102 protein-coding genes, 4 tRNA genes and 1 other RNA gene (2 of these 107 running past the window's edge) are annotated in these 115,343 nt (G+C 53.0%); 35 read left to right on the forward strand and 72 right to left on the reverse strand.

What is annotated here, in order from left to right:
- The 4 genes from fucI to fucR form a co-directional block, all read left to right on the forward strand.
- Positions 1-1,675, forward strand: the 3' portion of a protein-coding gene (gene fucI / locus OGV89_RS11695) for an L-fucose isomerase (RefSeq protein ID WP_003034050.1). 101 nt of this gene lie to the left of the window's left edge; the window shows 1,675 of its 1,776 coding nt (coding positions 102-1,776); its start codon lies beyond the left edge, outside the window; it ends in the stop codon at positions 1,673-1,675.
- A gap of 122 nt (positions 1,676-1,797) precedes the next feature.
- Positions 1,798-3,216 (forward strand): L-fuculokinase, encoded by a 1,419-nt coding sequence (fucK, locus tag OGV89_RS11700; protein ID WP_286558661.1) that lies wholly within the window; start codon positions 1,798-1,800, stop codon positions 3,214-3,216.
- Position 3,217: 1 nt separating this feature from the next.
- On the forward strand, positions 3,218-3,640 hold the full coding sequence (gene fucU / locus OGV89_RS11705) for an L-fucose mutarotase (protein WP_003840383.1): 423 nt from the start codon (positions 3,218-3,220) through the stop codon (positions 3,638-3,640).
- 57 nt (positions 3,641-3,697) lie between these two features.
- The gene (fucR, locus tag OGV89_RS11710; protein WP_044713418.1) at positions 3,698-4,426 is read left to right on the forward strand and encodes an L-fucose operon activator; all 729 of its coding nucleotides are present in this window, start codon (positions 3,698-3,700) and stop codon (positions 4,424-4,426) included.
- 35 nt (positions 4,427-4,461) lie between these two features.
- On the opposite strand, the gene rlmM is transcribed toward fucR, so the two are convergent.
- The 4 genes from rlmM to OGV89_RS11730 all read right to left on the reverse strand — a co-directional run bounded on the left by rlmM (position 4,462) and on the right by OGV89_RS11730 (position 7,477).
- Complete coding sequence (gene rlmM, locus OGV89_RS11715) at positions 4,462-5,562, reverse strand: 23S rRNA (cytidine(2498)-2'-O)-methyltransferase RlmM (RefSeq protein WP_003034040.1); 1,101 nt, start codon at positions 5,560-5,562, stop codon at positions 4,462-4,464.
- The gene (locus tag OGV89_RS11720; protein ID WP_003034037.1) at positions 5,555-5,950 is read right to left on the reverse strand and encodes a DUF423 domain-containing protein; all 396 of its coding nucleotides are present in this window, start codon (positions 5,948-5,950) and stop codon (positions 5,555-5,557) included. The genes rlmM and OGV89_RS11720 overlap by 8 nt, the downstream gene beginning before the upstream one ends.
- 18 nt (positions 5,951-5,968) lie before the next feature.
- Positions 5,969-6,886, reverse strand: coding sequence for a glycine cleavage system transcriptional regulator GcvA (gene gcvA / locus OGV89_RS11725; RefSeq protein WP_003034035.1), 918 nt, complete (start codon positions 6,884-6,886; stop codon positions 5,969-5,971).
- Positions 6,887-7,249: 363 nt separating this feature from the next.
- Positions 7,250-7,477 carry a YgdI/YgdR family lipoprotein gene (locus OGV89_RS11730; protein ID WP_003840386.1) on the reverse strand — a complete coding sequence of 76 codons (228 nt, stop codon included), beginning with the start codon at positions 7,475-7,477 and terminating at the stop codon, positions 7,250-7,252.
- Between the two features lie 192 nt (positions 7,478-7,669).
- Here OGV89_RS11730 and csdA point away from each other — a divergent pair, with 192 nt between their 5' ends.
- Positions 7,670-8,875, forward strand: a complete 1,206-nt coding sequence (gene csdA / locus OGV89_RS11735; protein ID WP_286558663.1) for a cysteine desulfurase CsdA — start codon at positions 7,670-7,672, stop codon at positions 8,873-8,875.
- Positions 8,875-9,321, forward strand: coding sequence for a cysteine desulfurase sulfur acceptor subunit CsdE (gene csdE / locus OGV89_RS11740; RefSeq protein ID WP_049002015.1), 447 nt, complete (start codon positions 8,875-8,877; stop codon positions 9,319-9,321). Before csdA ends, csdE begins: the two co-directional genes overlap by 1 nt.
- 77 nt (positions 9,322-9,398) lie before the next feature.
- On the opposite strand, the gene tcdA is transcribed toward csdE, so the two are convergent.
- On the reverse strand, positions 9,399-10,205 hold the full coding sequence (tcdA, locus tag OGV89_RS11745; RefSeq protein WP_003846496.1) for a tRNA cyclic N6-threonylcarbamoyladenosine(37) synthase TcdA: 807 nt from the start codon (positions 10,203-10,205) through the stop codon (positions 9,399-9,401).
- 109 nt (positions 10,206-10,314) lie between these two features.
- The gene (gene mltA, locus OGV89_RS11750; RefSeq protein WP_003034021.1) at positions 10,315-11,412 is read right to left on the reverse strand and encodes a murein transglycosylase A; all 1,098 of its coding nucleotides are present in this window, start codon (positions 11,410-11,412) and stop codon (positions 10,315-10,317) included.
- Positions 11,413-11,617: 205 nt separating this feature from the next.
- Here mltA and OGV89_RS11755 point away from each other — a divergent pair.
- The 3 genes from OGV89_RS11755 (at position 11,618) to OGV89_RS11765 (ending at position 12,048) form a co-directional block, all read left to right on the forward strand.
- A tRNA-Met gene (locus OGV89_RS11755) sits at positions 11,618-11,694 on the forward strand.
- A gap of 48 nt (positions 11,695-11,742) precedes the next feature.
- Positions 11,743-11,819, forward strand: a tRNA-Met gene (locus tag OGV89_RS11760).
- Between the two features lie 152 nt (positions 11,820-11,971).
- Positions 11,972-12,048, forward strand: a tRNA-Met gene (locus tag OGV89_RS11765).
- 139 nt (positions 12,049-12,187) lie between these two features.
- On the opposite strand, the gene OGV89_RS11770 is transcribed toward OGV89_RS11765, so the two are convergent.
- The 10 genes from OGV89_RS11770 to amiC all read right to left on the reverse strand — a co-directional run bounded on the left by OGV89_RS11770 (position 12,188) and on the right by amiC (position 21,838).
- Positions 12,188-13,234 carry a fimbrial protein gene (locus OGV89_RS11770; protein WP_286558665.1) on the reverse strand — a complete coding sequence of 349 codons (1,047 nt, stop codon included), beginning with the start codon at positions 13,232-13,234 and terminating at the stop codon, positions 12,188-12,190.
- A gap of 12 nt (positions 13,235-13,246) precedes the next feature.
- Positions 13,247-13,861: a fimbrial protein gene (locus tag OGV89_RS11775; protein WP_286558667.1), complete on the reverse strand. Its 615-nt coding sequence runs from the start codon at positions 13,859-13,861 to the stop codon at positions 13,247-13,249.
- Positions 13,845-14,414, reverse strand: a complete 570-nt coding sequence (locus OGV89_RS11780; protein WP_286558668.1) for a fimbrial protein — start codon at positions 14,412-14,414, stop codon at positions 13,845-13,847. Before OGV89_RS11780 ends, OGV89_RS11775 begins: the two co-directional genes overlap by 17 nt.
- Complete coding sequence (locus OGV89_RS11785; RefSeq protein ID WP_286558850.1) at positions 14,411-17,020, reverse strand: outer membrane usher protein; 2,610 nt, start codon at positions 17,018-17,020, stop codon at positions 14,411-14,413. Before OGV89_RS11785 ends, OGV89_RS11780 begins: the two co-directional genes overlap by 4 nt.
- A gap of 44 nt (positions 17,021-17,064) precedes the next feature.
- Positions 17,065-17,790, reverse strand: a complete 726-nt coding sequence (locus tag OGV89_RS11790; RefSeq protein ID WP_286558670.1) for a fimbria/pilus periplasmic chaperone — start codon at positions 17,788-17,790, stop codon at positions 17,065-17,067.
- Positions 17,791-17,869: 79 nt separating this feature from the next.
- Positions 17,870-18,466: a fimbrial protein gene (locus OGV89_RS11795; protein WP_086529889.1), complete on the reverse strand. Its 597-nt coding sequence runs from the start codon at positions 18,464-18,466 to the stop codon at positions 17,870-17,872.
- Between the two features lie 12 nt (positions 18,467-18,478).
- The gene (locus tag OGV89_RS11800; protein ID WP_286558672.1) at positions 18,479-19,033 is read right to left on the reverse strand and encodes a fimbrial protein; all 555 of its coding nucleotides are present in this window, start codon (positions 19,031-19,033) and stop codon (positions 18,479-18,481) included.
- Positions 19,034-19,043: 10 nt separating this feature from the next.
- Positions 19,044-19,580, reverse strand: coding sequence for a fimbrial protein (locus tag OGV89_RS11805; RefSeq protein ID WP_286558673.1), 537 nt, complete (start codon positions 19,578-19,580; stop codon positions 19,044-19,046).
- Positions 19,581-19,641: 61 nt separating this feature from the next.
- Positions 19,642-20,211, reverse strand: coding sequence for a fimbrial protein (locus OGV89_RS11810; RefSeq protein WP_016150922.1), 570 nt, complete (start codon positions 20,209-20,211; stop codon positions 19,642-19,644).
- A gap of 373 nt (positions 20,212-20,584) precedes the next feature.
- Positions 20,585-21,838: an N-acetylmuramoyl-L-alanine amidase AmiC gene (gene amiC / locus OGV89_RS11815; RefSeq protein ID WP_003840937.1), complete on the reverse strand. Its 1,254-nt coding sequence runs from the start codon at positions 21,836-21,838 to the stop codon at positions 20,585-20,587.
- A 234-nt stretch (positions 21,839-22,072) separates the two neighbouring features.
- Here amiC and argA point away from each other — a divergent pair, with 234 nt between their 5' ends.
- Positions 22,073-23,404 (forward strand): amino-acid N-acetyltransferase, encoded by a 1,332-nt coding sequence (gene argA, locus OGV89_RS11820; protein WP_003034012.1) that lies wholly within the window; start codon positions 22,073-22,075, stop codon positions 23,402-23,404.
- A 124-nt stretch (positions 23,405-23,528) separates the two neighbouring features.
- On the opposite strand, the gene recD is transcribed toward argA, so the two are convergent.
- From recD to rppH, 12 genes are all read right to left on the reverse strand, one after another.
- Complete coding sequence (gene recD / locus OGV89_RS11825; protein WP_003034009.1) at positions 23,529-25,358, reverse strand: exodeoxyribonuclease V subunit alpha; 1,830 nt, start codon at positions 25,356-25,358, stop codon at positions 23,529-23,531.
- On the reverse strand, positions 25,355-28,900 hold the full coding sequence (gene recB, locus OGV89_RS11830) for an exodeoxyribonuclease V subunit beta (protein ID WP_286558676.1): 3,546 nt from the start codon (positions 28,898-28,900) through the stop codon (positions 25,355-25,357). Before recB ends, recD begins: the two co-directional genes overlap by 4 nt.
- The gene (ptrA, locus tag OGV89_RS11835) at positions 28,893-31,781 is read right to left on the reverse strand and encodes a pitrilysin (protein WP_044699762.1); all 2,889 of its coding nucleotides are present in this window, start codon (positions 31,779-31,781) and stop codon (positions 28,893-28,895) included. The genes recB and ptrA overlap by 8 nt, the downstream gene beginning before the upstream one ends.
- A 179-nt stretch (positions 31,782-31,960) precedes the next feature.
- Entirely contained in the window at positions 31,961-35,329 is a 3,369-nt protein-coding gene (recC, locus tag OGV89_RS11840) for an exodeoxyribonuclease V subunit gamma (RefSeq protein WP_286558678.1), read from the reverse strand.
- A gap of 12 nt (positions 35,330-35,341) precedes the next feature.
- Complete coding sequence (locus tag OGV89_RS11845; protein WP_003846470.1) at positions 35,342-35,665, reverse strand: prepilin-type N-terminal cleavage/methylation domain-containing protein; 324 nt, start codon at positions 35,663-35,665, stop codon at positions 35,342-35,344.
- On the reverse strand, positions 35,650-36,057 hold the full coding sequence (locus tag OGV89_RS11850) for a DUF2509 family protein (protein ID WP_044713431.1): 408 nt from the start codon (positions 36,055-36,057) through the stop codon (positions 35,650-35,652). The genes OGV89_RS11845 and OGV89_RS11850 overlap by 16 nt, the downstream gene beginning before the upstream one ends.
- Entirely contained in the window at positions 36,054-36,617 is a 564-nt protein-coding gene (locus OGV89_RS11855; protein ID WP_275183151.1) for a prepilin peptidase-dependent protein, read from the reverse strand. The genes OGV89_RS11850 and OGV89_RS11855 overlap by 4 nt, the downstream gene beginning before the upstream one ends.
- Entirely contained in the window at positions 36,608-37,078 is a 471-nt protein-coding gene (locus OGV89_RS11860; RefSeq protein WP_003033993.1) for a prepilin peptidase-dependent protein, read from the reverse strand. The genes OGV89_RS11855 and OGV89_RS11860 overlap by 10 nt, the downstream gene beginning before the upstream one ends.
- 183 nt (positions 37,079-37,261) lie before the next feature.
- Positions 37,262-38,056, reverse strand: a complete 795-nt coding sequence (gene thyA, locus OGV89_RS11865) for a thymidylate synthase (protein ID WP_003033990.1) — start codon at positions 38,054-38,056, stop codon at positions 37,262-37,264.
- A 6-nt stretch (positions 38,057-38,062) separates the two neighbouring features.
- On the reverse strand, positions 38,063-38,938 hold the full coding sequence (gene lgt / locus OGV89_RS11870; protein WP_003033987.1) for a prolipoprotein diacylglyceryl transferase: 876 nt from the start codon (positions 38,936-38,938) through the stop codon (positions 38,063-38,065).
- Between the two features lie 188 nt (positions 38,939-39,126).
- On the reverse strand, positions 39,127-41,373 hold the full coding sequence (ptsP, locus tag OGV89_RS11875; RefSeq protein WP_003033984.1) for a phosphoenolpyruvate--protein phosphotransferase: 2,247 nt from the start codon (positions 41,371-41,373) through the stop codon (positions 39,127-39,129).
- Between the two features lie 12 nt (positions 41,374-41,385).
- Positions 41,386-41,916 (reverse strand): RNA pyrophosphohydrolase, encoded by a 531-nt coding sequence (rppH, locus tag OGV89_RS11880; RefSeq protein WP_003033982.1) that lies wholly within the window; start codon positions 41,914-41,916, stop codon positions 41,386-41,388.
- A gap of 684 nt (positions 41,917-42,600) precedes the next feature.
- On the opposite strand from rppH, the gene mutH reads away from it, so the two are divergent.
- From mutH to OGV89_RS11900, 4 genes are all read left to right on the forward strand, one after another.
- Positions 42,601-43,296 carry a DNA mismatch repair endonuclease MutH gene (gene mutH / locus OGV89_RS11885; RefSeq protein ID WP_003840955.1) on the forward strand — a complete coding sequence of 232 codons (696 nt, stop codon included), beginning with the start codon at positions 42,601-42,603 and terminating at the stop codon, positions 43,294-43,296.
- Between the two features lie 75 nt (positions 43,297-43,371).
- On the forward strand, positions 43,372-44,085 hold the full coding sequence (locus OGV89_RS11890) for a TerC family protein (protein ID WP_003033961.1): 714 nt from the start codon (positions 43,372-43,374) through the stop codon (positions 44,083-44,085).
- A gap of 144 nt (positions 44,086-44,229) precedes the next feature.
- Positions 44,230-44,448: a lipoprotein YgdR gene (gene ygdR, locus OGV89_RS11895; protein WP_000758660.1), complete on the forward strand. Its 219-nt coding sequence runs from the start codon at positions 44,230-44,232 to the stop codon at positions 44,446-44,448.
- Positions 44,449-44,554: 106 nt separating this feature from the next.
- Positions 44,555-45,595, forward strand: a complete 1,041-nt coding sequence (locus OGV89_RS11900) for an NADP(H)-dependent aldo-keto reductase (RefSeq protein WP_054528746.1) — start codon at positions 44,555-44,557, stop codon at positions 45,593-45,595.
- An 82-nt stretch (positions 45,596-45,677) separates the two neighbouring features.
- Here the strand turns inward: OGV89_RS11900 and lplT are convergent, their stop codons facing one another.
- Together lplT and aas are read right to left on the reverse strand one after the other, a co-directional pair.
- Positions 45,678-46,871 carry a lysophospholipid transporter LplT gene (gene lplT / locus OGV89_RS11905; RefSeq protein ID WP_003033951.1) on the reverse strand — a complete coding sequence of 398 codons (1,194 nt, stop codon included), beginning with the start codon at positions 46,869-46,871 and terminating at the stop codon, positions 45,678-45,680.
- Positions 46,864-49,023, reverse strand: a complete 2,160-nt coding sequence (aas, locus tag OGV89_RS11910; RefSeq protein WP_003033949.1) for a bifunctional acyl-ACP--phospholipid O-acyltransferase/long-chain-fatty-acid--ACP ligase — start codon at positions 49,021-49,023, stop codon at positions 46,864-46,866. The genes lplT and aas overlap by 8 nt, the downstream gene beginning before the upstream one ends.
- A 597-nt stretch (positions 49,024-49,620) precedes the next feature.
- Between aas and galR the strand changes: the two genes are divergently transcribed.
- Together galR and OGV89_RS11920 are read left to right on the forward strand one after the other, a co-directional pair.
- Positions 49,621-50,649, forward strand: a complete 1,029-nt coding sequence (gene galR / locus OGV89_RS11915; RefSeq protein ID WP_003033945.1) for an HTH-type transcriptional regulator GalR — start codon at positions 49,621-49,623, stop codon at positions 50,647-50,649.
- Between the two features lie 13 nt (positions 50,650-50,662).
- Positions 50,663-51,673, forward strand: coding sequence for a LacI family DNA-binding transcriptional regulator (locus OGV89_RS11920; protein WP_054528747.1), 1,011 nt, complete (start codon positions 50,663-50,665; stop codon positions 51,671-51,673).
- 107 nt (positions 51,674-51,780) lie between these two features.
- On the opposite strand, the gene lysA is transcribed toward OGV89_RS11920, so the two are convergent.
- Complete coding sequence (gene lysA, locus OGV89_RS11925) at positions 51,781-53,037, reverse strand: diaminopimelate decarboxylase (protein WP_194857424.1); 1,257 nt, start codon at positions 53,035-53,037, stop codon at positions 51,781-51,783.
- Between the two features lie 118 nt (positions 53,038-53,155).
- Between lysA and OGV89_RS11930 the strand changes: the two genes are divergently transcribed.
- Positions 53,156-54,091 carry a LysR family transcriptional regulator gene (locus tag OGV89_RS11930; protein ID WP_044699798.1) on the forward strand — a complete coding sequence of 312 codons (936 nt, stop codon included), beginning with the start codon at positions 53,156-53,158 and terminating at the stop codon, positions 54,089-54,091.
- Here the strand turns inward: OGV89_RS11930 and OGV89_RS11935 are convergent.
- The gene (locus tag OGV89_RS11935) at positions 54,063-54,770 is read right to left on the reverse strand and encodes an aspartate/glutamate racemase (protein ID WP_044699778.1); all 708 of its coding nucleotides are present in this window, start codon (positions 54,768-54,770) and stop codon (positions 54,063-54,065) included. The two genes, OGV89_RS11930 and OGV89_RS11935, sit on opposite strands and share 29 nt — an antisense overlap.
- A 141-nt stretch (positions 54,771-54,911) precedes the next feature.
- On the opposite strand from OGV89_RS11935, the gene OGV89_RS11940 reads away from it, so the two are divergent.
- Positions 54,912-55,238, forward strand: a complete 327-nt coding sequence (locus tag OGV89_RS11940) for a cupin domain-containing protein (protein ID WP_205688307.1) — start codon at positions 54,912-54,914, stop codon at positions 55,236-55,238.
- A 73-nt stretch (positions 55,239-55,311) separates the two neighbouring features.
- Here OGV89_RS11940 and araE read toward each other — a convergent pair whose 3' ends face one another.
- From araE to OGV89_RS11965, 5 genes are all read right to left on the reverse strand, one after another.
- Positions 55,312-56,730: an arabinose-proton symporter AraE gene (gene araE, locus OGV89_RS11945; protein ID WP_003033926.1), complete on the reverse strand. Its 1,419-nt coding sequence runs from the start codon at positions 56,728-56,730 to the stop codon at positions 55,312-55,314.
- Between the two features lie 315 nt (positions 56,731-57,045).
- Positions 57,046-57,807, reverse strand: coding sequence for a 2-dehydro-3-deoxy-D-gluconate 5-dehydrogenase KduD (gene kduD, locus OGV89_RS11950; RefSeq protein WP_003033923.1), 762 nt, complete (start codon positions 57,805-57,807; stop codon positions 57,046-57,048).
- Positions 57,808-57,864: 57 nt separating this feature from the next.
- Positions 57,865-58,701 (reverse strand): 5-dehydro-4-deoxy-D-glucuronate isomerase, encoded by an 837-nt coding sequence (gene kduI / locus OGV89_RS11955; RefSeq protein WP_003840972.1) that lies wholly within the window; start codon positions 58,699-58,701, stop codon positions 57,865-57,867.
- Positions 58,702-59,171: 470 nt separating this feature from the next.
- Positions 59,172-60,350, reverse strand: a complete 1,179-nt coding sequence (locus OGV89_RS11960; RefSeq protein WP_003033912.1) for an acetyl-CoA C-acetyltransferase — start codon at positions 60,348-60,350, stop codon at positions 59,172-59,174.
- Between the two features lie 102 nt (positions 60,351-60,452).
- A complete protein-coding gene (locus OGV89_RS11965; protein ID WP_003846446.1) occupies positions 60,453-61,337 on the reverse strand; it encodes a LysR family transcriptional regulator in 885 nt (294 codons plus the stop codon).
- A 101-nt stretch (positions 61,338-61,438) separates the two neighbouring features.
- Here OGV89_RS11965 and OGV89_RS11970 point away from each other — a divergent pair, with 101 nt between their 5' ends.
- Positions 61,439-61,894: a multidrug/biocide efflux PACE transporter gene (locus OGV89_RS11970; RefSeq protein ID WP_003846445.1), complete on the forward strand. Its 456-nt coding sequence runs from the start codon at positions 61,439-61,441 to the stop codon at positions 61,892-61,894.
- Between the two features lie 142 nt (positions 61,895-62,036).
- Entirely contained in the window at positions 62,037-63,266 is a 1,230-nt protein-coding gene (locus OGV89_RS11975; protein WP_003840979.1) for an amino acid permease, read from the forward strand.
- A gap of 53 nt (positions 63,267-63,319) precedes the next feature.
- Here the strand turns inward: OGV89_RS11975 and rcnR are convergent, their stop codons facing one another.
- A complete protein-coding gene (rcnR, locus tag OGV89_RS11980; protein ID WP_003033900.1) occupies positions 63,320-63,592 on the reverse strand; it encodes a Ni(II)/Co(II)-binding transcriptional repressor RcnR in 273 nt (90 codons plus the stop codon).
- A 120-nt stretch (positions 63,593-63,712) separates the two neighbouring features.
- Between rcnR and OGV89_RS11985 the strand changes: the two genes are divergently transcribed.
- Positions 63,713-64,612 carry a nickel/cobalt efflux protein RcnA gene (locus OGV89_RS11985; protein WP_048232734.1) on the forward strand — a complete coding sequence of 300 codons (900 nt, stop codon included), beginning with the start codon at positions 63,713-63,715 and terminating at the stop codon, positions 64,610-64,612.
- Positions 64,613-64,656: 44 nt separating this feature from the next.
- On the opposite strand, the gene OGV89_RS11990 is transcribed toward OGV89_RS11985, so the two are convergent.
- The 7 genes from OGV89_RS11990 to OGV89_RS12020 all read right to left on the reverse strand — a co-directional run bounded on the left by OGV89_RS11990 (position 64,657) and on the right by OGV89_RS12020 (position 73,160).
- Positions 64,657-66,039 (reverse strand): amidohydrolase family protein, encoded by a 1,383-nt coding sequence (locus tag OGV89_RS11990; RefSeq protein ID WP_181825990.1) that lies wholly within the window; start codon positions 66,037-66,039, stop codon positions 64,657-64,659.
- Positions 66,040-66,051: 12 nt separating this feature from the next.
- Positions 66,052-67,002 (reverse strand): carbamate kinase family protein, encoded by a 951-nt coding sequence (locus OGV89_RS11995; protein ID WP_286558684.1) that lies wholly within the window; start codon positions 67,000-67,002, stop codon positions 66,052-66,054.
- Positions 67,003-67,028: 26 nt separating this feature from the next.
- Positions 67,029-68,579 carry a hypothetical protein gene (locus tag OGV89_RS12000; RefSeq protein WP_003840986.1) on the reverse strand — a complete coding sequence of 517 codons (1,551 nt, stop codon included), beginning with the start codon at positions 68,577-68,579 and terminating at the stop codon, positions 67,029-67,031.
- A 117-nt stretch (positions 68,580-68,696) separates the two neighbouring features.
- Positions 68,697-70,115 carry a YlbE family protein gene (locus OGV89_RS12005; protein ID WP_003033887.1) on the reverse strand — a complete coding sequence of 473 codons (1,419 nt, stop codon included), beginning with the start codon at positions 70,113-70,115 and terminating at the stop codon, positions 68,697-68,699.
- The gene (fdrA, locus tag OGV89_RS12010; protein WP_174501246.1) at positions 70,115-71,662 is read right to left on the reverse strand and encodes an acyl-CoA synthetase FdrA; all 1,548 of its coding nucleotides are present in this window, start codon (positions 71,660-71,662) and stop codon (positions 70,115-70,117) included. The genes OGV89_RS12005 and fdrA overlap by 1 nt, the downstream gene beginning before the upstream one ends.
- Positions 71,640-72,539: an oxamate carbamoyltransferase subunit AllH family protein gene (locus OGV89_RS12015; protein ID WP_075206715.1), complete on the reverse strand. Its 900-nt coding sequence runs from the start codon at positions 72,537-72,539 to the stop codon at positions 71,640-71,642. The genes fdrA and OGV89_RS12015 overlap by 23 nt, the downstream gene beginning before the upstream one ends.
- 15 nt (positions 72,540-72,554) lie before the next feature.
- Positions 72,555-73,160: an ankyrin repeat domain-containing protein gene (locus OGV89_RS12020; protein WP_003033877.1), complete on the reverse strand. Its 606-nt coding sequence runs from the start codon at positions 73,158-73,160 to the stop codon at positions 72,555-72,557.
- A gap of 390 nt (positions 73,161-73,550) precedes the next feature.
- Between OGV89_RS12020 and OGV89_RS12025 the strand changes: the two genes are divergently transcribed.
- The gene (locus OGV89_RS12025) at positions 73,551-74,480 is read left to right on the forward strand and encodes a LysR substrate-binding domain-containing protein (protein ID WP_003033874.1); all 930 of its coding nucleotides are present in this window, start codon (positions 73,551-73,553) and stop codon (positions 74,478-74,480) included.
- Between the two features lie 42 nt (positions 74,481-74,522).
- Here OGV89_RS12025 and OGV89_RS12030 read toward each other — a convergent pair whose 3' ends face one another.
- The 6 genes from OGV89_RS12030 to pgaA form a co-directional block, all read right to left on the reverse strand.
- Positions 74,523-74,795, reverse strand: a complete 273-nt coding sequence (locus tag OGV89_RS12030) for a GNAT family N-acetyltransferase (RefSeq protein ID WP_003033869.1) — start codon at positions 74,793-74,795, stop codon at positions 74,523-74,525.
- 11 nt (positions 74,796-74,806) lie between these two features.
- The gene (yjdI, locus tag OGV89_RS12035; protein WP_003033864.1) at positions 74,807-75,037 is read right to left on the reverse strand and encodes a 4Fe-4S mono-cluster protein YjdI; all 231 of its coding nucleotides are present in this window, start codon (positions 75,035-75,037) and stop codon (positions 74,807-74,809) included.
- A gap of 82 nt (positions 75,038-75,119) precedes the next feature.
- Positions 75,120-75,626 (reverse strand): poly-beta-1,6-N-acetyl-D-glucosamine biosynthesis protein PgaD, encoded by a 507-nt coding sequence (gene pgaD, locus OGV89_RS12040; RefSeq protein WP_003840995.1) that lies wholly within the window; start codon positions 75,624-75,626, stop codon positions 75,120-75,122.
- Positions 75,623-76,957, reverse strand: coding sequence for a poly-beta-1,6-N-acetyl-D-glucosamine synthase (gene pgaC, locus OGV89_RS12045; RefSeq protein ID WP_003033859.1), 1,335 nt, complete (start codon positions 76,955-76,957; stop codon positions 75,623-75,625). The genes pgaD and pgaC overlap by 4 nt, the downstream gene beginning before the upstream one ends.
- Complete coding sequence (pgaB, locus tag OGV89_RS12050; RefSeq protein ID WP_200002707.1) at positions 76,954-78,975, reverse strand: poly-beta-1,6-N-acetyl-D-glucosamine N-deacetylase PgaB; 2,022 nt, start codon at positions 78,973-78,975, stop codon at positions 76,954-76,956. The genes pgaC and pgaB overlap by 4 nt, the downstream gene beginning before the upstream one ends.
- Positions 78,976-78,984: 9 nt before the next feature.
- Positions 78,985-81,447 carry a poly-beta-1,6 N-acetyl-D-glucosamine export porin PgaA gene (pgaA, locus tag OGV89_RS12055; RefSeq protein WP_032939249.1) on the reverse strand — a complete coding sequence of 821 codons (2,463 nt, stop codon included), beginning with the start codon at positions 81,445-81,447 and terminating at the stop codon, positions 78,985-78,987.
- Between the two features lie 816 nt (positions 81,448-82,263).
- Between pgaA and OGV89_RS12060 the strand changes: the two genes are divergently transcribed.
- A complete protein-coding gene (locus OGV89_RS12060) occupies positions 82,264-82,800 on the forward strand; it encodes a GNAT family N-acetyltransferase (protein WP_003841001.1) in 537 nt (178 codons plus the stop codon).
- A 33-nt stretch (positions 82,801-82,833) separates the two neighbouring features.
- Here OGV89_RS12060 and OGV89_RS12065 read toward each other — a convergent pair.
- Positions 82,834-82,907, reverse strand: a tRNA-Gly gene (locus tag OGV89_RS12065).
- Positions 82,908-82,986: 79 nt separating this feature from the next.
- Positions 82,987-83,745: an amidase activator ActS gene (gene actS / locus OGV89_RS12070; protein WP_003026902.1), complete on the reverse strand. Its 759-nt coding sequence runs from the start codon at positions 83,743-83,745 to the stop codon at positions 82,987-82,989.
- A gap of 166 nt (positions 83,746-83,911) precedes the next feature.
- On the opposite strand from actS, the gene idi reads away from it, so the two are divergent.
- The gene (idi, locus tag OGV89_RS12075; RefSeq protein WP_003846403.1) at positions 83,912-84,466 is read left to right on the forward strand and encodes an isopentenyl-diphosphate Delta-isomerase; all 555 of its coding nucleotides are present in this window, start codon (positions 83,912-83,914) and stop codon (positions 84,464-84,466) included.
- A gap of 77 nt (positions 84,467-84,543) precedes the next feature.
- Here idi and lysS read toward each other — a convergent pair whose 3' ends face one another.
- The 5 genes from lysS to xerD all read right to left on the reverse strand — a co-directional run bounded on the left by lysS (position 84,544) and on the right by xerD (position 90,633).
- Positions 84,544-86,061 (reverse strand): lysine--tRNA ligase, encoded by a 1,518-nt coding sequence (gene lysS / locus OGV89_RS12080; RefSeq protein WP_003026911.1) that lies wholly within the window; start codon positions 86,059-86,061, stop codon positions 84,544-84,546.
- Between the two features lie 9 nt (positions 86,062-86,070).
- A protein-coding gene (prfB, locus tag OGV89_RS12085) for a peptide chain release factor 2 (protein ID WP_096878465.1) occupies positions 86,071-87,169 on the reverse strand; the annotation gives its coding sequence in 2 pieces (ribosomal slippage) (positions 86,071-87,093 and positions 87,095-87,169; 1,098 coding nt in all).
- 91 nt (positions 87,170-87,260) lie between these two features.
- Positions 87,261-88,994, reverse strand: a complete 1,734-nt coding sequence (gene recJ / locus OGV89_RS12090) for a single-stranded-DNA-specific exonuclease RecJ (protein ID WP_003846401.1) — start codon at positions 88,992-88,994, stop codon at positions 87,261-87,263.
- Positions 88,995-88,999: 5 nt separating this feature from the next.
- Complete coding sequence (gene dsbC, locus OGV89_RS12095; protein WP_003825520.1) at positions 89,000-89,713, reverse strand: bifunctional protein-disulfide isomerase/oxidoreductase DsbC; 714 nt, start codon at positions 89,711-89,713, stop codon at positions 89,000-89,002.
- A 23-nt stretch (positions 89,714-89,736) separates the two neighbouring features.
- Positions 89,737-90,633: a site-specific tyrosine recombinase XerD gene (xerD, locus tag OGV89_RS12100; protein ID WP_003026928.1), complete on the reverse strand. Its 897-nt coding sequence runs from the start codon at positions 90,631-90,633 to the stop codon at positions 89,737-89,739.
- Positions 90,634-90,746: 113 nt separating this feature from the next.
- On the opposite strand from xerD, the gene fldB reads away from it, so the two are divergent.
- Complete coding sequence (gene fldB / locus OGV89_RS12105; protein ID WP_286558688.1) at positions 90,747-91,268, forward strand: flavodoxin FldB; 522 nt, start codon at positions 90,747-90,749, stop codon at positions 91,266-91,268.
- A 44-nt stretch (positions 91,269-91,312) separates the two neighbouring features.
- Here the strand turns inward: fldB and OGV89_RS12110 are convergent, their stop codons facing one another.
- Entirely contained in the window at positions 91,313-91,720 is a 408-nt protein-coding gene (locus OGV89_RS12110; protein ID WP_003026936.1) for a protein YgfX, read from the reverse strand.
- Positions 91,701-91,967: an FAD assembly factor SdhE gene (sdhE, locus tag OGV89_RS12115; protein WP_003026938.1), complete on the reverse strand. Its 267-nt coding sequence runs from the start codon at positions 91,965-91,967 to the stop codon at positions 91,701-91,703. The genes OGV89_RS12110 and sdhE overlap by 20 nt, the downstream gene beginning before the upstream one ends.
- Positions 91,968-92,223: 256 nt before the next feature.
- Between sdhE and ygfZ the strand changes: the two genes are divergently transcribed.
- A complete protein-coding gene (ygfZ, locus tag OGV89_RS12120) occupies positions 92,224-93,204 on the forward strand; it encodes a tRNA-modifying protein YgfZ (RefSeq protein ID WP_048232745.1) in 981 nt (326 codons plus the stop codon).
- A gap of 93 nt (positions 93,205-93,297) precedes the next feature.
- Here the strand turns inward: ygfZ and trhA are convergent, their stop codons facing one another.
- The gene (gene trhA, locus OGV89_RS12125) at positions 93,298-93,957 is read right to left on the reverse strand and encodes a PAQR family membrane homeostasis protein TrhA (protein WP_003838267.1); all 660 of its coding nucleotides are present in this window, start codon (positions 93,955-93,957) and stop codon (positions 93,298-93,300) included.
- A 162-nt stretch (positions 93,958-94,119) separates the two neighbouring features.
- Positions 94,120-94,431 (reverse strand): N(4)-acetylcytidine aminohydrolase, encoded by a 312-nt coding sequence (gene yqfB / locus OGV89_RS12130; RefSeq protein ID WP_003026949.1) that lies wholly within the window; start codon positions 94,429-94,431, stop codon positions 94,120-94,122.
- A gap of 52 nt (positions 94,432-94,483) precedes the next feature.
- On the opposite strand from yqfB, the gene OGV89_RS12135 reads away from it, so the two are divergent.
- The gene (locus tag OGV89_RS12135) at positions 94,484-95,212 is read left to right on the forward strand and encodes a MurR/RpiR family transcriptional regulator (protein ID WP_003838265.1); all 729 of its coding nucleotides are present in this window, start codon (positions 94,484-94,486) and stop codon (positions 95,210-95,212) included.
- A 120-nt stretch (positions 95,213-95,332) separates the two neighbouring features.
- The gene (gene bglA / locus OGV89_RS12140; RefSeq protein ID WP_286558690.1) at positions 95,333-96,766 is read left to right on the forward strand and encodes a 6-phospho-beta-glucosidase BglA; all 1,434 of its coding nucleotides are present in this window, start codon (positions 95,333-95,335) and stop codon (positions 96,764-96,766) included.
- A 94-nt stretch (positions 96,767-96,860) separates the two neighbouring features.
- On the opposite strand, the gene OGV89_RS12145 is transcribed toward bglA, so the two are convergent.
- From OGV89_RS12145 to OGV89_RS12180, 8 genes are all read right to left on the reverse strand, one after another.
- Positions 96,861-97,604: an SDR family oxidoreductase gene (locus OGV89_RS12145; protein WP_032937431.1), complete on the reverse strand. Its 744-nt coding sequence runs from the start codon at positions 97,602-97,604 to the stop codon at positions 96,861-96,863.
- A 61-nt stretch (positions 97,605-97,665) separates the two neighbouring features.
- Positions 97,666-100,539: an aminomethyl-transferring glycine dehydrogenase gene (gcvP, locus tag OGV89_RS12150; protein WP_044700806.1), complete on the reverse strand. Its 2,874-nt coding sequence runs from the start codon at positions 100,537-100,539 to the stop codon at positions 97,666-97,668.
- Positions 100,540-100,670: 131 nt separating this feature from the next.
- On the reverse strand, positions 100,671-101,060 hold the full coding sequence (gcvH, locus tag OGV89_RS12155) for a glycine cleavage system protein GcvH (RefSeq protein ID WP_003838257.1): 390 nt from the start codon (positions 101,058-101,060) through the stop codon (positions 100,671-100,673).
- Positions 101,061-101,085: 25 nt separating this feature from the next.
- Positions 101,086-102,180 carry a glycine cleavage system aminomethyltransferase GcvT gene (gcvT, locus tag OGV89_RS12160; RefSeq protein WP_003026967.1) on the reverse strand — a complete coding sequence of 365 codons (1,095 nt, stop codon included), beginning with the start codon at positions 102,178-102,180 and terminating at the stop codon, positions 101,086-101,088.
- A 452-nt stretch (positions 102,181-102,632) separates the two neighbouring features.
- A complete protein-coding gene (ubiI, locus tag OGV89_RS12165; protein WP_003838254.1) occupies positions 102,633-103,835 on the reverse strand; it encodes an FAD-dependent 2-octaprenylphenol hydroxylase in 1,203 nt (400 codons plus the stop codon).
- Positions 103,836-103,974: 139 nt separating this feature from the next.
- Complete coding sequence (gene ubiH, locus OGV89_RS12170) at positions 103,975-105,153, reverse strand: 2-octaprenyl-6-methoxyphenyl hydroxylase (protein WP_044700820.1); 1,179 nt, start codon at positions 105,151-105,153, stop codon at positions 103,975-103,977.
- On the reverse strand, positions 105,150-106,475 hold the full coding sequence (gene pepP, locus OGV89_RS12175; protein WP_003026976.1) for a Xaa-Pro aminopeptidase: 1,326 nt from the start codon (positions 106,473-106,475) through the stop codon (positions 105,150-105,152). The genes ubiH and pepP overlap by 4 nt, the downstream gene beginning before the upstream one ends.
- Before the next feature lie 24 nt (positions 106,476-106,499).
- The gene (locus OGV89_RS12180) at positions 106,500-107,078 is read right to left on the reverse strand and encodes a YecA/YgfB family protein (RefSeq protein ID WP_003026978.1); all 579 of its coding nucleotides are present in this window, start codon (positions 107,076-107,078) and stop codon (positions 106,500-106,502) included.
- A 167-nt stretch (positions 107,079-107,245) separates the two neighbouring features.
- Between OGV89_RS12180 and zapA the strand changes: the two genes are divergently transcribed.
- The 3 genes from zapA to OGV89_RS12195 all read left to right on the forward strand — a co-directional run bounded on the left by zapA (position 107,246) and on the right by OGV89_RS12195 (position 108,416).
- Complete coding sequence (gene zapA, locus OGV89_RS12185; RefSeq protein WP_003026980.1) at positions 107,246-107,575, forward strand: cell division protein ZapA; 330 nt, start codon at positions 107,246-107,248, stop codon at positions 107,573-107,575.
- A gap of 41 nt (positions 107,576-107,616) precedes the next feature.
- Positions 107,617-107,800, forward strand: a non-coding RNA gene (ssrS, locus tag OGV89_RS12190) — 6S RNA.
- Between the two features lie 19 nt (positions 107,801-107,819).
- A complete protein-coding gene (locus tag OGV89_RS12195; protein ID WP_286558692.1) occupies positions 107,820-108,416 on the forward strand; it encodes a 5-formyltetrahydrofolate cyclo-ligase in 597 nt (198 codons plus the stop codon).
- Positions 108,417-108,466: 50 nt separating this feature from the next.
- Here OGV89_RS12195 and serA read toward each other — a convergent pair whose 3' ends face one another.
- Both serA and rpiA read right to left on the reverse strand, forming a co-directional pair.
- A complete protein-coding gene (serA, locus tag OGV89_RS12200; protein WP_003026984.1) occupies positions 108,467-109,699 on the reverse strand; it encodes a phosphoglycerate dehydrogenase in 1,233 nt (410 codons plus the stop codon).
- Between the two features lie 271 nt (positions 109,700-109,970).
- Positions 109,971-110,630, reverse strand: coding sequence for a ribose-5-phosphate isomerase RpiA (rpiA, locus tag OGV89_RS12205; protein ID WP_003026986.1), 660 nt, complete (start codon positions 110,628-110,630; stop codon positions 109,971-109,973).
- 170 nt (positions 110,631-110,800) lie between these two features.
- Between rpiA and argP the strand changes: the two genes are divergently transcribed.
- The 4 genes from argP to scpB form a co-directional block, all read left to right on the forward strand.
- On the forward strand, positions 110,801-111,694 hold the full coding sequence (gene argP, locus OGV89_RS12210; RefSeq protein ID WP_003026988.1) for a DNA-binding transcriptional regulator ArgP: 894 nt from the start codon (positions 110,801-110,803) through the stop codon (positions 111,692-111,694).
- 231 nt (positions 111,695-111,925) lie between these two features.
- A complete protein-coding gene (scpA, locus tag OGV89_RS12215) occupies positions 111,926-114,070 on the forward strand; it encodes a methylmalonyl-CoA mutase (protein ID WP_049015298.1) in 2,145 nt (714 codons plus the stop codon).
- Complete coding sequence (gene meaB / locus OGV89_RS12220; RefSeq protein WP_003846379.1) at positions 114,063-115,058, forward strand: methylmalonyl Co-A mutase-associated GTPase MeaB; 996 nt, start codon at positions 114,063-114,065, stop codon at positions 115,056-115,058. Before scpA ends, meaB begins: the two co-directional genes overlap by 8 nt.
- A 10-nt stretch (positions 115,059-115,068) precedes the next feature.
- A protein-coding gene (scpB, locus tag OGV89_RS12225) for a methylmalonyl-CoA decarboxylase (protein ID WP_003026994.1) crosses the window boundary here: on the forward strand, positions 115,069-115,343 show its beginning. 511 nt of this gene lie beyond the right edge of the window; 275 of the gene's 786 nt are visible here — the first part of the coding sequence; the start codon lies at positions 115,069-115,071; its stop codon lies off the right edge, out of view.

The raw sequence follows: 115,343 nt of genomic DNA on the forward strand, positions 1-115,343 counted from the left end.
TAAAGCCACCGCTGCGCTGATCGCTGAGAAACTTCGTCACGCCTGCGGCGCGCAAATTGAATGTGTCATTGCCGACACCTGTATCGCCGGGATGGCGGAATCTGCCGCCTGCGAAGAAAAATTCAGCAGCCTGAATGTGGGCGTGACCATCACCGTGACCCCATGCTGGTGCTACGGTAGCGAAACCATCGACATGGATCCAATGCGTCCGAAAGCTATCTGGGGTTTCAACGGTACAGAACGTCCGGGGGCCGTTTATCTGGCTGCCGCGCTGGCTGCGCATAATCAAAAAGGACTTCCTGCCTTCTCTATTTACGGCCATGACGTACAGGACGCCGGCGACACCACGATCCCTGCCGATGTGGAAGAAAAATTGCTGCGCTTTGCCCGCGCGGGCTTAGCCGTCGCCGGTATGAAAGGCAAAACCTACCTGTCCGTAGGCGGCGTTTCAATGGGCATTGCCGGCTCTATTGTCGATCATAACTTCTTTGAATCCTGGCTGGGAATGAAAGTTCAACCCGTTGATATGACCGAACTGCGTCGTCGCATCGACCAAAAAATCTATGACGAAGCTGAGCTGGAAATGGCGCTGGCGTGGGCGGACAAAAACTTCCGGTACGGTGAGGATCAGAACGCGCAGCAATATAAGCGCAATGCAGAACAGAGCCGTGCGGTGCTGAAAGAGAGTCTGCTAATGGCCATGTGCATTCGCGACATGATGCAGGGTAACCAGAAGCTGGCCGACAAAGGTCGGGTAGAAGAGTCGCTGGGATACAACGCGATTGCCGCAGGCTTCCAGGGCCAGCGTCACTGGACCGATCAATATCCGAATGGTGATACCGCCGAAGCGCTGCTCAACAGCTCCTTTGACTGGAATGGCATACGCGAACCGTTCGTTGTCGCCACCGAAAACGACAGCCTGAACGGCGTGGCGATGCTGTTCGGCCATCAACTCACCGGCACGGCGCAGGTCTTTGCCGATGTGCGCACCTACTGGTCGCCAGAAGCGGTAGAGCGCGTCACGGGTAAACCGCTGACCGGCCTTGCTGAGCACGGCATTATTCACCTGATTAACTCCGGCTCGGCAGCACTGGACGGCTCCTGCAAACAGCGCGACGACGCAGGGAAACCGACCATGAAACCGCACTGGGAAATCTCGCAAAAAGAGGTCGATGATTGCCTGGCGGCAACCGAATGGTGTCCGGCTATTCACGAATACTTCCGCGGCGGCGGCTACTCCTCTCGCTTCCTGACCGAGGGCGGCGTGCCGTTCACCATGACTCGCATCAACATCATCAAGGGCCTGGGGCCGGTACTGCAAATCGCCGAAGGCTGGAGCGTGGAATTACCGGAAGATATGCATGACCAGCTCGATGCGCGCACCAACTCTACCTGGCCGACCACCTGGTTTGCCCCGCGCTTAACCGGTAAAGGCCCGTTCAGCGATGTCTATTCGGTTATGGCTAACTGGGGCGCAAACCACGGAGTGCTGACGATTGGTCACGTGGGCGCAGACTTTATCACTCTGGCCGCCATGCTGCGTATCCCGGTTTGCATGCACAACGTGGAAGACGAGAAAATTTACCGTCCTTCAGCCTGGGCAGCCCACGGAATGGATACGGAAGGCCAGGATTATCGTGCCTGCCAGAACTACGGTCCGCTGTATAAGCGTTAAACATCGAGCAATTGCCTGATGGTGGCGCTTACGCGTCTTATCAGGCCTACGAAGCGCACGGTTTTGTAGGCTGGATAAGGCGAAGCCGCCATCCGGCAATAGGTAATCTCCCAGGAGCAATTATGAAACAAGAGGTTATCCTGGTCCTCGACTGTGGCGCGACCAACGTGCGGGCCATAGCCGTTGACCGTCAGGGAAAAATTATCGCCCGCGCCTCTACGCCCAACGCCAGTGATATTGCCGCGGAGAACGGTATCTGGCATCAGTGGTCGCTGGAAGCCATTTTGCAACGCTTCGCCGACTGCTGTCAGCGGCTCTCCACGCAACTGGCCAATTGCCGTATCTGCGGGATCGCCGTCACCACCTTCGGCGTAGACGGTGCGCTGGTCGATCAACACGGCAGGCAGTTATATCCGGTAATCAGTTGGAAGTGCCCACGCACCGCAGCAGTAATGGAAAATATCCATCGCTACATGTCACCGCAGCAGTTGCAGGAAATCTCCGGCGTCGGCGCGTTTAGCTTTAACACGCTGTATAAACTGGTGTGGCTGAAAGAAAACCATCCACAATTACTGGAACAGGCGCACGCCTGGCTGTTTATCTCATCGCTTATCAACCACCGTTTAACCGGCGAGTTCACCACAGATATCACCATGGCGGGCACCAGCCAGATGCTGAACATCCAGCAGCGCGATTTCAGTGATGACATTTTGCAGGCGACCGGCATACCGCGCCGACTGTTTCCACGTCTGGTGGAAGCGGGCGAACAGATTGGGGTACTGCAACACGAGGCCGCCAGCCTGCTCGGGCTACCAGTGGGTATTCCTGTGATATCTGCCGGGCACGACACGCAGTTTGCGCTCTTTGGCGCGGGAGCTCAGCCAGAAGAACCGGTGCTCTCTTCCGGTACATGGGAAATTCTGATGGTACGCAGCGCACAGGTGGACACCTCTCTGCTCAGCCATTATGCGGGTTCCACTTGTGAATTAGACAGTCATGCCGGGCTATATAATCCCGGCATGCAGTGGCTGGCTTCCGGCGTGCTTGAATGGGTGCGTAAGCTGTTTTGGACTGCCGAATCGCCCTGGCAGACACTGATTGACGAAGCCCGGTCCATTCCTGCTGGTGCAGAAGGCGTCAAGATGCACTGCGACCTGTTGACCTCTCAGAATGCGGGCTGGCAAGGGGTTACGCTCAATACCACCCGCGGGCATTTTTATCGCGCCGCACTGGAAGGACTGACAGAACAGTTGCAGCGGAATTTACACACGCTGGAAAAAATCGGTCATTTCCAGGCCACTGAATTGTTATTGGTTGGCGGGGGAAGCCGTAACGCATTGTGGAACCAGATTAAAGCTAATGTTCTCGGGATCCCTGTCAAAGTGCTGGATGACGCCGAAACCACCGTCGCAGGCGCCGCGATGTTTGCCTGGTCAGGCATTAGGGAATTTCCCTCACCGGAACAGGCCCGTGCACAGGTGCGCTACCAGTACCGTTACTTCTATCCGCAAACCGAATCCGAACTGACAGGAGTCGAGTAACATGCTCAAAACAATATCCCCCTTAATTTCCCCCGACCTGCTGAAGGTGCTGGCTGAAATGGGTCACGGCGATGAGATTATCTTTTCCGATGCTCATTTTCCGGCTCATAGCATGGGACCGCAGGTGATTCGCGCCGACGGCCTGCTGGTCAGCGACCTGCTGCAGGCGATTATTCCGCTTTTTGAACTGGACAGCTACGCCCCACCGCTGGTGATGATGGCCGCAGTAGAAGGCGACGCTCTCGATCCTGACGTCGAGGCTCGCTATCGACAGGCGCTTTCATTGCAGGCCCCCTGTCCAGACATCACGCGTATTGACCGTTATGCCTTTTACGAACGAGCGCAAAAGGCGTTTGCAATCGTTATCACAGGAGAGCGGGCAAAGTACGGGAATATTCTTTTAAAAAAAGGGGTAACGCCGTAATCTCTGGTCAGAATGCCCGTCTGGTACGGGCATTTATCATCAGATGAGGATCTGAACATGAAAGCGGCGCGCCAGCAGGCAATCGTAGATCTGCTTACCCACCACAAAAGCCTGACAACTGAAGCCCTGTCTTTGCAGCTAAACGTTAGCAAAGAGACCATCCGCCGCGATCTCAGTGAATTACAAACCCAGGGCAAGGTGCTACGCAATCACGGGCGGGCCAAGGCTATTCATCGGGAAAATCAGGACAGTGGCGACCCGTTTCATATTCGACTAAAAAGCCACTATGCCCACAAAGCAAATATTGCCCGCGAAGCGCTGGCATGGATCGAAGAAGGTATGGTGATAGCTTTAGACGCCAGCTCAACCTGCTGGTACCTGGCGCGACAGCTACCGGACATCAACATTCACGTTTTTACCAACAGCCAGCCCATCTGCCAGGAATTGGCTAAACGTGAACACATTCAGCTTATCAGCTCCGGCGGTCGCCTTGAGCGCAAATACGGTTGCTACGTTAATCCCTCGCTTATCTCGCAGCTAAAATCCCTCGATATCGACCTGTTTATTTTTTCCTGCGAAGGGATCGACAGCGACGGCGCGCTCTGGGACTCAAATGCAACCAACGCAGACTTCAAATCCATTCTGCTTAAGCGCGCATCGCAATCTTTATTGTTGATCGATAAAAGTAAATTTAATCGTTCGGGAGAGGCCAGAATTGGGCATCTGGATGATGTGACGCATATTGTTTCAGATACACAGCTGATTGAATCAATCCAGGCCGAATAGGGCGATTTCGCCGCCATCCAACCTGGATTGTAGCCTTATCGCTCGTCGCGACGACCGCCAACGGCCGCCCACAGACGACGTACGTGAACGGTTACTTCTTCACGGTCATGATACAACTGACGCGCCTGAATTTGGGCATTTACGCCATGTTCATCAAGCTGGGCCTGAATGTAAGCCAGGTTCTGTGATACCTCTTCGTAGCGTTTTTTCATCGGCAGCTTGAGGTTGAATATTGTCTCACGACACCAGCCGTTGACCAGCCATTGTGCCATCAGCGCGGCAACCTTCGCCGGCTTCTCCACCATATCGCAGACCATCCACGAAATATTGTTGCGATTCGGACGGTATTTAAATCCGTCTTCACGCAGCCAGGTGACCTGTCCGGTATCCATCAGGCTTTGAGCCATTGGACCGTTATCCACCGAGTAAACCCACATGTTGCGTTTAACCAGCTGATAGGTCCATCCGCCCGGGCAGGCCCCTAAATCCACCGCATACATTCCGTTCGCCAGACGCTCATCCCATTCATCGGCAGGGATAAACACGTGCAGCGCTTCTTCCAGTTTCAGCGTTGAGCGGCTCGGCGCATCGGCCGGGAATTTCAGTCGCGGAATACCCATGTAGAACGGTGAGTTATTGTCAGGCCAGGAATAACCGGTATAACAACAGCCAGGGGCGATAAAGAAAACATGAACCACCGGACGTTTCGGCGTTTCATATTTTGCCAGTACGCCCGCTTCACGCAGCGCCGCGCGCAGCGGTACGGTAAATTTACGGCAGAACTTAACCAGCTCTTTGCTTTCATTGGTGTCGGCGACTTCGACACGCAGATCGCCACCCTTTTCCACCACGCCCTGCAGCATGCCAACGATCGGCGTAATGCGGTCTTCCGGCGGTAAATATTGCAGCAGTTCGCCCACCACAAACATTTGACGGGCAAAAATCAGTGAGCTAAACGGCAGCTCTTTCACTAGCTTTTCGGCATCATCCTGCTGATAGCATTCGAAGATGACGTAACCCGCATTGTCTTTCACGCGGGCAAAACCGAAGATTTCCCGGCGCCCTGCTTTATCCGTAATTTCTGCGGCGCACTCTTTTTCAAAACCCGGGCGACACAACAACACAACCTTATTCATGGCTAACGCCCTTACGTTTCAATCTAATAGCACCCACTAACATCAGCGCCCAGCCCACAAGGAAGCTGAAACCGCCGACGGGGGTAACAAACGCCCACAGGCGTAAATGAGAGAGCGCAAGGCAATACAGGCTGCCGCTAAACAGCACCGTTCCTAATGCCAGAAACACGCTACTCCAGTAAAACCAAATGCTAATGCGTCGCTGCATGGCGACGGCCAGGCCAAAGATAGCCAACGTATGGAACGCTTGATACTCAAGGCCAGTCTGGATCCACCCCATCTCAACGACACCGAGGGTTTTACTCAGAACATGTGCCCCAAAGGCACCCAACGCCACAAAGATAAAGCCACTTACGGCGGCAAAAATCAGCATAAAACGGCTGGTCATGTGAATACCCTACGTAAATTATTGTTCATAACGAAAGCGGAATTTTTCTTGTTCCGTGGCCGCTTTAGCCAAAATCCACTGACGGAAGGCGGCTATTTTACCCAGTTCTGCCTGACTGTCATGACAAACCAGATAAAATGCGTTTTTGCTGACCAGAACATCGTTAAACGGACAGACCAGACGTCCGGCTTCTATTTCGGACTGCGCCATGACGTTATTAGCCAGCGCAATCCCCTGTCCATGGATAGCAGCCTGTAGCACCATGGCGCTATGGCTGAAGATAGGTCCCTGCTGTACGTTGATATGATTCAAGCCAAGCTGGCGCGTATAGGCTTGCCAGTCACGGCGCGACGCATCGTGCAATAATGTGTGTTTAGCCAGATCGTCGGGCGTCTTCAACGGTTTATCACCGGTGAGTAATAGCGGCGAGCAGACCGGCAATAAATATTCTGCGTACAATTTTTCAACGCGCAGACCCGGCCAGTTACCGCGTCCGTAGAAAATCGCCACATCTACATCGTCCGCCAGTTTGTCTTCCTGACGGTCCACCGCCTGGATCCTGACATCGATTCCCGGATAAGCTGAGTTAAAGCTAGAGAGTCTGGGCACCAGCCATTGGATCGCAAAACTGGGCAATAAACTGACGGTAAGTGCACCTTTTGCACTACGTGCCTGAAGTTTACGCGTCGCGTCGGTTAATTGCGAAAAAATCTCTTTGATGTCGAGGAAGTAGCTTTGGCCTTCTTCCGTTAACAGCAAAGATCGATTGCGTCGACGAAACAGCTTCAGCCCCAGGAAATCCTCAAGAGACTTGATTTGATGACTTACTGCGGCCTGCGTCACAAAAAGCTCTTCTGCTGCGCGAGTAAAGCTCAAATGACGCGCTGCAGCATCAAAAACACGCAACGCATTTAAGGGTGGTAATCGTTTTGACATGACTTTTAGGCTTTGATGTTAAATGAATTTAACAATTAGCTAACAGGCTGTAACCTATTAGTTTTTTTTATCTGAGCCATTATAAATTGTCCGTTGAGGTTCTACCAGCAAATACCTATAGTGGCGGCACTTCCTGAAGCCGGAACGAAAAGTTTTATCGGAATGCGTGTTCTGGTGGGCTTTTGGCTTACGGTTGTGATGTTGTGTTGTTGTGTTTGCAATTGGTCTGCGATTCAGACCATGGTAGCAAAGCTACCCTTTTTCACTTCCTGTACATTTACCCTGTCTGTCCATAGTGATTAATGTAGCACCGCCAAATTGCGGTGCTTTTTTTTGTCCGACTCTTTGTCGATGGATGACCGGTTAGTTATCCAGTTCTACCATCTCTTTCACGTCAGTGCGGTTAATCTGCTGTTTGTTGCCGTTAGCGTCTTTATACGAAATCATCCCCGTTTCATTATCGGTTTGTGGCTTACCGTCAGCTACGATTGATCGACCATCGTTGGTATGCATCACGTAATTCGAACCGGAACAGGCGCTCAGGGCAAAAGTCAGCATACAGGCAGAGATAATTGCGGCAGTCTTTTTCATCTTCTTCTCCTTAAAGCGATTTATGCTATTAAAAACACACTCCGTAACAGGCAAAATTGCTCGCCTAACGCTATTTAGCATAAGACACTGAGCGGGCTTTGCCAGGATATCCAGAGTATTCCGATGGTTAGCGCAACCCTTGTATCAATGCCCTTTTTGCGCCACGATCGGTTTACTGAACTGAGGAATACCATGAACGCTTTTAACCCCGCGCAGTTTCGCGCACAATTTCCCGCACTCAACGATGCTGGCGTCTATCTCGACAGTGCTGCTACGGCGCTGAAGCCACAGGCGGTGATTGAGGCTACCCACCAGTTTTATAGCCTGAGCGCCGGAAACGTCCATCGCAGCCAGTTTGCTGAAGCCCAGCGCCTGACCGCACGCTATGAAGCCGCGCGGGAAAAAGTCGCAAGCCTGATTAATGCGCCGGATGAAAAAACCATCGTCTGGACCCGCGGCACAACGGAAGCGATCAACATGGTTGCTCAAAGCTATGCGCGTCCACGCCTTCAGCCGGGTGATGAGATTATCGTTAGCGCAGCGGAACATCACGCCAACCTCGTGCCCTGGCTGATGGTCGCGGAGCAAACGGGGGCTAAGGTCGTCAAACTCCCACTCACCCCCGATTTATTGCCAGACGTTGAGCGCCTCACGCAACTCATTACCCCGCGCAGCCGCATTCTGGCACTCGGGCAAATGTCGAACGTCACCGGTGGCTGCCCGGATCTGGCCCGCGCCATCACGCTCGCCCATGCGGCTGGCATGGTGGTGATGGTTGATGGTGCCCAGGGGATTGTCCATTTTCCTGCCGACGTACAACAGTTAGATATTGATTTCTATGCGTTCTCGGGCCACAAGCTGTATGGTCCAACCGGCATTGGCGTGCTGTACGGTAAGCCTGGATTACTGGAAGCTATGTCACCGTGGCTCGGCGGCGGAAAGATGATTAGCGAAGTCAGCTTCGACGGTTTCACCACCCAGTCAGCCCCATGGAAGCTGGAGGCCGGTACGCCTAACGTTGCTGGCGTTATCGGGCTAAGCGCAGCGCTCGAATGGCTGGAGGACGTCGACGTTGCACAGGCCGAAAACTGGAGCCGGGGTCTGGCGACGCTGGCAGAAGATGCGCTGGCGAAACGCCCCGGCTTTCGGTCCTTCCGCTGCCAGGATTCCAGTCTGTTAGCCTTTGATTTCTCGGGTGTTCATCACAGCGATATGGTTACGCTATTGGCCGAATATGGCATTGCGCTGCGCGCGGGGCAACACTGCGCGCAACCGCTACTGGCAGAACTGGGCGTATCCGGGACACTACGCGCCTCATTTGCCCCTTATAATACACAAAGCGATGTGGATGCGTTGGTCGCAGCCGTCGACCGCGCGCTGGAAATATTGGTGGATTAATGACAAGCCCTCTGTTCGCCGGACACCCGTTTGGCACAACCGTAACCGAAGAGACGTTACGCAATACCTTTATCCCGCTCACTCAGTGGGAAGATAAATATCGTCAGCTGATACTGCTGGGTAAGCAGTTGCCGGCACTTCCGGATGCGCTAAAAGCACAGGCCAAAGAAATCGCGGGCTGTGAAAACCGCGTCTGGCTGGGGCATACTCTTCATGAGAATGGCACTCTGCATTTCTTTGGTGACAGCGAAGGTCGAATAGTACGCGGGCTGTTGGCGGTATTACTCACCGCGGTCGAAGGTAAAACGGCCGCCGAGTTACTGGCGCATTCACCAATGGAATTATTTGACGAGCTGGGTTTACGCGCGCAGCTCAGCGCCTCGCGTAGCCAGGGGCTACATGCTCTGAACGAGGCAATTATCGAGGCTGCCCAGAAAGCCAGATGACGGCGCTGATGTGTCTTATCCGGCCTACAACACCGCACAAACCGTAGGTCGGATAAGCATAGCGCCATCCGACACAATCAGGGCTGGCGCGCCGCTTTGGCCATCATCTTCTTCAGCGCATGGGAGACGGCAACAAAACCAAAGGTGGCGGTCACCATCGTGGCCGCGCCAAACCCGGATGCGCAATCCATACGTTTCGGCCCTTCCGCCGTCGCTTTCATCGCACATACCGAGCCATCTGCCTGCGGGTACACCAGCGCTTCGGTCGAGAACACACAGTCCACGCCCAGCTTGCCTTTGCTGTTTTTCACCACGCCAAAATCGCTTTTCAGCCGTTCACGTAGCTTGGCCGCCAACGGATCCTGGATGGTTTTTGCCAAATCAACGACCTGAATCTGCGTAGGATCGATCTGTCCGCCCGCACCACCGGTGGTCACCAGCGGAATTTTGTTACGCCGACAGTACGCGATCAGCGCCGCTTTTGGACGCACGCTATCAATCGCATCAATGACATACGAAAATCCTGCACTCATATATTCAGCAACGTTATCCGGCGTGACAAAATCATCGACCACGTTCACCCGGCACTCCGGGTTAATCTGGCGGATACGTTCAGCCATCACTTCAGCTTTTGCCAGGCCGACGTTATCGCGTAAAGCATGGATCTGGCGGTTAGTATTGGTGACACACACATCATCCATATCGATGAGCGTGATGGCGCCAATGCCGGTTCGTGCCAGCGCTTCCGCCGCCCATGACCCCACTCCGCCAATCCCAACCACGCAAACGTGCGATTGAGCAAACAGTTGCAGCGCATTTTCGCCATACAGACGCGCCGTACCGCCAAAACGCTGACGCCAGGCATCACTTATAACCACAGACATAACACCTCAAATTCATTAATACTACGCAGTATGGCTGCCGGATGGCGCTTCGCTTATCCGGCCTACGCGCTAATTTGTAGGCCTGATAAGGCTAGCCGCCATCAGGCAACTAGCCGCTAAATACGTTACCCGCACCCGGCGCTGTTTTTAGTACCCATACGCGACCGTAATGATTATACCACCCGGCACGGTGTCCGGCGTCTGCGCCAATACCCTGATAGATGTCGAAGTGCTGTCCTTTTATCGCCCCGCCCACATCCAACGCCACCATCAGACGCAGTTCGTACTGGCCGGTAAACTTGCCGTTATTGTCCAGTAACGGGACTTCCGCCAGTAACGTTGTGCCCGCAGGAATGATACTGCGGTCAGAAGCCACGGATGCGCGGCCAATCAACGGTACCGCGCTGGCCCCTTTCACCGGAGCAAAAGATTGTGGTTTAAAGAAGACAAACGATGGGTTCTGCTCCAGCAGCTCACGCACTTCGGCTTCGCTGTGCGTTTCACCCCAATGACGAATAGCCTGCATCGACATATCTTCTTTTTTCACTTCGCCACGGTCGATAAGCACTTTACCGATACTGCGATAGGCGTGGCCGTTTTTCCCGGAATAGCTAAAGAAGTTGAGCGGGCTGCCATCGCCAAAATCGATGTAACCACTGCCCTGAACATCCATAATGAAGTTATCCATCAGGGAGTTGCTGTATGCCAGAATATAATTGTCGCTTAGCGCGCCCGCGTAGATCTCGGCACGGGATGGTAAGCGCCCACGTTTTGGCGGCATACGATAGATAGGATACTGAAACTCGCCCTGGCGCGTATGCCGCGCCTGGATAACCGGCGTGTAGTAACCGGTAAACTGGACGTTACCGTAGTTATCAGCCCCTTCCATTTGCCATGCATCAATACCAAACTGACGCATACTGCGCGTATCACCGCCCGCGCGTAACCATTGCTGGATAGCGTTGTAGACGTTGCTCTGGTTACCGTACAAACGTGGCGAAGCGCTGCGAATTTGATTAACCTGCTCGGCGAAATCACCGGCATTGATTGGTGCACCAACCGCATCAGGCTGGTTCACCAGTGAGAAAGGCTGGGTAAATTTCCCGTCTTTATACTGCTGCCCACGATCGGTGGGTTTTGAGGAACACGCGGCGAGCATCGCGACTACTGCTCCCGCCAGAAGATATTTTGCCCAACGTCCTTTCATTGTTCTCGTCTTATGTTGCCTGAATGCGAGACGAAGATAACAAACCCCCGAACCTAATGAAATGCGTATACCTACCCGAACGCAAATTTTGCGCAAAAAACAGTCCAGAATGCGTTGTTTTTGTTCGTTTTCACCCTAAAAACGTGATCAAGGTGAAAAAAGGGTTGCATGAAATCATTAGCAGAGTATAGTGCGCATCCACGGACGCGGGGTGGAGCAGCCTGGTAGCTCGTCGGGCTCATAACCCGAAGGTCGTCAGTTCAAATCTGGCCCCCGCAACCAATTAAAATCAGAAGCAGTAACGTTACTCGATGGAAGAGTAATGACGGACGCGGGGTGGAGCAGCCTGGTAGCTCGTCGGGCTCATAACCCGAAGGTCGTCGGTTCAAATCCGGCCCCCGCAACCAATTAAAATCTGATGTAATATTTTTGCAAAGTAGTTCAAAGCACAGCAAGGCGGCGACGCAGTGAATCCTTAGGAGCTTACTCCAGTAAGTGACTGAGGTGAACGAGGAAAGCCAACGCAGATGTGGTTTGAAATACGAAGCGAAAAGACGGACGCGGGGTGGAGCAGCCTGGTAGCTCGTCGGGCTCATAACCCGAAGGTCGTCGGTTCAAATCCGGCCCCCGCAACCAACATAGTTTGTTAAGGCTATTAAATAAGACCTTAAAAAAAAACCGCAAAAGCGTTTCGCTTTATGCGGTTTTTTTGTGTCTGCCGTTCTGTCATCCGCCCGTATCGATCAAAGGCACAGGCAGTGGTCGTTCATTGGGGTTAATAGTAGCTGACGTTAATAGTAGCGGTAGCCTCAAAATCCCCGGCCTTTAGCGGTGCCCCATCAGGCTGCAGCATTAAATAAATGTCAAAGCTACCATTTCTTAGAAATTGTTCGCCATAACCATCAATTGGATACCAATTCGCTGGCATTCTTCCTTTACCCAACGCAACATCCAGAGGATAGCGTGATTCAGGATAAGGATATTCAGGGTAGAGCGACAATCCAAAGCCACTGGCGGCATTTTCACCCGTTAGCTTGTTGAGTAATAAATTTTGCTTAGTGTCAACGGGATTCCCATTGCTGAGTATGCGAAGTTCCATTCTGGTGACCATATTGCAGGTATTAGCGAACAGACTTACAGATTTACGTTTAGCCTTGCTCACAGAGCTAAACTCACCAAAATCAACTTGCGATGTATTGAGGCTCAACTCACAGGTCACCGGTGTAATCGGAATTGCAGGGGAATTAAAACGAAACCCTTTCATAACATTACTAAAGCCCACTTTAAAATACGTAGTGTTCACTGCCACGATCTGGCTCTTTTTTACCTTATCACCATAGCTTCCCCCCGCATACCATAATTCGGCCTGAAACTCCCACCTTGCGCCATTTAGCTGGGCAGGCGTCGCGTTGAACATCCCCCCTTTTTTAAGATGCCCCGAAACGCTTCCGCTGCCATCGCCATAGGTCACGGTGTACCAGAATCCATAACCAAATCCATCGCCGATGCCGCCTATCAGCAAACCGCCATCAGGCATCGTTTCAGACAGTGGACCCGAAGAAAAACTATCCCCCGATACGCTGATGGCGGTTCCCGTGGACGGATTACAGGTGGAAATGACCGGTCCGCCAACCAGTACCGAACTTTGGAATAACTGCTGCAAATTTGTGCTTGTCAGCGTGACCGCCGTTACGGGCGACGATGCCATAGTTTGATCAATATATGTTCCCGTTGGCGTGGTAAATGCACAACTCGCCAATGCGCTGCGAACGCCACATAAGCCCAGCAATAACAGCATGATAAATCCATATTTTTTCAGCATGAAACATCCTTTTTATTCATACGCTGCGGAAACAATCACCGCGGCTGATATGGGGCGAGCTTCCTGCGTTCCACCCGCTATGTACTGATAGCGTGCCGCATAATGAAAGGTTTGCTCATCATCCGTCATAACCCCCAAAAACGAAATATTATTCAGTAATACATTCCTGATATACGCACTATTATTTATATCAAAAATAACGATTCCGATACCTGCCGAAGGCTGGTCAACAAATACACCAGGCAGCAGCGGAGCGACCCCAGTAGAATCGGAAAACGTTAACCGCATCGTTCGCTGTATTGCTGCGGATTCACTACCGCAACCAGAGAGCGTAATATCAAACGGGGTATAGAGATTGTCATCACTTCCATAATCATCTGGCCCCAGAGAATAATAACTACCACCGGATTCAAACAGCCTGATATCAGCGCCGGGGAGAGTTACATATCCCTCTGCAACACGAATATCACACATTGATGTTACCGCCGTCGCCTTTACCGTCAGCGTCATCGCCGGTGCTTCAACCCAACTCTCTGCCGCCAGCGCAGGGGTGGAAATCAGCAGCATCAGCAGATAAAATATTGAGTTATGCATAATCCACTCCTTACCGTCAGTTATATCGCACAATAATCTGAATCGCCTGACTATAGTTTTCAGAACTGCCGTCCGTCTCCACTAAATACAGTCTATACATCGCCCACAGAGGAATAGTATTTGTGGTCAAGACCAGATCATTCCATTTATTAAATTCCACTTCAGAACCGCTATTATCTTTTATTTTGACGCCGGCCCAATGAACGCCATCGCAGGCAACTTTATTATCGGTTGTACAGGTATCGGCGTTAAATGTGACTTGTGCTTTATTAAACATGTCATTGCAGTCTTTTAACGCAATATATAGATATTGAACGAGATAATCATTGGTCTTGTAACGCAGGCCACTGCGCAACACATTGCCGAAATCGAAGGTCAGTGATTTCTCTCCTCCACCCGGGGAACTCCCCAGGGATACATTGCATGAAGCTTCCTGCAGGCGTGCTTTTACCGTCAGCTGAATCTCTTTGCTGCTGCCGACGCACTTTGAAACATCAGCACTGATGCAGGCGGCAAAACTGACGGCGCTAAAGCAAAATGAACACAGGACTAATGCTACATGACGAAAAATTCGATGATGGTTCATGGCGTCACCTTCACGCTGGTTGAGGACATCCGGCAGCGCAGACCGGAGATAAGCGGCGTTTTACCGATCATGCTGGCATTGCCATCTAACTGATAGCTCACCTGACAGCGGCTTTCTGCGCCACTGCCCCAAATGACGGAGAGCGTACCGCTGTCATCCATGCCGCGCACAAAGGCAATTCCCGCCTGGCCTACGGTGCCGACCGAGCTGCCAGCACTATCCTGCACATCTGCCGCCAGCGGAATAAACCCGCCATCGTCGCGCATCAGTTCCAGCATAAACGCTTTACGGGCGTCGGTTTCGATATCCACACGCACCAGCGCCCCGCTGGTCGGCACCACGACACCGGTGGTATTACTAATCGCCACATCGTTTTCCATCGTGTCAATATTCAGACCGACGGTGTTTTCCCGGTAGGGACTCAGGCTGGTGACGACCATATTGCCAAAACCGTCTATCTGCCCATTGCCCATTGAGGCGGACGCGCCTTTCGCCCCGCTGGCGTGCACCAGCGCCATCGTCGAGTCTGGCGTTAAATAGCCGGAGGCCAGCGTCAGCCCGCCGCTGTGCAGCACCACGCCACCGGTTGTACTTAGCGAGTACTGTTGATCGCCGTTAAGCCCCTGCGTCGCCGACAATGAGGTGGTGCTGTACGCGCCGTTGCGCGTCACCCAACTGCCTATCGTGGTGAGGTCTTCGCTGTCTTTGTTGCGGCTGCTCGTGGTGTTCAGGGAGTAGTTATACATATTGTCCCGAGAACTCCCTGTCGCCATCGCGCTGACGCTGTCGTTACCTTTAAAGTCGCTACTGCTGTTGACGCTCATACTGGAGAACGGACGATAGTCCACGCTGGAGCCTGACCCCAACGGAATAGAGAAACCGAGGTTGATGCTATCGTCCTCTTCGCCAAATTCGTCATAGCTGCGCTGGGCGGAAATGCTGTAACTCACGCTCCCCACAGAGTTGCTATAACCTACGGAATACTGCGAGCTATTGCCATCATCGCCCCAATAGCTACGCCAGGTCCCGTTCAGATAAAACGAGCCATAACTTTCACCATTGATAGTCACATCCTGATAGACGTTGGCCTGTATCTCATTGCGCGTGCGTGTATAGGCATGATATGCCTCCTGCGTCGTGGTGTTTTTATCGGAAGCATAATTATTCAGCGTATTTTTGAGCGATAGCGCATCGTTCATCGACATGTAGTTTTCAGAGGAAAAACGATAGCCGACCACGCTGAAGGTGGTCCCCGTCGCCGTGAAATTTTTACTGTAGTTAAGGCTGTAGCTCTGCCCTTTTAAAGTGCCAACGTCATCTGCGGTGGTTTGTGAGTGCGTCACGTCGAATGAAAACGCCCCAATGCTGGTGTTCATTGCTACGCCGAGCATTCCGGCGGTGTATAAGTTGTCTGCCATTTGCACACCGCCGTAGGCGGTAAACATATTGCTCAGACCGTAAGAGGCGGTGGCGACTCCCGCCCACAGCGTTTCATCAACCGTGTCTTTATCCACCGTGCCGATACCGATATCCCAATCCACTTCACCAGGACGCAGTAAATGGGCAATAGAGGCATAGGGCATAGAAAATACGCGCGTACTGCCATCAGACTCCTCAACGGTAACATCCAGATCGCTGCCGTTTTGTGCGGCATAGTAGTCGCTGATGGCGAACGGCCCCGGCGGGACGGTGACCTGCGTGACAATACGACCTTCCTGGCGTACCGTCACTTTGGCATTGCTGTTCGCGACGCCGCGAATCACCGGCACATAGCTGTTAGCCGACGGATCCATCTGTGCATCGTTGTAAAGGTGCACACCGTCCAGCGAAACGGAATCCATCATGTTGGCGTTGGTGCGTACCTCCCCCGCTTCCAGTTTTGCGCGCAGCGGCACAATGTCGCGTGCAATAAAAAGATCGTAGCTGCTGTACTCTCCGCCGTTATCGCTATCCCAGTTGTATGCGCCATTTGAGCGTAAACGCCATGCGCCAAGGTTCAAACCCAACATCAACCCGGAGTAAAAGGTGTCCTGCGTGGTATTGTCGCTTTTGGAATGCCAGGCGTTGGCGTTATAGGAGAGCAGCGCCATCGGGATCCCGGAATCCCAACGCGAAGGAGGAATATAGCCGGCAGGATGACTGACCAGATAGACCTGCGGGATGGTTACATTCAGTTCCTGCGTCAATGGGTCGTAGCGGCTGGATGACTTCGGCAGGGTGGCGGCCAGATCATAACAGCCATCCTCATCCTCCTGATTTAGCGGCTCGGGATCCACACTGAGCTGTTCCAGCAGCGCATGGGTAAAACACGCCGACGCATAATCCGTATTGTTTTCGTGAAAAGTCAGCGGAGTTTTGAACATTTCCTTGCCATTAAGGAAAACTTTAACGTTGTATGTTCCGGCAAGAACAGGATTACCACGTGAAAAACGCTTCAGGTCAAGCTGGCTGCCCGCATCACCCATTAAAAAGGCGTCACTAAACTCCACCATTTCGGTGCTGGCGCTTTCATCGGGCGTACCTTCATCTGCCTGTGCGGATGTCAGCGAAAAAAAGCCAGTCAGAAACGTCGATAAATAAATAGATCGTGATAATCGGCGCACCATCATTCCCTTTTAATTAATAATCCTGTTACTCTGCGGGTACTTTTTTATTTAACCGTTTTGACGACTTCCGCATCCGCGCCGTAATCATTCAACGCAACCCATGACACTTTATTAACGGAAGTCGTGGTTAATTGCGGTACGACAAAGCGTTCCTCACTAAAAGGGTTCAGCATTTTCGGTTTGTAGTCATATTTTTTCGCCCCTGCCCACACCGCGCCGCCAATCAGTGAGAGATAATAAGGCGAGTCGTTTTTCAGGACGATCGCCACGTTACCCGAGTCATTGACCAGCGACCACTTAACATTATTTAAACCATCAATAAAGCTGCCCTTCAATGAGGCCGGACGATAAAAGAATTTAATCCGCGAACGTAAAGCCAGATTAAGTTTGCTTTTCCCTTCCGCATTCTTATCTTTAGGTGGAATTTCCAGCACGTTAAACCAAAAAATACTCTCTTTATCCTGCGCTAACGCCTTACCGGTCCAGGTAATACGCACGCTCTGGCCTTTTTGTGGGTCAAGACGCGAGACAGGGGGAGTGACAATAAACGGTAGCTTCATTTTGGCCGGATCGCCGTTTTCATTACCGTCATCCAGCCAGGATTGGACCAATAAAGGCGACTTGCCCTCATTAACCATTTTTACCGTTACTTCTTTCGCCGATTCAGGGTAAATAACCCGCGTCCCCTGAATCACCACGCTGGCCAGTGATGAAGTTGTAGTGAGCGTCATCAAACACGCAATAAATAGCGAACATGAATACCTTTTCATATAAATTCCTTTGACAGAAACAATATTTTTACACTATGTAAATCTGATATATAAACCAACCAAATATATTTTAGCTATTTTATTCAACATTAATAATTACGGTAGCATCGGCAGTAACAATGCCCGCGCCGGGCGTACCGTAGGCGATATAACCAACGGAATAGGTTGACGCCCAGTTATAGCAACGTTCCCTATCGTCAGATAATCTATAACAACTCCCGGGTGTTACATATTCGTAATCTTTTCGGCTACCCGTCTGGAAATTCACGACTGATCCCGGTGGTGTTGATTGATCCTGTACCAGGAAACCAACGTTTACCGCGCCTGATAAGGCGGTATTTTTTAACGCATAGGTTGCAGGGTCGGTCTCTCCGCTCGTCACCCAACGAATATTCGGATGATATTGCTCGGCCTGAGTGCACTCAGAACGTATAGCGAAACTCTTTTGATGCAGCGCGCCTGAAGTCGCCCCCTGAAGTTCCTTCAGGGAAGCCGTCTCTAACGCAATAGTGGTGCTGCTCACGCCATCCACCTCGACCCATACTTTACATTGTGTGGGTATAGGCTCGACGAAAACCGAAACAACAATTTCAGGCGTCTGTACCGTGTCGTAAAACGGCGCTGCACCATAAACACAGAAAGCCATCAGAGACAAAAGGAATGGTAAATATTTCATTTTCTTCCCCTGTTACTGAAATGTGGCAGTAAACATAATAGAAGCTTGCAGGAAACCGTAGTTCACGTTCACACCGTAAGGCACAACCCCCACCATAAAATTAAAATCAGCCCTTTTTACATCGCCATCCTGGACAAGGGTCTGCGTATTTTCCACCGTGCTAAAATCAATCATCATATTCTGATCGGTATCTTTAAAAACGAAGCCAAACTGATTATTTCTATCTTCAGATTTTATTGCGAGGGTGGCGGCATCAACCTCCTGCGATGTACTTATTTTTCCGGTCACTGCTGACGCCATATACCCGGACGGGCAGGAAACGCGGAAATAATAATCTCCCGCATTCGATACCCACGTAATATCGCCTATGGCTGGCAGAGTATCGACCACGAACGCGCCGACATAAAGAGCACTAGCACTGAATGGTATTCCCATGTAGGAATAAAGTTCTACCTTACAAGTTGACTCCGTCACCCGACCGGTAAATTCATATTCCAGCGTATCGGCAGCACGCGCTGAATTAATCCACGCCAGCCCAGACAGCAGCAGAACAATTAATTTATTCACAGACGCTCCGTCAGGCATAGGTCAGGGTAAAGGTCGCCGCCGCATGTACATCGCCCTTTTCCGGCACGCCGAGATTCATATAGCCAATTTCAAACCGAAACGAGGCGCTATTTTCACTGCTAAATGTCAGCGTAAACTTCTGCGTTGCGCTGAAATCAACAATGGTGTCGGTGGTTTTATCTTTAATTTGTAAGCCGACATCTTTTGCGCCAGTCGCATCGGTAATCGTATTTTTTAGCGCTTTTACGCTGCTATCGACCTTACCACTCGTGGTAAATTTCCCCGTCACTTCATGCAAGTAAGAAGGTGTAGAGCAACTGATGTTAATAGTAAATTCTTTCGCTGAAACGAGGGTTGTTGAGGCAATGAGCGCTTCTGTTGTCACGTCCTCTAATACTATTGAAGTGCCGTCTCCAGGCGTTTGTATGGTGCAGGTTGTTTTATAAATCTGCCCTTGCAGACGAAACTGGGTGGCAGCCAGCGCCCCTTGTCCGCTTAGCAGGCCGAATATCATCAGGAGCAACAATAACGGTTTTCCTTTACGCATACGCCCTCCCTCCTGGATGAAAAAGCAGGGCTCAACGGCCCTGCCTGACATTATTTTGATATTACTGATACGTTGCGATAAACATGGCGTCAGCCGCCACCAGACCGCCGCTGACGGTGCCGGTTTTCAGGTAGCCAACGTTGTAGTTAAACAGCATTGGCGCCGCAGTATCGATCACTTTCGCCTGGCGATCCGCGGTGGTAAACGTCTGGACTGCATTGCTGCTGTCTTTGTTTTGCACCTGGAAACCAACCCCTTGCGCACCCGCAGCAGAAACGTCGGTGTTATCCAGCGCAGAAGTGCTGGCATTAACCGCTGTTCCTTTTGCAGCCGCCAGATAGCCTGTTACAGTGGCATAGCTCGCACCGGTAATTTTGTCTTTGGAACCCTGGGCCGTACAGTCCAGAGAGACTGTGAAGTCTTTTTTCATTACCGAGTCAGTGGTGGCTGCCGAGACGGTCTTAACGTCAGTCGGATCCAGTTGCACTGAAGTTCCTCCCCCTAAAAGCGCTGCCGTACAGATGTTAGTCTGTACTTCACCGGCAAAGTGAATATCCGCAGAGTCCTGATCGCCCGCAAAAGCGCTTCCTGCAAATGCCATAGCAATGGCTGCAATAGTAAATTTTTTCATTTTTTTCCCTTGGTGATAAATATCCAATACCATAATTTATGGTGTCTGCATTCCTACCAGAGGTGATGCGATAAAATTATATCCCAAGTGAAGAGACACTATGTGCCAGAAAACATCATCAGATTTATTTTTAGGAAAACATCAATATAAAATAATTATCAATTAATAAATAAAATAACACCAACAAATAATTAAAAATAAACTTCAAACAGATATATTAATTTTAAAATTATATAATCAACAAGATACTTTATGAATATACGTTATCGGTAATTTATCCGATAATAATAAATGAACCTGTAAATAGTCCTACTATAATATTTCGTCCTGGACAATCATTCGTTATATCGCATCAGAATGCCAGGACGTGTATTTATCCCCTTCTCGCCAGCGTCGCCCCATCGGCAAAATAGGCTTTAATCCCCGCCAGAATCGACTCTGCAACTTCCTGCTGGAAGGTCGCCGTTTTGAGTTTGCGCTCTTCCTCAACGTTACTGATAAATGCCGTTTCGACCAGAATGGACGGGATATCCGGCGCTTTTAGTACCGCAAACCCGGCCTGTTCAACCTGATTCTTATGCAGGTTGTTGATTTTACCAAGCTTATTCAATACCGCTTTACCAAACTTCAGGCTGTCGGCGATGGTCAGCGACTGCACCATGTCAAACATGGTGTGGTCGACGTAACGGTCACCGCTCTTACTGACGCCACCAATGAGATCCGAGGCGTTCTGGGTCTGCGCCAGATATTTCGCTGCGGTACTGGTCGCGCCTTTGGTCGAGAGCGCAAACACCGAAGAACCGCTGGGTTGTCGACTGGTAAAGGCATCGGCGTGAATAGAGACAAACAGGTCTGCACGCTGCTTCTGCGCTTTCGCCACGCGGACTTTAAGCGGAATGAAAATATCTTCATTTCGTGTCATAAAGACCTTCATGTTGCCCTCTTTCTCTATGAGGGCTCGCAGACGGCGGGCAATCTGCAGTACCACATCTTTTTCACGCGTCTTGTATTTCCCCACCGCACCGGAGTCTTCCCCGCCGTGGCCCGGATCCAACATAATGACAATGGGGCGATCGCGTCCCGCTTTGCCCGGCTGTGGGCCACTCTGCGCAGGCGGTACCTGTTTATCCAGATCGCCCCTGTTGTAATCTTCCAGCAATGCCAGCAGCGGATCCTGAACATCCTGGGCATTTGCGGGATAGAGATCCATCACCAGACGTTCTTTAAAGCCCGCCACCGGTGCCAGGGCAAAAAGTTGCGGCTTCACATTCTGTTTCAGCTCGAACACCATCCGTACGGTCTTTGGATCAAACTGGCCAACGCGCGCCGACTTAATATACGGATCGTCAGGACGAATCTGCGCTCCCATGCCCTTGAGCACCGAATTCAAATTAACGTCTTCAATATCCACAACCACACGCTCAGGATTACTCAGGGCAAACTGTTTGTATTTCAGCAGACGGTTAGATTCTACCGTGACGCGGGTATAGCTGGACGCAGGCCAGATACGTACGGCAACGACCTGACTCGCGGCAGCCAGACCCACCTGGCTGACGCTTAAAAGCCACATAGCACCCGCACCTTTCAGTAAACGGCGGCGACTGATTGCTGAGTTGGATCCCGACATGCTTCTCCCGAGCAAAAGAAATCTTTTTAGAGGTAATACGTAAAACGTCCGAATTGACCGGAAACTTTAGCGAATGACGCATAATCTGTCATCTATAAAAGGGTAAACATTCTTTTTATATTCACGGTATTACTGATAAAAATCTTCAGCATGGGTAAAAATTACGCTTGCGCACAGAACCAAAACAGAATAAAAATACACAAATTACGAATAATCATGCAATGAGGGTGTGCCGTGGTGAAGGAGCGTAGAACCGAACTGGTACAGGGATTCCGCCATTCTGTTCCCTATATCAATACCCATCGGGGAAAAACGTTTGTCATTATGCTGGGCGGTGAAGCCATCGAGCATGAAAACTTTTCCAGTATCGTCAATGACATTGGTCTTCTTCATAGCCTCGGCATCCGCCTGGTCGTGGTCTATGGCGCTCGACCGCAGATTGATGCCAATCTTGCGGCGCATCATCATGAGCCGGTGTACCACAAAAACACGCGCGTCACCGATGCGAAAACGCTGGAGCTGGTCAAACAGGCTGCAGGGCTACTTCAGCTTGATATTACCGCCCGCCTGTCGATGAGCCTGAATAATACGCCATTGCAGGGTGCACACATCAATGTGGTCAGCGGTAATTTTATTATCTCCCAGCCGCTGGGCGTTGATGACGGCGTAGATTACTGCCATAGCGGGCGTATTCGTCGCATCGATGAAGATGCCATTCACCGCCAGTTAGATAGCGGCGCGATTGTGTTGATGGGCCCGGTCGCCGTTTCCGTCACTGGTGAGAGCTTTAATCTGACGTCAGAAGAGGTCGCCACGCAGTTGGCTATCAAACTGAAGGCAGAGAAAATGATCGGTTTTTGCTCGTCTCAGGGTGTCACCAACGATGATGGCGATATTATTTCCGAGTTGTTTCCTAACGAAGCTCAGGCTCGCGTTGAGTTGCAGGAAGAGAAAGGCGATTACAGCTCCGGTACGGTGCGCTTCCTGCGCGGAGCAGTGAAAGCCTGTCGCAGTGGCGTACGCCGCTGCCATCTGATCAGCTATCAGGAAGATGGTGCATTGCTGCAAGAACTGTTCTCCCGCGACGGCATCGGTACGCAGATCGTGATGGAAAGCGCCGAGCAGATCCGTCGCGCTACCATTAACGATATCGGCGGGATTCTGGAGCTTATCCGCCCGCTGGAACAGCAAGGTATTCTGGTCCGCCGCTCGCGCGAGCAGTTGGAAATGGAGATCGACAAATTCACGATTATTCAGCGTGATAACCTGACTATCGCCTGTGCCGCTCTGTACCCTTTCCCGGAAGAGAGAATTGGCGAAATGGCGTGCGTAGCGGTACATCCGGACTACCGTAGCTCGTCGCGCGGGGAAGTGTTGCTGGAACGGATCGCCGCGCAGGCCCGGCAAATGGGGCTGAGCAAGCTGTTCGTGCTGACCACGCGCAGCATTCACTGGTTTCAGGAGCGCGGCTTCACGCCGGTAGATATCGACCTGCTGCCGGAAAGCAAAAAAGAGATGTACAACTATCAGCGGCGGTCAAAAGTGCTGATGGCGGATTTGGCATAGGCGTGGTTGCCGGATGCGGCATAAAGTTCGCTGGCACATCTTTGGTATGCAGATCGTAGGCCTGATCAGACGCGATAGCGTCGCCATCAGGCACACAGCCGGATGGCGCTGTCGCTTGTCCGGCCTACATCATGCCATCATTAAACAACGCCGACAATCCGCTGCGGCGTTCGGTTCGGGTGGCAATGGCGCCACTCAATATCCGCTCATCGGCATACAGCGACAAACGACGGCGTGCGCGGGTAACGGCGGTATAGACCAGCTCGCGAGTCACCACAGGTGAATGCTGGTTGGGTAAAATCAACGCCGCGTGGTCAAACTCAGATCCCTGCGATTTGTGCACCGTCATTGCCCAGGTGGTTTCATGTTCAGGCAAGCGGCTGGGCTGGACCGATTTGATAGAACCGCCCGGCAGCGCAAACCACACCCTCAGACCCTGCCCACGATCCAGGGCAATGCCAATATCACCGTTAAATAATCCCAGCGAACTGTCATTGCGCGCGATCATCACTGGCCTTCCCTCATACCAGCGGCTATGCGTCGAACGGTGAATTTTGCGTTTTTGCGCCATCACCTGCTCAATGCGTTCATTCAAACCACCCACGCCAAACGGTCCTTCCCGCAGGGCACACAATAGCTGATACTCATTGAAGGCCTGAATGACAGCATCCGGCTCGGCGCGCTCGCGCAGTAAATCCAGATAGTGACCATAACCCGCCAGCGCTTCCTCCAGCATCGCAGCGTAATCTTCGCTGCTGTGCAGAGCGCGTTTTTCGATGTCGCCAAATCCCTGCTGGAAGACCGTTTTTATCGCGGCTTTGTCACCACGATTAATCGCCGCAGCCAACTGACCGATTCCGGAATCGCTACCGAAACGGTAGCTCTTTTGCAGCAGGCACAAACTGTCGCGCAGAGCAGCCGCCTGAGTTCCCGAACCAGCCGGAATAGTGGTTTCAGTCAGACGACTAAGCTGGCGGGCACGCTCTGGGGTAAAACCATCACCGACGAAAGCACAGATATCCCCCAGTACCGCCCCCGCTTCAACAGAAGCGAGCTGGTCGCGATCGCCCAGAAAAATCACCCGCCCGTGTGGCGGTAGCGCATCGATAAGGCGCGACATCATCGGCAAATCGATCATCGAGGCTTCATCCACTACCAGCACGTCAAGATGCAGCGGGTTTCCTGCATGATGCCGCAAGCGTTGGCTACCAGGCTGAGCGCCTAATAATCGATGCAGCGTACTGGCATCATCGGGAATGCGCTTCTTTTGCTCATCGGTCAGCGGCAGTTCACGCAACGCCGCGCCCAGCGAGGCGGTCAGACGTGCTGCTGCTTTTCCCGTGGGCGCCGCCAGGCGAATACGACAGCGTTCACCGTCCGCCATCTGAATCAACGCCGCCAGAAGCCTCGCCACCGTTGTTGTTTTTCCGGTCCCCGGTCCGCCGGAGATCACCGATATACGCCGGGTGAGCGCGACAGCAGCGGCCACTTTTTGCCAGTTAACGCCTTCAACGGGCGGAAACAGCGCTGCCAGCGTGTGGGTCAGCCGTTGTTCATCCACCTCAATGGCGTAGTTAACTTCACCGAAAAAGCGCGCCACCGCGCGTTCGTTATGCCACATCCGGTTCAGATACAAACGATCGCCGTACAGCACCAGCGGTGTGGGCTGCTCGCCACGGCTTACCGCCCCGGAGGCCAGCAGGCATTCCGCCCAGTCTTCGGGCTCTCCCGCTTCAGCGAGCCAGGCGCTTAACAGAGGATGGGCGTCCTCACTTCGGGATAGACGCGAAAGCGGTAAGCAGACGTGCCCTTCTCCTGCTTCACGGCTGAGCAACGCCGCTGCCAGCGCAACGGCAGGGTTATCATTTCCGGCAACCGCCAGCGCGAACTGGGCATCCAGAGGGCGGAGCTGCTTTTGCTCAACGGCTTCCAGTAATCGTTTCTGGATTGTCATGACATCTCCTCCAGCGGCACACCGGCAAACAACTCGTCCATCAAAGCGATCAACTCTCCGTCAGGTCGGGTCGCATAAATTCCCTGCTGCGGATTTTCACGGTCAACGCCACGCAGGAAGAGATAGATAACTCCGCCAAAATGGCGTTCATAATCGTAATCAGCAATGCGATGGCGCAAGTAGCGATGCAGCGCCAGGGTATAGAGTTGATACTGCAGGTCGTAGCGATGCGCCTGCATGGCAGAGGCCATCGCCTGCTGCGTATAGGCGGAGCTGTCTTCACCCAGCCAGTTCGATTTGTAATCGAGCAGGTAATAGCGCCCCTGATGGCGGAATACCAGGTCAATAAAGCCTTTTAGCATGCCGCGCACCTGCATAAAGTCTAACGCAGGGCACCCCGCCGAGAGCGGATCGTACTGGCGAATCAACGCATCAAGTTGGTTGGCCATCAGCGGCTGCGAAATCGGCAGATAAAACTCCATCTCCACCTGTTTTTCTCGCGCGGAAAGCTGGCTCAAACTCACGCCCGTCTCGTTGAGAGGTGCCTGCAAAATGGCGTCCAGCCATTCGGTCAAAACCGGCGTCCAGTGCGCGTCATAACCGCCCAACGCCAGTTGCTCCTCGACCCAATGCGGATCCACCGGTTGCGTAAAATCGAGATTTTCAAACAGGCTATGCAAGAACGTACCCGGCGAAGCACCGCGCGGGAACTGATGCGGTGTGAGTCCTGATTCTTCAATAACCTCACCGACGCCTGCGGCATCGATATCCAGTCGTGGGATCAGATCCTGCGCAATACCATGTCCACGCTGTTGCAGACCGGAATAACTGGTCACGCGCCAGCTATCGCCGGGCGTACGCTGCAGTATTTTTGCACTCAGTTCACTGCTAACAGACTGCGCAACCTGCCAGGGTTCGCCGTCAGGCTGCCCGGGAGTCTGGCAGGCAATATCGTTGCTGCAAAGCGCTTCAATCGCGCCACGCAGACCCGCGGCATCCATCGGCTCACCTTTTTGTAACAGGCGACCAAGGGCGCTCTGATGCACATCGGTATCCCCTTTTTTATCGCCCCGACGTCGTACCAACGGCGCAACGCCAAGGCTGCAGTGCCATACCGAACGGGTTAGCGCGACATACAGCAAACGCAGGTCTTCCGCCAGACGTTCCGCTTCTGCCAGCTCAACGCTCTCCTCGGCATCGCTGAGATCCAGCACCGCTTCAAAGGAGCTGCGATCGTGGTAGAAAGCCTGATCCTGGACGCGGAAATTGGTGATAAATGGCAGCCAGACCAGCGGATATTCCAGCCCTTTCGATTTATGGATGGTGACGATTTTAACCAAATGCTTGTCGCTTTCGAGCCTGAGCTGCTGACTGGACGCATTGCTGTCGGGTTCAAGAATATGCTGGGACAACCAGCGCACCAGCGCATGCTCGCTTTCCAGCTGCGAGCCCGCTTCCTGCAACAGTTCGCTGATATGTAAAATGTCGGTCAGTCGACGTTCACCCCCCGCCGTCGCCAGCAGGTTCTCCGCAATCTGGCGGGCAGCCATCAGCGCGCGCAGCATCGGCATCACGCCACGTTTATGCCAGATCTGACGATAACCATCGAACTCCTCGACCACCGCATCCCAGGCATTTTCGTCATTATTTAACGCTTCAAGATCCTGCGCATTCAGCCCCATCATTGAGGTCGCCAGCGCGCTACGCAGCGTGTTCTCACGCTCCGGCGTCATCACCGCCTGCAGCACCCACAGCAACTCCTGCGCTTCCAGCGTTTCAAATACGCTGTCACGGTTAGAGAGGTAGACGGAGGGAATGGCCAGTTGCGTCAGCGCATCGCGGACCAGCGCCGCCTCCTGGCGGCTACGTACCAGTACGCTGATGTCCGACGCGCGTACTGGGCTGGAGGCGTTGCCACTGACCAGTTGCGCAGCGCCAGAATGCCCAGCCTTAAGCCAGTCACGAATTTGCATGGCGCACACCTGCGCCATGTAATTCTGATAGTCGCCTACGCCACAGCTTTCCCCTTCCATCAGCCACATACTCATGGCTGGCTGCGTTTCACCGTGTAAAACAAACTGAAGCGACTGGTTTTTTTCTGCGAATTTTACCGGACTGAAGGGGATTTCGCGGAACATAAAGGCGTCGTCCATCTGGCTGAAAAGCGTATTCACGCTATTGACCATGCCAGGGGCCGAACGCCAGTTAGTATCGAGCGTATAGTGTGCGCTGACTTCGCTGCGCGCCTTCATATAGGTGAAGATATCCGCGCCGCGAAACGCGTAAATCGCCTGTTTTGGATCGCCAATCAGCAGGAGTGCGGTATCCAGCTGATGCTGCCAGATCCGACGAAAAATACGGTACTGCTGCGGATCGGTATCCTGGAATTCATCGATCATGGCAACCGGAAAACGGGTGCGAATAGCCGTCGCCAGCGCATCGCCGCTTTCACTGCGCAACGCTGCATCCAGACGGCTGAGCATATCGTCAAAACCCAGCTCGCCGCGGCGGCGTTTCTCCTCGGCAACCGCCGCGCGGATCTCCGCCAGCGCCCGGGTGATCACCAGATCGCGCAGGGTTAACGGTTCGCTAAGCAGTTCATCAATAGCGACGAAAAGCGGGTGCTGAGGAGTTATCCCGCCCGCTTTGGTTCGCTCTTCTAAAAAGCGCTGGGAGAATTTCTCCAACGCATCAGGCAGCTGATAGCTTTGAGTTTCTTCCTGCGCCCACGCGCTGATCTTTTCGATCCACTTACCCTGGTTAGCGCGATTAAATTTACGCCGATCGATCCCGGAGGCTTCCAGCAGACCATCCAGCTCATCAACAGAATCACGCCATTGCTGCTTGATCTGGTTAATGCGTGCAAGAATTTGTTCATGCCGGGAGGCCAGTGTTTCGTCATCGGGCGGAGGAGCCTTGATAACCGGTGCTTCCCCTTGCAGATAGCGATCGATATCTCTCAGCAGCGCCTGCGGTCCTTTCCACGTTTCAAAAACCACCTGCGCAATGTCGCGGGGCAGCGGGTAGCAGTGCCGACGCCAGAAGTCCGCGCAGGCCTGATAGCGCAGCAGCGATTCATCTTCTATCAGTTGCTGTTCGAACAGCATGCCAGACTCAAAGGCGTTAAGGCTGAGCATACGCTGACAAAAACCGTGGATGGTAAACACCGCCGCTTCATCCATCTGTCTTTCAGCCAATAACAGCCACTGAGAGGCCTGTTTTTTATCGGCAATTTCATCTAACAAACGGGCATATAGCGGGTTGTCGGTGGTTTCACGCAGGCAGGCAATTCGCAGTTCATGAATGTTGCTACGAATTCGACCGCGCAACTCTTCGGTAGCCGCCTCAGTGAAGGTGACTACCAGCAGTTCTTCGACGGTCAGAGGACGAGGAAAGGCGGCAGAGCCGCCCAGTCCAAGCAGTAAACGTAAATACAGGGCGGCGATGGTAAAGGTTTTACCGGTGCCCGCAGAGGCTTCAATCAGACGCTCGCCCGTCAGGGGCAAACGCAGTGGATCAAGGGACTCAGCGGCATCATTCATTCTTATCACTCATCAGGGGTAAGGTTTGCTGCAACGCGCTGACGGTCTGCCACACTTTCCAGCCTTCCGGGTGCACATATTCTGCTTGCCCGTTCTGACTGCCGGAAACCTGTGACAATATCGCCATGCCTTGCGGCTCAACCACCGCCTGATGGAAGAAGTCGGCAAGTTTTTGCGGCGTCAGCAGTTTAATCTGAGCCACTATTTTATCACGTGAATCGAAGCGCATATTGCCGCGATCAAAATCTTTGCTTAACTGTGAGGCTTCTGCCCCCAGCGTTTGCGGCGCCTGCAGCATTTGCGCAATAATCGCCTGCTGAATTTGCGCGAACTCTTCAGGTTTCATCGCCCGCAGCTTCGCTTCCGCCGTCGGGAAGAACGCTTTATAACGCCCCCAGAGGTAAGACGGCTGCTTATCACTGCTTTGCAGCAGGAACCCCATTCCCCACTGACGGCCAACGCTCATCGGGAAAGCAAATACGGCGTAACCTAACTGTTCTTCAGTACGCAGTTGATTGTAGAACCACGGCTGAACAATCTGCCCCAACATGGCGCTGTAGGCTGAACTGGCGTATTCATCGTATCCGGTTGGCACAAATACCGCCGCCAGTGCTGAATCCGTGCTGCTGCCTGCTTTTTCAAAGATGACGGACTGCTTCTTGTCCACAACCACATCTTTGTTGCGACACCACTGTGACCCGTTCGCACCAAGCTGTTTTTGGATATCCCGCGCCATGCTCGTTGTCTGAGCTTCGCTCATATTACCAATGACCAGGAATTCAGGTCGCGCACCGGTTTTTAAGGCGTCGCGGTAGGTCATCACCTCTTTCAGGGTGATGGAAGGCAGCAACTGACGGCGCTCATCACGTGAAAAATAAGGCACCTGAGAAAGCATCTGCACCGGCATAATAGCCTGATCGTAGGCTTTACCCTTTTCTGCGGAATCCATCATCTGGGCATACCAGGATTTCGCCTGTTCCAGTTGTTCATCCGTTGAGGTATAGCTGAAATAGCCGCTCAGCAGCGCCTGAAAAAGCTGCGGCAAACGTTGGGTGTAGCCGTTGGCGTTAAGCATCAACCCATTGTTAGCGTTGGTAGAGAAACCAATTCCACCTACCGATGCCTGGTTACTTAACTGATCGAGCGCAATCCCCGCCAGGTAATCGTTAAGTGCGAATAAGACCTGGTTGCGGGCGCTGTCCATGGCTTTCGGGTTACGCAGGATCACGCTGACGTCAGCCTTCGGCTCGCTGGCAAAATACCGGCTCGGGGCATACACCACGCGTAAATCCGGCTCATCAACAATCAGCTCCGGATGAGCGTATTTTTTATCCGTCTTAATCAGCGTGAAATCATCCGGAATGTAGGGGTTCACCTCCGGTAACGACAGCGCAATGCCCTGTGCTTTTTGCTGCCAGTCGGCAAAGGTTTTGTCGCTGATTTTATCCACCTGGTAAGGCGCATCGACAAAATAAGCGGTTTTATTATGCGGCTCTTTCGCGCTGATATACCAGATACGTGCATTCTGCGGCGTCATCATTGCCAGACGTTGCTCAACAGCTTTCGCATCGTACTGGTCAGCAATATTCACCGCATCCAGCGTATGCTCGACGGGAACGCGGATCATGGTATCAGCCAGCCATTCCACGTAGTCCATATCACGGGTGATGGAGGGATAACGGAAATCGAGATCCAGCACATGCGCCAGCTCGTCAAAATAGCGTTTATCGACGCCTTTCTCGCGTAACAAATTGAGGTAGCTAAAGATTGCCGCGACAACTTCATCGCGATTCGCCAGCCCCTTATCGGTTAACGTCGCGGAAATGGCTAACACGCCGCTGTTCCCGTTGACTACCGGATCGGAGTCTGCGCGAATACCTTCAACCAAGCCCTGCTTTTGCAGCCAGTCAGACAATGTGCCCGGACTACGATTGCCAATCAGGTAGGTCACCAGCTCATCGGTTTTACTGCGGAACTGCGCGCTGTTGTTATCAATACGAAACTCGACGCGCAATACTTTACGCGGCATTGCCGGAACATAGTGGATGATGATGCCCTTTTGCGCATCAGTGACGACCGGTACGGTAATTTCAGGCTTTTCGATATTTCTGTTCGGCACGCGCCCAAAGGTGTCAGCCGCTATCCGCGCCAGCTCTGGCAGCGGTTTATTGCTATAAATCACCGCCTTCATCAGGTTCGCGGAGTAGTACTTTTCATGAAATTTTTGTAACGCCTGTACCACCGGGTTGCCCGGTTTGTCGCTTAATGTCTCTAGATTCCCGCCAGAGAAACGCGAGCCAGGGTGCGCCGGGTTGATAGTCTCAGCGCTCACCTGCGCCATACGCATCCCGTCTCGGGTACGCGCCAGCGTCAGCTCGGAGTTAACCGCGTTACGCTCACGGTCGGCATATTTTTTATCCAACAATGGATCGGCAATAGCATCCGCCAGGCGATCCACCGCCCCCACCAACGCGTCGTTTTCGACTTCAAGATAGAAGGCCGTACGATAAGGCGCAGTGCTGGCATTGTGGCTACCGCCGTGCATTTTCAGAAATTCAGCCAGGCTGTCCGGCTGCGGGTATTTTTTCGAGCCCATCAGGCACATGTGTTCGAGATAGTGCGCCAGCCCCTGATGATCGTCCGGATCTTCCAGCGAGCCCACGGGGACTACCAGTGCAGAAAGGGATTTCACGGCCTGAGGATCGGATACCAGCAGCACAACCATGCCGTTATCAAGGCGCACGGCCTGATACTGACGGGTATCTTTATCGCTTTTACGGATGGTTTCAGCTAAAGGCTGCCAACCGGTATCTGCCTGACTTACGGGAACCCAAAGGGCGACGAACAACAGTAATGCGCTGAACCAGGTGCTGCGGGGCATTCACAAACCTCATCATTAACGTATTCACCTGTTCACTACAAACCACGCATAAATACATGGTCTGAACAGGGCAAGACTATGTGCTGAACGAGCCAGCATCTTCTCTTTGTAAGAATCAGTCCGTGACAGAATGCGCATCATAGTGGAAGCTATCGAATTGCGCAATTTTTATACAGCCGTCATGACTGATTGAAGCGAAAAATCGGTAACAGGTAGCGTTGAGACTGTAAAACAATAGTCTCCAGCGTATCAGCATCCAGTTGACGCCAAAGACGCTGATACCAGATATCATCACCTTCGCCACGTACTATCATGTTGCCTTCATAGGCTTGCAGAAACTTACTGCGCGCTTTTTGCAACGTTGCATCGTCATCTAACATGGCATCATTTGCGGCGTCATAACAGGTTTTTATCCATGCACCGCCGCTTTCGGGCAATACCAGCAATGGTGACGACATGCCTTCCCGATACCCCTCAATGAGTTGCGACAGATACAGCAACGCCTGTTCTGCATCCAGCGGCGGAAAACGCCATTCCCCGTCTTTACGCAGGAATAATCGGCTCTCTCCCGTACCGCCACTCGCACAATAGACAAGATGTTCCAGCCAAAGTTGCACGCCCTGCGCAATGCTTATCAAAGATGGGCGCCAGCGCAACAAACCGTCCTCTTGTACCTGCGGCAACCAACCGGTGATTTGTACGCCGTTACAGTTAAGATCGATTTCCATGCTCTGACAGGGCTGACGACAGGCGATAATACGCTCAGCCAGCGACTGCATCTCCTGACGCTGCGTATCCCACAGAATTTCGCCAAACGGCCCATAGGGTAGCGTGCCCGCCGCACGAAAACGGCGGAACAGTCGTTCAGCGTCGTTCTCTTCAACCAGTGTATTAAGCAATTGCTGATTAAGCTGATAGCGGGTTAATCCTTCAAGGGTGAAAGGCTCCGTGTCCGGGATCTCACTCTCTTCAGAACGGAAGTTGACCCTCAGACGCATCTGGAAAAAGGCGCGTACCGGATGTGCCCAAAATCGCTGCAGTGTTTCCAGCGTTAGCGTTTCTGGCATTTCAAAAGGAAGAGGCTGCACAAAATCCGTGTGCGCTTTTCCTGACAGGCTCGCCGCAGGTAGCCATTCCCGGGCATAGCTTTGCTGTTCGCCTGGTAGATAGTTTTGCGCATCAAAGGGCATACGGGTATGCAAACGGGTAATGTGCGCTTTTACCCTTGTCTCGCTTTGATCGCAGGTCAACAATTCGTCACCCGGCAGATAATGGCTTTGCCCAATGTAGTCCATCAGTTCTTGCACCAGCACCGACGGGAAGCGCTCGCTGTTATCCTGGATCGAGCGGCCAATGTAGCTGATGTAGAGCGTCTGCTGTGCCGAAATCAATGCTTCGAGGAACAGATAGCGGTCATCATCACGACGGCTGCGATCGCCCCGCATCGGTTTTTGACTCATTAAATCAAAGCCCAGCGGCGCAAGCTGGCGTGGATAAACGCCATCGTTCATACCCAGCAGGCACACCACTTTGAACGGAATGGAGCGCATCGGCATCAGCGTACAAATGTTAACGGGACCCGCCAGGAAGCGCTGGCTGATGCGTTCCTGATCAAGGCGCTGGGCCAGCTCATCACGTAACAGAGAGAGCGGTATAGCATCGCCGTACTCGGCCCCTAAACCTTCAGTGATAATAGCCTGCCACTGCTGTTCAATCAGCGTCATCGCCGCTTCGGTATCCGCGTCCGGCAGGAAGAAATCATTAAGCATTTCCCGACAAACAGGTAGCCACTCTTCCAGCGGTCGTTCCTGCGCTAACCCTCTACGCCAGAGATTAAGCTGCATCAGCAACGAGGCCAGATGTCCTACCAGCTCGGCAATCAAACCGCTGGACTCATCGTAAGGCAATACCGATTGCCACTCGCCCTGCGCGCTTTCCATCGCGTAGCCGAGCAGCATACGCGTTAAACCAAATTGCCAGGTATGCTGACCTGTAGGCGGAAGTTCCAGTTCACGCACGTTATCGTCGTCAATTCCCCAACGAATCCCGGATTCATTGACCCATAAGCGAAGATAGCGCAACCCTTCTTCATCAATGTTGAAACGCGCCGCCAGCACGGGGACATCCAGTAACGCCAGGACATCCTCTGAGACAAAACGGCTATCCGGTAGAGACAGCAGACTAATAAAAGCCTGTAAGACGGGATGGGACTGGCGTGCCCGACGGTCGGAAATCGCATAAGGTAAGTAACGCTCGGCTGGTGCACTGCCAAAGACCGACTGAATGAATGGGCTGTAGCTGTCGATGTCCGCCACCATCACGATAATATCGCGCGGCGTCAGCGTTGGGTCCGCTTCCAGCATGGCCAACAGCCGGTCATGCAGAATTTCCACCTCGCGCTGTGGGCTATGGCAGACATGGAAAGTCACGCTGGTATCGTTCAGATCAAGCCGGCGTTTATTGTCACTACGGGAATATTCTTCTAGCGTGACGCCCGCCACGGCATGGCTTTCGAGTTCCAGAATATCCGATTGAATATTATGCAAAAGGTTGTCAGGCGTAATGTCGACAAACGCATCCAGTTCCTGACTATTTTCCAGCTCCGAAAGCAAATAAATGTAATCACGCCCCAGTTTGCCCCACGAGGCCAGCATCGGGTTGCCCACATCCTGTTCGCCATCGCTGTTAAATAATCCTTCGGCTTTCTGGTTATCACGAAACAGCGGCAGGTGCCGTTCTTCAAAGCTGTGCCGACGCTGACGCGCCATCAGCTTCGCCAGCCAGGCAGGATCTTTAATATCTCCCCAGTAGTAGCGACAAGGGTTGGTAAACAGCAGATGAATATCGATGTGCTTACCCAGCGCTTGCAATGCCTGCAAATAAACCGGCGGCAGCGCCGAAATACCGCAAATAAAGACGCGAGAAGGCAGTCCCTGCGGGCACTCGGACGCGTTTTCCAACGTCTGAATAAATCGTTGGTATAAATTGGCACGATGCCAACGCGGCTGGCCCAACTTCGCGGTGTATTCCACCAGCGCTTTCCACAACGGTGCCTGCCAGGCCTGAGACTCGCCGAGTCCCTCAACCAGTCGCCCCGCTTCCCACTGGGTCAACCAGTCAGGGCGGTAGACTAAATACTGGTCGAAAAGGTCAGCCGCGCGCGAGGAAAGCTGAAAAAGCTTACGTTTATCGGTGTCGTCCGTCAGATACTGGCGCAGCAATGCAAAGTCATCGCCATCCAGTAATTGCGGCAACAGCGTCATCAACTTCCAGCTCATGCTCTGTTTGCTGAACGCGCTCTCTTTCGGGATATCCGGCAGCACGCGCACAAACATATCCCAGATAAAACTCGCGGGCAGCGGAAAATCGATATTGGCGGCAATACTAAACTTCTGTGCAAGAGTCATTTGTAACCACTGCGCCATACCGGTACTTTGAACCAGGATCATCTCAGGCTCAAAGGGGTCGTCCAGCCGCTCGCGCTCAACGATAAACTCCATTAACGCTTCCAGCACATCCAGACGGTTGGAGTGGTAGACCCTTAACATAGCGACTCCTGACTACTGACGATTCGGGCAATGCAGACGCGTCATCTGACCCTGCCTGCCGAGGGGTGAAGAAATTATGACGTTGATGCTGACACATCCCGCTCTCGTTGTCTGCATTCGGTTAACCTGCCAGTTCACAGGCGATGAAAACTGGTACAGCTGGCTTTGCTGCCAGGCGTGACGCCAGAGTTGTTGATACTGGTTTCTGATAATAAAGCTGTTCATTAGCACCCGCTGGTATCCTGACAACGCGGTCACAATCATGATCATCAGTACCATTGCCAGCATAACTTCCGGCAGACTAAAGCCACGCTGACTGTTCAGGGGATCTGGCATAACGTCTGCTCCTTAAGCGGACAAAAATCGCTCCAGCCATGCGCCGAGAATTCTATGTTGCCATCAATAACCGCCCCCTGACGCCATAAAAATACTCCTTCATAGTGGGCGATTAGCAGCACGAAATTATTGGTAAGCAGGCGCAGGCAAACCGCGGCATTCTGCGTGGGATCGCGCCGACACTGTACGACGGGTTGTAAGCGCCAGGGTTGTATACGCCCCCATTCCATCGCGGATTGCACTACCGCCTGACGCTGCAGCGCCTGACTTTGTGTGACCACACGCGCAGCAAAACTAGCCTCCTGTCTGCTAACGCCTTGCAGCAGCAGACTACCGAGCACCAGTAGCAACAGGACCATTGCCAGAGAGGATACGCCTCGCTCACGGTTCACAGGTTAAATCCCGTAACGCTGTAGACCGCTTCAACAACTTTTTGTGGTTCGTCATTGCTCACTCCACGCAAACGCAGCGTAAGAAGCGGGGAATATCCGCTAAAATTCAGCCGTTCAACCTGGAATGCCTGAATCTGGATGGTAGTCTGATCGGTCATTTTCTCCCATCCTTTTCCAGTGCAACCGGTGGCTCCACGCAGGGTTTCCAATACCTTGTCCTGTAAACGAAACCCGATAGCATCAGCCTCTTTCGCGGAACTGCTCTCCCAAACGCCGTTGCCGTTGGCATCCCAGCGTGCAATGACACAGTCCCCCTTAGCCGATATCACCAGTCCCTCTCCGTCACAGTTTCCCCGGCAATACCCCGCCCGTTGAAGATGCTTCGCCACGGTGTAGGCCCGCTGCCATATTTCATCTTCCAGCGCTAACTGGCGCGTGTTACGCAGAATCTCTCGCTGTAGCGCCGGTAAAAATCGTGCTGAACTAAGTAATAAAATACTGCTAATCGCCATGGCAATGAGCACCTCCAGCAGTGAAAATCCCCGTTCGTTTACTGACATAATCTGGCCTCATCGCGCTCACAAAGCCTGATTCGCCCCCAGCCAGACACCACCACGCGCCATTCCCCTGCCGCATTTTTCAGGCGTATATGTCCGGCCCATGCCGTATTGCGCAGTCCAAAAAAAGCCAGTGAAGGCGTGATATCAGCCATTTCGACATCAGCCCAGAGTGGCGCAAATATCAACGGTGAAACAGGCTGACACGAAGCTTGTGATGTCGCTGAGCTTGCCAGACACCATGTCCCCCCTTCGCGGAGCACGTTGATGACGTGATCACGATTGCGCCAGTTAGCATCTTCACGCAGTTGCAGCAGGTAGTCCCGCACCTGGCAGGCGGTCTGCCACAGCCGCTGTTGCTGCTGCCAGCGCTGCCAACCATACAGCCCAGATGCACCAAGCGCCGCGACGATCAGCATCGCAATCAGGGTTTCGAGAAGCGTGTAACCTTGTTGTTTTTTCATGTCGCCAGTATGGCGTGAGGAAAATGAATAACGAGCGGGAAATTCGGTTTCTACGGCGAGCTACGGGAAATATTTGTCGCGTTGCAGACCGTTGCACTATTTCAGGAATGTTGGCCGAAGAACGTGATTTTAGACAAAAAAAACCGACGCTCACGGGCGTCGGTTGTGTCAGCATGAAGCTGGTTAGATAGCCACCGGCGCTTTAATACCCGGGTGCGGATCGTAGCCTTCAATTTCGAAGTCTTCGAAGCGATAGTCAAAGATAGATTCAGGCTTACGTTTGATAACCAGTTTCGGCAACGCGCGAGGTTCACGGCTAAGCTGCAGATGCGTTTGATCCATATGATTGCTGTACAAGTGCGTGTCGCCACCGGTCCAGACAAAATCACCCACTTCCAGATCACACTGCTGCGCCATCATGTGTACCAGCAAAGCGTAGCTGGCAATGTTAAACGGCAGGCCGAGGAACACATCGCACGAACGCTGATACAGCTGACAGGAGAGCTTGCCATCCGCGACGTAAAACTGGAAGAACGCATGGCACGGTGCCAGCGCCATTTTATCCAGCTCACCGACGTTCCATGCAGAAACGATAATGCGGCGAGAGTCCGGGTCATTTTTAAGCTGGTTTAACACGGTGGTGATCTGGTCAATATGGCGACCATCTGGCGTAGGCCACGCGCGCCACTGTTTACCATAAACCGGGCCTAAATTACCGTTTTCATCCGCCCATTCGTCCCAGATTGAGACGTTGTTTTCATGCAGATAGGCAACGTTAGTGTCGCCCTGCAAAAACCACAGCAGCTCATGAATGATCGAGCGTAAATGGCAGCGTTTCGTCGTAACCAGCGGGAACCCTTCCTGCAGATTAAAACGCATCTGATGACCAAAAATGGAAAGCGTTCCGGTTCCGGTACGGTCGTTTTTCTGTGTGCCTTCATCCAGCACTTTTTGCATCAGTTCTAAATACTGTTTCATGGTTCCTCAGGAAACGTGTTGCTGTGGGCTGCGGCGGTACGCCCAAACCATCATAATAATGCCTGCGACAATCATCGGGATAGAGAGGATCTGCCCCATGCTGATGTACTGTACCCAGGTGCCAGTAAACTGCGCATCCGGCTGGCGGAAGAATTCAACGATAATACGAAACGCGCCATAACCAATCAGGAACAGACCGGATACCGAGCCCATTGGACGCGGCTTACGAATGTACAGGTTGAGAATGATAAACAGCACAACACCCTCGAGCGCCATCTCATAAAGCTGTGAGGCGTGGCGCGGCAGCGAGCCGTAGGTATCAAAAATAGACTGCCATTGCGGGTTAGATTGCAGCAGTAAAATATCTTCGGTACGGGAGCCCGGGAACAGCATGGCGTACTTGAAGTTCGGGTCAACGCGTCCCCACAGCTCACCATTGATAAAGTTACCCAGACGCCCTGCACCCAGACCAAACGGAATCAGCGGGGCAATGAAATCAGAAACCTGGAAGAACGAACGTTTGGTGCGTTTGGCGAAGATAATCATCACCAGGATCACACCGATAAGTCCACCGTGGAAGGACATACCGCCGTCCCAGACGCGGAACAGATACAGGGGATTATCGAGGAATAACTCGAAGTTATAGAACAGTACGTAACCAATACGCCCACCGAGGAAAACCCCGAGGAAGCCCGCATACAGTAAGTTTTCTACTTCATTTTTGGTCCAGCCACTGCCCGGGCGATTAGCGCGGCGCGTCGCCAGCCACATCGCAAAAATAAACCCCACCAAATACATTAAGCCGTACCAGTGAAGCGCGACGGGTCCGATTGAGAAAATGACCGGATCGAAATCCGGAAAATGCAGATAGCTACTGGTCATCTGTCACCACAAGTTCTTGTTATTTCGCTGAAGTCAGACAGCAATTGATAAGCGCGCCTGCATAATGCAGGCGCTCCAAAGGTGCGAATGATAGCACAAGGGGTTAGAAGCGGATGCCGGGAAGATGTAAAAGATCTGTATAAGTAATCTTTACCCCGTAATGCCTGATGACGCTACGCTTATCAGGCCTACAATCCCCCGCGAATCAATCCCCCCATGCCGCGGCGCTCCATAAAGGCCGCTACCTGATGGCGTACCTCAGCCGCCATCTGCGCTTCCAGGCTGCGCTGCGCCAGCGTTTGCGCCTCATCAAAATCGATATGACGCAGCAGATATTTAACGCGAGCGACAGAACGACCGTTCATCGACAAATGACGGAAACCCAGGCCGATCAGAATAGCCACGCACATCGGGTCGCCCGCCATTTCACCGCACAGGCGTAAATCGATACCGCTTCTTTCGGCTTCCTGCGCAATCATCGCCAGCGCACGTAACATCCCCGGATGCAGACTGTCATAAATGCTGGCTACCCGTGTGTTGTTACGATCGACGGCCAGTATGTACTGGGTAAGATCGTTGGTTCCGACCGAGATAAAGTCAATCCGGTTTGTCAGATGCGGCAGCATGAACACCATCGACGGAACTTCCAGCATGATGCCAATGCGCGGTTTCGGGATCTCGTAACCGATCATCTCCTCCACTTCGCGTCCGGCGCGTTCAATCAAACGTCGCGCTTCGTCCACTTCATCAATGCTGGTTACCATCGGCAGCAAAATGCTGAGGTTACCGGTTGCCGCGTTGGCACGCAGCATGGCGCGAACCTGGATCAAAAAGATCTCTGGTTGATCGAGCGTTATGCGGATCCCCCGCCAGCCAAGGCACGGGTTCTCTTCACTGATCGGCATGTAGGGCAGCTGTTTATCGGCACCGACATCCAGCGTACGTAGGGTCACCGGCTTGTCGTTAAACATTTGCAGCATGCCCTGATACTGCGCAACCTGTTCTTCTTCCGAAGGAAAACCGCTTTGCAGCATGAACGGGATTTCGGTGCGATACAGGCCAATACCGTCGATCCTGCTACCCAGCTTTTCTTCATGTTCCGGGCTGAGACCCGCATTGAGCATCACCTTCACGCGCTCGCCGCTTTTCAACTGTGCTGGCTGGTTGACGTCGTCTTCCGCCAGGCGGCTCAGCTCAATTTCTTCACTGATAAGACGCTGGTATTCCTGAATCAATACCGGTTCCGGATCGACCAGCAGTTCACCGCGATAACCGTCCACCACCAGCGTGCGGCGATGCAGCACCGACGGCTGGATATCGGCCCCCATAACGGTAGGGATACCCAGCGCACGAACCATAATTGCCGCATGAGAGTTGGCTGCACCGTCCCGGACAACCACGCCGACTAACCGGTCCTGAGGAAGCTCCGCCAGCGTGGTCGCCGAAAGTTCATCCGCCACCAGCACGAAGCGTTCCGGCCAGGCATTCGGCCCCTGGATAGAGTCGTCAAGGTGGAACAGCAGACGCTGGCCGAGCGCGCGTAAATCTCCGGCCCGCTCTTTGAGGTAGTTATCGCTAAGCGCGGCAAATTGTTCGGCAAACTTTTCGATGATCGTTTTAACCGCCCACTCGGCCACCGAACCGTTATCCACTTCCGCAAACAGCTCGCGGCGCAGACGGGTATCGGAAAGCAAGTGCGAGTAAAGATCAAAGATCGCCGCCGTTTCTTTCTGCGCCCCAGCGGTAAAACGCTTGCTATAGCGGCGGAATTCGTTCGCCGCCTCTTCCAACGCACCGGTCAGTCGCTCGCGCTCAAGCACCGGATCCAGCGTTGAAGCCTGATAGACCTGCTCCATCAGCGGTAGCGTCGCATCCTGCCAGCCTTCAGCTATTGCCACGCCGGGGGCGGCAGGCAATGCACGGATGCGCGTTTGCCGGTATTGACCGAACAGCGCGTTTAGCTGCGACTGCGAAAGTATGGCCGCCATTTGCGTGGCGAGCGTGACGAGGAAAGACTCTTCACTTTCATCGTACTGACGCAGTTCACGCTGCTGCACCACCAGTACACCTAAAAGCTGGCGACGCTGAATGATCGGTACGCCTAAGAATGCACGAAAACGCTCTTCTTTTACCGAAGGAATGTATTTAAAGCTGGGATGTTTTTGCGCATCGGCGAGGTTGATAGGTTCCGCCAGCCTGCCAACCAGGCCAACGATACCTTCATCAAACGCGAGTGCGACAGTGCGACCACGTGGTTTTTTCAGTCCCCGGGTCGCCATGAGGTAATAACAACGTCGATCGTGATCGGCCAGATAAACCGAACAGACCTCTGTATCCATCGCAAGACAGATGTCGGTAACCAGTATATTCAGCGCTTCATTCAGACGCGGAGCACTGGCCACCTTTTCGACTATTTCGCGCAGGCGGGTGAGCATAATTTGCGTAGCTTAACCTCTTTTACGTCTGTACGCAGGTGTGCTTTGCGGCTTAGGAGTGCTCTCCTGAAGCGCCATGACAACACTTGCGAATTCTTTCATCACCCTGCGATAGACATCGCGTTTAAATGACACCACCTGTCGAACCGGATACCAGTAACTCACCCAGCGCCAGCCGTCGAACTCAGGTGTACTGCTGGTTTGCATATTGATTTCAGCATCGCTGCTGACCAATTGCAGAAGAAACCATTTTTGTTTCTGGCCGATACAAACCGGCTTCGTGTCCCAACGCACCAAACGTTTCGGTAACTTGTAACGCAACCAGTTACGAGTAGAAGCAAGGATCCGTACATCTTTACGACTGAGACCCACTTCTTCAAAGAGTTCCCGGTACATCGCCTGCTCTGCTGTCTCTCCTGCGTTGATCCCACCTTGTGGAAATTGCCAGGAGTGCTGACCAAATCGCCGGGCCCACATGACCTGCCCCTGGCGGTTACAAATTACTATCCCTACATTCGGGCGGTAGCCATCGTCATCAATCACCGGACTACCTCAACATAAACCTTATATACAAACGATTGTTTCACACTCCTGAGGGGCGGTAAACCACTCTGTTAAGGGTGCGATATTCTAATAACAATTGAATAACTCACAGTTAAAGGCCGAGTTATAAACAGAAGAAGGGCAAGCAAGGCGATTTTATTCACCTTTTCTGTGGATATAGTTGTGAAGAAGTACGGAATTACTATGGGAAAACCCAGAACAGTCCGAATAAGACATTCGTCACAGAGTAAAAATAGTCTTATACATTCATAAAGTTAAAACTGATCCACGCAGATAAACACACAGAAATGTGATGTACATCACTCATACGATCTTCACGCTGATGAAAGATCGACCAGCGTCGGTTTTATCCACAGATTATGCCAATAAGTTAGGCACAATTTGTGTGAAAATTCGATTTTCGTCGCACGTCAAGGCTGTAAATTGAAACAGTAGTGGGGGTTTTTCACAGTTATCCCATCTTTCTGTGGATAACATGGTGTAAGATCCTGTTCATTGTCAGTGACCAGAATTGGAAAACCCGCTTCGCTGTTGCGCAACTCTGCAAACGTGAATCTAAAAACCAATATAAATCATATAATTGAATAAAGCATGTGGAAAAAGATAAACTCTGTCCACACGGTATAAAATCATTGCTTATTTTTTCACCTAAGGGTTAACCCGATGCCAGAACTCCGTCCGTTGCTTTCTCCCCCTGAATCTGAAGCCCAGTTGCTGAGCCAGGCACGACAGCTTTCGGGCTACGCGTTAGGAGAATTAGCGGCAATGGCGGGAATCGTTACGCCGAAGGATCTTAAGCGCGATAAAGGCTGGATTGGCGTGCTACTGGAAATCTGGCTCGGTGCCAGCGCGGGCAGTAAACCAGAGCAGGATTTTGCGGCGCTGGGCGTGGAGCTGAAAACGATCCCTGTGGACAGTCTTGGCAGACCGCTGGAAACCACCTTTGTGTGCGTGGCACCGTTAACCGGCAATACCGGCGTCACCTGGGAAACCAGCCATGTACGGCACAAACTCAAACGCGTTCTGTGGATCCCGGTAGAAGGCGAACGCAGCATCCCGCTGGCTGAGCGCCGCGTCGGCTCTCCCCTGCTGTGGAGCCCGAATGAAGAAGAGGACCAGCAATTGCGTCTGGACTGGGAAGAATTAATGGACATGATTGTGTTAGGTCATGTCGAACGCATCACTGCTCGCCATGGGGAAGTACTGCAACTGCGTCCTAAAGCCGCCAACGCCCGCGCGCTTACCGAGGCCATTGGCGCCAACGGCGAGCCCATCCTGACCCTGCCACGCGGCTTTTACCTGAAAAAGAACTTCACCCGCGCATTGCTTGAGCGACATTTCTTGTTCCAGGCGCAATAGGCACCGCCCGGCCTTTCACCCGCCGCGTTACGGGCCTATAATTACCGCTTCTTTTTTTTGGCAGGACTTTGTTCGATGTTATTTGCATGGATAACCGATCCTAACGCCTGGCTTGCGCTCGGTACGCTGACGCTGCTGGAGATCGTTCTTGGGATCGACAATATTATTTTCCTTTCTCTGGTTGTAGCCAAACTCCCGACAGCGCAACGCAATCATGCCCGACGTATTGGGCTGGCGGCGGCGATGATCATGCGTCTGGCACTGCTGGCTTCTATCGCCTGGGTAACGCGCCTGACAAACCCGCTATTCGAGTTGTTTGGCGAGGCGATATCAGCACGCGACCTGATCCTTCTGCTGGGGGGATTGTTCCTGATCTGGAAAGCCAGCAAGGAGATCCACGAATCCATTGAAGGTGAGGAAGAGGGGTTAAAAACCCGCGTATCTTCTTTCCTGGGCGCGATTGTGCAGATCATGTTGTTAGACATTATCTTCAGTCTGGATTCCGTGATTACTGCGGTTGGTTTGTCCGATCATCTGTTTATCATGATGGCGGCAGTAGTGATTGCCGTAGGCGTGATGATGTTTGCTGCTCGCCCAATTGGTGAGTTTGTCGATCGCCACCCTTCAGTAAAAATGCTGGCGCTCTCGTTCCTGATTCTGGTCGGTTTTACGCTGATTCTGGAAAGTTTCGACGTCCACGTTCCGAAAGGATATATCTATTTCGCCATGTTCTTCTCTATCGCGGTAGAGACCCTGAACCTGTGGCGTAATAAAAAAAATCCGCTCTGATGAAATCCATCGCTCCCTGCAAGGGGAGCGAATGCCCACCACACCTACCCCTTCTCACAGTTTAAGATTTTACTGCTTTCACCCTGCACAACTTCGCGTTATTACTAAACTATTGTCAGACGCAGGCCATGTGAGGATAAGCAGATGAAAAAATGGGCAGTTTTGATTTCCGCCGTAGGACTGGCTTTTGCCGTTTCCGGATGCAGCAGCGATTATGTAATGGCGACAAAAGATGGTCGAATGATCCTGACCGATGGAAAACCAGAAATTGACGATGATACCGGTCTGGTGAGCTATCACGACCAGCAGGGCAATGCGATGCAGATTAACCGCGATGATGTATCCCAAATCATTGAACGCTGATGGTTGAGGTCAGCAGCGCGCTGGCCTTAACAATTTTACTTCCCTTTTTCGCTTCCCTCAGCCATTTTTATAATCCTTATGTCGTGATTATAAAAAGGAAACGGCTATGCAATATCACCGTATACCCCACAGCTCGCTGGAAGTCAGTACACTGGGGCTGGGCACAATGACGTTTGGTGAACAAAACAGCGAAGCCGACGCACATGCACAGCTCGATTATGCCGTAGCACAGGGCATTAATTTGATCGACGTTGCCGAGATGTATCCGGTACCGCCGCGTCCTGAAACCCAGGGTCTCACCGAAACCTACGTAGGTAACTGGCTCGCCAAACACGGCAGCCGCGAAAAGCTGATCGTCGCTTCTAAGGTCAGTGGACCATCACGCAACAACGACAGCGGCATCCGCCCGAATCAGGCGCTGGATCGTAAAAATATCCGTGAAGCGCTGCACGACAGCCTGAAAAGACTGCAAACCGATTACCTGGATCTGTATCAGGTTCACTGGCCGCAGCGCCCGACCAACTGCTTTGGTAAGTTAGGCTACAGCTGGACAGACTCCGCGCCGGTCGTTTCCCTGCTGGACACGCTGGACGCATTGGCAGAGTTTCAGCGCGCCGGGAAAATTCGCTACATCGGCGTTTCTAATGAAACCGCTTTTGGCGTGATGCGCTATCTGCACCTGGCGGACAAACACGATCTGCCACGCATCGCCACCATCCAGAACCCCTACAGCCTGCTGAACCGCAGCTTTGAGGTTGGACTGGCAGAAGTGAGCCAGTATGAAGGCGTTGAGCTGCTGGCATACTCTTGCCTGGGCTTCGGTACATTAACCGGGAAATACCTGAACGGCGCGAAACCTACCGGTGCACGCAATACGCTGTTTAGCCGTTTCACGCGCTACAGCGGCGAGCAGACGCAGAAAGCCGTTGCGGCCTATGTGGATATCGCGAAACGCCATAATCTGGATCCTGCGCAAATGGCGCTGGCATTCGTGCGTCGTCAGCCGTTTGTCGCCAGCACTTTGCTGGGCGCCACGACCATGGAGCAGCTAAAAACCAACGTTGAAAGTCTGCATCTGGAGTTGAGCGAGGAAGTGCTGGCAGAGATTGAAGCGGTGCATCAGGTGTATACCTATCCTGCACCTTAACATTTAGCGTCTGATGGCGCTGCGCTTATCAGGCCTACAGACAGCGTTCCCTGTAGGCCTGATTGCAACAGCATATAACAGACTAATGGCGGCGCTGCCAAATCCACAGCGCCGCAATCGCCAGCGCAAACAGCGCACCGAACCCAATACCAATCGCTACCGCCGGGATCCCCACCAGCACCGCCAGTGAGTAAATACCCAGCATCAGTAGCATCGCGCTGTTTTCACCCAGGTTCTGCACCGCAATCGCATTACCTGCGCCGACGCTTTTCTTACCCCGCTCCTGCAGTAACGCATTCAGCGGCACCACAAAGAACCCACCACACACGCCGATAAGCATCAGCAATGCGTAGGCCGGAAGCAGCGAATGTTGAAGAGAAAAAATCAGCACCACGACGCCAATCAGGATCCCCGCAGGCATACAGCGCGACACGGTTTCCAGCGTCACCAGCTTCGCAGCCGCCCCCGCGCCGACGACAATCCCGATCGCTACCATGGCATTGAGATAGGTCGGCGTGGCGTTATCGGTGATGCCGAGCGCCACCGGAACCCACAGTACCAGCAGAAAACGCAGCGTAACGCCCGCCCCCCAAAAAAGGCTGGTTCCCACCAACGAGAAGCGTGTTTCACCGTTGCGCCACAGCGAAGAGGCGGCACAGAAGAAACTGCGCGTCATTTTCCCCAGATGCCAGGACTGGCCAGGGCGAGCCGCGGCCAGTTTCGGGATATACAGGTTAGCGACCACTGCGCCAGCATAGGCCAGCGCACAGGCAGAAAGCGCGGCAATCACGTGCCAGTCGGCCAGAACGCCGCCGGCGACAGAACCGAGCAAAATCGCGGCAATGGTGGAAGCTTCCATCAGGCCGTTGGCTTTCACCAGTTTGTCGCCGGTGGTCAGTTCACCGAGAATGCCATACTTGGCCGGTGAATACGCCGCCGCGCCAATCCCCACTAGCGTATACCCGAGAAACGGATTAATGCCGAAGCAAATACTTGCCGCACCCAGCAGTTTCAGGGAGTTCGCGAACATCATCACTCTGCCTTTGGCAAAGCTATCCGCCACCTGTCCAACAAACGGCGCAAACAAAATGTAAGCACCCACAAACACCATTTGCAGGATAGGCTGGCTCCAGTCCGGATAAAATTGCTCCTTCAGCAACGCCAGCGTAGCAAACAGCAACGCGTTATCGCCAAACGCAGACAGAAACTGCGCGGCGATAACGGACATCATCCCTTTGGACCAGATTGACGTGTTAGTGTGCACTGACTCACTCATGTTGTTTTTCCGGCTCATCGACCCAGCTTTTCAGCGTAACAAAATCCGGCTTACCGCTGCCGAGTAATGGGAGTTGCTTCAGGTGGCGTATATCACGCGGTACGGCGAGTTCAGGTACGCCGTGCGCCCGCGCATACTGCTGTAGTTTTTCACGCGTGAGTTCGCTATCGGTGGTAAACAGCACCAGCGCCTCACCTTTGCTGGCATCGCTCTTGATCGCCGTGGCATGCATTTTGTCTGCTGATACCGCCAACGCCAGTTGCTCAACCATTTCCAGCGACACCATCTCTCCGGCAATTTTAGCAAAACGCTTAGCGCGCCCCTGAATCTGTACAAAGCCGTTTTCATCAAAGCGCACGATGTCACCGGTGTCATACCAGCCGCGCTCAATCTCACCTTGCGCATTCTCTGCCGTTGGCACCTCCAGCACCCCAGGTTTTTCGACGCGCAAATAGCCGCTCATAATATTAGGGCCTTTCAGCTGTAAACGCCCACCGTCCTCAATTCCCGGAACGGCCAACAGTCGAGCATCCATACCAGGCAAGATGCGCCCTACCGTTCCCGATTTTGCCGCCATCGGTACGTTAATCGACACCACCGGCGCACATTCCGTCACCCCATAGCCCTCAAGGACACGCAGGCCAAATTTCTCCTGCCACAGTTGCTTTGTGCTGTCCTGCAGTTTTTCCGCTCCCGCAACCACATAGCGCAGGCGATGGAAATCGTATGGATGCGCGAAACGCGCGTAGTTGCCGAGGAACGTTGACGTACCAAACAACACGGTGCAGTTCCGGTCGTATACCAGCTCTGGCACAATGCGGTAATGCAGCGGGCTGGGATAAAGAAACACTTCTGCGCCAGTCAGTAGCGGCGTGAATAATCCCACCGTTAGCCCAAAGGAGTGGAACAGCGGCAGCGCCGACATAAAGCGGTCATCGGCGGTGAAATCGGCAATCGTTTTAATCTGCTCAACGTTCGCCAGAATGCTTTTATGACTGTGAACCACGCCTTTCGGATGGCCTTCTGAACCGGAGGTAAAGAGGATCACCGCAGCGTCTTCCGGCTGCTGCTTCACCTGCGCCAGATGCGGTGCCAGCAGATGTGAGAAAATCCACAGCTTATCGCTAAAGGTCACATCAGCTTTCAAGTCTTCCAGATACACCCAACGCACCTGGGTGAGCTGTTCCGGTAAATGCCAGAGTTTGCCTTTATCGAGAAACTGTCGGGATGTGAAGATCGTCTTTATTTCAGACGCAGTAATGGCGCTGGTTAATCCTTTCACACCCGCGGTGTAGTTCATCATGGCTGGAATGCGTCGACGCGCAATGGCGCCAAAAATGACCGCCGCGCTGATTCCCGCATTTGGCAGCATCAGGCCGATTCTTTCACCCTCGGTGCTGTATTTTTCCAGAATACGCGCGACAAACAGCGTTTTCGTCAGCAGTTTACGGTAGCTGTCCGGAGTGAAATTAATATCTTCAATGCAGTTTTTGCCTGCGCCAAAACGGTATTTCGCCGCCAGCAGCGACTCGTAGAGCGTCTCACGCGGACGAACCGCCATGCGTGCTTCCATCATAATTTGATGTAGCATCTCTCCGGCGATTTTACGGCGATCGCGAGCTCGCGGTGCTTCCGGCATCGGCAGTTGTGTCGGCGGTAGGATGTGTAAGCGGATGCGCGGGAAGAATCGCTGTTTAACCAAACCTTTCAGGCGGCTAAAGCGGGAAAGCTCTGCGCCCTCAATGCGCACAGGTACGACCGTCGCTCCCGACTTAGCGGCGACAAACCCGGCACCGTCATAGATTTTCATCAACGAACCAGTGGTCGAAATACGTCCTTCCGGGAAGATAACCACCGGGCGGCCCTGTTCGACCAGACGAACCAGATGTTTAATCGACATCGGTTTGGTTGGATCTAACGGAACGAAATCAATCAGCGGGGTTAGCCAGCGCATATACCATTGCTGGCTGATCGAGGTGTAAACAGCGAAGACGGGACGAATCGGTAAAAAGAGCGCCAACAGGATGCCGTCTATAAATGAAACATGGTTGGGAGTGATTAGAACGCGTTCTCCCTGTAGCGCGCTGACATCGCCCGTGACGCGAACGCGGAAAAGCACGCGAAACAGATTACGAAAAAAGCCAAATAGCATCTCAACTCCCTGTGCCATTAATTATATAAACATCAATGGTGGGAGAGTATACGAGTTGGGGAATAGGCGCGACAGGTAACTGTTAAATACAATTCGAAAAAAAACCTGCGCATCCGCGCAGGTTGGTGCAAGAGACAGGTACGAAGTGCGTACCGAATAATCTCACCAATCAATACCTCTGGGATCTTGATTGTGGTCGTCAGCAGCCAGATACGCCAGTGCGAAAACGCAAAGGAATGAACCCAAATGCAACGAGTTGTGTAAATTATCGGTTACTGTTACAGATAGGCTGAAGGTAAAAAAAAACCTGCGCATCTGCGCAGGCTGGTGTAATTCTAGTGATCAACCCGAAAGTTGATTTCACCTATCAATACCTCTGGGATCTCAACTCTAGCAATCTGCTCAGTTCCCTCACCAGCGAACAATCGCAACAGCACATCGCAAAGTGTAAGCAAAAATTAGCATTTTCTATTTTCTGTCTTACTTCGCTCGTGTGCGCTCACATTTGCGACGTTCTGACGGGCAATCTGCTTGAACAGCCAGCCATTTTCCGTAACACTGACGGAATGTAAGCGTTTACCCACAACAGGTACTATCATGGCGACCATAAAGGATGTAGCCCGACTAGCAGGTGTATCAGTCGCCACCGTTTCTCGAGTGATTAATGATTCCCCTAAAGCCAGCGAAGCATCGCGCCTGGCTGTAACGAGTGCAATGGAATCACTCAGCTACCACCCCAACGCCAACGCGCGTGCGCTGGCACAACAATCCACAGAGACCATCGGTCTGGTAGTTGGTGATGTGTCCGATCCATTCTTTGGGGCAATGGTTAAAGCTGTCGAGCAGGTGGCCTATAACACCGGTAATTTTTTACTGATTGGCAACGGCTACCATAACGAACAGAAGGAACGACAGGCGATTGAACAGCTCATTCGCCACCGCTGCGCAGCCCTTGTTGTCCACGCAAAAATCATCCCGGATGCTGAGCTGGCATCACTAATGAAGCAAATCCCCGGCATGGTATTAATTAACCGAATTCTGCCAGGATTCGAACAACGCTGCGTTGCCCTTGATGACCGTTTCGGCGCATGGCTGGCGACCCGCCACCTCATTCAACAGGGCCATACACGCATTGGCTATCTGTGCTCCAATCACACAATTTCAGATGCGGAAGATCGTCTGCAAGGCTATTACGACGCGCTGGCAGAGAGCAATATACCGGTCAGCGATCGCCTGGTAACGTTTGGTGAACCGGATGAAAGCGGCGGTGAACAGGCGATGACCGAGTTACTTGGTCGTGGCAAAAACTTCACTGCGGTAGCCTGCTACAACGACTCAATGGCGGCTGGTGCCATGGGCGTATTAAATGATAACGGCATTGATGTACCGGGAGAAATCTCGCTGATTGGTTTTGATGATGTGCTGGTTTCCCGCTACGTGCGCCCGCGTCTGACCACGGTGCGCTATCCGATCGTGACGATGGCAACCCAGGCTGCCGAACTGGCGCTCGCGCTGGCGGAGAAGCGCCCCGTGCCTGAAATTACCCACGTTTTTAACCCAACTCTGGTGCGTCGCCATTCCGTTTCGACGCTGACAGAGCCGGGGAATTCATCGTCAAACGATTAACCAGGATAGCGTTATGACTACGATGTTGGACGTTTCACGACACGCAGGCGTCTCAAAAGCGACCGTTTCGCGCGTATTGAATGGTACGGGTCAGGTAAAAGAGAGCACGCGCCAGAAAGTGTTTAAGGCCATGCAGGCACTTGATTATCGGCCTAATTTTTTAGCGCGATCTTTGGCAAACCGCACCAGCAACAGCATTGGTCTGGTGGTTTCTACATTTGATGGATTCTACTTTGGCCGGCTGTTGCAACAGGCTTCACGCCAGACGGAATCTCACGGCAAGCAGTTGATCGTCACTGACGGACACGACACACCAGAGCGTGAGCAGGAAGCCGTGCAAATGCTGGCGGACAGGCAGTGCGACGCCATTATTCTCTATACCCGCTATATGAGTGAAAAAGAGATAATGTCGCTGATGAACAGCATCGCTATGCCCTTGCTGGTCATCAACCGTGATGTCAGCCAGGCCCGCGATCGCGCGATTTTCTTTGAACAGGAAGACGCGGCCTATCAGGCGGTCAATTATCTTATCTCCCAGGGCCATAGAGATATTGCTTGTATCACTGTGCCAGGCCATACCCCGACAGGTAAATCCCGCCTGATGGGGTATCGTAAAGCGCTGGAAAAAAACGGTATTCCCTGGGATCCCGACAAGGTCAAATACGGAGACTCCACGATGACACGAGGCTATGAAGCCTGTCGTGAACTGCTGGAGGAAGGGGTGAAATTCAGCGCATTGTTCGCCTGTAACGATGACATGGCATTAGGCGCATCAAAAGCGTTACATCAGGCCGGGCTGAGGATCCCAACGGACGTCTCACTGTTTGGTTTTGATGATGCACCCAGCGCCAAATGGCTGGAGCCGGGGCTGTCTACCGTTTATCTGCCGATTGATACCATGATAACCACGGCAATCGACCAGGCTATCCGGCTGGCCAACGGCGAGAGCGTCGAGCCAATCCCACCGTTTACCGGCAAACTGGTACTACGTGACTCAGTAACGCTCGGGCCGTACTTTAAGTAATTAAATGCCGGATGGCGGCACAAGTGCCTTATCCGGCCAACAGCGCCCACAGTTAATTTCGTAGGCCGGATAAGCGTAGCGCCATCCGGCATTTCACCACGCTGTAATCAGATTAATTCCAGCGCTAACAGCTCATCAATGGTCTGGCGACGGCGAATCAGCCGCGCCACGCCGTTATCGAACAAAACCTCCGGCAGCAGAGGACGGCTATTGTAGTTTGACGACATAGACGCGCCGTACGCCCCGGTATCATGCAAGACCAGATAATCACCCGGCACCACCGCAGGCAACAGACGGGTTTCCACATTTCCGCCCTCCTGCTGGGTAAACACGTCGCCAGATTCGCACAGCGGCCCGGCCACCACGGTTTCCCGTTGCGGGGTGTGTTCCAGAGAGCGACCATCCCCAGCCAGCGCGGAGATATGGTGATAGCTGCCGTACATCGCCGGGCGCATCAGATCGTTGAAGCCCGCATCGATCAGCACAAAGTGACGGCTACCCATCTCTTTTACGCTGCGTACCTGTGCTACCAGCACGCCGGCTTCCGCGACCAGAAAACGACCCGGCTCTATCTCAAGCGCGACTGGGTGCCCCAGGTATTTAGCAATCTGCTCACGCGCAGCGTTCCACAATCCAAAGTAGTGATCGGTATCGATCGCCTCTTCACCTTCGCGATACGGGATTGATAAACCGCCGCCCGCAGAGATCGCCTCCAGATCCTGATCAAATTCAATCACCTGACGCACCATCGCACCGCACACCTGCTCCAGATGCGCGTAGTCCACACCGGAGCCAATATGCATATGAATCCCCACCAGCTTCAGCTTGTAGCGCTGAATCACCTCCAGCGCCGCGGGAAGATCGCTATACCAGATCCCGTGCTTGCTGTTTTCGCCGCCGGTATTGGTTTTCTGACTGTGCCCATGCCCAAAGCCAGGGTTTACGCGTAGCCACACGCGATGGCCCGGCGAGACCTGACCCAGTTGTTCCAGCATATCCACCGACCCGGCATTTACCGGAATGCGCAATTCATGCACCCGCGCAAGCGTCGCCTCATCAATCATATCGGCGGTAAAGACGATTTCATCTTTCCCCGGTACAAAACCTGCCGCTAGTGCACGTTCAATTTCGCCCAGCGAGACGGAATCCACCTTCACGCCCTGCTCGCGCATCAGGCGCAAAATATGAATATTCGAACATGCCTTCTGGGCAAAACGCACCACGTCAAACTGGCTCAGTTTGGCAATCTGCGCGCGGATAATCTGCGCATCATAGACCCACACCGGGCAGCCGAATTCGGCAGGCAGGCGCAGCAGGTTGTCGGCGGTCAGGTCAGTGTCTGTGTTGTTGAGTGGGCGTGGCATGGTGTGCTCCGGTATTGGCTTTTTTATGATTACGCCACAGCCCGAAAAGAATAAAAAATATCGTTTTATCGTGAGTCTATGCAAAAATGATATGGATTGGTTCATTCGAGGATTGCCCATGCCCGCCGTTAACCTGCGACACATCGAAATTTTTCACGCCATCATGACGGCAGGCAATCTGACGGAAGCCGCGCGCATGCTACATACCTCGCAGCCCACCGTCAGTCGGGAACTGGCCCGATTCGAGAAAGTACTGGGATTAACGCTGTTTGAACGCACGCGTGGCCGGCTGCACCCAACCGTACAAGGGTTACGTCTGTTTGAAGAGGTGCAACGTTCGTGGTATGGCCTGGACAGAATTGTGAGCGCCGCCGAAAGCCTGCGCGAGTTTCGCCAGGGCGAATTGTCGATTGTTTGCCTGCCGGTATTCTCACAGTCCTTTTTACCACCACTGCTGCAGCCATTCCTCGCACGCTATCCGCAGGTCAATATTCAGATAGTGCCGCAGGAGTCACCGCTGCTGGAAGAGTGGCTGTCGGCTCAGCGCCACGATCTGGGGTTAACGGAAACGCTGCATACGCCAGCCGGAACAAAACGCACCGAATTGCTGGCGCTGGATGAAGTGTGTGTGCTGCCCCAGGGGCATCCGCTGACTAAGAAAGCGGTGTTAACGCCGCAGGATTTTCAGGGGGAAAACTACATCAGCCTGTCACGGACCGACAGTTACCGTCAGCTACTGGATAGCCTGTTTAATGAGCACCAGGTGAAGCGCCGTATGGTGATTGAAACCCATAGCGCCGCTTCAATTTGTGCAATGGTGCGGGCAGGCGTGGGGATCTCGGTGGTAAACCCACTGACCGCGCTGGATTACGCCAGTAGCGGGGTCGTCATCCGCCGCTTCAGTATTTCGGTACCCTTTACGGTCAGCCTGATTCACCCACTTCATCGCCCCGCCTCGGCGCTGGTTGATGCTTTTACGGCGCATCTGCAGGACCATCTACCAAGTCTTATTGACCCGCTGGAGGCTATTTTGCATCCACAACCGAAAGCATAAATGCCACCGCATCTTGCGCATGGATTGCCGCGGTGTCGAAAACCGGTAGTGGGCTTCGCTCGGTGGGAACCAGCAGACCAATCTCGGTACAGCCAAATATCACCCCTTGCGCCCCCTGTTTCGCTAACTGGTTAATGACGCTCAGGTAATAGTCGCGGGAGGACTCGCTGAATTCACCGAGACACAGCTCATCGAAAATAATTTGGTTTATTTTCTGACGGTCATCAGCTTCAGGAATCAGCGTGCTAATGCCAAATTCAGTCTGTAAACGCCCGCGATAAAAATCCTGCTCCATGGTGTAACGCGTGCCCAGTAGCGCCACGTTGCTCATCTGCTGCTTTTGTATCGCCCGCCCCGTCGCATCGGCAATATGCAGGAACGGCACATCACAGGCGCTTTCAATCGCCTCAGCAACTTTGTGCATGGTGTTGGTACACAGCACAATCCCTTCCGCACCCGCCTGCTGTAACCCCAGCGCCGCCTGCGCCAGAATATCGCCTGCTTTATCCCACTCACCGCGACTCTGGCACAACTCAATCTCGTGAAAATCCACGCTGTGCAACAGAATCTGCGCAGAATGCAGGCCACCCAGACGCTGTTTTACCCCTTCATTAATGAGTCGATAATAAGGAATGGTAGATTCCCAGCTCATACCGCCTAACAGACCGATCGTTTTCATCATTTCCCCTGACTCGTTGTTGTCTCTCCAGTGAACCAAAGATGTGATCAACTTTCCACATCTGTTGGCGTGCATTTCTTTTTTTAATTTTCTGATATAGGTTTAATGAAACATTGTTTTAATTAATTACAGGAAGGCCGGATGTTTATTTTTCATAAAGAGACCACGCTTGACGATCTGGGCAATGGCGTTACCCGGCGCATTCTTGCTCACGACGGTAACATGATGGCGGTTGAGGTGAACTTCGAGCAAGGCGCGATAGGCCCGATGCACAATCATCCGCACGAGCAGCTGACTTACGTGTTGTCCGGTGAGTTTGAATTTACCATCGGCGAAGAAAAGCATGTCGTTAGGGCGGGCGATACCCTGTATAAACAACCCAACATTAGGCATGGCTGCGTCTGTTTAAAACCGGGAACGCTGCTGGATACCTTTACGCCCATACGCGAAGATTTTCTACACGGGTAAAGCGCTAAATAAAAAAGCCGGGTATCGCTTACCCGGCCTACATGAGACGTCATCCGACACTCCGTCTCAACATTTACACCCCAATATCTCTTAACTTCTCACCTGCCATCAGCTTACGTTCGATATGCTCAAGCGTGACGTTTTTGGTTTCTGGAATCAGCCAGAACGTAATACCGATAAACACGACGTTCAGCGCAGTATATAGCCAGAACGTACCGGCGGCGCCAATGCTATCGAGCAGCGTCAGGAACGTTGCACCAATGATCATGTTCGACACCCAGTTGGTGGTGGTGGAGCAGGTAATACCAAAATCACGGCATTTCAGCGGCTGAATTTCCGAACACAGGATCCACACCACCGGCGCGGCGCTCATCGCATAGCCTGCAATACACATCATCGTCATGCCAACTGACAGCCAGGATAGTCCACTGGAAGCCGTGCCGTTATCAAACTGCATCAGGCAATATCCGAGCACCAGCGTCCCGATGGCCATTACGCTGAAACCAATTTTCAGCGCCGGTTTACGTCCTGCTTTGTCGACCGTGAAGACGGCAATAAAGGTAGCGAACATAAACGTTAAGCCAACCACCAGCGTGGCAATCATCTGCTGCTCTGTGGTGGTAAAACCCGCCATTTTGAAAATGCGCGGCGCGTAATACATGATGATGTTCATCCCGGTGAACTGCTGCATAGCCTGCAGTAACATTCCAAGAAAAACTGCGCGGCGCACGTTACGGTTAATTTTAAACAGCGCCCAACCACCCTGCTTCAGCTTCAAGCTTTCACGGATTTCGTTCAGCTCATCGCGGGCCTTTTCTGACGTATCGCGCAGCATGCGCAATACTTCTTCAGCTTCAATGTGGCGACCTTTTTCCGCCAGCCAGCGCGGGCTGTTGGGCAGGAACACAACCAGAATAATCAGCAATACAGCCGGAAGAGCCAGCACGCCCAGCATAGCGCGCCAGTTACCGCTGTAGCTGAACGCGGTATCGGACAAAAAGGCCAGAACGATGCCCAACGTCACCATCAGCTGATACATACTGATCATCTTGCCACGCACGTTTTCGCTGGCCATTTCAGAGAGATAGAGCGGTGCGGTGTAAGAGGCGATCCCCACCGCAACGCCCAGTACCACGCGGGCAAAAATGAGCATTTCTACGCTGGAGGCAAACGCCGAGCCCAGAGATCCGACGACGAAAAGGATCGCCCCCGCCATCAGACTGTATTTACGTCCCAGGCGGAATGACAGCCAACCGTTAAACAGCGCACCAATTGCCGCGCCCAGCATCATGCTGCTGACCACCCACTCCTGCAGGCGGCTGGTCAACACAAAGTGATCGGTGATGAAAGGCAACGCCCCGGCAATCACGCCAATATCCAGGCCGAATAACAACCCTGCGACAGCCGCAGAGATAGAAACAAACATATTCATACGTCGCGTATCGCGCACTGGGCGCGGCGCTAAAGCAGCATCATTATTTATTGAGACCATTTTTTCCTGCCAGATACAGAGTAACCATGCCATTGAAAGTAAGGGATCCCTTGCAGGAAGCGTCAGGCGGGAAACGGCAAAAACATGGATTAAATAGCTACACCACATCGTTATGTGATGGATATTCCAATTTTAAAATTTACCGACAATCACTCAATTAAATTTAATTTATTGATATTAAAGAATATTAAAAACAATAAATTGATACGTATGAAATTTAATATGGAATAATTTATAACCACAATATGGATTTTAATGATTCAAAAGTAAAAAAAACCCTGCCATTTAGCAGGGTTTGTTGGCTATGGAAAGCAATTAACGCGCCAGCCAGCCGCCGTCTACCGCAACGGTATAGCCGTTGATATAGTCAGATGCGCTGGACGCCAGGAACACGACAGGCCCCATCAGGTCGCTCGGCAGACCCCAACGCCCCGCCGGAATACGATCGAGGATTTCTGCGCTACGCTGCTCATCAGCACGCAGCTGTTGAGTGTTATTCGTCGCCATGTAACCCGGTGCAATCGCGTTGACGTTGATGTTATGTTTTGCCCACTCGTTCGCCATCAGACGGGTAACACCCATTACGCCGCTTTTAGACGCGGTGTAAGACGGCACGCGGATCCCGCCCTGGAAGGAAAGCATAGAGGCGATGTTGATAATTTTACCGCCGTTACCCTGGGCGATAAAGTGCTTCGCCGCGGCCTGAGACATAAAGAACACGCTCTTAATGTTCAGGTTCATCACGTCATCCCAGTCTTTTTCGCTGAAGTCGATCGCATCGTCACGACGGATAAGACCCGCGTTGTTGACCAGAATATCGATATGGCCGAATTCTGCCACTGCGCGCTCCAGCAGCGCCGGAATACCGTCGATTTGACGCAGATCGGCGGTCAGGCTTAAAAAACGGCGGCCCAGTGCGGTCACACGTTCGATGGTTTCTGTCGGTTCAACAATGTTGATACCGACGATATCGCAGCCCGCTTCAGCCAGGCCCAGCGCCATACCCTGACCCAAACCGGTATCACAACCGGTCACAACGGCGACTTTACCTTCAAGAGAGAATGCATTCAAAATCATTGTAAATCCTTAATTTTTTATAATGCCCGCCGCAGCAGGCACGGCTGTCGCCCGCAACTAGCGCAGATCTTTTACTGCAACATGGTCCATATCATCAAAGACCTGGTTTTCGCCGACCATGCCCCAAATGAACGTATACGCTTTTGTGCCGACACCGGAGTGAATAGACCAGCTTGGAGAAATCACCGCCTGCTCGTTGTGCATCACAATATGACGCGTTTCCTGAGGCTGCCCCATCATGTGGAATACGCAGGTATCTTCTTCCATATTGAAGTAGAAATAGACTTCCATACGACGTTCATGGGTATGACACGGCATGGTGTTCCACAGGTTACCCGGTGCCAGTTCAGTCAGACCCATGCTCAACTGGCAGGTTTCCAGAACATCCGGCACAAAGTATTTGTTGATGGTACGACGGTTACTGGTGAGGTTATCGCCCAGCGTCACTGGCGCAACGTCTGCAGGCGTGACTTTCTTAGTTGGGTAAGTCGTGTGGGCCGGCGCGCAGTTGTAGTAAAACTTCGCCGGTTTTGTCGTATCAATACTGGCGAATACCACTTCTTTTGCCCCTTTCCCGACGTACAGCGCGTCGCGATGGCCAATTTCATAGCACTGGCCGTCAACGGTAATCGTGCCCGGGCCGCCGATATTGATCACACCCAGTTCACGACGTTCGAGGAAATAGGTTACGCCCAGCTGTTTGCCGACTTCGCCACCCACAGAGACGGTTTTGGCCACTGGCATAATGCCGCCAACAATGATGCGGTCGATGTGGCTGTAGACCATGGTGTATTCATCTGCGACAAACACTTCTTCGACCAAAAACTCATTACGCAGCCCCTGAGTGTCCAGGGTTTTCGCATGCGCACTATGGATGCTTTGTCTTACGTCCACATTTACCTCCAGTGATAAATTGACCGTGAATGCTTAAACGAATAGCAAAACGCTGTTCCGTTTTATCTTATGCACTCATGATATTCCTCCCTGAATGTGTTTTCAATTATAAATAAAACGATGTTTCACTTTTTTCGCATCTTATTATCAAAAGTGTAAGTGCGATCACGCTAGCGCGTATGAATAGCGAAATGGACTTTAATAAAATGATTGAATAACAATACGATAAATTTATTTATTCATTAGGGGCGGGGATAAAAAATGGAAAATTCAGCCGAGATGATCAGTCGAAAAGACACCTTTTCTAACAAAGTGCGCAGTTAATCACATGAAATGAAACAATGTTTTGATAAGTTAACTTTGTTTAGAGTGTATGTTTCTGTAACTGGCCTTGCCCTCCTGCTGGAGGGCTTTTTTACAGGTGCAGGGAAACTCTTAGAAAGGCGTTTAAGACGGTAAATGTAAGATCGTTAATCTCGTTCGATAGCGAGCGCCACCCCCTGACCACCACCGATACACAGCGTTGCCAGGCCCTTATGCGCCCGACGCTTCACCATTTCATGCACCAGCGAAACCAGAATTCGGCAGCCAGATGCGCCAATCGGGTGACCGAGCGCAATGGCTCCGCCGTTAACATTCACCCGCCGTTCATCCCACTCCAGCATTTTCCCAACGGATAATGCCTGCGCGGCGAAGGCCTCATTAGCTTCGATAAGATCAACATCTGCCAGTTGCCAGCCCACACGCTCAAGGCAGCGGCGGGTCGCATACACTGGCGCAATCCCCATGAGCGCAGGGTCGACCCCGACGCTGGCAAAGGCGCGAATACGGGCCAGTACAGGTAAGTTCAACTCTTGCGCCTTGGCCTCGCTCATCATCATCACAGCAGCGGCGCCGTCATTGATGGATGACGCGTTACCTGCCGTTACCGAACCGAGCCTGTCAAAGGTAGGATCCAGACGCGCCAGCCCTTCGGCGCTGGCATCGGTACGGGGCTGCTCGTCGGTATCCACCACCAATGATTGCCCATTACGCTGTGTTACCACCGGCACGATTTCATCTTTAAAGCGTCCAGCATCAATTGCCATCCGCGCTTTGTGCTGCGAGTGCAGCGCGTAGGCATCCTGCAATTCGCGGCTAATGCCGTATTCTCGCGCCAGGTTTTCCGCGGTAACGCCCATGTGATAATCGTTGAAGGCATCCCACAGACCGTCATGTACCAGGCTGTCGACCAGTTGGCTGTTCCCCAGCTGTGCGCCGGTGCGGCTATCGGTAAGGACATGCGGGGCACGGCTCATATTCTCTTGCCCGCCCGCAATCACAATGTCGGCTTCGCCGCACTGGATAGCCTGGGTCGCCAGATGCAGCGCTTTCAGGCCCGAACCGCAGACATCGTTAATGGTGATGGCGGAAACGGTATTGGGTAGCCCACCATTGATGGCAGACTGACGCGCCGGATTCTGCCCGGCACCTGCGGTAAGCACCTGACCGAGGATCACTTCATCCACAGCATGAACGTCCACGCCTGTGCGTTCCAGTAAAGCCCTGACCACCATGCTGCCTAATTCAACGGCAGAATGGCGCGCCAGCGTCCCCTGGAAGCAGCCAATCGGTGTCCTTAACGCCCCGACTATCACAACCTCTTTCATCACCACCTCAGCGCAAAATAACACCGCAATAGTAGATGATTGTTAAAAAGAGTTATCAAGGTTGTTTAAAAACGGTGATTTTTATCACAAAGGAAATTCGTATCATTTATTGGTCATCTGAACGCCACTCTGCTGTAAATGGTCGCGCAGCCAACTTCCCGCCACGCCAGGCGGTGATTTCTTATTCCACAACAGATCGATAGAGATAGCCTTTGGCCAGCCGGGCAGCTTTAATTGAACCAATGGTTTTTCTGCCGCAAACTCCTCCACCAGCGCACACGGGAGCGCGCACCAGCCGAATCCCTGAACAGCCATACTTAGCAATAACAGGTAGTTAGGAGCCGACCAGACGGGACCGCGCGCCACGTTAGTCCCGCTTTCCAGATAGGTATTCAGACGCAGCTCGCGCCAGGTATGCAGCTGTTCCCACTGCAGTTTTTCTTGAGCCGCCAAAGGATGCGATACCGCCACGTACAATCCCATCCAGGTTTGCATCGGCAGACGCGTAACGCCCATGTCGGTCGGGTAATCCTCCCGCGCTTCGATCAACCCCACCTGAGCACGTCCTTTTTGCAGCAGATCGATCACGTCCTCGTCTTCGCCAATCAGACATTCAAACTCGGTATGGGGAAACTTACGGTCAAACTGCACCATCAACTCTTCCAGCACATCCGGATGCAGCGTGTCTGACAACACGAAGGTCAGACGCGCTTCCGTTTCACCCGACAGCGAAATCGCCGCCTCGTCCAGACGATCGCTCGCTGACAGAATGGCCTGCACATAACCCAGCACCCGCTTACCTTCTTCGGTCAGCGTTGGCTGGCGCGATGAACGGTCAAACAGCGCAAAACCAAGGTCGGCTTCCAGATGCGCAATGGCCGTACTGATGGTGGACTGGCTTTTGCGCAGCCGCCGGGCCGCAGCAGAAAATGAGCCGCAGGAAACGGTCTCTACAAATGCCGTTAACGCTTCAGGAGAGTAACGCATGAACTATCTACTTTATCGATGGGTACTATCTTTTAGATATCACATTAAACGATAAAATTGCCACCATTCCGTTATCCGGGCATCAAAGAAGGTTTTAGGTTATGCAACACGATACAGTCCAACGCCGCTCGTTAGTAGAGCGTATTTTTCATGCCGTCTGCTTTGAAGGCATTGCCACCGCTGTTCTCGCACCAACCACCGCATGGTTGATGCAGCGCTCGGTGCTGGAAATGGGCGGACTGACCATTCTTCTCGCCACTACAGCGATGATCTGGAATATCATTTATAACGCCCTGTTTGACCGTCTGTGGCCGTCGCACCTGGTAAAACGTACGGCGAAAGTGCGAGCATTTCACGCCTTAGGTTTTGAGAGTGGTTTTATTGTGATTGGGGTGAGCATCGTGGCGTATGTGCTGAACGTCAGCCTGCTTCAGGCATTCACGCTGGAAATAGGTTTCTTCCTGTTCTTCCTGCCGTATACCATGTTCTATAACTGGGCTTATGACACGTTACGCGAGCGTGTTATGAAGCGTCGTCAGCAGCGCGTTACTGCCTGATAATTAAAATAATAGTCGGAATTTTCTCGGTTCCGGCTATTCATCCATTCACCAGCCCGCTTGTTCACACCTCCCCCAGCCCCTGCCATTTGTGGTAAATTGCGCTTCTTTTTGTTTATTTTATAGTTGATACGTTCAAATAATGTCGAAATTTTGGTCAAAAGAAGAGACTCTCTGGAGCTTCGCACTATATGGGACTGCCGTCGGCGCAGGAACCCTATTCCTCCCCATACAGCTGGGTTCTGCAGGTGCGGTGGTGCTGTTTATCACCGCTCTCGTCGCCTGGCCTTTAACCTACTGGCCGCACAAGGCGCTGTGCCAGTTTATCCTGTCTTCAAAAACGTCGGCTGGTGAGGGGATCACTGGCGCGGTTACACACTACTACGGCAAGAAGATTGGCAGCCTGATCACCACCCTCTATTTTATTGCCTTCTTTGTGGTGGTACTGATCTACGCCGTGGCGATAACCAACTCACTCACCGAACAGCTGGCAAAACATATCGAGATAGATCTTCGCGTGCGTATGCTGGTCAGTCTGGGCGTGGTACTGGTGCTGAATTTAATTTTTCTGATGGGTCGACAAGCCACCATCCGGGTGATGGGCTTTCTGGTGTTCCCGCTCATCGCGTATTTTTTATTCCTTTCGCTCTACCTGACTGGAAGCTGGCAGCCAACGTTACTCACCGGCCAGATGTCTGTCGATCAGCACACGCTTCATCAGGTTTGGATATCTATTCCCGTGATGGTTTTCGCTTTTAGCCATACGCCAATTATCTCCACGTTCGCCATTGATCGACGTGAGAAATATGGCGAGCAGGCCATGGGTAAATGCAAAAAAATCATGAAGGTAGCCTACGTCATCATCTGCCTGAGCGTGCTGTTTTTCGTTTTCAGCTGTTTGCTTTCGATTCCGACAAACTATATCGAGGATGCAAAAAATGAAGGCGTGACCATTCTGTCAGCACTATCGATGATGCCTAACGCACCGGCATGGCTGTCGATTTCCGGGATCATCGTTGCCGTCGTAGCGATGTCAAAATCGTTCCTTGGCACCTACTTTGGCGTGATTGAAGGGGCAACGGAGGTAGTAAAAACATCGTTGCATCAGGTGGGTGTGAAGAAAAGCCGGGCCTTTAACCGCGCCCTGTCCATCATGCTGGTCTCGGCTATCACGTTTATCATCTGCTGCATCAATCCTAATGCTATTTCAATGATTTACGCGATTAGTGGGCCGCTGATTGCCATGATTTTGTTTATCATGCCGACATTGTCTACCTATCTGATCCCAGCGCTGAAGCCGTACCGTTCAGTGGGTAACCTGATAACGTTGATTGTCGGTCTGCTGTGCGTATCTGTGATGTTTTTTGGCTAAATGACGTTATCAACGGCTCATTCATCAGTGTGAGGATGAGCCGTTAAACTGGCTTATTTGATGTACGAATCCAGTACTTTCAGAATCACATCCAAATCTTCTTCGCGCTTAATTTCATCGCCCTGATGCACAATGTGCTCGGTCAGATGACCTTTAATCACTTCGCGCATTAATCCATTTACCGCCCCGCGGATCGCCGCTATTTGCTGCAATACCGCCGCGCATTCATGCGGTTCATCCAGCATGGTTTTCAACGCCGCTACCTGCCCCTGAATCTTGCTGGTTCGGGCTTTCAGTTTTTGTTTGTCGCGGATCGTATGTGACATAACTTTACCTTTTTAACGTCTGGCTGTAAGGACAATACCATCGACATTCTACTGGGGGGTAGTATTTGATACTGGGGGGGAGTAGAATCAGGCGAAATTAAACAACTAAGAATCATTCTCATGGGTGAGTTTTCTACGCTTCTTCAGCAAGGCAACGCCTGGTTTTTCATTCCCAGCGCGATTCTATTAGGTGTGTTGCACGGTCTGGAACCAGGGCATTCCAAGACGATGATGGCGGCCTTTATTATTGCTATTAAGGGGACCATCAAACAGGCGGTGATGCTGGGGCTGGCAGCAACGCTGTCGCATACCGCCGTAGTATGGCTGATTGCGCTCGGTGGGATGTATATCAGTAAAGCGTTTACCGCCCAGGCCGTTGAGCCCTGGCTGCAATTTGTCTCGGCGATAATTATTCTCGGGACCGCATTCTGGATGTTCTGGCGAACCTGGCAGGGAGAGCAGAACTGGCTGGCCCAGACGCATCACGACCACGATCACGGGCATCACCACCACCATGATCATGACGACCATCACCACCATCATCATGACCACGATGACGATCATCACCATCATCATCACGAACACGAGCATAATCACGACCATGGCGCACTGGCCGGACTCACCGAAGGCTCAAAAGAATATCAGGATGCCCACGAACGGGCGCATGCCACCGATATTCAGCGCCGCTTTGCGGGCAAAGAGGTCACCAACGGCCAAATATTACTGTTCGGTCTGACCGGCGGGCTGATCCCGTGCCCAGCTGCCATTACGGTACTGCTGATATGCATCCAGCTCAAAGCCTTCACGCTGGGCGCCACCATGGTGCTGTGCTTTAGCCTCGGGCTGGCGATAACGCTGGTAACAGTGGGCGTGGGTGCGGCAATCAGCGTGCAGCAGGCAGCCAAACGATGGAGCGGATTTAACACGCTGGCACGCAAAGCGCCCTATTTTTCCAGCGTGCTCATTGCAATGGTCGGCGTATATATGGGGATTCACGGCTATATGGGGATCGTCGGTTAATATATGGGAGCGCAGCAGCGATAGCCGCTGCGCGGAAAACCAAACTAGCTTGCGACATTCCCCCACACCAGTTGGCCTTTGTGGAAGGTCGCAGTGCGTGGGGAGATTCGCGCGACCGCTTCCGCTGAGCATGAGGCATCTACCAGCACAAAGCTGGCTTCATCCTGCGCTTTCGGCCAGACGCGCTCACCTTTATCGTTAAGCGGCAGCACATCACCGGTAGCGAGGAACAGCGCCCGCGACAGATTAAGTTCATTCGGGCGAATATAGAGCTGCGCGTACAGATTCGCCTTCTCCAGCATGTCTCCCAGCCCGTACGGCGACCAGTGGTCAATCACGCTGTCGGTTCCGGTAATCACTTCCACACCTTTGTCACGTAGCTGCTTGAGCGGCATGTGCATCGTGCCAATCGGCACCGTCGAGGCAATGGTAATCTGCTGCGCCGCCATGCGGGATGCGAGTTCATCCACCTGCTGTTCGTTCAGCGTAGACAGCGCAAACGCGTGGCTGATGGTCAGTTTGCCCTTTAACTGCGGCGTTTTCTCCACCGTTTCTACCATGTAATTCACCGCCGCCACGCCCGCCGGACTGGTTTCATGCAGATGGATATCCACGCCTTTGTTGTAATCGAGCGCAATCTGGAACATGGTGTCGAGGGATTTTTCCATCGCCCCATCCACGCTGGTTGGGTCCAGACCGCCGACATAATGCGCTCCCGCCTGCATCGCTTCACGCATTAGCGGTTCAGATTTTGATAACAGCAGACCATGCTGTGGAAATGCCACAATTTCACAGGCAAAACCCGGCTGGCGACGCGCCAGCACCGCCTGCAGGTTCTCCAGGTTTTTCAGTCCGGAAACCGGTTCTATGTTGCAGTGGCTGCGGGCAATCGAGGTACCTTTTGATTGCAGCAGATCGATCAGCTTTTCCGCGCGCTCCTGGGTGTAAGGCTGGAGTTCAGGCAGCAGCTTTTGTTCCAGGCGGATCATATCCTGAATGGTGGTGCCCGCCGGACGGTTCAGCGAACGCCAGGGACCGCCGTAAAAGGTTTTATCCAGATGGATATGCATGTCGCGCATGGCGGGCAGCATCAGCTTTCCACCCGCATCGTAGTGCGGCAGCGTCGCATCCGGATGCTGCTTATTCTCGCGCAGCGCAACTATTTTCCCGTCCTGGATTTCAACGGTTTGCAGCGCGGTACGGGTGTGCACCACCACTGAGTTTTCGTAATCAAACCCCGCTTCCAGCAGGACGTTATCCAGGTAATAGTGCTTATCGTTAATCGTCATTGTGCTCTTCGACCCGCAGGTGTTCCCGACAGGATTAGCAGCATATGCGACTGGGGCGACTGCGCCAAACAGCGCGGCAGCAGTGACCATTTTTCCGCTCTGGCTTAAAAATTCACGGCGGCTGTTACTTTCCTTCATTCGCATCTCCTCTCAGGAATGGACAATATGGGTGCCCGTTTCGCCGCGCAGTGCGGCGGGCAGGCATTCCGGCGTGGTGATGATCACTCGTTTACCGCCATGCTCCAGAAACGCCAGGCTGGCAACAATCTTGGGTAACATGCTGCCCGGCGGGAAATGTCCCTCCTGCATGTAACGGGTCATCGTGGCGACATCCACCGTATCCAGCGTCTGCTGGTTAGGTTTGCCAAAATGAATACAGACCTGCTCGACGCCGGTGGTGATCACCAGAATGTCGGCACGGATCTCCTGTGCCAGCAACGCCGTGGAGAGATCTTTATCAATCACTGCATCCACGCTCTGGTAATCCCCCTGATCGCTACGCACCACCGGGATGCCACCACCACCCGCACCAATCACTACAAACCCCTGCTGGGTCAGCGTTTTGATCGCCTCTGCTTCAACAATACGTTTTGGTTCAGGGGAAGCCACAACCCGGCGGTAGCCACGCCCCGAATCCTCAACAAAGCGCCAGCCTGGATTGACCCGCAGCAACTCATCGCGCTGCGCTGCACTAAAGAACGCCCCGATAGGCTTGGCCGGGTTAGCAAAACCGGGATCGTTTTTGTCGACCTCCACCTGCGTGACCACCGTGACCGCCTTCTGCTCGCCGCGTCGTGCCAGACGGTTGTTCAGCGCCTGTTGGATCAAATAGCCGATGCCCCCCTGCGTATCTGCGACGCAGTTTGCCAGCGGGGTAAGCGGCAACCCTTCACGCTCGTGCGCGATTTCCGCACGTCGGAGATCCAGCCCCACCTGCGGCCCGTTACCGTGTGTCAGCACAATGTTGTAGTCCGATGCCAACATCTCCAGCACCGTATCCGCCACCGCCTTCACCGCTTCAGCCTGGTGCTCAATCGACTGGCTGGCGTTATCTTTGATAATGCTGTTGCCGCCAATGGCAACGACCACAAGTTCTTTCATAGTGTTATCTTCCGCTTACAGGCGATTCAGGTCGTTTTCGTCGGTTCCTGCTCAGGCGCAGTCACCGCTTCACGGCTATCCAGAACATGCTTGAGGACAAACATGCCGCTCATCATCAGGTAGGCCACAACAAACATCATCGAGCTGCCCTCAGCAAAGCCAACTGCCGGGGAGTGGATCACGCCAAACAGCGATAACAGTGCCCCAAAGGCTGCGGCAATCGCCCCGCGCAGCGGCTTATTCATAATGGCGAAGATAGCGACGCAGCCCCACAGCATGCTGGCCAGCGGCGCACCGCTTCCCAGATGCACCAGTCCGTCGTAATAGACACCTTTGCTGTGCAGTAAGTCGCTACCCAGTTTCCCCGCGGATGTTCCGGCGGCGCCCATCACGCTGTTAACGATGGTCAATGCCCAGTTAGCGATCCACGGGAACAGGCAGATGAAGATGACAGGAACCTCGACTTTGGGCGTTTCTCGCACCACCTGGTTGGCGGTCACCACACCGATAAACACCAGAATCGGCACTATCGCAGTCATCGGAATAATGGCGAGCATAAACGCGCCCAGGCCAAACAGCGGTACCAGGAACATGGTGATGCCTGAAGCGAGGGTATAGCCGATGCTGGCGCCCATCGCTTTCCAGCCCGCATGCCCAACATACACGGTCACCGGGAACGGGTTGCCCAGCATGCAGCCAAGCATGGAGGCAAAGCCGTTCGCCATCATCACCTTGCGGGTGTTGTACTCATCCCCCGCCGCGTGCGCACTTTCAATGTTCTCAAGGTCGAAAATGTAGTTCGCCAGACCCAGAGGAACCGCAGAAGCCAGATACGGCAGTGCATGCGGCAAACCTTGCAGGAAGCTGTCGACATGAATTTCCGGCGGGTTGAAGCCAAAGGAAGACATCGACGCTTTAATGGCTTCCGGGCTTTGTAAACCGGAGATCCACGCCAGGGCCGTACCGGCAATCAGCAGCAGCAAGCCGGTAGGAATGCGGGCAAAAATCGGCTTCTTACCGAACCAGTTAATGAAGATCAGCAACAGGACGATGAAGGAGACGGTTGGCGCTTCGAATGCCTGCAGCATCGGGTTCATCGCCAGCAGCAACAGTCCCAGGCCGGACAGACAAGAAAGCAGTACCGTACGTGGAATCATCTTGCGGATGGTCTCGCCCAGAAAGGAGCCGCCGACCAGGATCAACGCTTCGACAAAGCACCACACCAGGGCTATCTGGATAGCAAAGTTGGCATCTTTGGTTTGCTGATAAACCGGCATCAGTACCAGGAAGGTTACGGTAAAGATTGACGGTGCGCTCGGTCCGGACGGCAGCGCCGTCACATCTTTACGCCCGGTGTGTTTTGCCATCTGCAGGCCAAACCAGGCGTAGCAGACGCTGGCCACCAGCACCGCCAGACCAAAGGCAGGCGCAATGCGACCATAGACAATTTCGGTAGGGATCCCGACAACAAAAATGAGCAGCCCCATCATTGTCAGCAGGTTAGTCAGGTTGTTGGTCATCAGCCCAAAGTAAGCTGCCCAGTCACCACGTTTCCATTCTAGTTTTATGCTGTTCATGGAATATCCTTAACAGGTTAAGCATCGTTTGCGATCGCGGAGATCGCCCAGCCCTGCAGGTAAGCAACGTTTTTCGCTTCGCTACTGTGGGGCTAACCGCGTTAGCCCCGATTGTTGTTATTGGCAGTAGCGGTCGCGCCAGTTGAGGATCGCCTTTTCAAAACAGGCGAACGGCGGGTGGACTATTCCGGCGCCGATCATGCCGATCCCCGCGTCTTTGTGCGCAATGGCGGTGTTAATCACCGGCAGAATGCCGGTGCTGCCCACGCGCGTAATATCGATAGCAGTCGGTACGCCCATAAAACCCAGCAGCGGAATGGTGACGTTGGGGTTTTCGCCGAGAGTGATTTCACGCATCTGGCGAGAGAAATCAACGGCCTCTTCGACCGTACCACCCACCAGTGCCACGATGGCCGGCGCCGTCGCCATGGCGAAACCGCCAATGCCGTAGGTTTCGGTGATCGCGCTATCGCCAATATCACGTCCGGAATCTTCCGGCTTGTAGCCCGCAAACATCGGGCCAATCACCTGCTGCGCCGGACCGGTAAACCACTGACCCGGTAAGCCGCTGATGCGCAAACCGAACTCAACACCGTTTCGCGCCATCGTCGTCACCACGGTGCTGTATTCAATGCCGTGGGCGGCGTCCATTGCGGCTTTACACATCGCCATCCAGGTCGGTCCGGAGAAGTAATCGCTGCTGAGGACGAACTCGAACACCTCACGCTGCTGCTCAACCGGATAGCCGGTCTGAATAATCCACGGCGTCAGCGCCTGAATCAGCAGCGCCGTCCCGGCGTTATTGCGGTTATGACACTCATCGCCCATGTGCAGCGCCTGCGCCAGCATCAGGCGCAAGTCTATTTCTCCCGCCAGCTTCATGGCGTCGCGCAGCATCGGTCCCAGCACATCACGCATCCAGTTCAGACGATCAATAACGCTCTGATCGTTCGCGCCCATACGCAGGATCTTCGCCATCTGCTCGCTCATATTGGTATATGCGCGGTTGCCGTAGGTTTTGTTCTCAACGATGTGCATAAACATCGACGCTGACGTCACACCCGCCATCGAGCCAACGCAGTCATGCTCGTGACATGGTGAGAAGATAATTTCACCCGAGGCGGCCAGTTCGGCAGCTTCATCCAGATCTTTCGCCAGTCCTTCAAACACCAGCGCCCCGGTTACCGCGCCCTTCATTGCACCGCACATTTTTTCCCAGCGGATTGGCGGCCCGGCGTGCAGGATGGTGTTGCGGGTCATCCCCGGCACGACATTGATTGCCTGGTCATAGCCAATCAGCACCGGATGCGACTGAATAATACGTTCCAGCGCCTGCTGGTTAGCGGCAGCGATTTTGTCTGCCAGCGGCGAATCGGCAATCTCGTCCAGTGCAGCAACCACCTGCATGTTGCCCTGGCCCGGCGGCGTCCAGTCGAGCTGGGTCACGGGAACGTTCTGCTTTTTCAGGTCATCGCTGAACATCGCGATACCGACATTAATCACATTCAGCGGCTGGTTAAACAGTGTCTGGCTCATCAGGCTTCCTCCCCTTTACAGATAAATTCACGCGCCAGCAATCCGGTGTTGGTGCTACTGCTCGCCCAGATAACGCCCGCATCAGTCAGCATCTGACATTGTTTTTCCAGCGACGGCGTATCAAGATCGGTTCCCAGCACATAGCCGAGAATCTCAAGCGGACGACCGTCTGAGGCGGCGATCGCTTTGGCTTCAACGATCGCGTCGAGCATCACGCCAACCGGATCTTCATGCGATCCAAAACCAAGGACGAAGTCCATCACGATCACGCCGACTTCAGGATCGCGCGCTTCCTGCAACAGACGACTAATGCGGTTGGTGGGATCGATCATCGGGTGCGGTTTACCGTTGGTAAAATCGTCATCACCGAAATCGAGGAAGGTATGCGCCACGCTGCGGTTGAGATCTTGCAGGCGGAACGCCGGATCCGGATGAATGTTGCTGTAAACTTCGGCATGTTTTTCCATGGCAGCAAACATCGCCTCATCGCACAACGTGCCACCGCAGAACAAGCCACGGATGTACTTTTGTTGCGGGGTCAGACGGGCGCGAACCTCTTCAATCAGCGGCCAGTTGAGCGGATGCAGATCCAGGCTCTCTTTTTTCACGCCGGTCAGCAGTACCGCTTTCAACGCCGCCTCTTTAGTACCGCGGGCAAACTGTAGGCCTTTTTCATCCGCAGGCGCGGCTTCACGTCCGAGGAAACACACCACCACGGGCTTATGACAGGCGCGCGCACGTTCCAGCACCTTGCGCGCCACCGCTGGCGCAGGAGGTTTGGAGATAAGCGCGATGATCTCAGTTTGCGGATCGGCCTCCAGCATGCCAATCGCGTCAAGCATCATCAGGCCGCCAATCTTCTCACTCAGATCGCGTCCACCGGTGCCAATCAGTTGAGAAATTCCGCCGCCAAACTCGTGAATGCGTACGCTCAGCTCCTGGCTACCGGTACCGGACGCACCAATAATTCCGATGTTGCCGCGACGCACTGCGTTGCCAAAACACAGCGCCGCGCCGTTAATGATGGCGGTTCCGCAGTCTGGCCCCATCATCAACAGTCCTTTTTCGTGCGCCAGTTGCTTAAGCGTCAGCTCGTCTTCAAGAGAGACGTTGTCAGAGAACAACATCACGTTGAGGTTATTTTGCAGCGCCTGACGCGCTTCACGCGCGGCAAACAGGCCATTGACCGAGATCACCGCCAGGTTGCTGTCGGGAACGTGCTTCTTCGCGCTGGCGAGCGTGGCATAGCGCGCTTCGTGCTGGCCACCCTGCTCTTTATGCGTAAACAGATCGTCAATCGCCACCAGCGTTTGCGCGTTTGCTTCGTCGCTCGCGCCTTTAATGACAATCATCAGATCGCCACTCTTCGCCTCTTCCAGCTCAGGCGTGAGCAGGCCGAGATTCTTCAGCACGCCCTTATTCATTTCTGTCGCCATAGCCACGAACGCCTGCTCAACACCATCGAGCTTATTTGCGCGCGTGGAGATAGACATCAGTGAGACAGAATCAAAATACGTGTTCTTTTTAACAACTATCCTGATCGACATAATTCCCTCCAGACCTGTGGCTCAGGGCGCAGGCATCCGCCATGCCATACAGCATGTCGCAGCCAGAACTTGAGCCAATATTTTTAATGTCAGTAATATATTGTGTAGAAACGGGTTGTTGCTCAGTAATAATATGGTTGAGCAGCCGTCCAATGCTTTCCCGATAACGCTGATGAAAAGCTTCCTCTAATGTTATTTTGCTGAGTAGCGTCGTATTATTTCCGGCACATTGTAAAGCTGCTAAAAAATCTTCACGATATTTCCTCAGCGGATGCCCGGGAATAAATAGAATAGTGCTTAGGCCCACTAAATAATCATCCGATGAGGGCGTCAGACCAATCCCCAGACCAATTAAATGGCTGACCGCTGTAGAGATATTTTCTCCTGTACGCAACGCCGTCAGTAATGTTTGTCGGCGGTTGTGTAATTGACGGGTGATTTCCTGAAAAAACGGATTGTCACCCTGATACAGAAATAATGTGTCGTCGCTTCTTAGCTGTTGGCGGATAACCTCATCCCAATGCTGCCAGCCGACTGCGGCAAGACTTGCTGCATCAGATGTCCACCGTGGTATTCGCCACAGCAGGCAACCGGCGGTTTCTATCCATTTATCATTGCCAACAACTATTCCCGACCCGCTAAAATTGACCAGCTCACCGGGATGAAACAGGTCTTCACAATGCGTCAGCGCCAGCCGACAGCTGTTAGGTGCGTTATCACAATCTTCACTCAGTAACGTCAGCAACCGCTGCTGTTCAGGTATCAACAGGTTTACCGCGTGGGAAAAAACCTGTTCAACCCGCCCCGTTCCCCGGAAAGTGAGAAACGCGCTGTCTGCGGTTAGCGCCCGTACGCATCGCCGTGATGGCGTAGCGATAATGGCGCTCCTGTGTCAGGCTCCGGCCGCAATCAGCAGCTCGGCAATTTCGTGGTACCCTTTCTCTCGCGCCAGTTCCAGCGGGGTTTTACCGTATTTATCCGTCATGTGCGGATTTGCGCCATGGTCGAGCAGCAGCTTAACGATCTCCTGCTGCTTCGCGCCACCGTCATTAAGTACGATGGCTTCCAGGAGCGGCGTCCAGCCAACAAAATTAGTATGGTTGACATTGATATCGGTACGCAGCAGCAGCTCACGCACGATCTCGACATGGCCTTTTTCGCTGGCTGGCGTAATACCGACACCGCCAAAACGGCTCAGACAATTAAGGTCAGGGTTAGCCGGTAATACCGTACGCAACAGCGTTAAATCATTCGTCAGGCAGCTAATCAGGAAGGGGTTAAAACAAGTTTGATCTTGTTTATTAATATCGGCACCCTCAGCAATCAATAAAGAAACACAGTCATAATGTTTATTCAGGCTGGCAATAATAATGGCAGTACGCCCCTGGCGGTTAGTGGCATTAATATCCACATTTTTTGCCAGACAGGATTTTAATCCATCGGCATTGCCCTGTTCTGCCGCCAGCAGAAATTCAGTAATGAGTTCTTTCTCTGACATAATCGCTCTCCTGCAGTTTTTTAGACTTTTTAAATATCCGATAACCTGAGAATAGCAACAGAGTGCAGAGAATAACATCCGCTTAAATTTCATTCATCGTAAGCGCATCGATTATTGAATCAATTTTAACAATGAGAACAAAACGTGCTGTAGTGCAATCTTTCCCTTATGGCTGGGGCCCTTTTAGCCACTAATCAGTAGTCCGGTGAATCAGGCGGTATGCTGCACGGATAGCGGCCTGCAATTAAAATACAGAAGTGTGATTGCCTTCAAATCAAATGTAAAACTAGTGTTAAATTTTGTTCAAAACTGATTGCTCTGTATAAGGATTACAAATACATTCAACAATCATCGTGTTGCGGATGCGCATTGTCGCCGGAGGGGAGAAAGATGAATTCAATATTTACCGAGGAAAACCTGCTGGCGTTTACGATGGCAGCCCGCTACAGCAGCTTTAGCAAGGCGGCTGAAGAGCTTGGCTTAACCACATCTGCAATTAGTTACACCATTAAGCGCATGGAAATGGGTCTCGACGTGGTGCTGTTTACCCGCAGTACTCGCAGCATTGAACTGACCGAGTCCGGGCGCTACCTGTTTCGCAAGGCGACCGACCTGCTCAACGATTTCCACGCCATCAAGCGCAGCATTGATACCATCGCTCAGGGCATTGAAGCCCGGGTACGCATCTGCATTAACCAGCTGTTGTATACCCCTCAACATACAGCGCGGCTGCTGCAGGTACTCAAGAAACAGTTTCCAACCTGCCAGATAACCGTCACCACCGAGGTGTATAACGGCGTCTGGGATTCGATCATCAACAACCTGGCTAATATCGCCATTGGCGCGCCCGATACGTTACTGGATGGCGGCGGAATTGATTACACCGAGATCGGCGCGATCCGTTGGTCGTTTGCGATTGCCCCGGATCATCCCCTCGCCTTTATGCCGGAACCCATTTCTGAGAGCCAGTTACGCCTGTACCCGAACATCATGGTGGAAGACACCGCACACACCATCAACAAGAAGGTCGGCTGGCTGTTACACGGACAGGAGTCGATTCTGGTTCCCGATTTTAATACCAAGTGCCAGTGCCAGATCCTGGGTGAAGGCATCGGTTTTCTGCCGGACTACATGGTGCGCGAGGCGATGGAAAAGTCGTTGCTGGTGACGCGGCAGATCCACAACCCGCGTCAGGATTCACGAATGCTGTTGGCCACCCAGCATTCGGCAACCGGTCGTGTAACTCAGTGGATTAAAAAAGAGTTTGGGCCACAAGGGATACTGACGGGGATTTATCAGGATCTGCTGCATCGGGAGTGATGAACCGGATGGCTGTTATACCTTCCGGTACACATAAGATGATCAGGCGCGGATATCGTCGTACTCGCGGGTTTTATCAAATTCATGTTTGGCAAACGGGCACAGCGGAATAACTTTGCGGTTTTCAGCGCGCATCTTCTCTACCACTTTCGCCACCAGCTGTTTGCCGACGCCCTGACCTTTCAGGCTGGGGTCGACATCGGTATGTTCAATGATGCTCAGATGCTCGCCCGTCGGCACAAATACTATCTCGGCAACCTGGTTGCCCTCAGCATCATTGACATAAAACTTGTTGTGGCCTGCAAGAATTTCCATGGTCCCCTCACTCATTTCTGGCGATATTTCAGCGCACCGCTCGGACAGGTATCGATGACCTTGATGACCGTCTCGACATCCACTTCATCCGGAATGATCCACGGTTTACGTTTCAGGTTAAACAGTTTCGCGCTTCCCCGCACGCAATTGCCCGAATGCTGACATATCGCCGTGTTGAAATAGACGTCAATCTTCTCGCCGGTATAGGCCCGGTAACCTGCATCCAGTAGTTCCTTATCCACGACATTGCCTCACATTTTTTTATTGTCTGGGTCTAATCATAGACCTATGCGAGGCTGAAGGAAGCTGCTGAAAGCAGAAATATCACTCGGGCCTTTTCTGCAACAACGGCTGCTGCTCTGGTGGCAAATACTCCAGCATCGCAGGCGTTGGCGGCGGGAGGCGGTTATCGGCAATATCCCTATCCACATCGATATGACTGATTTCGCCATTCTCATGATGGTGGACCGTCAGCACCCTCGCCTTGTTCAGTTCCGTAACCAGCTCCCGGGTAATACGCAAACTTTCTGCCAGCTCATGGTCTTCCAGCCCGGGTCTGCGACTGCGGCGTTCCACCCGAAAACGAAACTGGTTGTACTTAGCCCAGCCAATCAGCACCAGGCCGTTGACCAGGGCGACAAGGATATAAAACGTGACCGTATCCAGCGTGGTGAAAAAGGGTCGCACCCCCATATACGGTGAATGCGCCAGGGCCGTGATCAATCCTTTATAGATCAGGTATAAGAAACCAACCCAGGCGATGAGCGTCAACAACACATCGATAATGCGAGGCAGCAGACGCCGCTCCGTAAAGATCAGTGGCTGATTCACGATTCGATCCTCCCAATTCCACGGTCAGGACTCACCCAACGCGCTCTGCCGCGTTTGCGTTTGAGCATCACTTTCGGGAACGCGACCAGCGTGGTGAACAGGCTTAGCATCCAGTACACCACCGGGAACCAGATAATCCAGAACAACGAGGCGCCAATGCCTTTTTCATAACGTCGTTCAATCATCAGGCTCACCGCAAACTGCAGCAAGCACACCACGCCGAGGATAAGTCCGGTGAAGGCTGGCGGGAACAGATGCTGCACATACAGCGAGTCCGGCATCGGGATCATCAGCCCTAACAGGAACAGCACGATACTGATCGCATAGGCAAACGACCAGGCGGTAGAAAAACAAAACTCAAGAAACAGCGGCCACATGCGACGGAACTCCCACGACCACAGACGACGCATGTTAACGATAAACACCTCTGCACCACCCTGCGCCCAGCGCAAACGCTGCTTCCACAACCCTTTTAACGTTTCTGGCATCAGGATCCAACACAGTGCGCGCGGCTCAAAGAATACCGACCAGTGGCGCAATTGCAGCTTCCAACTGATATCGATATCTTCAGTGATCATGTCCGGGCTCCAGTAACCGACCTCGGCCAGCGCGCGACGACGAAACGCCGCAACTACGCCTGAAACGGTAAAGATCTGCCCATAGACTCGCTGAGTACGCTTAATTAAACCGATAATGGAAGAGAACTCACCGACCTGCACACGACCGATTAACGTAGAGCGGGTTCGAATACGCGGGTTCCCCGTCACTGCGCCAACACGCGGGAACTGGATCAGCGGAGCCACAATATAGGCAACGGCATCACGATCCAGTAACGCATCGCCATCAATGCACACCAGGTAATCGCTGCGCGCCGCGGCCGCACCGGTCTTGAGCGCCAGCGCTTTGCCCTGGTTTTCAGCCAGATGAATCACCCGCAGGCTGGGGTATTCCACTGCCAGTTGTTCCAGCACGTCGTGAGTGTCATCCGTTGAACCATCGTTGATGGCAATCACTTCGATATTCTTATATCGCTGTGCCAGTGCGGCCTCAATGGTTTCACGCGCGTTGATCCCTTCGTTAAAACAGGGGATCAGAATGGAAACCAGTGGATTCCCCGGCAGGGTCGGTGGTGGCGTGTCATCTCCCCATTTCCAGTGACGTTCACGGTAAAACCAGAAATAGACTCCGCCGCTTATCCACAAAGCAGACATGAACAAAGGCCAGAAGAAGACGAAGTTCAACATCACTTCACCTGTAAAGATGACAGCCACGCCAAACGGCAGGCTGAACATCAGGCAAAGTATCAGGAAAGCAATAATGCGATCGGTCATTTTTGCGGATACCAGTATGAGGAGAACGTCGAGCGAATCTCTGACATCTCAGGTTTGTCGCTGATGAAATCATCCGGGTAATAGCCGTAGTTACCTGCACCGCTTAATTTCAGCTGGCGCATCCATTCGGCTATTTGTTTTCCGCTGATTTCAGCCTGATCCCCGGATTTACGCCAGTCTCGTGCCTGCAGTTCAAACACGGTTTTATCCAGCGCCCCAGGGTTTTGTGCAACGGCATTCACCAGTCGGTCAAGCCATGCGTTGGCATCATTGGCCGGGATCTGTTCCATGAATGGCATCGCCATCGGCGCCGTCCAGTCATAGGTATTGAGGAAATCATTCAGGTTTTGTGCAAACCAGGCTTCACTTTCAGGCTCCAGTACCGGCATGGCGTAAATATTGCGCGCAGTTTGCACCTGTGGACCGCGAATATTACGCACAGACTGGGTCAGCTGTTTGGTGAAGTCGATCAGCATCTTACTTTTCAGGCGCGTCCAGCGCTCGAACGCCTGAGGATTATTACGTATTTGCTCGATACTGCCCGGAAGCCCTGCGGCACGGTAGGCGGCTAACGCATCCGGTGACGCATCTTCAAAGTCCGTCAGGAAAGCATCGTCATGAAACAAAATACCTTTGAAGCTGGCGTGTTTCGCCAGGTCTTCATAGATTTCAGTGATGTGCTGACGCGCTTCGCTGCTCCAGGGTGAAAGGCGGACATAGTTCTCGTGATTGATAGCAGTACGTCCCGTTTTCGGATCCCATGCGGTTACGCGTGGAATAGACGCGTCGAGATCGAAAGCCAGAACCGGCATCCAGGCATATACAGTCACCCCTGCCCGCGTTTGTAGTTGCCAGGAGATATAGTTAAAGAGATCGGCACGCATCGGCAGCCAGCGGTTGGGGAAATAGACCTCACGAATATTCCCGTCGCCTTGCGGATCGGCGTACGCCTGCAGGAAGACATGAGAAATACGCATGTCATAAACGCGCTGGATCAGCTTATCGATATTTCGCTTCTGCTGAGCAGGGTCCTTGTCATATACGTAATCCAGATCGACATGCATCACGCGCATCGTCTGTGGCTCACGGACCTGAGCGACCTGACTGGCAAAGCGCTTAAGGGATGGGTTATCAGAGATCAGCACGCGCGGAATATCATCGAGAAACGCGGCATTCGCCAACCCTTCATTAAGCGTAAAGGCCATCTTATAGCCATGCTCTTTGGCCAGGTTTAACGTCGTGCCGTTGGCTGCGCCGTACGGCCATACCCACGCGCGCGGCGATTTCCCTGTCACCGATTTGATCTTGTTAGTGATCAGAGAAATATCCGTGTTTATACGTCGCGTGTACTGTTCGTCCGTTTCGTAAGTGCCGGTTTTCTTATCATACAGGCGGTTCGCTACAGCTGGCTCTTTACTCCCCTGCGGATTGGCCTCAGCGCCAAAGTGCGAGTTCCAGGTGTGCGCACCGACTTCCACCAACGGCGATTTCCCCATTTCTTCGACCATTTTCCAGGTGGCGAATTTATCTCGCGCTGTCATTAAGCCGCCAAAATCGACTTTTTTGTTGGCTGGCGCATCAACCCAACTGCCTACTGGCGCCCAGAGCGCAGGCCAGTTGTAGGCTTTCAGCAATGGCCAGACGCGGGTATAAAAACTGCTATACCCGTCGTCAAAGGTGAGTAATACCGCTTTTTCCGGCAGTACAATTTTACCGTCATGGGCATCCAGAATTTGCTGCACGCTGATCGGCTGATAGCCATTATCACGCAGCCAGGCCATTTGGTCGCTCAACGCGCTGGTACGCACAGAGAGGTAACGCTGGTCGGCAGCACCATCTTCAACATCGTGATAGCCCAGTACCAGGAAACTATTTTTCGGCCACTGATGATCCGCCGTCAGCGGTGTTCTCTCCCCAGGAGGAACATAGCGAGGCGTTGTATTGTGCGCGCTGCTGCACGCGGTAATCATCAACCAGCCAGCGATTAATGCGCTAAGCCACAGGCATCTTTTCAGCATGAACAATCCTTAAAACCTGACATTTAAATCGAAAGCGAGGGAGATATTCCGCTCACGTTTACCGTCATAGGGGCGTTTATCCCAAATCAGCATCACCCCGCCATCTACGACGTTGTTCCATTTAAGCCGTTGTCCGTATCCTACCTGGACAATAGCGCCTGCATCTTCACCTTGCTGCCAGTAGCCACCTACGCCTGCCAGACCTTGCTGCGTCCAGACGGTATCATAGTGGCGGTAAAGAACCTGCTCTGCGCTCAGGCCAGGGACAACCGAAAAATCACTCTTCGGGTTGTAATACGGCACATTCTCTTTGGTGTTGGTGCTCCCGCCAATGCCCGGCGTAAAGTCCAGCGTGAAGCGAGGCGTGGTCCAGATGCGCTCTTTTCCGCTGAGTCCGTATTCGATGCGATCGTTACCGTCTGAGAAATGTGATGCAGCAAACGACAGTTGATATTCACGTCGTTCGTTTTGATACCAGCGAACGAACATATCGCCGCCGTTGGCATACACACCGCTACGCAGCGCGCGCAATGGCGTATTACGCGACAAGCGCTCGGCCGAACCGCCTACGCGCCAGTTGTCATTAAAGTCATGCCAGCCGGATAGACGCCCACCAATCTTCTGACCATCGCCATAATTTCGGCCAGACACTTCCATTTCCGCCCAGTAATCACGGGAAGTCCATTCTGCACCCGCCGCCAGATCGCGGCTGATGCCCTTCCCTTCCTCAAATTCACCGGTAGCGAAGTTGAATCCAGTAAACAGTCGCCAGTTGTCATTAATCGGCGGACTGTAAATAGCCGTGTTGATGTTGAAGTCATTCTTACCGCTGACTGGGCTATCGGACGAGATCCCCTGCGTGCCGCTAATGCGCACTTCCGACATTTTGTGGACATCACGAATACGCGCGAGGCGCAGCGTCGCTTCATCATCCGGGCTACGGGCAATAACGTCATCCGTCAGTTCATCGGCCTGCTTCCATTCCTGGAGATCCAGCGCAACGTAAGCCTGCTGACGCTCCAGCTCCAGATTGCTTGGCTCAATTACTTCCGCCAGCTTAAGCTCTTTCTCCGCCGCATGCGGCAATCCACGCGCTTCAAGCACAGAGGCATAGGAAATGCGCAGTCCCTGGTTACCGGAGCCTGTTCGTGCCAGATGCTCTGCGAGCTTTTCTGCCTCTGGCAGTTCATTGGCAGCGATATGATATTGCGTCAGCAGCGACTGTCCGAGCAGCCAGTTATCGTTAGGCTGCGGCGTTGGCGAGCCATAGATACGCCGCAGATACGGACTCTCTTTGATCAAATCATCGACTTGTTTTTTGGCAGCATCGAAGTTTTCATTATCAATGTGTGCATAGAACAGATCTTGTTGATCCTCTGGACTGAGCGGCGTCACCGGGATAGGCCCATTTGGGTAGTAGATGCTCGCCAACATCGCTTCGGTTTTTTCCGGCTGACGCTCGCTTAACCATGCTGATGCCACCCAACGTTTTGCGTAGTTTGGTACTTCGCCGCTTGTGGAAAGGGACTCATATTCCTCGATCACTTCGGCAGTACGTTTACGCACCAACAGGGCACCCATACGGTCTATTCTCGCCCGGCGGACATCATTCTGCGCAGACGGCTCATCTTTCCAGGCCGCCAACAACTGGTCATAACGGGCCAGCGCTTTATCTGCTACGATAAAACGTTCTTCTTCATTACGTGCGGACGTATAAGAGGATCGGACCATTTCAGCCGCCGCATCAAGCTCAAGGCGACGCTTCACAGGATCTGCCGTGGGCACGACTTCCGCCATATTTAAGGCTGGTCCGGAAACACGGTTCGCTGACAGCGCAGACAACAGCGTGGATTTTGCATTTTTGTTGCCAGGATCGACGTCATCCGCCTGGCTGGCAACCAACAGCGCGTCCCAGTTTTTCCCCTGAGAGTGATAGACATAGGCAAGTAGCGCATCGGAATCAGCCCCCGGATGCGCCTGAGCCCATTTATTCGCTTCGGTAAGGGCTTGCTGATTGTAGCGCGCATCTGCCAGCGTCATTATCCAGCCGGTGCGTACATCCACGTTATCAGGTTCTTCCTGTAAAACGCGTTCCCACACCGCCAATGAATCATTCCAGTTTTTCTGGTTACGATACGCACGCGCTGCGGCGACTTTTCCCCGTGCAGGCACATCCATCTGACCACGATACCGCTGCCAGATTTCAATTGTTGTTTTATCGTTGTTCTCAACCCAACTAGAAACTTGCAGCCAGTCGGCAACCTGGTTTGGCGTTAGCGCGCTTTTCTTTCCCTGATCCTCAAGGTAGCGCAATAGCGGCGCACTATTCCCCCCCCGCGCTTCAATAACCAAAGCATCATAATCAGATACCGCAGCAGAGATTTGCATAGGGAAAAGAATGCTGGCCGTAAATAAACAGCTTACAGACTTAAAACGTTTAATGAAGTTGGCATGTCGACGCATACTGAACATATCTGCCCTTATATCTTACATCAGAGTAAAAATAAGCGTTTTCAATAAGTTAAGGTCAATCCCTGACGATTGCCGACCATGTAAGATGCACTGCCGCTTATTTCGTAATAGGGTTATAAAGCAATTAATTCTTTCGTCTTATTGACTACCCGCACCGCGTCCCCTAATCGTTGAGCAGGAGGCATAAACTCGGGAATTTTATCACTCCATGTAGTTCGTGGCTACGGAATAAGAAAAGTCTTAGTCAAAAAAGTATTTTAGACTAAATAATCCTAATACTCTTGGGATTGAATTCTGGATTTAAACAAAGTTTGCCCGGTGACATCATGTGACGATGCTTACTATTGCTGGTTAGCATAGCTACGCCGCGCAACTGTTTGCATGGTAACTATTTTGAGAGGTGAATAGAGAAAAGTCTGATAATAGGCTCTCTGCTAACAACAAAATATAACTTAATTTTTAGGGCTCAAACAGGGCCAATGAAATGAAAATAAGGGTACAGGCGCAAGAAGAATTAGATACAGAAACAACACATTGAAATCAAATAACTTTCTTCATCATTTTTCGAAACCTACCATAATTGGTATTTGGATACACGCTCGAAGACGTGCACAAATAATTGTGTATTACTCTACGCGTTAATGTATTTACCAACCTTGCGTATTATTGACAACATCAACCACAATCAATTATTTCCCCTTACAATATGAAAGCCTATTAGCATTGCAAGCAACTGTTCGAAGCATAATTTTTTGCACTTACCTTCCCCTCAGTCTTTCAGGTAATCTGGGCAAAGACGCCAATGGGAGCCGGTCAATGAAAATCGTTAACGCAGAAGAAAAGCACATCCCCGCCATACGCGATATTTATGCACATCATGTTCTTCACGGTACCGGCAGCTTTGAAACCGACCCGCCGGATGCTCACCAGATGTTTGCTCGTCTGGAAAAAATCCGCAGCCTCGGGCTGCCGTGGGTCGTCGCGCTACAGGAAGGTAAGGTCATCGGGTATTGCTACCTCACCCGCTATCGCGAGCGTTATGCCTACCGCTATACCCTTGAGGATTCGATTTATATTGCTCCAACGGCTCAGCGTCAGGGTGTAGGAAAAGCTTTACTGCGTCATGTGATCGGCTGGGCTGAAGCACAGGGCTATCGGCAACTGATTGCCATCGTCGGCGACAGCAATAATCAGGGATCGTTAAAAGTCCATCAGCAGGCCGGATTTACGGAAATCGGCACACTGAAAAACATTGGCTTCAAACATGGACTATGGCTCGACACGGTATTGCTACAACGTAATCTGGGTGAAGGTAACAGCACACTGCCACCGGATTTCGGTGTCGCTATTTAACATTTATAAAGAATAACTACAGGGAGAGAGTTTTGGAGCGGGCGAAGGGAATCGAACCCTCGTATAGAGCTTGGGAAGCTCTCGTTCTACCATTGAACTACGCCCGCATTGAAGTGCGTAAGGGATTATAAACCTTACGCTCTTCTTGGCAAGGGACTAACCGACTGACTGGCGATTAATTCACCGTCAGCATTTTGGCTTACTCCCCTGCGGCGGTAAATAACGCAGCGGATCGATAGCCGTTGCCCGGTAGCGGATTTGGAAATGCAGGCGCACCGTCGTCGCATCCGAGCTGCCCATCGTCGCTATCTTCTGCCCGGCCTTCACGTTTTGACCGTTGTTCACCAGCATGGTGTCATTATGCGCATACGCAGTGATGTAGTCCTCACTGTGCTTAATCATGATGAGATTACCGTAGCCCCGCAGCTGATTACCGACATAAACCACCTTCCCTGCTCCGGCCGCATAAATCGGCGTACCGCGCGCAGCTGAGATATCAATGCCCTTATTGCCGCCGTCCGCCGTAGAATAAGGTAGGATCACCTTACCGCTGGCAGGCCACTGCCAGCAACGTTGCCCTACTGGTGGCCAGGACGACTGCGGCACAGAAGAAGATGGTCTGACCGCCGCCGTTTTGGTTGAGGATTTCTTGGTTGTTTTGCCAGATCCAGAACTGGTTTTCGCGCCGCCGCTGACCTTCAGCTTTTGCCCCACTTCAATGGTATAGGGCGGTGAAATATTATTCAGGCGAGCGATCTCTTTCACGCTGGTACCGGTGGCGCGCGAAATACGGTATAGCGTATCTCCCCGCTTCACGGTATACACGGAGCCGGAATAACTTCCTGTATCAGACGACTTGCTCCCGGAACAGCCCGCTAACAGCAGACCGACACACAGCAGCATCACGATACCCAGGCCATTTTTCTTCAGGCGTCCTGCACTCAAAACAATACCTCGCAACATTTTCAGACGCTTTATCATAGCAGCCAGAAACCGGATGCCAAATCATATCGCGCAACGAACCGGCGGCTCTGGCATTTCACACCCTCTGTTAATCACTCTGACTTAATTAAGCATATAATGTGAGTGCTTAAGATTGATGGTGGACGCTATGCGACAGGAACATGTCATTTTATTGAATGAGCAGGACCAACCCTGCGGAACGCTGGAAAAGTATGCGGCGCATACCGCCACAACCCCCCTGCACTCCGCTTTCTCGTGCTGGATATTTAACGAGCAGGGCCAACTGCTGGTCACCCGCCGCTCGCTGCACAAAAAAGCCTGGCCAGGTGTCTGGACCAACTCTGTCTGCGGTCACCCGCAGTTGGGCGAAACCAACGAAGCCGCTATTGTCCGCCGGGCTCGCTTCGAACTGGGTGCAGATATCAACTTGCTCACCCCCGTATACGCTGATTTTCGTTATCGCGCCACGGACCCGAGTGGAATAGTTGAAAACGAAGTATGTCCGGTTTATGCCGCACATATCGTCAGTGAGCTACAGCTAAACCCAGATGAAGTGATGGATTGCCAGTGGAGCAATCTTGAGGATGTCTTAAGCGGGATTGACGCGACACCGTGGGCTTTCAGCCCGTGGATGGTAATGCAGGTTGCAAACAAAGAAGCGTGTGCGCTGTTGCAGAATTACTGCCAACAATTTATTGCCTGATGGCGCTACGTTTATCTGGCCTACATTACGAATCGTAGGCCGGATAAGGCGTCAGCCGCCATCCGGCATTTCACATCTTACTTAACCGGGCGCATCGCCGGGAACAGGATCACGTCACGGATGGTGTGGCTGTTGGTGAACAGCATAACCATACGGTCGATACCAATGCCCAGACCCGCAGTCGGCGGCAGACCGTGTTCCAGAGCGGTAACGTAGTCTTCGTCGTAGAACATCGCTTCGTCATCACCCGCATCTTTGGCGTTAACCTGATCCTGGAAACGCTGCGCCTGATCTTCGGCATCGTTCAGCTCGCTGAAGCCGTTACCGATCTCACGTCCGCCGATGAAGAATTCGAAGCGATCGGTGATTTCCGGGTTTTCGTCATTACGACGCGCCAGCGGAGAAACTTCTGCCGGATACTCGGTAATGAAGGTTGGTTGAATCAGGTGCGCTTCTGCAACTTCTTCAAAGATCTCGGTCACAATACGGCCCAGACCCCAGCTCTTCTCAACTTTGATGCCGATAGATTCAGCAATCGCTTTTGCAGAGTCGAAGTTATCCAGATCGGCCATGTTGGTTTCCGGACGGTATTTCTGAATCGCTTCGCGCATGGTCAGTTTTTCAAACGGCTTACCGAAGTCGAAGACTTCTTCACCGTAAGGCACTTCAGTCGTTCCCAGAACGTTCTGCGCCAACGTACGGAACAGAGATTCAGTCAGTTCGATGAGATCTTTGTAGTCCGCATAAGCCATGTAGAGTTCCATCATGGTGAACTCTGGGTTATGGCGAACAGAGATGCCTTCGTTACGGAAGTTACGGTTAATTTCGAATACGCGTTCGAAGCCGCCAACCACCAGACGCTTGAGGTAAAGTTCCGGCGCGATACGCAGGTACATGTCCAGATCCAGCGCGTTATGATGGGTGATAAACGGACGCGCTGCCGCACCGCCTGGGATCACCTGCATCATCGGGGTTTCGACTTCCATAAAGCCGCGAGCAACCATGAACTGACGGATGCCAGCCATAATCTGTGAACGCACTTTAAAGGTATTGCGGGATTCATCGTTAGAGATGAGATCCAGGTAACGTTGACGATAGCGTGCTTCCTGATCCTGCAGACCGTGGAATTTGTCCGGCAGCGGGCGCAGCGCTTTGGTCAGCAGACGCAGTTCGGTGCAGTGGATAGACAGCTCACCGGTCTTGGTCTTGAACAACTTACCTTTCGCGCCGAGGATATCGCCCAGATCCCATTTTTTGAACTGCTCGTTGTAGACGCCTTCCGGCAGGTCATCGCGAGCAACGTACAGCTGAATACGGCCGCCAACGTCCTGCAGCGTAACGAATGATGCTTTACCCATAATACGACGGGTCATCATACGGCCAGCAACGGATACCTCAATGTTCAGCGCTTCCAGCTCTTCGTTTTCTTTCGCGTCGAAGTCAGCATGCAGTTGGTCTGAGGTATGATCGCGACGGAAATCGTTCGGGAACGGGATCCCCTGCTCACGCAGGCTCGCCAGCTTCTCACGGCGCGTTTTCAGTTCATTGTTAAGGTCGGCTACCGCGTCAGCGCCCTGTACGTGTTGTTCAGACATGTTGGTTCCTCATAACCCTGCTTTCAAACTTGCTTCGATAAATTGATCCAGGCTGCCATCCAGCACCGCCTGCGTGTTACGGGTTTCAACCCCGGTACGCAGATCTTTGATGCGGGAGTCATCAAGGACATAAGAACGAATCTGGCTACCCCAGCCGATATCTGACTTGGTGTCTTCCATCGCCTGTTTCTCGGCATTCTTCTTCTGCATTTCCAGTTCATAAAGCTTCGCTTTCATCTGCTTCATGGCCTGGTCTTTGTTCTTGTGCTGGGAACGGTCGTTCTGACACTGCGTCACAATCCCGGTCGGGATGTGGGTAATACGCACCGCAGATTCCGTACGGTTAACGTGCTGACCACCTGCACCGGAGGCACGGTAAACGTCGATACGCAGGTCCGCCGGGTTGATATCGATATCAATATCATCGTCAACTTCCGGATAAACAAACGCCGAACTGAACGACGTATGGCGACGTCCGCCGGAGTCGAACGGACTCTTACGTACCAGACGGTGTACGCCGGTTTCAGTACGCAGCCAACCGTACGCATATTCACCAGCAATTCTGATGGTCACGGATTTAATACCCGCGACTTCACCTTCAGACTCTTCAATGATTTCAGTCTTAAAGCCGCGCGCTTCAGCCCAACGCAGATACATGCGCATCAGCATGCTTGCCCAGTCCTGCGCTTCCGTACCGCCAGAACCTGCCTGAATATCGAGATAGCAATCCGCGCTGTCATATTCACCGGAGAACATACGACGAAATTCCAGCTGGGCCAGCTTATCTTCCAGCGTATCGAGTTCTGCTACGGCTTCGTTAAAGGTTTCTTCGTCGTCGGCTTCTACAGCCAGTTCCAGCAGGCCGGAGACATCTTCCAGGCCCTGGCTCATCTGATCGAGCGTATCAACGATGGCCTCAAGGGAGGAACGCTCTTTGCCCAGCGCCTGAGCGCGTTCGGGTTCGTTCCACACGTCCGGCTGTTCCAGCTCGGCGTTTACTTCTTCCAGACGCTCTTTCTTGGCATCATAGTCAAAGATACCCCCTAAGAACGTCAGAGCGCTCCGTGAGGTCCTGAATGCGGTTATTTACCGGATTAATTTCAAACATTGTCTGATTTCTTTTATTGGACTAGTCAAAATGCGGTGATAAGAGCGGGATTGTAACTAATCCACGCCCTTTTTTATAGCGATTAGTGACGCTAAAGTGGCCAGATATTGTCGATTATAATCTGCAAGCTGCGGTTGCCGCGAAACTCGTTAATATCCAGTTTGTAGGCAAGCTGAACTTCGCGCACGCCGTTGTCTGGCCAGCAGGTGGTATCGACATTAAACGCAATACCGTCCAGCAGCGGACCACCGCCCACGGGCTCGACCATCACCTTCAGATGACGCTCACCGACCAGACGCTGCTGGAGCAAACGGAAATGCCCGTCAAACAGCGGTTCCGGGAACATTTGCCCCCACGGTCCGGCATCGCGCAGCATTTGTGCGATCTCCATGGTCATCTCCGCCGCGCTCAGTGGGCCATCCGACACCACTTCACCTTGCAGTAAGGCAGGATCCAGCCACTCGGTTACCAGCTCGCCAAAACGCTGCTGGAAACGCTCAAACTGCGCCTCTTCAAGCGATAAACCCGCCGCCATGGCGTGACCGCCAAACTTGAGGATCATGCCCGGATAAAGGGTGTCCAGGCGCTCCAGCGCATCGCGCATGTGCAGCCCCTGAATCGAACGCCCGGATCCTTTGAGAGTACCGTCACCTGCCGGGGCAAACGCTATCACTGGACGATGGAATCGCTCTTTAATACGCGATGCCAGAATCCCCACAACGCCCTGATGCCACTCGGGATGATACATTGCCAGGCCGCCCGGTAGCGTATCGCTACTGCGTTCCAGCTTTTCACACAAGGTCAGTGCTTCGGCCTGCATACCCTGCTCGATCTCTTTGCGCGTCTGGTTGAGCGCATCTAGCTCATTGGCCAGCACACGCGCTTCGCCAATGTTGTCGCACAGCAACAGCGCCACACCAACGGACATATCGTCCAGACGGCCCGCCGCATTCAGCCGTGGCCCGAGGGCAAAACCTAAATCACTGGCTGCCAGCTTTAGGGGGTCGCGATTGGAAATCTCCAGCAGCGCTTTAATACCAGGGCGGCACTTTCCGGCACGAATGCGGCTTAAGCCTTGCCACGTCAGAATACGGTTATTGGCATCCAGCGGGACCACGTCCGCCACCGTGCCAAGTGCAACCAGATCGAGCAAATCTGCCAGGTTCGGCGGTGCAATGCCGCGTTCATCAAACCAGCCTTTGTCACGCAGGAAAGTACGCAGCGCCAGCATCAGATAGAAGGCTACACCAACGCCTGCCAGCGATTTCGACGGGAACTCACAGTCGGGCAGATTAGGATTGATGATTGCCCCTGCGCCCGGCAGCGTATCCCCTGGCAGGTGGTGATCGGTCACAACGACCGGGATCCCCAACGTTCTGGCATGTTCGACACCCGCGTGAGACGAGATGCCGTTGTCTACGGTGACAATCAGCTGAGCGCCCCGGGCATGGGCCTGATCAACGACTTCCGGGCTTAAACCATAACCGTCTTCAAAACGATTTGGCACCAGGTAGTCAACGTTACTGCAGCCCAACGCACGCATCGCCAGGATGCTTAGCGCCGTGCTGGTCGCACCATCAGCGTCAAAATCGCCGACAACGATGATTCGGGTTCCTTCGCGAAAGGCGTTGTAGAGGATCTCAACCGCTTTTTCGACGCCGTTCAAATGTTGCCACGGCAGCATGCCTTTCACGCTACGCTCAAGCTCCTGCGCGCTACGTACACCACGGCTGGCGTATAAACGGCGCAGCAGTGGCGGCAAGTCGGCAGGTAGCTCGGCGGTCTCGTCGGCCTCACGCCGACGAAGTTGTATCTGTTGTTTCACGCGAATTATTTACCGCTGGTTTGTTTTGCATGTGCGTCGAGGAATTCTTTCATCTCTTTCGGGCCCTGATAACCAGGTACGACATAGCCATTGCTCAGCACAATCGCCGGTGTACCGCTGACGCCAAACTGTACGCCCAGCGCATAGTGGTTAGCGATATCCACATCACAGGTCGCCGCTTTTACACCCTTGCCAGTCATCGCGTCGTCAAAGGCTTTGTTTTTGTCCTTAGCACACCAGATAGACTTCATGTCCTGCTCAGCCTGGCTGTCCAGCCCCTGACGTGGGAAGGCCAGATAACGTACGGTGATCCCCAACGCATTGTAATCTTTCATCTCTTCATGCAGCTTGTGGCAGTAACCACAAGTGATGTCGGTGAAAACGGTAATGACGTGTTTTTCCTGCGGCGCTTTGTAGATGATCATCTCTTTTTCCAGCGCGTTCAGATGCTTCATCAGCAGTTGGTTGGTGACGTTCACCGGACTTGCGCCGCTCACGTCATACATCGGTCCCTGAATAATATGTTTACCGTCTTCAGTTACGTACAGCACGCCGCTATTGGTCAGTACGGTTTTCATGCCCGCAACCGGAGCAGGTTGAATCTCGGTGCTCTGCACACCCAGCTTTGCTAATGACTGGCGAATTGCCGCGTCGTCTGCATGTACCATGCCGGAAAACGCCGTCGCCAGCAGGGTGAACATCATAAAACGTTTTTTCATAGCCTATCCTATCCTGTCAGCACTCACGCTCGCGGGTGATGCTGTTGATGTAGTTGCCGCAAGCGCTCCGTTGCGACATGAGTATAAATTTGCGTTGTCGAGAGATCGCTATGCCCCAGTAGCATCTGCACCACGCGCAGATCTGCGCCATGGTTGAGCAGATGCGTGGCAAATGCGTGCCGCAGGACGTGCGGTGACAGCTTTTCGCTGTCGATTCCCGCCAACACAGCATAGTGTTTGATACGATGCCAGAAGGTCTGACGGGTCATCTGTTGCGCCCGCTGACTAGGAAACAGCACATCAATCGATACGCCGTTGAGCAACCATGGACGCCCATGCTCCAGGTATGTTTCCAGCCAGTACACTGCCTCCTCACCCAACGGGACAAGGCGCTCTTTGTTACCTTTACCGATCACCCGTACCACGCCCTGACGCAGGCTGACGTCACTCATCGTCAGTCCTACCAGTTCAGACACGCGCAGGCCCGTTGCATACAACACTTCCAGCATGGCTTTGTCGCGTAGCTCCAGCGGTTGATCGATAAGCGGCGCCTGCAGCAGTCGTTCTACCTGCGCTTCGCTGAGATCTTTGGGCAGACGCTGCGGAAGTTTAGGTGATGCAAGCGAGGCGCTGGGGTCATCTTCGCGATATTTTTCGCGGTACAGATGCTGAAAAAAACGTCGCGTCGCACTGAGCAAACGTGCAGAACTGGTGGCTTTATACCCTCCATCCATCCGCTCAGCCAGCAAGGCTTGCAGATCATCACTTTGCGCGGTCGCAAGCGAAGCGCCGCGATGATGTAACCATTCCACAAGCATGGTCAGATCGCGACGATACGCACTTAATGTGTTTTCCGCCAGATTTCGTTCCAGCCACAGGGCATCAAGAAACTGCTCGATGCGCGCCAGATCCTGTTCCACTCGCGCCCCTTATTCCACTCTCATTTTTGATGCATTATGCCTCATTGTGCCGGGATTGCGGCGATTCTGTTACACTACCCGCAACGCTACAGCAGAATTGAGATGTTTACGTCATGAACATGGGTCTTTTTTACGGTTCCAGCACCTGCTACACCGAAATGGCAGCAGAAAAAATCCGCGATATCCTGGGTCCCGAACTGGTGACACTGCACAACCTCAAAGACGATTCCCCGCCCCTAATGGAGCAGTATGACGTGCTCATTTTGGGCATCCCAACCTGGGATTTCGGTGAAATTCAGGAGGACTGGGAAGCGGTCTGGGAGCAACTGGACGACCTCAACCTGGAAGGAAAGATTGTCGCACTTTACGGTATGGGCGATCAGTTGGGATACGGTGAATGGTTCCTGGATGCGCTGGGTATGTTGCACGATAAACTGATCACCAAAGGTGTAAAGTTTGTCGGCTACTGGCCCACCGAAGGCTACGAATTCACCAGCGATAAACCCGTCATTGCCGATGGACAGCTGTTTGTTGGTTTGGCGCTGGATGAAACGAACCAGTACGATCTCAGCGATGAACGCATTCAGGCCTGGTGCGAGCAAATTCTTGGCGAAATGGCCGAGCACTGGTCCTGAATTTCTGCCGACTGACGGCTAAGGTCGCAACCTTACCGTCAGTACTACTTCTGCTTCGCCTTTTGCAGCATCAACCGCCGTAAATCCCGCCACTCAGCATCATCCATACTGTCTGCCGCCAGCCACAAATGTTGACGTTTTCCGGCATCAGAGCGCAAACGCAGCATCATGCCTGTTTTAACCATCCAGGGGGCGCTAACGATAGACCACTCTTGCCCTTGCCAGCGCAGACGACCATCCATCAACAGCCGAATCTCACCCTGACAGGCGTTGATTCGACGCTGACTGCGAACGCTATCGAATACCACCAGAGAGAGCAAAACCAGCCATAATGGGGTGTAGCTCAATGGCCAGGGCATCAATAAAATAAACACCGCGACCAGCCCATGAATTAGCAGTGAAAGCCACTGCGCGCGCCATGATACGCGTAAATCAGATTGCCACTGGACCACGTTCCCGATTCCGTGTCTGGATAAGTCGCACCATCTGCTCCAGCTCAGCATCAGCTGGTTTCCCATGATTCATCAACCAGTTAAATAAATCTGGATCATCACATTCTAGCAGACGGATAAAGATACGTTTTTCTTCGTCACTTAAGCTGTCATATTCATGTTCGAAAAACGGCATGATCGAGATATCCAGCTCGCGCATACCTCGGCGGCATGCCCAATGAATACGTGCTTTGTTGTTAATATCCATGTTCTTCTCCCTGTCTCGCGAAAACGAAGTATCCCGCTATTGTAACGTGTTTTTCCCGCTCTTTTACGGGAATATCAGTAAACTGAAGCTCGCTCGCTAAATAAAACCTTATTAAGCCAAAGGATTCACCATTTTTTGATGTTTCCTCGCAAAGCGCAATATATGGCACAAATAGCCTGTTTAAACCGCTTGCAATGGGCCATAGCTCTTTTACCATTAGTCATTATCACTGCGTTAAGCAAATCAGGACATTATTATGGCTTTTACATCTTTTCCTCCTCGCCAGCCTTTCGCGTCAACGCGTTTGCCTCTGACGCTAATGACGCTCGATGACTGGGCGCTCGCCACCATCACCGGTGTCGACAGTGAGAAGTATATTCAGGGTCAGGTCACGGCGGATGTCAGCCAGATGACCGAGCATCAGCACCTGTTAGCTGCACATTGTGACGCCAAAGGTAAAATGTGGAGCAACCTGCGTCTGTTCCGACAGGGTGACGGTTTTGCATGGCTTGAGCGCCGTAGCCTGCGTGATGCGCAGCTCACCGAGCTGAAAAAATACGCGGTCTTCTCGAAGGTGGCGATTGCCCCGGATGACGAGCGTGTCCTGCTGGGCGTAGCGGGATTCCAGGCACGTGCAGCGCTGGCCAATCTCTTTAACGAATTACCGAACAGTGATAAGCAGGTCATTACCGAAGGTGCCTCCACGGTATTGTGGTTCGAACACCCTGCTGAACGTTTTCTGCTGATCGTTGATGCCACCACAGCAGAAACCTTGGTTGAAAAGCTGCGTGGCGAAGCAGAGTTAAATAACAGCCAGCAGTGGCTGGCGCTGGATATCGAAGCGGGTATCCCCGTTATTGATACAGCCAACAGCGCACAGTTTATTCCACAGGCTACCAATCTGCAGGCTCTGGGCGGGATCAGCTTTAAAAAAGGCTGCTACACCGGTCAGGAAATGGTTGCTCGTGCAAAATTCCGCGGAGCCAATAAACGCGCCATGTGGACTTTGGCGGGTGCCGCCGGTCGAGTACCGGAAGCTGGCGAAGACCTTGAATTAAAAATGGGCGAGAACTGGCGTCGTACCGGTACCGTACTTGCCGCAGTAAAACTGGCCGATGGTCAGGTACTGGTGCAGGTTGTGATGAATAACGACATGGAGGCCGACAGCGTGTTCCGCGTTCGTGACGACGCAAAAACGCTGCAAATCGTACCGCTGCCGTATTCGCTGGAAGAGTAAATGAATAATGCCTGATTGCGATGCGTCTATCAGGCATGCTGGCTTTTCTTTTGTAGGCCGGATAAGGCGCTAGCCTCCATCCGGCGTCAATGATTACGCCTGACCAACGTACAGATAGATCGCCAGGAAGTGGCAAACGCTGCCGCCCAGCACAAAGCCGTGCCAGATCGCATGGTTGTAAGGAATGCGCTTACAGACGTAGAAAATAACGCCCAGGGAATACACCACACCGCCAACAGCCAGCAACGTCACGCCTCCCGCTGCCAACTTAACCGCCAGTTGATACACCACAATCAGCGATAGCCAGCCCATTGTCAGGTAGGTTACCAGCGACAGAACCTTAAATCGGTGCGCAATGGTCAGTTTGAATAAAATACCGATCAGCGCCAGGCTCCAGATAACAATCATCAGTCCACGTGCCAGCGGCGAATCAAGCCCCACCAGCAGGAATGGCGTGTAGGTCCCGGCAATCAGCAGATAAATCGCACAGTGGTCAAATTTTTTCAGCCAGATTTTCGCTCTCTGATGGGGGATCGCGTGATACAAGGTTGAGGCGAGGAACAGCAGGATCATGCTGCCGCCGTACAGGCTATAGCTGGTAATGGCCATAGCGCTGGCGTTGGTATCTACTGCCTGGACCAGTAATAACACCAGTCCGACAATCCCAAACACCAGCCCGATACCGTGACTGATGCTATTGGCTATTTCCTCTGCCAACGAATATCCCTGCGCGATTAATGGCTTCTGAACCATAAGTTACTCCCCAGAAACGAACACTTTCGTTATTGCGCCTCTAGCGTAACTGAGAATGGTTCCAGTGAACACCTGTTAGCTAAAATAAATATCACATTAATATTAATCCTTTAAAATCATTGTGTTATAAGTGATTTTTCAACTAACAGATGTTTCTTTAAATCAAAGGCATTTAAAATCAATCACATAAAATTGCGTCTGATTCGGATAAATCTCGGCAATCACATGTTTGAGTTCTTCAAGCGTCATGTTTTCCTGCTGGGCATGTTTATCCGTTAGCGTATCCAGCGTGACGGTTGAGGTGCCAACAACCTCAATCGTGCAGAAGTAACCGTCATCTTCGAAGCGCCCAACCCGTAAAATGTCCCCGGCTTTGAAGTGTGATTCGGACTCGTCACGAATGGTGATGGTCTTGCGTCCGGCCAGAATGTCATCCTGGAAACGCTGAAAAAAAGTGATGTCATTTGGCTGCATGTTATTATTCCCTGTAGATGAAGTCTGATGAGTGAGTTTTGCCATTGTGAGTATGTTCTCCCACGCTGCCATCGCCAGTCTCAACAATCTTGAGATGTTGGTCTACAACTATGTCATCAAAAACCGTGACAAAGTCATGTACATGACCATTCGCGAACTGGCCGATGCCGTGGGTGTTTCCACTACCACCGTACTGCGCTTTTGCCGCAAGCTTAAATGTGAGGGTTACTCAGAATTTCGCGTGCGCTTCAAATTATATTTAGAGCAGAATGAACCGCAACAGGCTAATTTCGGTGCCAGCGAAATTATCAGTTTCTTTAAAGGCGTCAATAACGACGAGTTCGATAAACTGCTCGATCAGGCTGTTGATATTATATTATCGTCCGAACGTATTATATTCGTCGGAGCAGGAACGTCTGGAGCGCTGGCAAAATATGGCGCACGTTTTTTCTCAAACGTCGGTAAATTCAGTAATCACATTGACGATCCTTATTTCCCGGTAACTAACGACATGGCCAGAAACGCGCTAGCGATCGTGCTTTCCGTATCTGGTGAAACAGAAGAGATCCTGCGCTTTGCCAGCCAGTTCAGTCTGCACAACTGTAAGGTTCTGTCGGTCACCAGCCATGAACACTCTCGCCTGGCGAAACTCGCCGACTTTAACCTCTCCTGGCATGTTCCACAAACACGTATTGCCGGGGTATACGATATAACCACGCAGATCCCCGTTATTTATATTTTGGAATCACTCGGTCGCAAGCTGGCGAAAAGAATAGCGTAAAAAAACAATCTGTTTTTTTGATGTAACAAATCACATTTACGCTATTTTGTTATATCGTGACATTTATCTTTCCTTTGTTAGACTCAAAATCAGATTGTATTAATTTGAGACTGAGCGCAGATGAAAAAACTTACCTTACCAAACGATTTTTTATGGGGCGGCGCGGTTGCGGCGCACCAGGTTGAAGGCGGCTGGAACAAAGGTGGCAAAGGCCCCAGCATTTGCGACGTACTGAGCGGAGGGGCACACGGTGTTCCGCGAGAAATCACTCAGGAAGTTGAGCCCGGTAAGTACTATCCCAACCACGAAGCTGTCGATTTTTACAGTCATTACAAAGAAGACATCAAGCTGTTTGCCGAGATGGGGTTCAAATGCTTCCGTACCTCCATCGCCTGGACCCGTATCTTCCCCAAAGGGGACGAAATCCAACCGAATGAAGAAGGGCTAAAGTTCTACGACGACATGTTCGATGAACTGCTGAAGTACAACATTGAACCAGTCATCACCCTTTCCCACTTTGAAATGCCGCTGCACCTGGTTCAACAGTACGGTAGCTGGACCAATCGTAAAGTCGTCGATTTCTTTGTCCGTTTTGCTGAAGTCGTTTTTGAGCGCTATAAGCACAAGGTCAAATATTGGATGACCTTCAATGAGATCAACAACCAGCGTAACTGGCGCGCGCCGCTGTTTGGCTATTGCTGCTCCGGCGTGGTGTATACCGAGCATGAAAACCCTGAAGAGACTATGTACCAGGTGCTGCATCACCAGTTCGTGGCCAGCGCGCTGGCGGTAAAGGCGGCACGTCGCATCAACCCGGAAATGAAAGTCGGCTGCATGCTGGCGATGGTGCCACTGTACCCGTTCTCCTGTAAGCCTGAAGATGTGATGTTCGCGCAGGAATCGATGCGTGAGCGCTACGTTTTCACTGACGTTCAGCTGCGCGGCTACTATCCATCATATGTACTGAACGAGTGGGAACGCCGCGAATTCAACATCCGAATGGAGGCCGGCGATGAGCAAATCCTGCGTGAAGGCACCTGTGACTATCTCGGATTCAGTTACTACATGACCAACGCGGTAAAAGCGGAAGGCGGCAGCGGCGATGCCATTTCTGGTTTTGAGGGCAGCGTACCGAACCCGCACGTAAAAGCCTCCGACTGGGGCTGGCAGATTGACCCCGTCGGTCTACGCTATGCCTTATGTGAGCTGTATGAACGCTACCAGAAGCCGCTGTTTATCGTTGAAAACGGGTTTGGCGCTTATGACAAAGTAGAAGAAGACGGCAGCATCAACGACGACTATCGCATCGACTATCTGCGTGCCCACATCGAAGAAATGATGAAAGCGGTGACCTATGATGGCGTAGACCTGATGGGCTACACGCCATGGGGTTGCATCGACTGCGTGTCGTTTACCACCGGTCAGTACAGCAAACGTTACGGCTTTATCTACGTGAACAAACATGACGACGGCACCGGCGATATGTCGCGTTCACGAAAGAAGAGTTTTGAGTGGTATAAAGCGGTGATTGCCAGCAACGGCGAGAATCTGTAATTTTTTGCCGGATGGCGGCGTAAACGCCTTATCCAGCCTACAGGTTATACTCCCGTAGGCTGGATAAACGCAGCGCTATCCGGCAATTAAATCCCTACTTCCCGCCTGCCAGTTCCAGAAAACTGCCCGTTACGTAAGATGCCTTCTCGCTCAACAGCCAGGTAATTGCCTGCGCGACTTCTTCCGGCTGCCCGCCACGCTGCATAGGCAACAGTGATTTCACGCGATCGACTCTTCCCGGCTCGCCGCCTGATGCGTGCATTTCAGTGTAGATAAGACCTGGTCGCACGCAGTTTACGCGGATCCCTTGCGCCGCAACCTCCAGCGCCAGGCCGGTGGTGAGCGTGTCCACAGCGCCTTTCGAGGCCGCGTAATCAACATATTCGAATGGCGCACCAAGCCGCGATGCCGCCGAAGAGACATTTACAATCGATCCACCCTGACCGCCGTGCTTGAACGACATGCGCTTTACCGCTTCCCGACAGCACAGAAAATAGCCGGTAACGTTGGTTGCCAGTACGCGATTAATTCGTTCGGCGGTTAAGTTTTCGACCGTGCTTTGCTCAAACAAGATCCCGGCATTATTCACCAGGGCAGTCAGTTGCTCGCCTTCACGGTCAATAGACTCAAACATTGCCACCACCTGGCTTTCATCACTGATATCCGCACGCAAAGCAAATGCTTTACCGCCTGCAGCGACGATGTTGTTCACCACCTCGGTTGCCGCACGAATATTGTGATGAAAATTCACGGCGACCGTGTAACCCTCTTGCGCCAGTTGCAGCGCGGTTGCTCGACCAATGCCACGACTGCCGCCCGTCACCAATGCTATAGCCATAACGTTTCTCCCAAAAAATAAAGGCGCCGAAGCGCCTTTAAAAGATAGTTGAATCAGCAGATTACTGATATTCGCTCATCGGTACGCAGGAGCAGAACAGGTTACGGTCACCGTAAACGTCATCAAGGCGTTTCACGGTTGGCCAGTATTTGTTCGCCACACCCGCCGGGAAGACGGCGATTTCGCGGCTGTAACCGTGATTCCACTCCGCGACCAGCTCGTTTTGCGTGTGCGGTGAGTTAACCAGCGGGTTATCTTCCAGTGACCATTCACCGGCTTTCACGCGATCGATCTCAGCGCGGATTGCCAGCATCGCATTGATAAAGCGATCCAGTTCCACTTTGCTTTCAGATTCAGTCGGTTCAACCATCAGGGTACCCGCGACCGGGAATGACATAGTCGGCGCATGGAAACCGTAATCGATTAGGCGCTTGGCAATATCCAGTTCGCTGATGCCGGTCTCTTCTTTCAGTGGGCGAATGTCGAGAATACATTCATGCGCCACGCGACCATCGCGACCGGTATACAATACCGGATAAGCATCTTTCAGACGGCTGGCAATGTAGTTAGCGTTAAGAATCGCCACCTGGCTTGCCTGCTTCAGACCTTCTGCGCCCATCATACGGATGTACATCCAGCTGATTGGCAGAATGGATGCGCTACCGAACGGCGCCGCAGAAACTGCGCCCTGACGGGTCAGCATCCCTTCAATCTGCACTACGCTGTGGCCCGGTACAAACGGCGCCAGATGTGATTTCACGCCGATCGGTCCCATACCTGGGCCGCCGCCGCCGTGCGGAATGCAGAATGTTTTATGCAGGTTGAGGTGCGAGACATCTGCGCCAATAAAGCCCGGCGTGGTGATCCCAACCTGAGCGTTCATGTTCGCGCCATCAAGGTAAACCTGGCCGCCGAACTGGTGCACAACGTCGCACACTTCACGGATCGTTTCTTCATAAACGCCGTGGGTGGATGGATAAGTCACCATGATGCAAGAAAGGTTGTCGGCATGTTGTTCTGCTTTTGCTCGCAGATCGTCCAGGTCGATGTTGCCGTTCTTATCACAGGCGACAACCACTACCTGCATACCCGCCATCTGTGCAGACGCCGGGTTGGTACCGTGGGCAGAAGCCGGGATCAAGCAGATATCGCGATGACCTTCGTTACGGCTTTCGTGATAATGACGAATCGCCAGCAGACCCGCATACTCGCCCTGCGCGCCGGAGTTCGGCTGCATGCAGACGGCATCATAACCGGTCAGTTTTACCAGCCACTCGGAAAGCTGGCCGATCATCTGGTGATAACCTTCAGCCTGCTCTGGCGGGCAGAACGGATGCAGCTCAGCGAATTCAGGCCAGGTGATAGGGATCATCTCGGCAGCGGCGTTGAGCTTCATAGTGCAGGAACCCAGCGGGATCATTGCCTGATTCAGCGCCAGATCTTTACGCTCCAGTGAGTGCATGTAGCGCATCATCTCGGTTTCGCTGTGATAGCGGTTGAACACCGGATGGCTGAGGATCACATCGTCACGCAGCATGCTTTCCTGAATAGAACGGCTGTCGAGCGCCACGTCTTTATCCAGCGTATCGATGTTCAGAGCGTGACTGTCGTCCAGCAGTACATTGAACAACTGCACCACGTTTTCACGGGTGGTGGTTTCATCGAGCGTAATACCTACCGCGTTATGGATATCGCTACGCAGGTTGATTTCTGCCGCTTCGGCACGCGCCAGCACTGCGGCCTTATCGGCTACTTCAACGCACAGAGTGTCGAAGTAATGCGCATGACGCAGCTTCAATCCTTTCTGTTGCAGACCGGCTGCCAGGATATCAGTCAGGCGGTGGATGCGATTAGCAATGCGTTTCAGGCCAACCGGACCATGATAAACGGCATACAGGCTGGCGATGTTGGCCAGCAGGACCTGCGAGGTACAAATGTTGGAGTTCGCTTTCTCGCGGCGGATATGCTGCTCACGAGTCTGCATCGCCATGCGCAGTGCGGTATTGCCCACCGCATCTTTGGAGACGCCGATAATACGGCCTGGCATGGAGCGTTTGAATTCGTCTTTCGCGGCGAAGAATGCCGCGTGTGGGCCACCGTAACCCATCGGTACGCCGAAGCGTTGTGCAGAACCGAAAACGATATCCGCACCCTGTTTGCCCGGAGCAGTCAGCAGTACCAGCGCCATAAAGTCGGCAGCGACACTGACCACAACTTTACGTGATTTCAGCTCGGTAATCAGTTTGCTGTAGTCATGCACTTCACCGGTGGTGCCAACCTGCTGCAACAGCACGCCAAACACATCCTGGTGATCCAGTGCTTTCGCCGCGTCATCAACAATGACGTCAAAACCAAAGGTTTGTGCACGAGTACGCACAACATCCAGCGTTTGCGGATGAACATCAGCGGCCACAAAGAAGCGGTTGGCGTTTTTCAGTTTGCTGACGCGTTTTGCCATCGCCATCGCTTCAGCCGCCGCGGTGGCTTCATCCAGCAGAGAGGCGGAGGCCATGTCCAGACCGGTCAGATCCAGCGTCACCTGCTGGAAGTTGAGCAGCGCTTCCAGGCGCCCCTGAGAAACTTCTGGCTGATACGGCGTATACGCAGTGTACCAGCCCGGGTTTTCCAGCATGTTGCGCAGGATAACCGGTGGCAACTGCACGGCGGTGTAGCCCATGCCAATGTAGGACGTGAAGCGCTTGTTACGCCCAGCGATGGCTTTTAATTCAGCCAGCGCAGCGTATTCGGTCGCCGCCTCGCCGACCTGCGGCGGGGTTGCGAGCTGAATGTCTTTCGGCACAATCTGGCCGATCAGCGCGTTTAACGACTCGGCGCCAACCGCATTCAGCATCTCTTGCTGCTGCGCGGCGTCCGGTCCGATGTGGCGTTCAATGAAAGCGCCGCTGTTTTCAAGCTGGCTTAACGTCTGTGTCATGGGCGATGGTTCCTGAAACGTGCAGTGAATCGTGATTGTCTCTGTCTACGAGCCCGGCAGCGCTAGCGCTTACCGGGTCTACGCATGCTTTGTAGGCCGGATAAGCGCAGCGCCATCCGGCAAAAGCGTATTTACTCGTCTTCTAACAATGCTTCATATGCGGCCGCATCCAGCAGCGATTCAATTTCGCTTTCATCGCTGGCTTTGATTTTGAAAATCCAGCCGCCCGCATACGGCTCGCTGTTGACCAGTTCCGGGGAGTCGCTAAGCGCGTCGTTAACCGCCACAATCTCACCACCTACTGGCGCATAGATATCGGATGCCGCTTTTACGGACTCCGCAACGGCACAATCATCGCCCGCGCTGACGGTTGCGCCAACTTCTGGCAGGTCAACGAAAACCATGTCACCTAACAGCTCCTGAGCGTGTTCGGTGATACCAACGGTGTAAGAGCCGTCAGCTTCTTTGCGCAGCCATTCGTGTTCTTTGCTGTATTTCAGTTCTGCAGGTACGTTGCTCATCAATCAATCTCCAAAAAAGGATGAATTACGCGACGGCTTTGCCGTTACGCACAAAAACAGGTTTAGTCACTTTTACCGGCATTTCACGGTTACGGATCTGCACGATCGCAGTTTCGCCGATACCCGCAGGGACACGCGCCAACGCGATGCTGTAACCAAGAGTTGGGGAGAATGTCCCGCTGGTGATAATGCCTTCCTGCTGGTTGCCGGAAGCATCGGTGAAGCGCACCGGCAGTTCATTACGCAGCACGCCTTTCTCGGTCATCACAAGCCCGACCAGCTGTTCGTGGCCTTTTTCACGCTGCATTTCCAACGCTTCACGACCGATAAAGTCGCGGTCAGCCGGTTCCCATGCGATGGTCCAGCCCATGTTGGCCGCCAGCGGAGAAATGCCTTCGTCCATCTCCTGACCGTACAGGTTCATGCCCGCTTCCAGACGCAGCGTGTCACGTGCGCCGAGACCGCAGGGTTTGACACCAGCCTGTACCAGCGCACGCCAGAAATCTGCCGCTTTTTCATTCGGCATGGCAATTTCATAGCCTGCTTCGCCGGTATAACCGGTGGTTGCGATAAACAAGTCGCCCGCCTGAACGCCGAAGAACGGCTTCATGCCTGCTACCGCCTGACGCTGCTCGTCAGTAAACAACGTAGCTGCTTTTTCCTGTGCGTTTGGACCCTGTACCGCAATCAGCGACAGGTCGTCACGAACGGTGATGTCGATAGCGTATGGTTCAGCGTGTTGGGTAATCCAGGAGAGGTCTTTTTCGCGGGTGGCGGAGTTTACAACGAGGCGGAAGAAATCTTCAGTGAAGTAGTAGACAATCAGGTCATCTATCACGCCGCCCGAAGCGTTAAGCATACCGGAGTAGAGGGCTTTACCCGTCTTCGTTAGCTTTGCGACGTCGTTTGCCAGCAGATAACGCAAGAACTCCCGGGTGCGGCTACCGCGCAGGTCGACGATGGTCATATGCGACACATCAAACATTCCGGCATCGGTGCGAACAGCATGGTGTTCATCGAGCTGAGAACCGTAATGCAGTGGCATCATCCAGCCATGGAAATCGACCATGCGCGCGCCACATAGCGTGTGTTGTTCGTACAAAGGAGTCTGTTGAGCCATCTTTTCCTCGTTGAATAAGCGGGGCTATCAACTCTTTCGCGGTGAAATTATCGCCACGAAACCCAGCACCGCAGCCGCTCCAGGGGCTACGACGCAAACGTTCTCTTTGTCCTGAACTTACCACCGAAACAGACGCTAAACCATAAGTCAAAATTAACCATCACATTAGCTTATGGCGAAAAACAGCCAGATCGCCAACAGAATAAAACTCCATGTATGTAGTAAGAAACCAGAACAACAAACAAAGATAAGCGCAAACTTACAGCATCAATCCACATTAAATGTGGAAAAAATGTCAAAAATGGCGTTATGAAAAAAACGTTATATTAAAAAAACTAATGCGAAAAAAGGCGTGGAATTAGATTATTTCAAATGAGAGAAGCACCCCGGCGCGCAGGCCGGGAGAGGAAAGTGTGACGGGTCTCAAACTCTTAAGATTGTCCTTACGGACACTAACGTAACCACTCGGGAAGATCGTTCAGTCCCATCGCCTGACGGATGAGTTGTGGTTTTACGCCCGGGAGGGTATCGGCCAGTTTCAGCCCAATATCGCGTAGCAGTTTTTTCGCCGGATTCTCGCCTGCAAACAGTTCACGGAAACCCTGCATCCCTGCCAGCATCAGCGCTGCGCTGTGCTTACGGCTGCGTTCGTAGCGGCGTAAATAGAGATACTGCCCAATATCTTTACCCTGACGTTGTAGCCGCTTAAGTTCATCGATCAGCTCCGCCGCATCCATAAAGCCAAGGTTAACCCCCTGACCCGCCAGCGGGTGGATGGTATGCGCCGCATCCCCCACCAGCGCCAGACGATGGGCGGCGAACTGACGGGCATAACGTCCCGTCAGCGGAAACGCCTGACGTTCGCTTTCAAGGCTGCACAGCCCCAGACGATTATCAAAAGCGATATTCAGCGCCTGATTAAACTCGTCAACGCTTGCCTGCTGCATACGTTCTGCTTCCTGCGGCGAGAGCGACCAGACGATAGAACACAGGTGTGGATCGCTGAGCGGCAGGAATGCCAGGATCCCCTCGCCGTGAAACGCCTGGCGCGCAACCGCACCGTGCGCTTCCTGCGTACGGATAGTCGCCACCAGCGCATGATGACGATAATCCCAGAAGGTGAGCGGAATATCCGCTTTGTTGCGCAGCCAGGAGTTAGCACCATCAGCACCGACGACCAGGCGGGCCGTCAGCATTGCGCCATCTTTCAGGGTCAGAAATGCTTCGTTCTCACCCCAGGCCACCTGCTGTAATTCAGCAGGTGCCATCAGCGTAATATCCGCTGAACGCTGCGCCTTTTGCCACAGCGCATAATGAATCTCTGAGTTTTCGACAATGTGCCCCAAATGGCTGTAGCCCATGCTCTGGTCATCAAACGCAATACGTCCAAAGCTGTCTTTGTCCCAGACTTCCATGCCGTGGTAGCAGCAAGCGCGACGGGCAACAATGTCGGACCAGACACCAAGACGGGTAAGCAGTTTTTCGCTGGCGGCATTAATGGCCGAAACACGAAGCTGAGGAGGTGCATCCGCCGCCAACGGCTGCGGAACATGTTGTTCTAATACAGCAACGCGCAACCCGCTGCCCTGTAAGCCGCAGGCAACCGCCAGTCCTACCATGCCGCCACCAACAATTGCTACATCAACACTTTGCACTGTTTGCTCCTGAAAATAGGACAATCAAAAACCGTAGGCCGGATAAGGCAAAGCCGCCATCCGGCATCAATTCCGCGACATTGCCTGATGGCGCTGCGCTTATCAGGCCTACTTCTTTAATTCGGCCTACAGATTATATTTAGCGCGCAACCCAGCCCAGGGTCCGCTCCGCCAGCGCATCGCGCGCAGGGGGGAATAATTCCATCGCCATCAGCCCGGCATTACGCCCAACAACCAGCGGGGCCCAGTGATTGGCAAACAAATACACTAAATTATTGGTCACACCAATCGTCGTATCACGATCGCTTTCGCGGCGCTGCTGATAGCGTGCCAGCACCGCATAATCACCCACATCTTCCGCGCCGTTTTCCGCCTGCGTCAACGTCTCAGCCAGGCTCATTACGTCACGCAGGCCCAGGTTGAAACCTTGCCCGGCAATGGGATGCAGCGTCTGGGCGGCGTTCCCTACCAGCACGGTACGATGGGTAATCGCCTTCAGCGCTGTAGTTAACGAAAGCGGATAGGCGTTGCGTTTACCGGCCTGGGTAATACGTCCCAGTCGCCAGCCAAAAGCGGTTTGTAGTTCACGGCAAAACTGTTCGTCAGACCAGGCCATAATCTCATCACGCTGCTCCAGCGGATGGCACCACACCAACGAGCAGCGACCGTCAGACATCGGAAGCATTGCCAGCGGACCATATTGCGTGAAGCGTTCAAACGCTCGCCCGTCGTGCGGTACAGAGGTCGTAACGTTGGCAATTACCGCCAGTTGCTCATAAGGCTGTTGCAGCCAGTCAACACCGCAGGCGGTAGCCAGTGCGGAGCGCGTACCGTCGGCGGCCACCAGCAGGCGACCATCAATCATTTCGCCATTTTCCAGCGTAACTTCTACGCGCTCCTGCGTGCGCGACACGCTGGCTACGCGATCGGGGCAATGCAATGTGACGCCCGGTGCTTTGCGCAGCAGCGCAAACAGACGCAGCCCGACGTCGTGCAGTTCTACCACCTGGCCCAGAGCCGGAATACGGTATTCCTGCGCATCCAGCGTCACAAATCCGGCATGACCGCGATCGCTGACGTGAACCGTTTTAATGGCCGTTGCGCAATCGGCAATCGCCTGCCATACGCCAATTCGCGCCAGTTGTTGGCAGGTTCCTGCCGCCAGAGCGATCGCCCTGGCATCAAACCCGGGATGGCGGTCAGTTTCAGGTTCGCTCGCTTCTATCAGATGAACCGGCAGAGTCCCATGGCTGAGCTGAGAAATGGCCAACGCCAGCGTCGCGCCAACCATACCACCACCAACGATAATCACGCTCATTGCAGTCGCGCCGCAGCCATTAATGCTTCAATGTCATCCGCTTTCTTCACTACGCTGGCGGTCAGGTTTTCATTGCCGTCCTCGGTGATGAGGATGTCATCCTCAATACGAATGCCGATACCACGATAAGCCGGCGGTACATCGGCGTCCGGCGCGATATACAGTCCCGGCTCGACGGTGAGCACCATTCCCGGCTCAAGAATACGTGAGCGGTCCTGACCATAAACGCCGACGTCGTGCACATCCAGCCCAAGCCAGTGGCTTAGACCATGCATAAAGAATGGGCGATGTGCATTTTCGGTAATCAACTGATCGACATCACCGTGCAAAATACCGAGTTTCACCAGACCCGTAATCATGATGCGCACCACTTCGCCAGTGACTTCCTGAATGGACGTTCCGGGACGATACAGACGCAGGCTGGTCTCTAAGGATTCCAGCACGATATCGTAGATTTCACGCTGTGCTGGGGTAAATTTACCATTTACCGGAAAGGTACGCGTAATGTCGCCCGCATAGCCTTTGTATTCACAGCCAGCGTCGATCAGCACCAAATCGCCATCGCGCATTTCACTTTCATTTTCGGTGTAATGCAGGATACAGCCGTTTTCACCGCTGCCGACAATCGTGTTATAGGACGGATAACGCGCACCATGGCGGGTAAATTCGTGGTGAATCTCCCCTTCTAACTGGTATTCAAACATTCCCGGACGGCATTTTTCCATCGCACGGGTATGCGCCAGCGCGGTGATTTCTCCGGCACGACGCATGACCGCAATCTCTTCCGGTGATTTGAACAGGCGCATCTCATGCACCATTGGACGCCAGTCGATAATCGCGGCAGGTGCGTGCAGATTTTGTCTGGAGCCTTTACGCAGTTTATCCAGCGCCGTGTGCACAATCTCGTCGGCCCAGGCATATTCGCCCTGCGCGTGGTACACCGCGTCCAGGCCATTGAGCAACAGGTGCAGCTGTTGGTTGATTTCACTGAAGGCCAGCGCCCTGTCAACGCCAAGTTTTGCCGGGGCAGCATCCTGGCCCAGACGGCGACCAAACCAGATCTCCGCCGTCAGATCGCGAACCCGATTGAACAAAACGCTATGGTTATGAGTGTCATCGCTTTTAATCAACACCAGCACGGCTTCAGGTTCGTTAAAACCGGTGAAGTACCAGAAATCACTGCTTTGGCGGTACGGATATTCACTGTCCGCGCTGCGCGTCGCTTCAGGCGCGGCAAAAATCAGCGCGGCGCTGCCGGGCTGCATTTGTGCCAGTAAAGCCTGGCGACGACGCTGGAATTCTTGCTGAGATATCTCGCTCATCACACTCTCCTTTGCGTTTCGTTCTTAGTGCAGAGTCGGTTTACGGACTTCCGGCGCAGTCGGCTGCTGACGCGTAAACGTGTCATGACACAGCAAAGCGGCTACGCGCACGTATTCGATGATCTCTTCGAGCGACATTTCCAGCTCTTCCTGATCTTCGTCTTCGTCATACCCTAACTGCGCGATATTGCGCAGGTCGTCAATCGCTTCCCCGGTTTCGCCGGTTACTTTGTCGAGCTTCGGCTGCGTGACGCCAAGACCCAGCAAAAAGTGGTTTACCCATCCCGCCAGCGCATCGGCGCGATCGAACACGCTGACGTCATCCCCTTCAGGCAGATAAAGCTGAAAAAGGAAGCCGTCGTCTTCGAGGGCATCGCTGGTGGCAGAGTGCATTTTCAGCAGCGCCTGAGCCAGCTCGTGACCAAAGGCCAGGCCTTCGTTCGTCAGGTCGTGCAACAGCGGCTGCCATGAGCTGTCGTTGTTTCCACCACAAATCATTCCGCTTATCAAGCCGTGCATTTCGGCCGGGGTTAATCCAGCCCCTTGTTGGTTCAAAAACTGGCTAACTTCGTTGTAACCAGGCATTTCGTTCTGTATAGACATAAGCATTCGTCATCAAAGGGAGGAATATTCATGGTATGCTACCACTTTGGACCCTGGTGGACCAGAAAAGGGCTTGTATCTTGATACCAGGGTAGCTATAGTGTCGCCCCTTCGCGGACCCACGGTCTGGAGACGAAGGCAGCGCAGTCAATCAGCAGGAAGGTGGCATGTCTGCACAACCCGTCGATATCCAAATATTTGGCCGTTCACTGCGAGTGAATTGCCCGCCTGAACAAAGGGATGCGTTGAATCAGGCTGCGGACGATCTCAATCAGCGATTGCAAGATCTGAAAGTTCGCACTAGAGTCACAAATACTGAGCAGTTGGTTTTCATCGCCGCGTTGAACATCAGCTATGAATTAACTCAGGAAAAAGCGAAGACGCGTGAGTACGCGGCGAGCATGGAACAACGTATTCGGATGCTACAACAGACCATCGAACAGGCGTTGCTTGATCAGGGTCGCATAACCGAAAAAACGGGCCAAAACTTTGAATAACACTTTTCGGTTTACTGTGGTAGAGTGACCGTGAAGACAAAATTTCTCTGAGATGTTTGCAAGCGGGCCAGTCCCCTGAGCCGATATTTCATACCACAAGAATGTGGCGCTCCACGGTTGGTGAGCATGCTCGGCCCGTCCGAGAAGCCTTAAAACTGTGACGACACATTCACCTTGAACCAAGGGTTCAAGGGTTACAGCCTGCGGCGGCATCTCGGAGATTCCCTTCTACCTGGCAACAGCCATGACATTACTTTCTGAACTCCCTTTATCCCGGCAAGAAATTCGTCAACTGATTCGGCAGCGTCGTCGTGCGCTTACCTCCGAACAGCAACGACAATACGGTCAGCAAGCCGCGACCCGAATGCTCAGCTTTCCCCCTGTTGTACTCGCTCATACGGTGGCAGTATTCCTCTCGTTCGATGGCGAACTCGATACCCAGCCGCTAATAGATCAGCTGTGGCGAGCGGGCAAGCGCGTTTATCTTCCGGTTCTTCATCCCTTCAGCACCGGTAATTTGCTGTTCCTGCACTATCATCCGCATAGCGACCTGGTAACCAATCGCTTAAAGATCCAGGAACCACGACTTGATGTACGTGACGTATTACCGCTGTCACAGCTGGATGTACTGATTACGCCGTTAGTGGCGTTTGATGAATATGGGCAACGCCTGGGCATGGGCGGCGGATTTTATGACCGCACGCTACAAAACTGGCAGCAGCATAAGATCCAGCCCGTAGGCTACGCGCACGATTGTCAGCGAGTAGAAAAGCTGCCTGTTGAAGAATGGGATATCCCGCTGCCTGCGGTGGTGACGCCGTCCAAAATTTGGGCGTGGTAGGAAAACATGGAACATGCGGGCAGGCCAGCAGCCTGCCCATGTAGAGGAAATCAGTACAGCAGACGAGCACGAATGGTACCCGGGAGGGCTTTCATCGCCAGCAACGCTTTCTCCGCCACATCTTCATCCGCTTCAATATCAATAACCACGTAACCTACCTGTGCGGAAGTCTGCAGATACTGTGCGGCAATGTTGACGCCCTGCTCGGCAAAAATCTGGTTCAGCGCGGTCAGTACGCCCGGACGGTTTTCGTGAATGTGCATCAGACGACGACCGCCGTGTAGCGGCAGCGAAACTTCCGGGAAGTTAACTGCAGACAGCGTAGAGCCGTTGTCGGAATACTTGGTCAGTTTCCCAGCCACTTCCAGACCGATGTTTTCCTGCGCTTCCAGCGTTGAACCACCAATGTGCGGCGTCAGGATCACGTTGTCGAAATCACACAGCGGCGAAGTGAAAGGATCGCTGTTGGTTGCCGGCTCGGTTGGGAATACGTCGATTGCCGCCCCTGCCAGGTGCTTGGTCGCTAACGCGTCGCACAGCGCAGGAATATCAACAACCGTACCACGTGCGGCGTTAATCAGCAGCGCGCCTGGTTTCATCAACGCAATCTCACGCGCGCCCATCAGATTTTTGGTGGAGGCATTTTCCGGTACGTGCAAACTGACCACGTCGCTCATATTGAGCAGGTCGGAAAGATGCTGCACCTGCGTGGCGTTGCCGAGTGGGAGTTTATTTTCAATATCATAGAAATAGACATGCATCCCCAGCGATTCCGCCAGAATGCCTAGCTGAGTACCAATGTGGCCGTAGCCGATGATCCCCAGTTTTTTGCCACGCGCTTCAAAGGAGCCGGTAGCCAGTTTGTTCCACACGCCGCGGTGTGCTTTGGCGTTCGCTTCGGGTACACCGCGTAGCAGGAGAAGCAGTTCGCCAATCACCAGTTCCGCAACGGAACGCGTGTTAGAGAATGGCGCGTTAAACACGGGGATCCCGCGCTTTGCCGCAGCGGTCAGATCAACCTGGTTGGTGCCGATACAGAAGCAGCCAATCGCGACCAGTTTCTCTGCGGCGTCAATCACATCTTCAGTCAGATGGGTACGGGATCGCAGGCCAATGAAGTGGGCATCACGGATGGACTCTTTCAGTTGTTCAGTGTCCAGAGCGCCTTTGTGAAACTCGATGTTGGTATAACCTGCTGCACGAAGGCTTTCGAGTGCTTTTTGATGCACGCCTTCTACCAGCAGAAATTTAATCTTATCTTTCTCCAGTGATACCTTTGCCATTTCCCCGACCCTGTCTTTTTTTGTTCAAACTGATGTGTTGTGTGTGGGATTTTCATCCGCCTCTTCAACATATCAAAAAATAATATTGCGGCAATATGAACGTTTGCGTCGCCGTGCTGAAGAAATGTCATTCAGAGAGAAATGTCAGAGGAAAATACTGGCGATAACTTTTTCTTTGGAGAGATCGGCAGGACAATATTATAAACGTGACACAAGTCACCAAATTTGCCCTGCCAAAATTTTTTTAACGGGAGAAGACACTCCCATCAGATCATTTTACGATAGTTTTCACGCCGTCTGGGGTACCGATCAGCGCGACATCCGCACCACGGTTGGCAAACAGACCGACGGTTACCACGCCCGGAATCGCATTGATGGCGTTTTCCATGGCCACGGCGTCAAGGATCTCCAGACCATGTACATCAAGGATCACGTTGCCGTTGTCCGTCACTACGCCCTGACGGTATTCAGGACGACCGCCCAGCTTCACCAACTGGCGAGCCACAGCGCTGCGCGCCATTGGGATCACTTCAACCGGCAGCGGGAAGTTGCCGAGAATGTCGACTTCTTTGGACGCATCCGCGATGCAGATAAATTTCTTCGCCACGGAAGCAATGATTTTTTCACGAGTCAACGCTGCACCGCCGCCCTTGATCATCTGCATGTGGCCGTTGATTTCATCCGCGCCGTCCACGTATACGCCGAGACTATCAACTTCGTTAAGATCGAACACGTGGATGCCAAGGCTTTTGAGTTTTTCGGTTGAAGCGTCCGAACTGGATACCGCACCTTCAATCTGACCTTTCATTGTGCCCAGCGCATCAATAAAGTGTGCGGCTGTTGAACCTGTACCTACGCCCACAATGGTACCGGGCTGTACATACTGAAGTGCCGCCCATCCTACTGCTTTTTTCAGTTCATCCTGCGTCATGATCGTTTCGCCTGTGGTGTGAATATGGTGGGAAAATTCACGCGCATTATAGAACATTGTGCAGAAAAATGTCCCCACACCCGCTCGCAAGCGGCGGATTTCGTCTTTACCCAACCTAAATTTGTGTCATAGTGCAGAACAAGCAAAATTTTCAGGAGTGCGTCAAAGCAATGAAACGTCCGGACTACAGAACACTACAAGCACTGGATGCGGTTATTCGTGAACGAGGATTTGAGCGCGCGGCGCAAAAGCTGTGCATCACGCAATCCGCGGTTTCACAGCGCATAAAACAGCTTGAGAATATGTTCGGACAACCGCTGCTGGTGCGTACCGTACCACCACGCCCAACCGAACAGGGGCAGAAACTACTGGCGCTTTTGCGTCAGGTTGAACTGCTGGAAGACGAGTGGCTGGGTGATGAACAAACCGGATCGACGCCGCTGCTGCTCTCACTGGCAGTGAACGCCGACAGTCTGGCGACCTGGTTGCTTCCGGCGTTAGCCCCGGTACTGGCCAATTCACCGATTCGGCTGAACCTGCAGGTTGAGGATGAAACGCGCACCCAGGAACGTCTGCGTCGTGGTGAAGTGGTCGGTGCGGTGAGTATCCAACATCAGGCGCTGCCAAGCTGTCTGGTGGATAAACTTGGCGCGCTGGACTACCTGTTCGTTGGCTCCAAACCTTTCGCCGAGCGTTATTTCCCTAACGGCGTCACCCGCTCCGCCCTGCTGAAAGCCCCGGCGGTAGCGTTTGACCATCTTGATGATATGCATCAGGCGTTCCTGCAACAAAACTTCGACCTGCCGCCGGGAAGCGTGCCGTGCCACATCGTTAACTCTTCTGAAGCCTTCGTCCAGTTGGCGCGTCAGGGCACCACCTGCTGCATGATCCCGCACTTACAGATTGAGAAAGAGCTGGAAAGCGGCGAGCTGATCGATTTAACGCCAGGTCTGTTCCAGCGTCGGATGCTGTACTGGCACCGTTTTGCACCGGAAAGCCGCATGATGCGCAACGTTACCGACGCGCTGCTGGAATACGGGCACAAGGTGTTGCGTCAGGATTAAACCGTTTATTGCTCCAGAGTGCCGGATGGTGGCGTAACGCCTTATCCGGCCGACAATCCTTACCCTCTTTTCATGCTATTCCCGCCACGTCTTTGAAATAAATCACAAAATAAAACATGCCATGCGGCAAAAAACGACGCCCTGTTGGCTATTTTTTGCTGGCGACAAGCCAAATGAAAAAGCTCACCGTATCCGCAAAGATTCAACTTATTGCGTAATACGGAGCAAAAAATGGCAAATGTGCAGGAGTGGCAAACACTCGCTAATAAAGAACTCAGTCGACGGGAAAAAACCGTCGAATCGCTGGAAAGACAGACGGCGGAAGGAATTGCCATCAAGCCGCTATACACTGAAGCGGACCTCGATAATCTGGAAGTCACGGGCACTCTTCCCGGCCTACCGCCTTACGTGCGTGGCCCGCGCGCCACCATGTATACCGCGCAGCCGTGGACCATTCGCCAGTACGCTGGTTTCTCTACCGCCAAAGAGTCCAACGCCTTTTACCGCCGCAACCTCGCCGCCGGGCAAAAAGGACTTTCCGTCGCCTTTGACCTTGCCACCCATCGCGGCTATGACTCTGACAACCCGCGCGTGGCAGGTGACGTCGGCAAAGCGGGCGTGGCGATCGATACTGTCGAAGATATGAAGGTGCTGTTCGACCAAATTCCGCTGGATAAGATGTCGGTATCAATGACCATGAACGGCGCGGTGCTGCCGGTACTGGCGTTTTATATCGTGGCTGCAGAAGAACAAGGCGTAACGCCGGAGCAACTCACCGGGACCATTCAGAACGATATTCTGAAAGAGTACCTGTGCCGCAATACCTACATTTACCCGCCAAAACCTTCAATGCGCATCATCGCCGACATCATCGCCTGGTGTTCCGCCAATATGCCGCGCTATAACACCATCAGTATCAGCGGTTATCACATGGGGGAAGCCGGGGCGAACTGCGTCCAGCAGGTGGCGTTTACGCTGGCTGACGGCATTGAGTACATCAAAGCCGCGCTGTCTGCCGGGCTGAAAATTGATGACTTCGCGCCGCGCCTGTCATTCTTCTTCGGCATCGGCATGGATCTGTTTATGAACGTAGCCATGCTGCGCGCGGCTCGCTATTTGTGGAGTGAAGCAGTCAGCGGTTTTGGCGCAAACAACCCGAAATCTCTCGCTCTGCGTACCCACTGCCAGACCTCCGGCTGGAGTCTGACCGAGCAGGATCCTTACAACAACGTGATCCGCACGACCATTGAAGCGCTCGGTGCTACGCTTGGCGGCACCCAGTCTCTGCATACCAACGCCTTTGATGAGGCGCTCGGGCTACCCACCGATTTCTCCGCCCGCATCGCGCGTAATACACAGATCATCATTCAGGAAGAGTCAGAGATCTGCCGCACCGTCGATCCGCTGGCCGGATCGTATTACGTCGAGTCGCTCACCGATCAAATCGTGAAGCAAGCGCGCACGATCATCAAACAAATTGATGAGGCAGGCGGCATGGCGAAAGCGATCGAAGCCGGGCTCCCTAAACGGATGATCGAAGAAGCTTCCGCGCGCGAGCAGTCGCTGATCGACCAGGGTAAACGCGTTATCGTCGGCGTGAACAAATACAAGCTGGATAAAGAAGACGAAACGTCGGTACTGGAAATCGACAACGTGAAGGTACGCAACGAGCAAATTGCCTCGTTGCAGCATATCCGCACAACTCGCGACACAGATGCCGTCAATGCCGCACTCGCGGCGCTGACCCACGCCGCGCAGCATAATGAAAATCTGCTGGCCGCCGCCGTTAACGCCGCCCGCGTTCGCGCCACGCTCGGTGAGATCTCCGACGCGCTGGAAACCGCTTTTGACCGCTATCTGGTTCCCAGCCAGTGCGTCACCGGGGTGATTGCGCAAAGCTATCACCAGTCCGACAAATCCGCCGATGAGTTCGACGCCATCGTTGCGCAAACCGAACAGTTCCTCGCGGAAAATGGTCGCCGACCGAGGATTCTGATCGCCAAGATGGGCCAGGATGGTCACGATCGCGGCGCGAAAGTGATCGCCAGCGCCTACTCCGATCTCGGCTTCGATGTTGACCTCAGTCCGATGTTCTCCACACCAGAAGAGATCGCCCGTCTGGCGGTAGAAAACGATGTGCATGTAATAGGCGCATCGTCACTGGCGGCGGGTCATAAAACGCTGATCCCGGAACTGGTTACCGCGCTCAAAAAATGGGGGCGTGAAGATATCTGCGTGGTAGCAGGAGGCGTTATTCCGCCACAGGATTACGCCTTCCTGCACGAGCATGGCGTGGCAGCCATTTATGGCCCCGGCACGCCAATGCTCGACAGCGTCCGCGATGTGTTAACCCGTATCAGTCAGCATCATGATTAACGCCGCCACGCTTGAGGATACCGTCCGTCGCTTGCGACTTGGCGAACGGGCAACGCTCGCCCAGGCGATGACGCTGGTCGAAAGCAGCCACCCGCGCCACCAGCCGCTGAGTACGCAGTTGCTGGACGCAATTATACCGTTCACCGGTAACGCCCTGCGTTTGGGGATAACCGGTACGCCGGGCGCGGGCAAAAGCACCTTTCTGGAAGCATTCGGCATGCTGTTAATCCGTCACGGATTACGGGTGGCGGTGATCGCCGTCGATCCCAGCAGCCCGGTCAGCGGCGGCAGCATTCTTGGCGATAAAACCCGCATGACGGAGCTGTCTCGCGCCGAATCTGCGTTTATTCGCCCGGTCCCTTCCAGCGGTCATTTAGGCGGAGCCAGCCAGCGCGCCCGCGAATTAATGCTGTTGTGCGAAGCGGCTGGCTTTGACGTGGTTATTGTAGAAACCGTCGGCGTTGGGCAGTCAGAAACCGAAGTCGCAGGCATGGTGGATTGCTTTATCTCACTACAAATCGCCGGCGGTGGCGACGATTTGCAAGGCATCAAAAAAGGCCTGATGGAAATGGCGGATCTGGTCGTCATCAATAAGGACGACGGCGAGAACCATGCCAGCGTGGCCATCGCCCGCCATATGTACGAATCCGCCCTGCATATTCTGCGCCGTAAATATGACGAGTGGCAGCCGCTGGTTCTGACCTGTAGCGCCCTGGAAAAACGCGGTATTGAGGAGGTCTGGCAGGCGATAACCGACTTTAAAACGTGCCTTAGCGCCAGCGGTCGACTGGAAAAAGTCCGCCAGCAGCAGGCGGTGGACTGGTTACACCAGCAGGCTGAAGAAGAAGCCCTACATCTGCTGTTTGCGCGGACTGATTTCGACCGCTATTTCCAGCAGACGCTACAGGCCGTCAAAAATAACGATCTGTCGCCGCGCACCGGTCTGCGGCACATCAGCGAATTTATCCAGCATCATTACTTTCAATAAAGAGAACATTATGTCTTATCAATACGTCAACGTGGTCATCATCCAGAAAGTCGCGGTTATTGAGTTCAATTACGCCCGCAAGCTCAATGCCCTGAGTAAAGTGTTTATTGACGATCTGATGCAGGCGCTGAGCGATCTCAATCGTGCGGACATTCGCTGCATCATTCTACGCGCTCCGAGTGGAGCCAAAGTTTTCTCTGCCGGGCATGATATTCATGAACTCCCGACCGGACGTCGCGATCCGCTCTCCTATGACGATCCGCTGCGTCAGATAACCCGCATGAT

This window comes from Citrobacter sp. Cf125, assembly GCF_030333935.1.
GTDB classification, from domain to species: Bacteria; Pseudomonadota; Gammaproteobacteria; order Enterobacterales; family Enterobacteriaceae; genus Citrobacter; species Citrobacter freundii.

What these genes read in the sequence shown, in the direction of transcription:
- fucK (WP_286558661.1), top strand. Translation starts at nt 1,798, where the DNA reads ATGAAACAAGAGGTTATCCTGGTCCTCGACTGTGGCGCGACCAACGTG.
- fucU (WP_003840383.1), top strand. Translation starts at nt 3,218, where the DNA reads ATGCTCAAAACAATATCCCCCTTAATTTCCCCCGACCTGCTGAAGGTG.
- fucR (WP_044713418.1), top strand. Translation starts at nt 3,698, where the DNA reads ATGAAAGCGGCGCGCCAGCAGGCAATCGTAGATCTGCTTACCCACCAC.
- rlmM (WP_003034040.1), bottom strand. Translation starts at nt 5,562, where the DNA reads ATGAATAAGGTTGTGTTGTTGTGTCGCCCGGGTTTTGAAAAAGAGTGC.
- OGV89_RS11720 (WP_003034037.1), bottom strand. Translation starts at nt 5,950, where the DNA reads ATGACCAGCCGTTTTATGCTGATTTTTGCCGCCGTAAGTGGCTTTATC.
- gcvA (WP_003034035.1), bottom strand. Translation starts at nt 6,886, where the DNA reads ATGTCAAAACGATTACCACCCTTAAATGCGTTGCGTGTTTTTGATGCT.
- OGV89_RS11730 (WP_003840386.1), bottom strand. Translation starts at nt 7,477, where the DNA reads ATGAAAAAGACTGCCGCAATTATCTCTGCCTGTATGCTGACTTTTGCC.
- csdA (WP_286558663.1), top strand. Translation starts at nt 7,670, where the DNA reads ATGAACGCTTTTAACCCCGCGCAGTTTCGCGCACAATTTCCCGCACTC.
- csdE (WP_049002015.1), top strand. Translation starts at nt 8,875, where the DNA reads ATGACAAGCCCTCTGTTCGCCGGACACCCGTTTGGCACAACCGTAACC.
- tcdA (WP_003846496.1), bottom strand. Translation starts at nt 10,205, where the DNA reads ATGTCTGTGGTTATAAGTGATGCCTGGCGTCAGCGTTTTGGCGGTACG.
- mltA (WP_003034021.1), bottom strand. Translation starts at nt 11,412, where the DNA reads ATGAAAGGACGTTGGGCAAAATATCTTCTGGCGGGAGCAGTAGTCGCG.
- OGV89_RS11770 (WP_286558665.1), bottom strand. Translation starts at nt 13,234, where the DNA reads ATGCTGAAAAAATATGGATTTATCATGCTGTTATTGCTGGGCTTATGT.
- OGV89_RS11780 (WP_286558668.1), bottom strand. Translation starts at nt 14,414, where the DNA reads ATGAACCATCATCGAATTTTTCGTCATGTAGCATTAGTCCTGTGTTCA.
- OGV89_RS11785 (WP_286558850.1), bottom strand. Translation starts at nt 17,020, where the DNA reads ATGGTGCGCCGATTATCACGATCTATTTATTTATCGACGTTTCTGACT.
- OGV89_RS11790 (WP_286558670.1), bottom strand. Translation starts at nt 17,790, where the DNA reads ATGAAAAGGTATTCATGTTCGCTATTTATTGCGTGTTTGATGACGCTC.
- OGV89_RS11795 (WP_086529889.1), bottom strand. Translation starts at nt 18,466, where the DNA reads ATGAAATATTTACCATTCCTTTTGTCTCTGATGGCTTTCTGTGTTTAT.
- OGV89_RS11805 (WP_286558673.1), bottom strand. Translation starts at nt 19,580, where the DNA reads ATGCGTAAAGGAAAACCGTTATTGTTGCTCCTGATGATATTCGGCCTG.
- OGV89_RS11810 (WP_016150922.1), bottom strand. Translation starts at nt 20,211, where the DNA reads ATGAAAAAATTTACTATTGCAGCCATTGCTATGGCATTTGCAGGAAGC.
- amiC (WP_003840937.1), bottom strand. Translation starts at nt 21,838, where the DNA reads ATGTCGGGATCCAACTCAGCAATCAGTCGCCGCCGTTTACTGAAAGGT.
- recD (WP_003034009.1), bottom strand. Translation starts at nt 25,358, where the DNA reads ATGACAATCCAGAAACGATTACTGGAAGCCGTTGAGCAAAAGCAGCTC.
- recB (WP_286558676.1), bottom strand. Translation starts at nt 28,900, where the DNA reads ATGAATGATGCCGCTGAGTCCCTTGATCCACTGCGTTTGCCCCTGACG.
- ptrA (WP_044699762.1), bottom strand. Translation starts at nt 31,781, where the DNA reads ATGCCCCGCAGCACCTGGTTCAGCGCATTACTGTTGTTCGTCGCCCTT.
- recC (WP_286558678.1), bottom strand. Translation starts at nt 35,329, where the DNA reads ATGTTAAGGGTCTACCACTCCAACCGTCTGGATGTGCTGGAAGCGTTA.
- OGV89_RS11845 (WP_003846470.1), bottom strand. Translation starts at nt 35,665, where the DNA reads ATGCCAGATCCCCTGAACAGTCAGCGTGGCTTTAGTCTGCCGGAAGTT.
- OGV89_RS11855 (WP_275183151.1), bottom strand. Translation starts at nt 36,617, where the DNA reads ATGTCAGTAAACGAACGGGGATTTTCACTGCTGGAGGTGCTCATTGCC.
- OGV89_RS11860 (WP_003033993.1), bottom strand. Translation starts at nt 37,078, where the DNA reads ATGAAAAAACAACAAGGTTACACGCTTCTCGAAACCCTGATTGCGATG.
- thyA (WP_003033990.1), bottom strand. Translation starts at nt 38,056, where the DNA reads ATGAAACAGTATTTAGAACTGATGCAAAAAGTGCTGGATGAAGGCACA.
- lgt (WP_003033987.1), bottom strand. Translation starts at nt 38,938, where the DNA reads ATGACCAGTAGCTATCTGCATTTTCCGGATTTCGATCCGGTCATTTTC.
- ptsP (WP_003033984.1), bottom strand. Translation starts at nt 41,373, where the DNA reads ATGCTCACCCGCCTGCGCGAAATAGTCGAAAAGGTGGCCAGTGCTCCG.
- mutH (WP_003840955.1), top strand. Translation starts at nt 42,601, where the DNA reads ATGCCAGAACTCCGTCCGTTGCTTTCTCCCCCTGAATCTGAAGCCCAG.
- OGV89_RS11890 (WP_003033961.1), top strand. Translation starts at nt 43,372, where the DNA reads ATGTTATTTGCATGGATAACCGATCCTAACGCCTGGCTTGCGCTCGGT.
- ygdR (WP_000758660.1), top strand. Translation starts at nt 44,230, where the DNA reads ATGAAAAAATGGGCAGTTTTGATTTCCGCCGTAGGACTGGCTTTTGCC.
- OGV89_RS11900 (WP_054528746.1), top strand. Translation starts at nt 44,555, where the DNA reads ATGCAATATCACCGTATACCCCACAGCTCGCTGGAAGTCAGTACACTG.
- lplT (WP_003033951.1), bottom strand. Translation starts at nt 46,871, where the DNA reads ATGAGTGAGTCAGTGCACACTAACACGTCAATCTGGTCCAAAGGGATG.
- aas (WP_003033949.1), bottom strand. Translation starts at nt 49,023, where the DNA reads ATGCTATTTGGCTTTTTTCGTAATCTGTTTCGCGTGCTTTTCCGCGTT.
- galR (WP_003033945.1), top strand. Translation starts at nt 49,621, where the DNA reads ATGGCGACCATAAAGGATGTAGCCCGACTAGCAGGTGTATCAGTCGCC.
- OGV89_RS11920 (WP_054528747.1), top strand. Translation starts at nt 50,663, where the DNA reads ATGACTACGATGTTGGACGTTTCACGACACGCAGGCGTCTCAAAAGCG.
- lysA (WP_194857424.1), bottom strand. Translation starts at nt 53,037, where the DNA reads ATGCCACGCCCACTCAACAACACAGACACTGACCTGACCGCCGACAAC.
- OGV89_RS11930 (WP_044699798.1), top strand. Translation starts at nt 53,156, where the DNA reads ATGCCCGCCGTTAACCTGCGACACATCGAAATTTTTCACGCCATCATG.
- OGV89_RS11935 (WP_044699778.1), bottom strand. Translation starts at nt 54,770, where the DNA reads ATGAAAACGATCGGTCTGTTAGGCGGTATGAGCTGGGAATCTACCATT.
- OGV89_RS11940 (WP_205688307.1), top strand. Translation starts at nt 54,912, where the DNA reads ATGTTTATTTTTCATAAAGAGACCACGCTTGACGATCTGGGCAATGGC.
- araE (WP_003033926.1), bottom strand. Translation starts at nt 56,730, where the DNA reads ATGGTCTCAATAAATAATGATGCTGCTTTAGCGCCGCGCCCAGTGCGC.
- kduD (WP_003033923.1), bottom strand. Translation starts at nt 57,807, where the DNA reads ATGATTTTGAATGCATTCTCTCTTGAAGGTAAAGTCGCCGTTGTGACC.
- OGV89_RS11960 (WP_003033912.1), bottom strand. Translation starts at nt 60,350, where the DNA reads ATGAAAGAGGTTGTGATAGTCGGGGCGTTAAGGACACCGATTGGCTGC.
- OGV89_RS11965 (WP_003846446.1), bottom strand. Translation starts at nt 61,337, where the DNA reads ATGCGTTACTCTCCTGAAGCGTTAACGGCATTTGTAGAGACCGTTTCC.
- OGV89_RS11970 (WP_003846445.1), top strand. Translation starts at nt 61,439, where the DNA reads ATGCAACACGATACAGTCCAACGCCGCTCGTTAGTAGAGCGTATTTTT.
- OGV89_RS11975 (WP_003840979.1), top strand. Translation starts at nt 62,037, where the DNA reads ATGTCGAAATTTTGGTCAAAAGAAGAGACTCTCTGGAGCTTCGCACTA.
- rcnR (WP_003033900.1), bottom strand. Translation starts at nt 63,592, where the DNA reads ATGTCACATACGATCCGCGACAAACAAAAACTGAAAGCCCGAACCAGC.
- OGV89_RS11985 (WP_048232734.1), top strand. Translation starts at nt 63,713, where the DNA reads ATGGGTGAGTTTTCTACGCTTCTTCAGCAAGGCAACGCCTGGTTTTTC.
- OGV89_RS11990 (WP_181825990.1), bottom strand. Translation starts at nt 66,039, where the DNA reads ATGAAGGAAAGTAACAGCCGCCGTGAATTTTTAAGCCAGAGCGGAAAA.
- OGV89_RS11995 (WP_286558684.1), bottom strand. Translation starts at nt 67,002, where the DNA reads ATGAAAGAACTTGTGGTCGTTGCCATTGGCGGCAACAGCATTATCAAA.
- OGV89_RS12000 (WP_003840986.1), bottom strand. Translation starts at nt 68,579, where the DNA reads ATGAACAGCATAAAACTAGAATGGAAACGTGGTGACTGGGCAGCTTAC.
- OGV89_RS12005 (WP_003033887.1), bottom strand. Translation starts at nt 70,115, where the DNA reads ATGAGCCAGACACTGTTTAACCAGCCGCTGAATGTGATTAATGTCGGT.
- fdrA (WP_174501246.1), bottom strand. Translation starts at nt 71,662, where the DNA reads ATGTCGATCAGGATAGTTGTTAAAAAGAACACGTATTTTGATTCTGTC.
- OGV89_RS12020 (WP_003033877.1), bottom strand. Translation starts at nt 73,160, where the DNA reads ATGTCAGAGAAAGAACTCATTACTGAATTTCTGCTGGCGGCAGAACAG.
- OGV89_RS12025 (WP_003033874.1), top strand. Translation starts at nt 73,551, where the DNA reads ATGAATTCAATATTTACCGAGGAAAACCTGCTGGCGTTTACGATGGCA.
- OGV89_RS12030 (WP_003033869.1), bottom strand. Translation starts at nt 74,795, where the DNA reads ATGGAAATTCTTGCAGGCCACAACAAGTTTTATGTCAATGATGCTGAG.
- pgaC (WP_003033859.1), bottom strand. Translation starts at nt 76,957, where the DNA reads ATGACCGATCGCATTATTGCTTTCCTGATACTTTGCCTGATGTTCAGC.
- pgaB (WP_200002707.1), bottom strand. Translation starts at nt 78,975, where the DNA reads ATGCTGAAAAGATGCCTGTGGCTTAGCGCATTAATCGCTGGCTGGTTG.
- pgaA (WP_032939249.1), bottom strand. Translation starts at nt 81,447, where the DNA reads ATGTTCAGTATGCGTCGACATGCCAACTTCATTAAACGTTTTAAGTCT.
- OGV89_RS12060 (WP_003841001.1), top strand. Translation starts at nt 82,264, where the DNA reads ATGAAAATCGTTAACGCAGAAGAAAAGCACATCCCCGCCATACGCGAT.
- idi (WP_003846403.1), top strand. Translation starts at nt 83,912, where the DNA reads ATGCGACAGGAACATGTCATTTTATTGAATGAGCAGGACCAACCCTGC.
- lysS (WP_003026911.1), bottom strand. Translation starts at nt 86,061, where the DNA reads ATGTCTGAACAACACGTACAGGGCGCTGACGCGGTAGCCGACCTTAAC.
- dsbC (WP_003825520.1), bottom strand. Translation starts at nt 89,713, where the DNA reads ATGAAAAAACGTTTTATGATGTTCACCCTGCTGGCGACGGCGTTTTCC.
- fldB (WP_286558688.1), top strand. Translation starts at nt 90,747, where the DNA reads ATGAACATGGGTCTTTTTTACGGTTCCAGCACCTGCTACACCGAAATG.
- sdhE (WP_003026938.1), bottom strand. Translation starts at nt 91,967, where the DNA reads ATGGATATTAACAACAAAGCACGTATTCATTGGGCATGCCGCCGAGGT.
- ygfZ (WP_048232745.1), top strand. Translation starts at nt 92,224, where the DNA reads ATGGCTTTTACATCTTTTCCTCCTCGCCAGCCTTTCGCGTCAACGCGT.
- trhA (WP_003838267.1), bottom strand. Translation starts at nt 93,957, where the DNA reads ATGGTTCAGAAGCCATTAATCGCGCAGGGATATTCGTTGGCAGAGGAA.
- yqfB (WP_003026949.1), bottom strand. Translation starts at nt 94,431, where the DNA reads ATGCAGCCAAATGACATCACTTTTTTTCAGCGTTTCCAGGATGACATT.
- OGV89_RS12135 (WP_003838265.1), top strand. Translation starts at nt 94,484, where the DNA reads ATGTTCTCCCACGCTGCCATCGCCAGTCTCAACAATCTTGAGATGTTG.
- bglA (WP_286558690.1), top strand. Translation starts at nt 95,333, where the DNA reads ATGAAAAAACTTACCTTACCAAACGATTTTTTATGGGGCGGCGCGGTT.
- OGV89_RS12145 (WP_032937431.1), bottom strand. Translation starts at nt 97,604, where the DNA reads ATGGCTATAGCATTGGTGACGGGCGGCAGTCGTGGCATTGGTCGAGCA.
- gcvP (WP_044700806.1), bottom strand. Translation starts at nt 100,539, where the DNA reads ATGACACAGACGTTAAGCCAGCTTGAAAACAGCGGCGCTTTCATTGAA.
- gcvH (WP_003838257.1), bottom strand. Translation starts at nt 101,060, where the DNA reads ATGAGCAACGTACCTGCAGAACTGAAATACAGCAAAGAACACGAATGG.
- gcvT (WP_003026967.1), bottom strand. Translation starts at nt 102,180, where the DNA reads ATGGCTCAACAGACTCCTTTGTACGAACAACACACGCTATGTGGCGCG.
- ubiH (WP_044700820.1), bottom strand. Translation starts at nt 105,153, where the DNA reads ATGAGCGTGATTATCGTTGGTGGTGGTATGGTTGGCGCGACGCTGGCG.
- pepP (WP_003026976.1), bottom strand. Translation starts at nt 106,475, where the DNA reads ATGAGCGAGATATCTCAGCAAGAATTCCAGCGTCGTCGCCAGGCTTTA.
- OGV89_RS12180 (WP_003026978.1), bottom strand. Translation starts at nt 107,078, where the DNA reads ATGTCTATACAGAACGAAATGCCTGGTTACAACGAAGTTAGCCAGTTT.
- zapA (WP_003026980.1), top strand. Translation starts at nt 107,246, where the DNA reads ATGTCTGCACAACCCGTCGATATCCAAATATTTGGCCGTTCACTGCGA.
- OGV89_RS12195 (WP_286558692.1), top strand. Translation starts at nt 107,820, where the DNA reads ATGACATTACTTTCTGAACTCCCTTTATCCCGGCAAGAAATTCGTCAA.
- serA (WP_003026984.1), bottom strand. Translation starts at nt 109,699, where the DNA reads ATGGCAAAGGTATCACTGGAGAAAGATAAGATTAAATTTCTGCTGGTA.
- rpiA (WP_003026986.1), bottom strand. Translation starts at nt 110,630, where the DNA reads ATGACGCAGGATGAACTGAAAAAAGCAGTAGGATGGGCGGCACTTCAG.
- argP (WP_003026988.1), top strand. Translation starts at nt 110,801, where the DNA reads ATGAAACGTCCGGACTACAGAACACTACAAGCACTGGATGCGGTTATT.
- scpA (WP_049015298.1), top strand. Translation starts at nt 111,926, where the DNA reads ATGGCAAATGTGCAGGAGTGGCAAACACTCGCTAATAAAGAACTCAGT.
- meaB (WP_003846379.1), top strand. Translation starts at nt 114,063, where the DNA reads ATGATTAACGCCGCCACGCTTGAGGATACCGTCCGTCGCTTGCGACTT.